The sequence below is a fragment of the Polyangium mundeleinium genome, assembly GCF_028369105.1.
GTDB lineage: Bacteria > Myxococcota_A > Polyangia > Polyangiales > Polyangiaceae > Polyangium > Polyangium mundeleinium.
This window is the reverse complement of record NZ_JAQNDO010000001.1, coordinates 5,885,893-6,001,235: the sequence shown is the minus strand read 5'-3', so window position 1 is coordinate 6,001,235 and position 115,343 is coordinate 5,885,893. Positions and strand designations below refer to the sequence as shown.

Below are 115,343 nucleotides of genomic sequence, written 5' to 3'. Positions count from 1 at the left end.
CAGAACCGCTTCCATTTCGTGTTCCAGAGCTTCGTCCGCGCCCTGACGGCCGGCGGGCATCCGCTCGTCATCTTCCTCGACGATCTGCAGTGGGCCGACGCGCCGTCCCTCAAGCTCCTGCACCTGCTCGTGACCGATCCCGACATGAAGCACCTGCTCGTGATCGGCGCGTACCGCGACAACGAGGTCGGCTCCGGGCATCCGCTCCGTTTGACGCTGGAGGCGCTGGAGAAGGCCGGCGCGCCCGTGACCGAGCTCTCGCTCTCGCCGCTCTCGATCGAGCACGTCGAGCAGCTCGTCGACGACGCGGTGCGCAGCGGCGAGGGCACGCTCTCGCTCGCGGAGATCGCGCTCGAAAAGACGGGCGGAAACCCCTTCTTCCTCGGCCAGTTCCTGCGCTCGCTCGCCGACGAGCGGCTGCTCCGCTTCGATCCGTCGGCCGCGCAGTGGCGGTGGGATCTCGGGGAGATCCGGCGCCGCGACATGACCGACAACGTGGTCGAGCTCATGGCGGCGAAGATCCAGCGGCTCCCCGAGCGGGCCCAGCGCGTGCTCGAGCTCGCGGCCTGCATCGGCGCGCGCTTCGAACTCGCGACGCTCGCGAAGGTGCACGATCACCCGCTGATCGAGACGGCAACGGGGCTCTGGGACGCGCTGCGCGAGGGGCTCGTCGTGCCCATCGGCGACGCCTACCAGCTCGCCGAGCCCGCAGTGCTGGAGAGCACGGACGCGATCCCCGACGCGCACTACAAGTTCCTGCACGACCGCGTGCAGCAGGCCGCCTACTCGCTCATCGCGGAGCACCGGCGCGCCGAGATCCACCTGCAGATCGGCCGCCTCCTGCTCGAACGCACACCGCCCGAGAAGCTCGACGAACGCCTCTTCGACGTCATCAGCCAGCTCGATCAAGGCAGCGAGCGCATCGAGAGCCCCGAGGAGCGCGCCGAGGTCGCGCGGCTGAACCTCATCGCCGGGAAGAAGGCCAAAGCTTCGGCCGCGTACGAACCCGCGCTGCATTACCTCGACGCCGGCATCCGCCTCCTGCCGCCGGGGAGTTTTTTGGAGCGGTACGAGCTCGCGTTCGAGCTCTACATCGAGGCGACGGGCGCCGCGTACCTGAACGGCGATTTCGAGCGCGCGCAGCGCCTCTCGCAGAGCGCCCTGGAGCACGCGCGGACGGCGCTCGACAAGGTGCGGATCCACGAGCTCCGGATGCTCTTCCACACCGCGCGTATCGAGTTCGACGCGACGATCCGCGTGGGCCTCCAGGCGCTCGAGCTGCTCGGCGCGCCGCTGCCCGAGGACATCGACACGAACGGGATGCTCGCGAGGTACGCCGAGACGGCGGCGCTCATCGGCGACAGGCCCGTGGAGTCGCTCGCGTATCTGCCCGACATGGCGGATCCGACCCAGGCCGCGCGGCTCCGGCTGCTCGTGACGCTCACGGCCCCGGTCTACATCGGCAAGCCCATGCTCTTCGTGCCCGTCGTCTGCGAGATGGTCAAGCTCTGCGTCGAGCACGGGCACTCGCCGCTCTCGCCGTTCGCCTTCGCCGAGTACGGCGTCGTGCGCAGCGCCTTCGGGGATCCGGACGCCGGCAACGTCTACGGCGACCTCGCGATCCGCCTCATGAATCGCTTCGACGCGCGGGCCCTCAGGGCGAAGGTCTACACGCTCGTCGGCAGCTTCATCAAGATCTGGAAGGAGCACCTGCGTGTCTCCTTCGACTTCCTGCGCGAGGCCGTCACGACGGGCCTCGACGTCGGGGATCACGAGTTCGTCGGGTACTCGGCGGCCATCCACGCCGCGGCGATCTTTTACGCGGGCGAGCCGCTCGACGTCGTGGTCGCGGACGTGGCCCAGCACATCGACGTGCTGGCGCGCGTCAAGCAGGAGCACGGCCTCTCCTTCGCGCGCATCGTCCGGCAGACCGTGCTGAACCTCATGGGCAAGTCGAAGGACCCGATCCTGCTCGTGGGCGAGAGCCTCGACGAGCGGACGGCGATCCGACACTTCCTCGAGGTGAAGAGCGAGAACGCGCTCGGCCTCCTGCACATCTCGAAGTGCATGCTCGCGTATCTCTTCGGGGACACGGTGCTCGCGATCGAGGCCGCCAACGCGGCGAAGCCCTACCTGAACGCGCTCACGGGGCACATGACGGCGGGGCAGCTCCCGCTCTACCACTCGCTCGCGCTCCTGCGGGCCGCGCGCGTGGCGAGGCCCGAGAAGCGCGCCGCGCTGCTCGCCCAGGTCGACGAGAACCAGGCGCTCGTGAAGCGCTGGGCCGATCAGGCGCCGGCGAACTACCTGCACAAGTACGAGCTCGTCGAAGCGGTGCGCGCGTGGCTGCTCGGCCGCGCGGCCGAGGCGATGGACCTCTTCGAGCGAGCGATCAAAGGCGCCGCGAAGAACGGGTTCGTGCAAGAGGAGGCGCTCGCCTACGAGCTCGCGGCGGAGCATTACCTGGAGCTCGGGCGCACGAAGATCGCCGCGACGTACATGGGCGAGGCGCGCTACGGCTACGTGCGCTGGGGCGCGTCGGCCAAGGTCGCGGCGCTGAACAAAGAGCACGCGGAGCTGCTCGGCTCGGCGGCCCCCCCGCCGCCGAGCACGGCCCAAGGTCCCGCCACGGTGAACCTCGGCGTCGAGTCCACGACGGGGAGCGGCGGCGAGTCGATCGATCTCGCGACCGTGATGAAGGCCGCCCGCGCGATCTCCGGCGAGATCGTCCTCGAACGGCTGAGCTCCACGCTCATGCGGATCCTCCTGGAGAACGCAGGCGCGCAGCGAGGTTTTTTGATCCTGGAGCGCGAGGGTCAGCACGTCGTCGCGGTCGAGCACACGATCGATCAGGTCGACGTCATCACGCACGACGCGACGCCGCTCGACCAGGAGAAGCGCCTCTCGGCCGCGATCGTGAAGTACGTGAGCCGCACGCGCGAGAGCGTCGTGCTCCGTGACGCGGCGCGTGAAGGCCGCTTCACCGCCGATCCGTACATCGCATCGGCGCGACCGAAATCCGTGCTCTGCGCGCCGCTCCTCGATCGCGGCGCCGTGACGGCCATCATCTACCTCGAAAACAACCTCATCGCGGGCGCGTTCACCGCGTCGAGGCTCGATGTCCTGCGCCTCCTGCTCTCGCAGGCCGCGCTCTCGCTCCACAACGCGCGGCTCTTCGCCGACCTCGAAAAGACCTCCACGCGCCTGCGCGCCTCGAACGATCTGCTCGAAGAGTACAGCCGCACGCTCGAGCAGAAGGTCGACGAGCGGACGCGGGAGCTCTCCGTGAAGAACGCCGAGCTCGGATCGACGCTCGAACAGCTCCGCGACACGCAGCAGCAGCTCGTGATGCAGGAGAAGCTCGCGAGCCTCGGCGCGCTGACGGCCGGCATCGCGCACGAGATGAAGAACCCGCTGAACTTCATCATCAACTTCGCCGAGCTCTCCTCCGGGCTCGTCACGGAGCTCGACGAGGGGCTCACGCAGCTCGACGGCGCGGCGACGCCGGACACGATCGAGGAGATCCAGGAGACGCTCTCCCTCCTGGGCCAAAACGTCGCGAAGATCGGCGAGCACGGCGTGCGGGCGAACCACATCGTGAACGGGATGCTCCTGCATTCGCGCGCGGGAGGCGGAAAACACGAGCCGGCCGATCTGAACGCCGCCCTCGCCGAGGGGCTCGATCTCGCCTACCACGGCTATCGCGGCAAGCTGCCGGGGTTCCACCTGAAGATCGAGAACGACTGCGACGCCTCGATCGGCCTGGTGGAGATCGCAGTCCAGGACATGGTCCGCGTATTCATCAACGTGATCAACAACGCCTGCTACGCAATGCAGGAGAAGCAACGAACGGCCGGCCCCGGCTACGCGCCCACGCTCGGGATCCGTACACGCGGCGACGGCAGCCTGGTCGAGGTGCGCATCCGGGACAACGGGACGGGCATCCAGGACGAGATCCTCGGAAAAGTCTTCAATCCCTTCTTCACGACGAAACCGCCCGGCGAGGGCACCGGGCTCGGGCTGTCGATCTGCTACGACACCGTGGTCCAGGGGCACCGCGGGTCGATGCAGGTGCACACCGCGCAGGGAGAGTACACCGAGTTCGTCATAACGCTGCCCAGACGCCAGAAGCAGCCGGGCGGCACGGCCGGGCCCGCATCCTCGGGCGGCGCCGACTCACGAAAAACAATAAGCTCACGCTAGGGAAGGTTTTGCGGACGGCCCGCGAGCACGTCCAAAAAACGTAGTGGGATCACTCATCTCGTGCCGTTCGTCCTTGAAGAAGGGACAGACCTGCTGCATTGTCCATAACGGACATGCACGTTCCCGGACGCCCCATTCGGGTGGCAATCATCGGAGGCGGATGCGCATCGATGGCGGCCGCCTTCGAGCTGACGCGGCCCGAGCATCGCGGCCTCTACGACGTCACGATCTACCAGATGGGCTTCCGGCTCGGCGGCAAAGGCGCCTCGGGCCGCGGGCCGTCGGGCCGCATCGAGGAGCACGGGCTGCACCTCTGGATGGGGTTTTACGAGAATGCGTTCCGCCTCATGCGCTCGTGTTATGGCGAGCTCGGGCGCAATCCGCGCGCTTGCCCCATCGCGACGTTCGAGGACGCGTTCGCGCCCGCGCCCGTCGTCGGCGTGACCGATCGCCTGCCGAGCGGCGCCTGGGAGCCCTGGGTCGCCCATTTCCCGCCCGGCAAGGGCAGGCCCGGCGATCCGCTGGAGGAGCGCAACCCCTTCAGCGTCGCGGGATACCTGGAGAAGGCGCTCGCGCTCGTCCCCGAGCTCTTGCGTTCGGCGAACGCGGGGCGCGCCGCGCCCGGCTGGCCTGCCTCCGAGGGCGCGCGCCGCGCCGGGGCGTCGCCGGGCGACGTGCTCGGGATGATCGAGCGGATCCTGCGGTACGGGCAGCTCGCCACGACGGCGGCGGTGTTCGAGGCCGTGGACCTCCTGCGCACGGCGTTGCAATCGCTCTTCGCCCTGTCGCCGCGGGACAGCGTGCAGGCCACGCTCCTGCGGCTCCTCGACGCGATCGGCGCGGTCGTGCGGCGGGAGCTCGACGCGATCGTCGGCGGGGACATGGGCCTGCGGCGCGTGTGGGAGGTCGTCGAGCTCATCCTCTGCATCGTGAGGGGCTCGCTCCGGTACGGGCTCGCGTTCCACCCGGACGGGTTCGACGCGATCAACGAGTACGAATGGTCGGATTGGCTCCGCCGAAATGGCGCGTCCGAGCACTCGCTCGACTCCGGGTTCGTCCGCGCGCTCTACGACCTCGCGTTCGCGTACGAGGAGGGCGACATACGGCGCCCGGCCCTCGCGGCCGGTGTCGCGCTTCGTGGCGCGCTCCGGATGTTCTTCACGTACCGCGGATCGCTGTTTTTCCGCATGCAGGCCGGCATGGGCGACATCGTGTTCGCCCCGATGTACGAGGTCTTGAAAAAGCGGGGCGCGCATTTCGAGTTTTTCCACCGCCTGCGCAACGTAAAGCTCTCGCCACCCGAGGCCGGGCCGGCGCACGTCACGGCGCTCGAATTCGACGTGCAGGCCGAGATCGTGAGCGGCGGCGAGTACGCGCCGCTCGTCGACATAAAGGGGCTGCCCTGCTGGCCCTCGAAGGCCGACCCCCGGCAGCTCGTGGACGGCGAGCGCCTGGAGCGCGAGGGGTGGGCGTTCGAATCGCACTGGGAGACACGCCGCGCGGGTGAAAAGACGGTCCGCGTGGGCGACGACTTCGATTTCGTCGTGCTCGGCGCGAGCATCGGCGCCATTCCGCACGTCGCCCCCGAGCTCGTCGAGCGGGCGCCGTCGTGGCGCGCGATGGTGCAGAACGTGAAGAGCGTCGCGACGCAGGCCTTCCAGGTGTGGCTCCGGGCGGACGCGCGGGAGCTCGGCTGGAACCGGCCCGCGCCGGTGAACCTGTCGGGGTTCGTCGAGCCGTTCGACACGTGGGCGGACATGACGCACCTCGAGCGCGTGGAGAGCTTCGAGGAGCCGGTCCGGTCCATCGCGTATTTTTGCAGCGTCTTGCCGGACGTCGCGCCCGAGGGCCCGGATCTGCCGGGCATCGCGCGCGCCTACGTGCGCGACAACATCGTGCGTTTCCTCGATTGGGACGTGGGCTGGCTCTGGCCCGCGGCCGTCCGCAGGCCGGGCGAATTTCGCTGGGATCTGCTCGTCGACCCCGAGGAGGCGCGATCCGGCGCGCCGCGGAGCACGGGCGCTGCGCGGTTCGACTCGCAGTTCTGGACGGCCAACGTGAATCCTTCGGATCGGTACGTCCTCTCGATGCCCGGGAGCATCAAGTACCGCATTTCGCCGCTCGACATGACCTTCGACAACCTGACCATCGCTGGCGACTGGACGCGCACCGGGCTCGATACGGGCTGCGTCGAGTCGGCCGTGATGTCGGGGCTGCTCGCCGCGCACGCCATCAGCCATCACCCTCCCCTCGACGAAATCATCGGATACGATCACCCATGAGCCAATGGAATCCGCATGATCGCCCTCCCCCCCACGACGCGCCCGTGCAGGACCGGCTGCGGCGTGATCCTCCCGCGCGCACGCAGCCCATTCGGGACGTGCCCTTGATGTTCCGCTCCCCGCCGGAGCGCCGCCCCGAGCCCATCCCGGGGCCGAATGGCTATTCGGCGCCGAACGGCCGGCCCTCGCTCGAAACGGGCGTGTCCACGGCGTATCGCGTGTACGACGAATACATGCGACGCGGCAGGGACGCGGCGCGTGGGTTCGGCGGATCGTGGACCGAGGCCGGGCCGCTGTCCTATGGCGACATGGCGCGCAGGGCGATGCGGTACTGGTCGGACGCGGTTGGCATGATGTTCGATTTCGCCGGGCCCATGGGCTTCGCGCCCCAGGGACGCGCGCCGCAATCGCCGTATGGGCAGCCCTACGGCGGTTATGATCCGCGCGCGGCCTATACGCCGCAAAACCGATACGAGCCGCCGCCGCCGTATGGGAGGCCCGAGCCCCCGCCCCCGTACGGCCGATACGAGCCGCCGACGCGCGAGCGATACGAGCCGCCGACGCATGGCGCCTATACGCCGCCGCCGCCTCCACGCGAGCGCTACGAACCGCCGCCGTTCGAAGGGCCCCGCGCCCCGCCGTGGGCCAGCCGCGGGCCGGGTCCCGCAGCGCCCGCGCCTCCCCCGCGCCCGCCGCTGGAGCCTTCGGGGCGAGAGCCGGGCATTGCATTGCGCTTCGACGTGCACCTCGGCCGCGCCGCGGAGGTGCGCCTCCACCTCGGGCCCGGCGCCGCCGGAAAACACCTCGTCGCCCCGGCGCTCGGCGCGCTCGACGTGGAGGGCGCGCCGCCGCTCGAAGGGGTTCGATTGTCGAACGACGGCGCCATCGGGATCACGCTGCAAATCCCGCCCGAGCAGCCCGCCGGCTCCTACAGCGGCGTCGTGATCGACGAGGCGAGCCGCTCCCCCGTCGGTCGCGTGACTGTCACCTTGAAGGCCTGACGAGGGCCGAGGATTCCATGCTCGCCGAGATCGTCCCCGCCGTTTTGCAAGAATACGGGGCGGCCGCGCGCTCGCGGCTCTTTCAATACATCCCGGCGCGCGAGCCGCGGCGCTGGCTCTACGACCTCGTGGCGGATTATCCGCAGCGCGGCGGCCGCGGCTTCCGGCCGAGCCTCTGCATTGCCACGGCCCGCGCCTTCGGCTGCCCGCCCGAGGACGCCCTCGACACGGCCGCGTCCATCGAGCTGCTCCACAACGCCATGCTCGTCCACGACGACATCGAGGACGAGAGCGAGCGCCGCCGCGGCAAACCCACGCTGCACGCGACGCACGGCGTCCCGATCGCCATCAACGTCGGCGACATGCTCGGGCTCCTGGGCCTCCGCCCGCTGCTCGTGAACTTCCGGACCCTCGGCCCGCGCCTCGCGCTGCGTATCCTCGAAGAAACCGAACGGATGGCCTCGGAGTCGGCCGAGGGGCAGGCCATGGAGCTCGGCTGGCGCCACGAGAATTCGACGCGCGTGCGCGAATCCGATTACCTCGAAATGGTCCTCAAAAAGACGTGCTGGCTCGGGATGATCCACCCGATCCGCGTCGGCGCGATGATCGCCACGTTCGACTCGGTCGATCCCGACTCGTTCATCCGGTTCGGCTTTTTCCTCGGCGCGGCCTTCCAGATCCAGGACGATCTCTTGAACCTGACCGGCGACGAGAACGATTACGGCAAGGAGCTCGGCGGCGACATCCACGAGGGCAAACGGACGATGATGCTGATCCGCCTCTTCGAGGCGGGGACGGAGGAGGAACGCGCGCGCCTCGGCCGCCTGCTCGCGCTGCCGCGGGCCGAGCGCACCCGCGAGGAGATCACCTGGGTGCGCGAGCGGATGGATCATTACGGGTGCATCGAGTACGCGCGTGAGGTCGCGCAAGGGCTCGCGGGCGCGGCCTCGCACGAGTTTTCCCTCCTGTTCGGCGCGCTGCCGGACTCCAAGGACAAACAATTCATCGAGGCCCTCCCCCGCTGGGTCATCGAGCGGGCTTGACGGGCGGGCGCGGCAAGACGACAACGGCTCGGAGACGAACCATGCAGCAACCGCTCTTCAATATCGCGCGGGGATTGTACCCCGCGATGCAGCTCATCCCTCCCTTTTCTTTCAAGGGGGTGACGATGCGGGTCTTCCCGCTCCTCGCCGACATGGAGCGGGTGCAGCGGTTCGTCGACCAGTACATCAACAACATCGCCCCGGACAAGGTCGGCCAGTTCCGGGTGTTCCTGCCGTACGTCTACCTGCAGCTCGTGCATTACGGCAAGATGTCGATCGACGCCGCGAACCTCGGCTGGATCGCGCAGCACGAGGTCAATTTCACGATCCCGCTCGCGTGGTACGAGAAGCAAGGGTCGGAGCTCGTCTTCAAGGACTGGGTCTACCTCACGCCGTACATCTTCGTGAACAACCCCCTCTCGATGACGACGGGCCGTGAGGTCTACGGGTGGCCGAAATCGCCCGGGTATCTCGTGCCGACCCTGAGCGGGTGGGTCGACGATCCGATGGCCCCGCGGCTCCTCGCCAAGGTGGCCGCGCAGCTCTTTCCGCGGACGTATGCGGGCGAGAAGCTCGAAGAGCGCACGCTCCTCGAGTTCGTGCAGGCGCCGCCGCTCACGCCGTTCGAGTGCCCCCCGGACCTCACGCAACCGTTCTACCCCTGGGCTGCGGCGCAGAACGTGGTGAACAGCGCGAGCCGCTGGATGTCGAGCTGCCTCGACATCCTTTACGGAATGGGGATCCTGCACAAGCAGCCCGGCGCGACGCCCGCGAACGCCGTGAAAATGGCCCAGCAGCTCGCGCAGCTCATCGTCGGGCTCTACACCTCGAACCCCTATTGGACCGCGCTCAACCTGAAGCAGTTCCCGAGCGCCACGCAGCCGCACCTCGCCGATTACCAGGGGTTCATCACGACGAAGCTCCTCATCGACGGGATGAACCAGGTCGGCTTCTTCGGCAACAGCCACCTCCTGCTCGGCGACATCACGGGCGGATATCGGATCAACATTCACGGGTATTCGGATTTCCCCCTCGTCGACACGCTCGGGCTCAAGGTCTCGGGCGAGTCCACGCTCGGCGCGCACGGCGAGCCGGTGGACGTGCTCGAGCCCGTGTTCCCGTTCTGGCTCGATTTCGACGTGAAATACCCCTGGGGCGAGGTGCTCGCGTGGCGCACGCCCTTCTCGGGCGGCTGGAAGAGCGAAGGCTGGGTGCCCGCGTCGCCCACGGCGCCGGACCCGGAGCCCATCCCGCTCTTCAATACCGCGCGAGGCGTCCCGGTCGACCCCATCACGGGGCCCTTTTATTTCCCGGACGCGACGATCCGCGTCCTCCCGATGCTCGCCGACAGGTCCAAACTCCAGGCCTTCTGCGACGCCTACCTCAACGTCATGCTCCAGGGCACCGGGTATCAAATCGACGCCTGGGGCACGCACGTGTACATGATGGTGTCGAGCGTCGACGAGGTCGGATCCGCGACGAACAACGTGGGCGTCTGGACGGACCGCGACATCGAGATCCTCCTGCCGGTCTTGTGGTATTTCAACGGCGAGCTGCGCGGCGGGGCGATGATCCCGGTGTTCTCCTACGCGAATCGCGCCACGGCCGCGATCTCGCGCTCCGAGGTGAGCGGCATCCCCACCTTGCCCGCCACCCTCGCGAGCCCGCCCGATGAATGGATGGACCACGCCGGGCCCTCGCCGAAGACGCCGCAGCCCCTGCTCACCGTCGTGGCCGAGGTGCTCCCGGCGGCCGGGTATGGCCAGAAGGCCGAGCAGCGACCGGTCATCGAGATCATCCAGGGCTCCACGACGCCGCCCGCCCCGACGAGCTCGTTCCTCCTGAACGAGAACCTCCCGAACCTCCTGCTGCAGGAACACAAGCGGAAGGTGTCGACGGCGAACGAGATGCGCGTGGAGCTCGAAATGGCGCGCGCCCTCGCGCTCGGGCCCCTCGTGATGCGGGCTTCGCTCGACATCCTCACGTTGAAGCAATTCCGCGACGCCCAGGATCCGCTCGCCGCCTGCTACCAGAGCGTGGTCCTCATCGAGCGTGTGCTCGAAGAGGTCTACGAGCTCGACGAGTTCGAGCGGCCCCTGGAGATCCGGCTGCACGAATATCCGAGCCAGCCCATCGTGAAGACGCTGGGGCTCTCCTGGAAGGCCGTGGACGTGAGCGGCCCGGCCGAGGTGTACGTCATCGAGCCCGTGCGGCCCTTCTGGGCCCGCGCCGCGATGCGGCAGCACCTCGGCCGAAACCTCGCGATGCGCGCAGGTTGCACGCAGTGGGTCATCCCGCCCCAGGAAAAACTTCTCGCGTCCCTCCTCGAACAGCCGAGCCTCGGCATGGAAATGCTCGCCGACGTGGACGCCGGGGTGCCGCGGCAAATCGGGCCGCGCGCGCGGGACATCGCCATCTCGATGGCGGGATCGCTGTCGCAGCCGAACCGCGCGCAGGTGCTCGCGACGATCGATCCGCAGATGGTCGTCGAGACGGTCCTGAGCGGAGAATGGGAGGACCAAGGGCCGACGCGCTGGGAACGCGGCAAGGCCGAGATTGTCCGGACCCTCGACGCGATTCGCGCCGAGGCCGGGAAGACCGAAGCGGCGGCGCGCGCCGAGGAGCTCGCCTCCCTCACCGCCGAAGTGGATCGGCGTATCTCCAAGGAGAACCGGCTCCGCCCGTACGTGGAAGAGGCGCTCCAGAAGCTCGTGACGGCGGCGGCCACGGTCGACGTCATGCAGAAGGCGTACGCGCCGGATGGGAAGGTCGCGTTCTTCGGACCCGACCCCTCGCCCTCCGCCGGGGCGACGCCCGAGGATTACGCGAAAGCGCTCGAGGGGGTGATCCTGATCCTGGCGAAGGCCTGGCAAAAGGCCGATTTCGAGGGGCCCTGACGAGCGCGGGGCGCGCCCGTGCTCAAAGGGCGCCGAACGCGCCGTCGGCCGTGAACGTGGAGCCGCTGCAGAACGAGGATTCGTCGCTGCCGAGGAAAAGCACGAGGTCGGCGATCTCCTCGTTCGTCCCATAACGACCGAGGGGGATCATGCTCGTGAACTTGTCCTTCACCGAGTTCGGCGCGTCCGGGGCCGCCAATCGCTCGATCGAGCGCATCATGCGGTTGTCGACCGCGGCGGGGTGAATCGAGTTCACGCGCACGCCGAGGGGCGAGAGCTCGAGCGCGGCCGAGCGCATGAGGCCGGTCACCGCGTGCTTGCTCATCGCATACGCGCTGAGCCCGGCCATCCCCGAGAGCCCGAGGACCGACGAGTTCACGATGATGCTGCCCTTGCCCTGCTTCACCATCGGCGGGGCGCTGTGCTTCAGGGTGAAGAACGTCCCGCGCACGTTCACCCGATAGACCTCGTCGAGCTCCTCCGCCGTGACGTCGGTGATCGGCTTGACCACGCCCTCGACGCCTGCATTGGCGAAGACGATGTCCAGCCGCCCGAATGCCTCGAGGCATGCCGCGACCGCGCGCGCCACGTCCGCCTCCTCGGTGATGTCGCCGGTCGCCATGGCGACGGACGCGCCGTGGTGCGCCACGGCGTCGCGCAGCGGCGCTTCCTGGCGAGCGAACGCGAAGACCCGCGCTCCCTCCCGTACGAACTTGTCGATCGTTGCTCTGCCAATCCCGCCCGTGGCGCCCGTGACGAGCGCCACCTTGCCCTCGATTCGACCCATGGGGACGACCTCCTCTGTTCGCGGATCCACCCGGAAAAACCGCGTTTGCCCGAGTCTATGCACATCCGCCTCGCTTTGGAAACAAGAGGACGGCGGCGCGCGGCCGATCAGGCGCGCCGCTGCGAGCGGTACCACGCAATCGCATCACGCAACGTTTCGTCAAGCGGGCGGACGCCTTCCCCGAAGCGCATGGTGGCGATCGGGGCGCCCATGGCGTACGCGTCGAGCACGAGCAGGAGCGCGAGCGACGGGAGCGGCGAAGGCCGGCCGCCGAGCGAGAGCGCCGCCTCCATCCAGAACGCCCCCGCGGCGGAGAGCCGGGCCGAGGCGCGCAAGAAGGGTGGTCTCACGCCCGCGAGCTCGCAAATGCGCGCGGCGAGCACGTCGGTCGGGACATCGTGGCCCGTGATCGGCAGGGGCACGCCGAACGCCTCGGCTTCGAGCGCGCCGCGGATCGCCGCGGCCGCGTCGCGGACATCGACGACGTTCACGATCCGCCGCACGGTGGCCGGGACGAGGCCCGCGAGGAGCTGCGGGACGAGCGCGAGCTCCGCGGGTTTGTCGTCCCAGGGCCCGAGGAAGGCCGTGGGATTGGCGAGGACGGCGGGCAGGCCGTGGCGCGCGGCATCGAGGACCATCCCCTCCATGTGCGCCTTGACGGCGAAGTAGGGATGGCTCTGCCTGCGCACGCTCGTTTCGAGCGCGGCGAGGCGTGTATCGCTGCGGGGCAAGGTGGTGAACGAGCCGATGTACACGAGGCGCGCGCCGCTGCGGAAGGCGGCGTCGAGGACCGCGCGGGTGCGCGTCACGGCATACCGGAGTGGATCCCGTTCGGCCGAGGATTGCGGGGCGAACCGGTGGATCGGATAGGGCGCCGCGGCGTCGACGAGGACGTCGTGGCCGCGGGCCCACGCGTCGATCTGGCCTTTCGCGTCGGCGTCGCCGACGGCGAGATCGACGTCGAGGCCGGCGAGGTTCGCGGGGCTCGTTCGACGCGTGACCGCGGTGACGTGGTAGCCGTGCGCGAGGAGCTCGCGCACCATCGCTTGACCGATGTGCCCCGTGGCGCCGAGGACGAGGGCACGGGCGCGGGCGCCGCTCGGTTGCATCGACCGCGGAAACCACGCCGGCCCGGCGGCGTCAAGCACTCGTGCGCCTCGCGGGAGACGCCTGCGATGAGACTACCCAGGCGGCGGCGCCCTGCGTTACGATGGTCCTCCTCATGCGCGCGGTCAGCCTCAACATCCCCGTGGGCCGTCGACAGGACGAGCCACGGGAGCTCTACAAGTTCGCCACGATGGCGAGCATCGCCTGCGGGGGCCCCGGCGTCGACGAGCGGTCGATCAAGCGCGCGATTCAGCAGGCGAAGGAGTCGTGGGCGAAGATCGTCGCGCTCGTCTCGTTCCCGGCGCACGGCGGGCCGATCGCGCCGAACGTGGAGCCGGAGGACGTGCGAAGCGCCGTGCGCGATCAGTGTACCGCGATGCTGCGCGTGGCCGAGTGGCAGGGCGCGCGGATCTTCGCGGTGAAGGCAACGGACGCGCTCCTCCTCGCGGCGACGGCGAACCGGCACGTGGCGGACGCGATCCTCGACGGCGCATTCGAAGGGCTGTCGATGGACGTGCCCGTGATCGGCCCGTTCGAGGGTCCGATGCTCGACTACGTACGCACGGGCGGGCTCGATTATCTGCGGGAGGCGTACGCGGATCGGGGCTACCACGCGGACGGGAACCTGATCCCGGAGGGCGAGCCGGGCGCGAGGATCGAGAACGCCGCAGCCGCAGCGGAGAACGCGCTGCGGCTCGCGAGGACGAGCCGCTTCGACGCGATCGGCGTGCATGGCGAAGGCCCCTTCGCGGTGGAGATCGCAGGGGCGGTGCGGACGGCGCTGGAGAGCCAGGGGCTCTTGTCGCGGTAGCGGTCGCTCTGCGAGCTACAGCGGTCGCTCTGCGAGCTACAGCGGTCGCTCTGCGAGTTACAACGGTCGCTTCACGAGTCACAGCGGTCGCTTCACGAGTCACAGCGGTCGCTTCACGAGTCACAGCGGTCGCTTCGCGCGCTACAGCGGTCGTTTCCTCGCGTGCAGTCGCGCGCTCCGCTCGGACAGCGGGGACTCGACGCTACGCAGCGGGGATGCGGAGCCCGGCGCAGGCGGCGAACGGACGAGCGCAGGTGGTTTCCTGACGGCCTGAGGTTCGTTAGGCTACGCCGCATGCCCACAAATCTCGAAACAATTCCGAAGACACGCAGGCTCACGCTCCTTCGACTGGGCGAGCAGTTCGGCTCGCAGGACACCCTCGATCAGGCCCACCAGACGCTGGCCGCTTACGAAAAACACGCGCCGGTGCTCAAGACATCGGGCTTCGGCGCAAAACACGCGGCGGAGCTCGCAAGCGCGCGCGACGGGCTGATCCACGCGGGCGTGGGGCGGGAGGCGGCCAAAGGCAAAAAGAAGGTGACCGGGGAGGCCTACGTGAAGGCCTGCAACCAGGCGACGACAGCGCGCATCAACACGCGCGCCGTGCTCGCAGGGGTGAAGGAGGACCTGGAGGCGAGCGAGGTGTCCGAGGAGGCCACGGCGACCGTCGCGGCAGCGTTGCGGCAGACGCGGTCGGCAGCGAAGAAAGCAGAGCCGCTGGCGCAACAGCTCGCGCTGCTCGGCGAGACGTTGAAGCACCCAGCGGTGGCGGCGGTGGCAGCGGATCAAGGCGGGCCCGAGGCGCTCGTGGAGCTCGCGGCATCGATCGCGGCACTGCGAAAAGCCGACCAGGAAGACGTGGGCGTGCGCGGGACGCCGGTGGAGACGGAGACGCTCGACCTGCTCGACGGGATCATCGTGCAGCTCGTGCGAAGAGCACGGCGAGCCGCAATCGCAGCGTCCAAGCGGCTCGGGAACCCGGCGATGGCGGAGGCGTTCAAGCTCGACAAGCTCTACCGATCGAAGGGCGGGAGCAGCGCGGAAGACGAGGGCGGCGAGGACGAGGATGGGGAGGAAGTCAAGGGGTAAGAGGGGCGTGGCGGAGAAATGACGTACCTCGGACACGTGGTTCGAGTGACGAGGAGGGTGAGCGCCGCGGCGTGGGCGGCGCTCACCCTGGCGGGGTGCACCTTCGGCGATGAGCCGGGGCAAATGCAAGCCGGCGTGGGGAACTGGTGGTTCGATCAAAACTGCGTTCCCGTGGAATGTTTGCGCGAATGTTGCAATGGGTGGCACTGGAGTCCGACACCGCTCTTCCACGGGGGATCCGTCATGGACCAGGAATGCGGTACATATCAAACGAGGCCGGAGTACCTCGAGTACGAACAGCTGATGGAGAAGAAATGGAACCAGTGCGTCCAGGATTTCGCCGGCTTCGAAGGGGGATTGTGCACGGTCATTTACCCGCCCGACGTCGTAAGAAAGATCAACCCGGATGGAACGCGCGAGTACTCGGGGTTGAGCTTCTCGGTTTGCCCGCCGAGGATCCCCAAAGCGGCACACCCGCTGGAAGGCGTTGAATTCACCTCCCAGGAGTGAGGGAGGTCGTGGTCTACCTTGCCCGTATTTTAGCGATTGTCACTGTTATCGCCGGCTTCACCGGCACCTCGGCTGCGTTTGCCCAGGAGGACCCCTGCGCGGTTCCCGTGACGCCTTTCAATGGGTACTGGGGCGGGGGACAGATCCAGGTGAGCAAGGTCGTCGCAGGAGTTCCGATCCTCGCCACGACGAGGTTTTCGTACAGGGAGACACGGTATTCTCCGTGCAGCGGCGGGAAGGCCGTGCTGCCCCCAGGGGTCGGCGAAGCCAGCGTCATGGTCGGAGTCCCGCTCTTCAACAACCGTCGAGGCGGGTGGCTCCTGCAAATGGCAGCGCGAGGACAGGGCTCGCAAAAGCCGGGCGCCCCCGTCCGCGGGACGATCACCGGCGCGCCCGCCACGGCGGGCCACATCAACCTCTGGGAGACGCCGCTACCATTGATCCAGATCACGGGAGCGGCGTCCGCGGCGATCGTGCCCGAGGCCCCGGACATTCCCCTGTCGATCGCGTATCTCGGGGGCGTACGGGTCTACGCTCTCTACGGGAAGCATGCACAAGCGAACCTGGGGATGACGATCGGCGGCAGCAACGAGGCCGTCAAGCTCATCCCCTCCCTCGCGTTCCGGGTCAGCGATCTCCAGGTATGGGGCCACAGAACGGCGATCGGCTTCGAGCTCCGCTCGCCGATCGAGCTCATGCCTGGGCCGATACCGCTCCAGTGGCGACTCTGGGGCGCCTTGACCTTCCTCGTGGACGGAGTGGACGAGAGGAAGAACGATCACGCACGTGGAGCGCGACCCCTCGCCGCTCGCTTCGATCTGGTCCGCTCGCCTTCGGAAGCCGCCCCGCCTACCCAGACAGCTTGGGAAATGACGTTATGACCGCGTGTTCATTTCTCGGGCGGCACGAGCCGTTCGCGGCAATCCTCTAAAATGCTATCTCTCCATCCCACCATGGATTCCCGGCTGCTGAGTCGTCGATTGTTCTTGGATTCGTAAATTCTGTGCCGCTCTTCCTTGTCGAGCTCGTCCTCATCCAAATGCGCCGGGAAGTCTTCGAACTCGGCGCACTTGTCGAAACTGTTCACCATGTGCTCGTCGACCCCGCCCGTCTCCACGCACCCCGAGTGATTCAGGAAGACGCTCAGCATGGTGATATGATCCCTCATCGTGCCGCAGACATGAGCGTTGACCAAGGTCTCCCGGACCCTGCATGCGTCGACCTCCTTTTGCAGCGCCTCGACCTTGGCGGCGCTCTCTGGACCGGCGTCGTTCGCTTCTCCCGCCGTAGGAACGGCCGTCGGGGTCGCACGAGGCCTCGAGAGCTTTGCCAATTCGCGTCGACACGCCTTGAGCTCTCTCTTCACCTCCTGCGGATCATGGACGGACGCCGCGCTCGTCTCCGTGGCTTTCGTCGTGCGTTCCCACGTCGCCCAGCCAGCCAGCACGCCACCCCCGAAAGCGACGACCAGAAAACTCGTTGCCACGAGGAGAGCCCCCCAAAGGCCCGCGCTCTTGGGACGTTCATTCATGCGAAAACCTCACAAGGGCCCCGGAGCCTCGGGCTCGGTCGTGCTCTTCGGCGTCTCGGTGCACGTCCAGACGAACTCTTTCAAGCGACGGAGCAGCTCTTCTTCCGGAAGAGTTTTGTGAATCCGGATCGCCTCCGCGACGAGGCTCGCCTGTTCCTTCGTGAGGTCATTCGAGCGGAAATCCGCCGGGACGTCCGCCAACACGGCGCAACGCTCGAAGTTCTCCTCGATGAGATCGGCGGCCCTGGACTTGGGACCGCACCACCGGCCGTTCTGCGGTAAGGAAAGGAGCGCGCGGTACTGCCGAGCCGCAGCGACGCAGACCTCCGCGCTGGCCAGGACTTCACTCTTTCTGCATTGCGCGGACTCGGCTTGCAGCTCCTCCACCGAGGCGACGCGCTTGCCCGCGTCCTCTTGCACATCCCCCGGCGGCGCGGCCGGGTCCGAGGGGGCCCTGCGCGCCCCTGAACGAACCGCCACCCTCTCTCGACACACAGCCAGGTCCTGCCGATCCGCTTCCTCCGCGGCGTGCTCCGACCGGGTCTTTGGCTTCGTCTCGGTCTCGGTCGCCGGTGGCCTCCGCTCCAGCATCGTTCGACCCACCCACACGCCGCCCCCGAACGCAGGAACGAACAAGACCGCCGCGGCCAGGCGCACGATCTTTCCAGTCCTCTCCGGGCTTCCCTTCATCCCTCGACCTACCTCGATCCTGCAACGACCGACGCGCGGTCCCTATACCACGACGGTGAAGCTCACCCCTTCCCCGCCGCCCGCCGTGCCCGCTCCGCCTCCGCCATCAGCCTGCCGTAATCGAGCCGCTCGAGCGCCGCGCGCGCCTCGGCGAGGCTCTCCCCCGCGACGGACGCGCCGAGCCCGAGGATGAGCCTGCGCGCGAGCTCCTCGCGGCGCAGTGGGCTGCCGCGGAGGAGATCGAGCGTCACGAGACCCGAGCCCCGCGCGACGTCGAAAATCCCTTCCCGCGCTGCGGTGCGCGCGCGTCCCTCGAAGATGCGCTTCAGCGCGGGCTCGGGGATCCCGCGCCGTTCGAGCACGAGCACGAGGAGCGCGAGCCGCTCGATTGCGCTGCGATCGAGACCTGCGGCCAGTGGGTCGAGCTCCAGCGGATCGACGGGCTCGATCGCGAGGTCGCGGCAGAGGTCCGCGAGCTTGGCCCGCGCGACGTCGACGTCCAGCGCGGCGGGCTCGATCTCCGCGAGGACCTGGCCGAGCGCGGCGAGGATCTGCGCGAGGTCGAGGGGCACGCTCTCGGGCAGGAGGCGGGCGTCTTGCGCGGCCGGCGCGGCGGCGGTGGGCTTCGCGGTCCAGTTTTTCAGGAAAGACATGGCTCTATCCGCTGGGGTTCGTCGTGCCAGGATCGTCGAACAAAGAAAACGCGAGCTCCGCCGCGACGCGCGGGAAATCGCCGAGGGCGCGCACCGCGACGACACGCGCGCCGGCTTGCTCGTACCTGCGCACCTTCTCGCGGTTCGGCGCGTGCAGGAGGAGCACGAACGCCGGGGAGCACTCGGCCGCGCGCGCGAAGATGGTCGCGTTTTGTCGCTGCGCGTCGTAGTTCGCGTCGAAGTCGCTGTCGGTGATGATCACACGGATCGGCTGCTCGATGCGGGTCTCGTCGACCGAGGCGGCGAGGACGTCGAAGGGGAACTGCGTGCCGCCGCCGATGTAGCGCATCAAAAACTTCGAGAGCACGCGCTCGGAGCGGCAGAAGTCCCACGCCTTTTCGTGGCCCACCGAATAGACGAGCGCGCGCGCCGCGCCGCCCGCGCGGATCGTGCCGGTCGCGAGGATCTGCGCGGCGAGGGTCATCGCGTTGAGGGCGCGCTTCGGGTCGGGCATGGACCCGCTGACGTCGAGGTAGATCTCGGTGCGGCCGAGGAAGGACGGCGTGCTCTGGCCTTCTTCGTCGGCGATGCGCTCGCGGAGCAGCGGCATCGCGGCACCGAGCATCTCGCCACGGCGGAGGAGCGTGGCGACCCAGTCGATATCGGCGACTGGATCGCCGGGCTCCCATTCGAGGTGCGTGGTGGGCACGAGCGCGTCGGCCCATACACGCGCGGGCGGGGGCCGGAAGAGGTGTTTTTCGGCTTCGCGGCGGTAATGGGCCGCCATCGCGGTCGTGAGCAGCTCGGATTTTCCCGGGCCGTCGCCGGGCATCGCGCCTGCGCGGCGCTCGAGGCTCTGATCGGCGAGCTTTTCGGCGAGGTCTTTCGGGAAAAAACCTTCGCGGATCGCCCGCGCGATCGCCGCCTTTTCGCCCTTCTTCGGCACGAGCGCCGCGGCGAGGTCCTCGGCGGAGAGCTCGCCTTCGGCGCAGTCGCCGCCGCCGGCATGTTTGGGCGCGGGGCTCGCCATGGCGTACCGCCAGGCGATCGAGGCGAAATAAAGGTACTGGAGCGTAATGTCGGGCGCGAATGCGAAGAGGTTTTGCGCGAGGAGTTTTGCGTCGAGGCGATGGTCGGGAAAGGCGCGCGCGAACGCGGCGGCGTTGTTCCCCACGAGCTCCCCTTCCCTTCGTTGCCAGAGCTCTTCAATCACGGCGCGCTGGAACGTGAAGAGCACGTCGTCGGGCGAACGCGCGCCGCGCGCTGCGAGGATGCGGCAGAGATCGTCTTCGATCGAGGGCACACCCTGTCCGAGCCGCTCGTCGACGAGCAGATCGTAAAGCGGCCCCGTGAGCGAGCGCGGCAGGCGCGGAAGGAACGTGCGTTCGAGCAGGAGGAGGCGCGCGTGCTCGACGGGGCTGCCGGGGAACGCAACGTGGTGGCCGATCTCGTGGGCGATCAATGCTTCGAGCGTGTCTTCGAGCGAGGCCTCGGTGATCGGGCGCGCGCCGAGGCGGATCGTGCGCGAGGCGAGGTCGATGCGGGCGAAGGTGTCTCCGTCCGGATCGACGATGGGCTCGCCGATCAAGAGATAGGGCGAGTAACGGGCGCGCGCGCGGGGGAAGGCGCGCGCCACGAGGGAGGTGATGCGCTCCTCTGCGCTCAAGGGCTCTCCACGAGCCAGAGCCGCTGCGAGTCGAGCGCGGTCGCGACGACGAGGCCCGCGCGCGAGGCGGCGACGCTGTGCCCGCGTTTCCAGTGCGGGAGCGGGACACGCGTGTCACTCACGTACACGACGCCTTGCCCGAGCGTGACCGTGGGCAAGCTCGGATCGGCCTCGGCTTTGTCGGCGAGGCACGGCGAGCGGAACGCGAGGTTCGTGGCGCCACGCGCGCCGAGGAGCACGCCGGCGGCGAGATCGGGCCGCTTGCGATCGTGGACGCAGACGAGCGTGGGCGCGCCGAAATGCACGCGGCCCGGCAGAAACGCGGACTCGACCTCGCGCAGATCGACCGTCCGCACGGCGAACGGGCCTTTCCACGTGGAGCGGACGCGCGGCGCGAGGGCGGCGTCGAGGATCTTGAGGAGCCGGCCTTCGAGGTCGAGGAGCGCGCCGGGGTTCGAGGAAGCGATGGGCACGGCCATGGCCGCGGCGACGCAGAGGTTCAGCCACGGCGGCTCGCCGAAGAGGCCTTCGCCGAGGTTCCACGCCTTCGCGAGCAGGCCCATGCGCGTCTCGACCGGAAGCGTCGGGAGCTTGTCCGGGAGAACGTCCACGAACAGGAGCTCCACGAGGTTTTCCGGCCTGCGCGCGCGCGGCGTATCGCCCTCGCCCACGACGCCGGGACGGATGTATCCGAGCCCGATCGCCTCGACCACGAGGCCGAGCCAGGCTTCGAACACACGGAGCGAGCTTTCGGATCCGTCGAGGTTCCCCGCGAGTCGCTTGCCCGGCCCGACGACGAGCGCTTCGAAGAGCGCGCCGTCCCACCGCGAAAAACGGCGTTCTCCTTCCCGTAAATGATGCGTCGCCAGCGCTTCGAGATCCGTCACGAGGCGCCTCCTTCCAGGCGCTCGGCGGCCGTGAGTCTGCGCTGGTAGGATTCGTGGATGCTCTTCAGGAGCACGAGGTCGTCGTAGATCGGCCCCGAGAGATCGGCGCGCTTGAGAAGCTCCTCCATCGCGCGCTGCACCTTGCCCACGCGGCGCTTCAGATCCGCCGTGGTGGCGCCGAGCGCGCTCGCCTCGGCCTCCACTCGAAGCGCGCGCACGCCCTCGCGTAGCGGCGCGTAGGCCGCGTGCTGGACGGCGGCTTGATCAAAGAGGCGCGTGATCCAGGTGGCGCGGTCGAGCAAAAGGACGCGGGCTTCGGCCTTTTGAAAAAACGCGCTCTGCAGGTTCGGGCGGAGCTTGTCGAAGAGCGTGAAGGGCAGGACGAGGCGCACGTCGGTGACGGTCACCTCGCTCTTGCCGCGGAAATACGCGAGGGCCTTGGCGAAGAGCAGGATGGCCTGGAGCGCGCGGGCCGAGACGCCGTTTTCGGTCTGCGTGCAGACGTGGACGTTCTTGTCGAGCGGGCAATCCTCGTTGCAGACGTGCGCGACCTTCTTGCCCGCGAGGTGGAGCGTGTCCTTGTTGCGGTATTCGAGGACGTCGGAGGCCCGGCGGCAAAAGTCGAGCTGGCCCGCGAAGAAGCCGAGCACGTCGAGCACGCTCTCGGGGACCGGGACGGCGCGGATCTCGGCCTCGGCTTGATCGAGCTCGTCGGCGGAGAAGACGACGTCGGCGGGGATGCGGGTCTCGGGCGGGCGGGCCGTGGCGACACGCTCGGCGAGGGCGTCGAGCGAGCGCGCGTGGAAGGGCGGCGCGCGGACGACGACGTCGATGCGATCTTTGAGGGCCTCGATGACCTGGAACGTGCCGCCGCCGGCGTCTTCGTTCGCCGTGAGATACCAGGCGGATTTGCCGGCGAGCGCGACCTGCTCAAAGCTCTCGGCGTAGCCCTCGGCGAGGAGCGAGAGCAGCGCGGACTGGGTCTTCGTGGGGATGCGGTTGTACTCGTCGATGATCTTGACGCGCTTGCCGATCCAGCGGCGCCACTCGACGCGGATCTCGCCGGACGCCTCGGCCTTGACGAGGCTCGCGGGCAAGGGGCTGCCGATCAGATCGGCCGTGGTGAGCTGGGGATGGCCGTGCTGGACGATGCGGCGGATCTCGTCGAGGGGGATGCCGGCGAGCGCGGCCATGATCGTGGCCATCGTGGTCTTGCCGCGGCCCGGGGCGCCGACGAAGAGCAAGCGCTGCGAGGTGACAAGGCAAAGGAGCGGCAAGAGGACGTACGAGGCGTGCGCCGCGCGGCCGAGGTCGACGCGCGCTTCGCCCTTGCCGAGCGTCGTCGATTCCTCGAGCTCCATGTCGAGGTACGGGCACACGAGGGCTTGCGTGGCGATCCACGTGTAGGCGCGGCGGAGCTTGCCCGAGAGGCCCGCGCTCCGCGGCGGCCCGAGGACGAGCGCGCCGTCCTTTTCAACGCGGGCGCGGCCGTCGAGCCACGATGCGACGAGGCGATGGGGATCCATGCGTGACCACGACTATGCCAGAGCTTTCGGCGGGAGCGGGAGGCCCTCGGCGCTTCCCGTCGTCCTCGCGAGCCGCTAACGTCGATGCCATGACGGAAACGCTGCGCGCTGTGGGCGCCCCGGATCCGGCGCTGGCCCCGACCGTGGCGGCTCCGGCGCCTCGGGAAGGTGCTTTGCCGCCCGCCGAGGTGCAGGCGCGGCGCGAGGACGGGGCGCCGACGCTCGGGCGGTTTTTGCTCTTGCGCAAGCTCGGCGAGGGCGGGATGGGCGAGGTGTTCTCCGCCTACGACGAGCAGCTCGATCGGCGTGTGGCGATCAAGCTGCTGCACGCCGCATACGCCCCGGAGGAGACGCAAAAGCGCATGTTCCGCGAGGCGCAGGCGCTCGCGCGGCTGTCGCACCCGAACGTGGTGACGGTGTACGAGGTGGGGGAAGTCGACGGCGACGTGTTCGTCGTGATGGAACACATCGAGGGAAAGACGCTGCAAGAATGGCAGGAGGAGGCGCCCCGATCCGCGGAGGAGGTGCTCGAAGCCTATCGGATGGCGGGCCGGGGCCTCGCCGCGGTGCACGCGGCAGGGATGGTGCACCGCGATGTGAAGCCGGCAAACGCGATGATCGACGGCGATGGGCGCGTGCGTATCCTCGATTTCGGCCTGGCGCACGCGCGGGGCGTGGCCCCCGCGGACCCTTCCGCCGCGGCGCCGACGAGCGGCGCGCTCGCGTCGCCCTTGACGGCCGAAGGGAGCATCGTGGGGACACCAGCGTACATGTCGCCAGAGCAGTTCCTCGGCAATCCGCTGGACGCGCGCTCGGATCAATTCAGCTTTTGCGTCGCGCTCTACGAGGCGCTCTACCAGCGGAACCCGTTCGCACCGAAAAAACCCGGAATGCCCGTCATCCCTGCGCTCGCGGGCGAGCCGGCCCCTGCGCCTCCGCGCGCCGACGTGCCCACGCGTGTGCCGGAGGCGCTCGCGCGCGGGCTCGCCAGGGATCCGGCCGGGAGGTTCGAGAGCATGGAGGCCCTGCTCGCCGAGCTCGACGAGGAGCCCGCCGCGGATCCTTCAGGGCAAGGGCGGCAGCGGCGGCTCTTCGCGGTCATCGCGCTCTTCACCATCGGGGCCTGGACCCTCTGGAGCGAGATTCGCCCGACGACGGAGTTCACGGTGCGCGACGACATGCTCGTCCCCGCGCTGAGCTTGACGTTCGTCCTCGCGGCCGTGACGTTCCTGTTCCGAGGGACGCTCCTGAAAAACCCGTTTCACCGGGTACGAACGCTGCTGCTCCTCGTGACGGGCCTCTTCCTGGTGGCGAGCCGCGTGATCGGCGCGGCGCACGACGAGACGATGCTGGCGGTCGTCCTGCGGGACATGTTGATCACGGCCGCGGGCGTCTCCCTTTCGATGATATGGCTCACGCCGCGGATCTGGCTGTCGTGGCTCACGGTGGCGGTCGCAGGCGCGGGCGTCCTCGGCTTCGTCGTCTTCGATCGATACCTGGCGGAGATCGCGTCGCTCACGCTCAATGGGACCATTTTGGTGTACCTCGCCGCGTGGGCCCAGAGTGCTCGTCATGCGAAGGTCGCGGCGCAGGCGAAGGGGCGCGGGGGGAGCTCGGTTCGATCTCGAAGGCCTGGAGGAAGCTCCGGGTAGGGTCGAACCGAAAGAAGAGGCCGAGGCGTCGAACTCCATGGTCTTCCTCCTGGATGACCAGATCCTGTCCATCCAGTGACCACCTCTGGCCATCCGAGAGGACGCCTGATCTTCTACACTCGCCCTCGTTCAGCCCGAAAGCAACGAACCACCGGCGGTCGGGGCCGGGAGCGGAGGGATTCCATGAAACAGGCGATCCTCAACATACCAATGCATCGTGCAGGTCGATGCGCGTTCCTCTTGCTGAGCGCGGCGCTCGGCGGCTGCTCGGACGATGCAGCGACGCCCGCGGGCCCGCCGGAGATCTTCGAGAACCCGCCGGAGCTCGCCCCGAACGCGGCAGGGGTCCACGAACTCCGGCTCGCGCCGAGCGAGGTGAAGATCGGCGGGAAACGGTATTGCCTGCGGACCTACAATGGCTCGATTCCGGGCCCGACGATCCGCGTGCCGGCCGGCGCGGATCGCAAGGTGCGGGTCAACCTCCACAACGATTTCAAACGTTCCGATTACCGCCTGGTGGCCGGGGCCGCGAACACGTCGGCGGTCACGTGCCACGATTTCAACCTGACGAACCTGCACGCGCACGGCACGCACGTCCAGCCGAACTACGCGACGCCCGCCGCGGCAGACCCCTGCGAGGGCTCGGGCTGTGGCCCGGACGCGCGTTACCACGCCGACGACGTGCTGCACGAGGTGCCGCCGGGCGAGATGGCGCAATACCGCTGGGATCTCGACGAGGACGGGCCACACCACGAGGGGTTCAACTGGTATCACCCGCACATCCACGGCTCGACGGCCATCCAGGTGACGAACGGCGCCGCGGGCGCGCTCGTCATCGAGGGGGATCTCGACGAGGTCCCCGGCATCGCCAAGGCGAAGGAGCGAATCATGGTCCTCGGCGGCGTGCCCATCAACGTCGAGTCGACGCGGCCGCTCGCGGACGGAGAGACGTGCGGTGAGGATACGCTCTCGGCGAACGATTTCGAGGGCGCGGAGAACGATACGAAGCCGACGCTCGTGAGCGGCAAGCTCCTTCCGCACATCAAGACCTCGCCGAATCAGATCGAGCGCTTGCGGATCGTGCACGCCGGCACGCCGAACGAGCTCGGGATGAAGCTCCACCCCTCGGACGATCCGACCTGCGAATCGTTTGATGTCCTGCACCCGATCGACATCACGCAAATCGCCCGCGACGGCATCACGCTGCCCCAGGTTTACGTGAGCGATACGATGTGGGTATCGCCCGGTTATCGTATCGAGGCCGTCGTGAAGATGCCCGCCGAGAAGACGACGCTTTGCCTCGTGGGGCGGCGCCCCTCCGATCCGCTCGGGAGCCTCGTGGCGATCTTCGACGTGGATCCGGCAAACGGAGCGCCGACGGAGACGAACATGCCGGCGGCGTCGGCCCTCGCGGCCCTCGCGCCACCCACGACGTTCACGGGCAAGGTCGACGGCCAGACGATGGAGGCGAGCTGCGAATCGGTCGACAAGATCCACCAGAAGATCGCGCTGCTCGTCCCCACGCCAGGGGAACAACCCGACCCGGAAAAACCCGCCGAGCTCGGCTCGTGCAGCCCGAGCGACCACATGCACGGCATCGATCCGGACGCGCCGACGTGCATTTGCCCCGCCCCGAACATCAGTTGCCGCCGCTTCGACGATCGGCGCGCCTGGGGGTACCGCAGCGACCGGGTGATGGAGGTGGGGACGACGGAGAAATGGGAGATCCGCGCGTTCGACGGGCACCCGTTCCACATTCACATCAATCCGTACCTCGTCTGCGCGAACGATTCGAACAAGGAGCCGAACTTCCCGCACTGGCGCGACACGTTCTGGGTGCAGGCGGAGGACGGGCCGCGGCAGATCCTGACGAACTTCCGCAAGTTCACGGGCCAGTTCGTGCTGCATTGCCACAAGCTGAACCACGAGGACATGGGCATGATGGAGCTCGTCGAGATCTGCCCCGAGGGCGACACGAACTGCCTCTGTCAGGGCACGGACGCGAACGGCAATTGCATCAGCCAGGCCGGGTGCAAGGCCGAGGATCTCCAATGCCAGTTCGCCAAGGCGGCGACGGAGGCATACCCGCTCCCGCCCGCGCCAAACCCCGCGCTTTGCGGGCCGTGAGGCGGCTCGTCCCCTACCCTTCCCGCTCGTTCTGGCGTACGCTGGGGCATGCGTCGGATCGGATTCGTTTCGCTCGTGCTCCTCGCCACGGCCTGCGCCGAGCCGATGGGGGAGCCCGGGACCCCGAGTGCTTGGAAGGAGCCGCCCTGGCTCGTCGTCCGCGTCGACACGGTGGAGGTCACGCCGTACCGGCCGGGCACCGAGGTGCCCTGGGACGACATCGAGCCCCAGCCGACCGACGGCACGGCCTGCGGCATGCTCGGCCGCGTGATGGCCACGACCGATCCGATCACGGGCAAGGGAGCCGAGGCCCTTTGCCCCATCGATCCACGCCCGCGGCCCGCGAACGCCGACCCGCGGCTGCCCGATCTCGTGGTGCTGCTCGGCGTGGGCAGCGCAGCCCATTACCAGACGCCGACCGCGCACGACGCCATGCAAACCACGTTTCACGGCGAATTCGTGATCCCGACGAATTCGATCCCGGCGGAGGGCATCACGCTGGCGGTGGTGGATCGGGACGGTGCCTCTGCGGAGGTCATCGGCGGGGTGAAGCTCAGCCGGCAGGAGCTGCTCGCGGCGCAGGCGACGCGGCCCGTGTTCTCGACACGCGGCGGGGGCGTGATGCGGATGGATCTCGCCGTGATGGCCTACACGAACCCAATGGAGACGGCCGAGGCGGCGGTGACGGCGCAAGCAGGCGGCGCGCTGGTGTCGCTCCGGCCGATTCGCGCGGGCGAGGTGGTCGAGATCTCGGCGCGGGGGCAATACCGGATTGGTACGGGGCGCGGCGCGTGGATCGATCCACGCGGGTATTTCGAGAACGAGCCGCACGACCCGAATTTCGAGAACGAGCCGTTCCGGTCCGCGCCGCACGGCGCCGGCATCGCCGTGGTGGGCGGCGGCGACGCGCGGATGGGGGCGATCGTGGCGCCCTGCGCGCGTTTCGTGGCCCGCACGTCCGGGCTCGTGTGGGTGGGGCTGAACGACGCGGACCCTCGCAACAACGAGGGGAACGCGACGTTCACCGTGAAGGTGGCCGGACCGCTGCCGGCCGAGTGGTCCGAGGGGAAGTCGACGACGCCGTGCGGGACCTTTCCGTGAAGGGTCAGCGCAGGGCTTCGTCGGTGGTCTTCGCGACGAGGGCCTGATCGAGCCAGCGGTCGAGGGTCGCGAGGTCCGCCATCCTGTCGATGCGCGCGTCCTGGGCCGCGTCGAGCGTCATCCCGCGCTTGCCGAGCTGCCGGCGGAGAACCGCCCGCGCGTGGGCGAGCTGGCCCGTGCGCTCCCCCTCCTCGCGCCCCACCTCGCGCCCCACCTCCCGCACGGCCTCCAGGCTCTCGTAGCCGCGGCGCTGCAAGAGGTTGCGCAGCGTGACCTCATGCGCGGCCTCGCGGTCGTACAGGGCCTCGACCGGGACCACGTTCTTCAGGATTCCCGGCGCCTCGAGGGATTCACCCGGCCCCAGGGTGCGAAGCTTCTGCCCCGGCGTGTATACCTCGACCCTTCGCGGGCCCGTCAGCCGCACGACCCACACATGCTGCGTGCCCGCCGCGAGGAGCTCGGCGATCTTCGACTGCAGCTCCTCCTCGTCCTGGCCGCGATCCGCGTACTCCACCGCGAGCGGCGGCGCTCCTTGCACCCAGCCGGCCACGTCCGGCACGTTGCCCACGGCCACGTCCGGCGCCCGCATCATCCCCGGCTCCGTCGAAAATCCAGCGTCCACCCCCGCCTGCTCGACGGCCGGATCCGTCTCCAGCACCGTGCCCCCGAGCAGGTTCGCCCGCGCGCCGCGCCCGCCCGTCGGCAGCCACAGGACAGGATGACCCTTCGAGAGCTCGTACGGATCCCCCGAGCGGAGCTGATGAGCCTGGAAAGGACCGGGCGCGAAGAGCTTCACACAGGAGACGATACCACAGGAAGTGGCGGGGAACAGGCTGACCTTGTTGCGTCGAGGGTCGAAAAAGGCCGAGACAAACGGGCCCTTCGAGACACCCCCTGACTACTTCGGGGCCGCGGGCGTGATCGACTCGACGAAGAGGCGCCCGTCGCGGTCCGAGAACGTGAACGACACCTCGTCGCCGACCTTCACGTCGCGCAGGAGTTCGGGCTTGGCGACCTCGAACATCATGGTCATCGCCTTCATGTAGCCGGGGATGTCCTCGTGCGCGATCGTGATGTTGTCCTTCTTCTCGCCGATCGCGCGCACCTTGCCGCGCGTCGAGTACGTCGCGCTCGGGGCGGCGGTCGGGACGGCCCCGCCGCTGGGTTGCTCCTGCGAGCGCGAACAGGCAGGCGCGGCCGCGAGCAGCATCGCCGCGACGGTCGCAAGCACCGCCGGACTCGTTCGATGAATGGAAATCACGCGCATGCGGATGCTCTACCACCGGGGAGGCAAAAGCGGGAGCAGAAGCGAAGGCGGAAACCGCAGCCGAGGCGGACACGGCAGCGGGGGCGGACGAACCTAGGCGCGCGGCGCGGACGCGTGCAGGGCAAACGCAGCGCCCTGCGCGTCTTCGCACGCCGCGATCCGCTCCCCGCTCGGGAGCTGCCTCGGGGCGAGCACCTTGCCCCCGCGCGCGTTCACCTTGGCGAGGGCCTCGTCGAGGTCCTCCACGTGGAAAGCAAAGAGCCAATGCGGGTGAATATGCGGCAGCCGCGCGCTGCTGACCATGCCGCCCACGCTCGTGCCCGCTTCGTCCCACGAGAACTTCGCATACACGCCGAACTCCGGCCCGAGGTCCTCTGTCTCGGTCGCCTTCCAGCCGAAGAGCTCGGAATACAGGGCCCAGGCGCGGCCATGATCGCGCGTGTTGAGGTCATGCCACACGACCACGCCTGTGCTCGCGGCGTGGTTCGGCGAGACGAGCGCGAGGACCGAGCCAAACGGGTCCCGCAGAATCACGCGTGTCGCGCCGCTTTCGAGGGTGCGCGTCGGTCCGAGCGGCTCCCCTCCCTGCGCGAGGATACGACGCGAAAGGCCCTCGACGTCGCGCACGCCGATATGCCCGAGCCAATGCGCCGGAGCGCCCCGGGCCGCGGCGAGCTCGGGCAAGGCCGAACATCCGGCGACCGCCTGATCCCCGCGGAAAAAGAGGCTGCCGCCCGGGGTGTCTCGAATCTGCAATCCGAGCACGTCCGCGTAAAACGCCTGCGCCGCGCCCGTGTCGGTGGTCCTGAGCTCGTACCAGCAAAACCTGGCCATCGCCTCGTTCACCGCGCGCAAACTACCCGCGGCGTAGGGACCTCGCAACGTCCCATGCGTTTCGGAGGCGTGGTCCTGGATGCCGCGGCGGGCGATCCACAAACGCGCCAGGCGGTCCCGACGAACCAGCCCACCCCGAACGCGGTCCGGGCCCTGCCCGCGGCGCCGCGATCCGCCTCGAACCCCCCCCGCCGAGGAAGGACCCGCCCGCCCTAGCAGCGCTTCCCTGCCCGCTTCCACTCGCGCGGAGCCCGTCCCGTGGTATGGGACGGCTTCGTGAGCGCCACCTGGTTCCTCTACAGCCCCCTCTCACCCCGCGCGATCTCCGCGCTCGCCGACGAGTACGAACGTCACCTCGAGGCCTACATCGACGAGCACGTCGATCGGATCGACGAGGACGAGACGGTCCCCGAGGTCGCAGCCGGCGGCGAGCTCCCACCCGTCTCCGAGCTGCAAGCCGCTTACGCGCTCGCCAAACGCCCGCTCTCCAAGCCCATCCTCGCGCGCTACCGCGCCTGCAAATCCGTCATCACCCTCGACCAGGCGTCCGACCTCGAGGTCGGCCCGTGCCGCGGCCTCGTCTCGACCTTGCGTTACCTCCTGCCGCGCGCCGGCGAAGGCGCGCTCGTCTTCCCGAACGACGTGCCGCTCGTCCCCGTCGAGGAGATGCTCGCCCGGATCGAGAACAAACGCGGCCTGCCCGGGTTCGACGGCGACGATGACGATGACGATGACGACGACGACGACGCCACGGCGCTCGGGGCCCTGAAGGGCAAGACGAAGGAGGCGCCGGACCAGGTGCGCGCGCTCCGTGTGCTCGCCTCGCTCGAAGGGCTCATGAACGATCCGGAGCTCTCCCTCGATCTGCGCGGGACCCTCCAGCGGTCGTCGAAGCTCGCGCAGCGGTACGCGGCCCTGCTCGTGGAGGACGGCGCCGTCTCCGACGCCAGGGCGAGCAAGGAGCTCGGCGTGACCGTGGAGGAACTCACCAAGATGGCCGATGCGCTCGATCGGACCCTGCTCGCGCTGAAGGAGTAGCCGGCGCGCAGCCGCGGCCCGAGGACCACCTTTCCGGAGAGACAGTCGCAAAAACGTGGGGTAGCGTCGCGCACCCGCCCTCGGAAGTCATGACCAAGCGCCGCATGCAACAGCTCGACCTCTTCGGAGGTTCCGAGCCCCCCGCCGCCCCGCCTCCTTCCGCGCCGATCAAGATGGGCCGCTCCGAGCCGCTCGTCTGGGTGGCCGAGGTCTGGCTGCTCCGCGACTACGACACGTCCGAGGCTTCGCTCCTCCGGCACATCACGCTGCGCAAAGGCCTGAACGTGCTCTGGGCCCCACCCACGCCCGAGGACGTGGAGAACCGGCTCGGCGACGGGCAAATCACAGGGCACACAGCCGGCAAGACGACGTTCTGCCGCATGCTGCGCTACCTGCTCGGCGAGCAGCGGTTCGGCACGACGCGCGCGCAGGAGAAGATCCGCGAGGCGTTGCCCGACGGCTGGGTCGTGGCAGCGATCGTCGTCGGGGACGAGCGCTGGATCGTGGGGCGGCCGTTTGGCCTCGGGCTGCATCCGTTCGCGACGCGCGGGCTGTCGTTCGCCGAGGCGCTCGCCGAGCGCGGGCGCGGCGGGTACCAGGATTTTCTCGCGGACATCCGGCGCGTGGTGATGGATCCCGTGCCGGTGAAGGAGCTGCCGCACCAGCGGGAGCCGATCGCGTGGGAGCACGTGCTGCCGTGGCTGACGCGGGATCAGGAGTCGCGGTTCGCGGGGCTCGTGGAGTGGCGCGATCCGTCGAGCGAGTCGGAGAGCCCGCGGCTGGTGCTCGACGATCGGCACGTGGTGTTGCGGGCGCTCTGCGCGCTCATGTCGGACGAGGAGAGCGAGGCGCAACGCCGCTACGAGGATCTCGCGCTGGAGAAGCAGGGCCTCGAAGAGAGGGCGCCAAGGCTCGCAGATCGGGCCGCAGAGGATCGGCGCAGGCTCGCGCGGCTGCTCGGGGTCGAGGACGACACGAACGACGCAGGTCCGCTGTTCGCCGCGCGTTTCCGCGAGACCGTGTCGAGGCGGAAGGCGAGCCTCGCAGCCGCGGAGGAAGCGCTCGCGGCGCAAGCGATCGAGGTGGAGCAGGCCGAAGACGCCGCGCGGCAAGCGGCCGAGGCCTGCGGCGCGCGGGTCGAGGCGCTGCGCGAGGCAGAAGCGCGTCGCGAGGAAGCAAAGCGGCCGAGCGAGAAGAAGCGAGAGGCCGAGGAAGGCGCGCCCGCGCCGCTGCCAGTGCGCGCAGGTCTCTGCAGCGTGCCGCTCGACGTGGCGATGGCGAAGGGATGTCCGCTGGCAGCTTCGCATCCAGCCGCAGCGCCGATGACGCGCGAGGGGAAGAAGGCGCTCGCCGAGGCCGTGATGGAGGCGAAGCGCACGCTCGCAGAGGCGCGGTCCGCGCAGAAGGAAGCGACGGCCGAGCATACGCGGCGGCGGAGCACGCTGTCCGCCGAGGAGAAGCGCATCGCGCGAGAACGAGCCGCGATCGAGGAGGTCGAGCGGCTCTACGACTACATGACAGCAGCCGAGCGCGAAGCCGACACGAACACGGAGCGGCTCGCCGTGGTGACGGACGAGGTAAAAGCCTCGTCCGAGCGGCAAGCAGCGCTGCGGCGCGAGCAAGAGGTGGCCGAGGCGCGGATCTCGGAGCGCTTCCGCGACGTCGTGCGCGCACTGCTCGGCGACCACGTGGAGGCACGCGTCGAGGTGAAGGGTCGGCGGCTGGATCTACGCGTCGAGGACCGCGGCGAGCGAGACGGCGCAGCGATGCAAACGATCAAGCTGCTCGCATTCGACCTCGCAGCGATGAAGCTCGCGATGGACGGACACGGTCAGCTCCCAGGGCTGCTGGTGCACGACGGGCCACGCGAGGCAGACATGGACGGGCGCATCTACGAGCGGCTGTTCCTCTACGCGCGGCACCTGGAGGAGAGCGCAAACGGGTCGCTCGCCTTCCAGTACGTCGTGACCACGACAGCGCCGCCACCGAAGGAGATGCAGAAGGAGCCGTACCTGCTGTATCCGCTGCTCGACGCCTCAAAGCCGGAGGGCCGGCTGCTCAAGATGGATCTCTGAGGGGGTGTTTTCTTGGGGGCGCGGAGCTGGGGCTTTGCCCCAGGCCCCACCAGGGGCTGTCCGCCCCTGGACCCGGACCAGCCAGGGGCTGGACCCAAGCTCGATGAACTGCGCTCCGCGCAGTTCATCGAACAGCCAGGGTCAAGACCAGCGACGACCCTGCCAACAGCGACCGCGGCGCTGCAGGTTCAACCAGCGGCGTGCCCGCCGCCAGCTCGAGACGTACGTCTAGGGTCTTGCCACCGGCCCGTTGGAAGAACTGCGCGGAGCGCAGTTCTTCCATCCCCGGTCCAGGCCGTGCCTGGTCCGGGTCGAGGGGCGGACAGCCCCCGCGGGGTCCGGGGCAGCGCCCCGGCGCGACGCCCCCTCCAGCGCTGCAGGATGGGGGGCGCAGAGCGCGCTCGGGGACCTGCGGCGCCGTGGAACGGGAGACGGCCGCTCGGAGGGAGACTTGCCGCGCCGCAGGTCGGCGTCTCCAGCGTGGGGCTTTCGAACTGCGGCGCCGCCTTTCGGGTGCGGGTGAGCGCGGAGGACCGCTGGCAGCGCTGCAAGGCGGAGGATGCGCCCGGGGAGCGGCGGTTCACGGCGCCCGAGGTCGGCGGTCGCGTGGACGGGGACCAGGTTGCGGCGCGGCAGGAGGACATCCGCGGGGAGGGAGCGCGATCTTGCGGGGATGCTGGGCATTCGGCGGGGACCTGGACGCGCCGCGCTGGGGCGTTGCCCCAGGCCCCACCAGGGGCTGTCCGCCCCTGGACCCGGACCAGCGCAAGCGCTGGACGCGGGGTCGATGAACTGCGCGATGCGCAGTTCATCGAACAGCCAGGGTCAAGACAGCCGACGATCCTGCCAATCAAGATGCCAGCGCTGCAGGTTCAACCGGCGGCGTGCCCGTTGCCAGCTTGGAACCCACCTCCATGGTCTTGCCACCGGCCCGTTGGAAGAACTGCGCGGAGCGCAGTTCTTCCATCCCCGGTCCAGGCCGTGCCTGGTTCGGGTCGAGGGGCGAACAGCCCCCGCGGGGTCCGGGGCAGCGCCCCGGCGCGGCGCCTTGCGAGGTCACGGATTGTCGAGGATGATCCGCTCGGGCGGCAGATCCGCGGGCTGCGCGGGCGGGGTCCCCTCGGGCTCTGGCAATGCGGGCGGCAGCATGGGCACCTCGGGCTGGACTGGCACCGGAAGGATCGGCCCTGGCGCGGCTGGTGGGGCCGGCGCATCGACGTATTGCGTCTGTGGCATTTCGGTACCGCGCGGACCACAACGGCCGCCGAGGCTGCCCACGGCGTCGTTGTAATAGTTGACGGCGTCGACGGCGTGGCCGTGTGCGTCGATTTTCGTGGCACGACCGACCGCCGTCATCACGAGGCCAATGAGTTCGGTGCCAATGCCGCCGAGCAAAAGCCCCCACATGAGGTCGGGGTTGTTCTGGTAGGCGAGCCCTGCGAGGCCGGCCATGCCGCCCACGCCGAGCGTGATGCCCGCGACCGTCATCCCTACGGCCGCGTCGCCCGCGGTTTCGGCTGCGAGTGCGTGCCGTTCGGCGTCGGGCACGCAGGCCACGTATTCGGCCAGGCCTCGATATCGCACGCCGGTCGCGACGACGCCCTGCGGCGAATGAATCTGAAACTCGTTCTCGTAGCGGAGCGTCAGCTCGTGCGGGGCGAGCACGCGCGGCTCGACGGTGGTGAAGCCGGAGCCGCAACCTGCGAGTGCGGCGGCCGAAAGCCCGAGGACCATGAAGGCGTGCCGTGTGCTCATTGGACTTCTCCGGCGGGCCTCGCCACGCAAGGCGAATCGGGCAGGCGCGCGAGGTCGTTGTAGGCATTGACCTCGTCGATCGCGCTCGCGACCTCGCCCTCGGGCTCCGGCCGGGTGAAGCCGAGGCTCAGCGTGATGATGGGGAGCGTCAGGAGCGCCACGACCGCGAGCACGACTGCGGCCTTGCCCAGGTCGCCGCCGCCTCCCCCGCCCCCGCCGCTGCTGCCGGTGCTCTTGCCGCCGCCGCCTCCCCCGCTGATGCTGCCGGATCCGCCGCTCGAGGCGACGCTTGGGTTCGCCGCCGTCCGGGGGATGGCCCGGGGCGTGGGCGAGCCGCTGCCCGATCCCACGATCACCACGGGCGCGGGGCGCACGATGATCCAGGGACGGTAATAAACGACGCCGGTCGATCCGCCGTAATACGACGAATACTGCTGCGGGTCCGCTGGCAGGTTCCGGACGGCCTCGCTGCAGTTGATGCCGGAGGCCTCGCTCGGGAGCGAGGCGACGACGTGATCGTCTTGCCAGAGGACGCGGGCGCGCCCGTCCTGCGGCGGCACATAGTCGGACGTGTAGCTGCCGCAACCGGCCAGGATCCCGAGGGACCCGACCGCGAAGATTGCCTTGCTCGTGCCCCACGGGCTCGCCATCGCCATACGCGGCTCCTCTGCAATTGCATGTTTTCGCACCGCCACCGCGCCCCGTAAAGGACAATTTGCCAGATCCGCACCCTCTCACGTAGACTCCGAACCCCCATGAAGCTCGGCGCCCGCGCCCTCCTCGCCGCAGGCCTCCTCGTGAGCGCCACGCTCGCGCCACCGCCTGTTCGCGCCGAGGAGCCCACCGCGAGCGCCGAGGCGAAAGCCGGCGCCCGCGCCGCCGCCGAGAACGGCACGAACGCGTTCAAGGAGTCGCGTTACGCCGAAGCCGTCGACATGTTCCTGCGCGCCGAGGCGCTCTTCCACGCGCCGACCCACGTGCTCATGCTCGCGCGCTCGTACGTGGCCCTCGGAAAGCTCGTCCTCGCGAAGGAGGCCTACCTCTCGATCGTGCGTGAGGAGCTCGGCCCGAAGGCGCCCGCCGCGTTCAAGAACGCCAAGGCCGACGCGGAGAAAGAGCTCGCCGACCTCTCGCCGCGTATCCCGTCCCTCCAGGTGAGCACCACGCCCGAGGCGAAAAACGTCGTCGTCATGGTCGACGAAAAGCCGCTCCCCGCGGCGCTCCTCGGTATCCCGAGCCCGATCGATCCCGGCACGCACGTCCTGCGCGCGACGGCCGAGGGCATGGCGGCGCCCGAGAAAAGCGTGACCATCAAGGAGGGGGAAAAAGCGGCCATGGTGCTGGAGCTCGCGGCCGTGGCGAGCGCCGCGCCGATCACGCCGGTGCGGCCGCCCGTAGGTCCGACGGGGCCCGAAGGCGGGCGGGAGCAGCCGCCCGGGAAGACGAGCCCGGGGCGGATCGCGGGCGTCGTGCTGATGGGGCTCGGCGTGGCGGGGCTCGGGGTTGGAGGCGTCTTCGGGGGCCTGTCGCTGGCGAAACGCGCGGAGGCGGACAAGGCGTTCGACGCGTGCGGCGCCAACTGCTGGGGCCCACCGGCGGACGCGGTACGCGCGCTCGACGAGGATGCGAACCAAAAAGGGACGATCGGCGTCATCGGCCTCGCGGCGGGCGGCGCATTGACGGTCACCGGCGTGGTGCTGTTCGTGTTGTCGAAAGGAACGCCCGGAAAGGCGCCGCCGAAAGCGTTCGTGACCCCGTGGCTCGGGCCCCAGGGCGGCGGGGTCGTCGGTCGGTTTTAGGGTTTACGGGGCAAACCCCGCTCAATACCCGTAATCCGTGACGACCTTTTTCGTCACGCTTTTCTTCGTGGCCGCCCCTTGGGTCGTCACGGCGGGCGCGCTGCTCGACGTCGGCGCGGGTTTGACCGCGGCAGAGGCGCTCGCTGGAGGCGCGATCGTCGCCGCCGAGGCCGACGGCGAGGGCGCCGCCGAGGCCGACGGCGAGGGCGCCGCGGCGGCCTGCTCGGGCTCGGGCGTGGGTGCAGGGGCGGCCGCGGCGCTCGGAGGAGCCTCCGGCGCCCTCCCGCCACCACGGAGAAGCATGTACCCCCCGCCGGCAGACACCACGACCACGACCGCGAGGCCCGCCGCGACGAGCCCTCCCTTGCGTTTGACCGCGGGCACCGAGGCGCGCTCGCTCTGCGCCCAGGTCTGCCGCGTCAGCGAGGCGCTGTTCGGTGACGAACCCGGGTCCGAGGGGCTGCTCGGCGGGCCGGCGACGGCGCCCGCGCCGAGCTGCGTCGAGACCGGCGGCGGCTCGGGCGTGGCCACGCCCAAGGGCGGCGGCAAGGCGAGCGCGGAGACCGAGGGGAGCGGCGAACGCGTGAGCTGCCCGCTCGCGCGTTTCGCCTCCCAGGCGACGAGCGCGGCGCGGAACTCGTCGGCGTTCTGGAAGCGCGCGGCCGGGTCGCGGTGCATGCCCTTGACCACGATGCCGCAGATCTCGTCGTCGAGCATCGGGCTCACGGTCTTCGGGTGCGGCTGCGACTCGAAGACGATCTTGAACATGAGCTCGGCGAACGTCTCGCCGCTGAAGGGCACCTGGCCCGTGAGCATCTCGTAGAGCATCACGGCCACGGTGTAGAGATCGCTGCGCGCGTCGACGGAGCTCGCCGCGCGCGCCTGCTCGGGGCTCATGTAGAACGGCGTGCCCATCACGACGCCCGTGCGCGTGTGCTGCGCGGCCTCGCCCGACATGCCCGAGAACTTCGAGATGCCGAAGTCGAGGATCTTCACCCAGTCGTCGTGCCCGGCCTTCTTCTTCTGGAGGAAGACGTTGTCGGGCTTGAGGTCGCGGTGGATGATGCCCGCGGCGTGCGCGGCCTCGAGGCCGTCGAGCATCTGCCGGAAGAGCTCGACGATCTTGTCGATCGAGATCCGCCCGCGTTTGGCGCGCTCCTTCAGCGTCTCGCCCTCGAGCAGCTCCATCACCATGAAACGATCGCCCTCCTCGGTGGTGCCGAGGTCGAGGACCTCCACGATGTGATCGGAGCCGATCTGCCCGGCCGCCTGCGCCTCGCGTTCGAAGCGCATGAGCGCGTCGCCGTGCAGCTCGGTCGCGGCGCGCGAGAGCACCTTGATCGCGACCTGGCGCTTCACGCGGAGGTTCTCGGCGACGTACACGACCCCCATCCCGCCGCGCCCGAGCAAACGGACGATGCGGTATTTTCCGTCGATGATCGCGCCTTCTTCGAGCTTCATCGGGATCCGCTAGATGGGGCAGACGAGCGGGCTCATACAAGTGCCGCCGCAGCAAATCGTCGGGTCGGCACACTCGTTGTCGGGGTCGGTGTACTCCACGATGGGCGCACAAACGCCGCTCCCGAACGTGTGCTTCGCGCCGCTGCACGACATGCACGTCCCGGGGCAGGCCGAATTGCAGCAGAAGCCGTCGACGCAAAAGCCGGTCGTGCACTGGGCCGCGGTCGAGCAGGCCGAGCCGAGCGGCAGCGCCCCCGCCGCCGTGCACGTGCCGCCCGAGCAGGTAAACCCGGCCGCGCAATCCGCGTTCACCGCGCACGTCGTCTTGCACGACGTCGTGCCGCAGACGTAGGGGCTGCAAGCCTTCGTGCCGTTGTCGGTGCAGGTGCCCGTGCCGCTGCACGTGTCGGCCTTGGTCTCGACGCCGTTCGTGCAGCTCGCCGCGACGCACACCGTGCCCGAGGCGTAGAGCTGGCAAGCGCCGGCGGCGCAGAAGCCGTTCGCGCCGCAGGTCGAGGCCGCGGCGGCCGCGCACTCGTTGTCCGGGTCGGTCCCGGTCGTGATGCTGCCGCAGACGCCGTTCGAGCCGCCCTTCTTGGCCGCCGAGCAAGCCTGGCAGAGGCCCGTGCACGCGGTGCTGCAGCAGTAGCCGTCGACGCAGAAGCCGCTCGCGCATTCGCTCGTGGCGGCGCACGCCGCGCCCGTTCCCTTCTTCGCGACGCAGGCTTGTGATAGGCAGTAGGACGTCGAGGCGCAGTCGGCGTCGCCGGCGCACGTGGCCTTGCAAGCGTTCGTGCTGCAGGTATACGGGGCGCAGGGCTGCGTGCCGGCGTCGATGCACGCGCCCATGCCGTTGCATGTGTCGGCCTTCGTGAGCGTCGAGCCCGAGCACGACGCCGCGACGCACGCGCTGCCCGCCGGGTAGAGCTGGCAGCTCCCCATGCCGCTGCAGAAGCCGTTCGTGCCGCACGTCATCACGCCCTGATCGGTGCACTCGTTGTCCGGGTCGGTGCCGACGAGGATCACGCCGCAGGTGCCGTTGGTCGAGCCGCCGCCCTTCTTCGCCGCCGAGCAGGCCTGGCAGAGGCCGGAGCAGGTCGTGTCGCAGCAGACGCCGTCGACGCAGAAGTTGCTCTGGCACTCGTTCGCCGCCGCGCAGGCCGTACCGAGGGGCTTTTTCGTGCCGCAGACGCCGTTCACGCAGGCGTTGCCCGACGTGCAGTCGGCGTCGGCCACGCAGCTCGGCTTGCAAGTCCCCGCGCCGCAAGCGTACGGCGCGCACGTCTTCGTGCCGCCGTCGGCGCACACGCCCATGCCGTTGCACGTGTCGGCGTTCGTCTGGGTCGAGCCCGTGCAGCTCGACGCGACGCAGACCGTGCCCGCGGCGTAAAGCTGGCAGGCGCCCGCGCCGTTGCAAACGCCGTTCGTCCCGCACGATGGCGCGCCTTGCTCGAGGCACTCGCTGTCCGGATCACTCCCGACCGCGATGGATCCGCAGACGCCGTTCGCGCCCGAGCCCTTCTTCAAGGTCGAGCACGCCTGGCAGGTGCCGGCGCACGCCGTGTTGCAGCAGACGCCGTCGACGCAGAAGCCGCTCGCGCACTCGTTCGCGCCGCCGCAGCTCCCGCCCGCCGTCTTCTTCGGGACGCACGCGCCCGCGGCGCAGTACTGGCCCGCGGCGCACTGCACGTCAATCACGCACATCGAGGCGCAGACGTCGCCGGCGCACGCATACGGCGCGCAGCTCGCCGTGCCCTTGTCGGCGCAGCTCCCCATGCCGTCGCAGACGTCGGGGTTCGTCTGGACGCCGCCCGCGCAGCCGCCCTGCACGCAAATCGTGCCCGCCATGTAGTTGCGGCACGCGCCCTTCCCGTCACACGTGCCGTCGTTCCCGCACGAGCTCGGGCCTTGATCCAGGCAACCCCCGTGGGGATCGGTCCCCTCGAGGATGGGCGCGCACGTGCCGTTCGCGCCGCCCGTGAGCGCCGCCGTGCACGCCTCGCAGTCGCCCTCGCAGGCCGCGTCGCAGCAGACGTCATCCGCGCAGAAGCCGCTCGCGCACTGGTTCGCCTTGTTCCCCTGGCACGCCTCGCCGATGGCCTTCTTGTCCAGGCACTCCCCCGAGGCGCCGTCGCAGTATTTCCCGGCCGCGCAGGCGTCGTCGTTCGTGCAGTCGGTCGCGCACACGTTGTTCACGCAGGCGTTCGGCGCGCAATCGACCGTCCCCGTGTCCACGCAGGTGCCGGCGCCGTCGCAGGTCTTCGCGAGCACCTTCGTTTGCTCGACGCAGCTCTGCGGCGCGCATTCGGTCCCTGCCTTGTAGAGCGCGCACGCGCCCTCGCCGTCGCAGGAGCCATCGTGCCCGCACGACGCCGCGCCCTCGTCCGCGCACTCGCTCTCGGGATCGAAGCCCGCGATCACGGGCGCGCACGTGCCGTTCGACTGCCCCGTATCCGCTGCCTTGCAAGACGTGCACGTGCCCGTGCACGCGGCGTCGCAGCAGACGCCGTCCACGCAGAAGCCGGAGCCACACGCGAGGCTGTCGCTGCACGGCTCGCCGTTCGCGTCGCCGCCCTGCCCTCCCCCGCCGCCGAGACCGCCGCCGCCGCCTTGCCCCGCGCCCCCATCCGGAGGGCCCTCGCCGTAGGGCCTGTCGGGCGAGACGCACCCGTACGTGAGCAGCAAGATCGACAGCGAAACGAACACGAACGCCCACGCCCGTCCCCGGCGCGCAACGGAGGAGCGGCGCTGGTGGCGAGGCCCGACAGCCGAGCCGGAGACGTGGACGGACATCCTGAGCATCCTACGAGCAGATGCCTTTCGCTCGCAAGACGCGCCGTCGCGCCGCGGCTTGCATTCGTGAGGGGCTCGGCGGATGCTCGCTCCTGCGATGTCGAAACGCCCCCTCGCCGCGCCCCGGAAAACGCTTCTCCCGCGCCGCCGAGCGCCGCTCGTGCTCCTCGGGCTCGTGGGCCTCGGCTGCGGCGGCCCGGACCCGGGCGCGCAGCCCGAAGGCTGGGATTCCGCGGTCGCCATGCGCCCTGCGACGGACCGAAACGCCGACCCGAAGACCTTCGAGATGGATCTCGAAGCCCGCATCGAGGAGCTCGAGCTCGTCGCCGGCCTGAAGACACCCGCGTGGACCTACGACGGCAGCATCCCCGGACCGTTCGTGCGGGCGAACGTGGGCGATCGGCTCATCGTGCATTTCCGCAACACGCTGCCCGAGCCGACGACGATCCACTGGCACGGGTTGCGAATCCCCGCGGCGATGGACGGGGCGGCGGGGCACAGCCAGCCGGAGATCCAGCCCGGCGAGACGTTCACCTACGATTTCGTGCTGCCGGACGCGGGCCTCTACTGGTACCACCCGCACGTTCATTCGGCCGCGCAGCTCGGCTTTGGCCTCTATGGCGGGCTGCTCGTCGACGACCCGACCGAGCCCGCCGATCTCGGCGACGAGCTCGTCCTCGTGCTCTCGGACATGGCGATCCGCGACGACGGCTCGCTCCAGGATCCACAGACGGGCCTCGATTTCGGCACGCTCTTCGGACGCGAGGGAGATCTCTTGCTGGTCAATGGCAAGAAGAACCCGGAGATCCGGGCGCGCGCGGGCCGGCGGCAGCGGTGGCGCATCGTGAACGCCGCGAAGAGCCGATATTTCCAGCTCGCGATGAAAGAACACACGTTCACGCGTATCGGCGGCGACGGCGGCTTCATGGAAAAACCCGTGGAGTCCGCGGCCCTCGTGCTCACGCCGGGGGAGCGCGCCGACGTGCTGGTCGTGCCCCGCGGCGCGCCCGGATCGACGCTCTCGGTGCGCTGGGTGCCCTACGATCGCGGCTATGGAACGACGTTCAACCGGCCCGAGGAGGAGGTCTTCCGGGTGCGCCTCACGGACGAGGCCGAGGTCGCGGAGACGCCACGGCCGAAGACGGATCGCGTGATCACGCCGCTGGATCTCGAGGGCGCGACGCCCATCGCGCTCGATCTCACGCAAGGCGAGGTCGACGGCAAGATGGTGATGGGCATCAACGGCGTGCCGTCGTGGGAAGCCGTGCCCGTCCCGGCGACGGTGGGCGAGACGCAAGTGTGGACCGTGAAGAACACAATGGATTTCGACCACCCGTTCCATTTGCACGGCTTCTTCTTCCAGAAGCTCGACGCGTCGCTCGCCCCAATCCACCCAATGGAGTGGAAGGATACGGTCAACGTCCCCGTCGACGGCACGGGCCGCTTTGCGGTGCGGTATGACGATCGACCGGGAATGTGGATGTTCCATTGCCACATCCTCGATCACGCCGACGCCGGGATGATGGGCGTGCTCGATCTGCAAGGCGGATCCGGGCATTCTGCGCACTGACGGACGGGTCGCCGGGAGCACGCTCGCTCTCGGCGCAGACGCCATGGGTATTTCGCGTCGGCATTGGCCCCTCGTGGCAGCGTCGGCGCTTGGTTATGCCTATGGATGGAATGCGCTCGTCTTCACGTGCCCGCGGCCTCGCTCTTGTGCCCAAGCCGCATCCTCGTGGATGATGGCTCGCCCCGATGCGCAGCCGCCCCGACGTCACCGTGTACCTCGACCCCGCCGAGCCGAGCCCCGGCGACAGGCTCCGCGTTCACGTTCACCTGAAATCCAAGACCGAGACGCCTTTCGACGCGATCGACGTCGAGCTCGTAGGCCGCGAGTCGCGCTACAAGCGCACGTCCTCCAACGGCAAGACCCGCACCCGCAGATACCATCGCCGCGAGATCATGCGGCTCGGAAAGCGTTTTCCCGCGGGCGTCCTCCAGCCAGGGACCTGGGACCAGGCGATCGATTTCCCCCTCCCGCCCGGCCTGCCGCCCACCTACCGCAGCGGATACAGCACGATCGAGTACGAGCTCTCCGTCCACGTGCACATCCCGTGGTGGCCCGATCGCCACGAGGCGTACGTCATCCCGATCCGCGTGCCGACCACGCGGGCCGAGGCCCCGCAGCCGCGCGTGTTCACGAGCCAGGCAGGCGAACACCGCGGCGAAGACCCCGTGATCGAGCTCTCCCTCGAAGATCAACGCCTGCCCGTCCTGGGTACCCTCGTGGGCGCCATCGCGCTGACGGGCCTCGGCGATCGCAAGCTCCGGCGCATCGAGCTCGCCACGAGCGCGATCGAGACCGCGCTCGTGACGAGCACCGCCGGTCCCGCCGAAGTCGACCGGCGCACGTGGACGATCTTCGAAGGCACGCCCGAGGAGGGCACCTCGATCCCCTTCCGCATCGGCATCCCCGCCGAGCTCGTGCCGACCTTCCATTCGCCGTTCATCCGCGTCGACTACGCGCTCGAGGTCGTCGCCGTCGTGGCCTTCGGCCGTGATCTCTCCCTGCGCGTGCCCGTCGCCGTCGAGCGCCAGAAAGGCCCGCGCAAGCCCGCGAGGGGCCTGCCGCTCGTCGGCAAACAACGTCACCTCTCGGTCTGGCGCGCGGCCGCCGAGGCCGTGCGCGCCGCCGGGGCCACGGTCGTCGACTTCGATCCCGAGCAGGCCGTGCTCATCCTCGACGTACGGGACCTCCGCATCGAGGTGACCGAGGAGCACCGTGAGGGCCTCGGGCCGTGCGTCGTGGCCGAGCTCTCGTTCCCTGCGCTCGGCCTCGATCTGCGCCTCGCCGAGCGGCGCTGGACCGATTTCGGCGCGAAGCTGCCCGGCCTGGACAAACAGCTCGCGAAGCGCTTCACGGTGCGCGCGCGCGAGGCCGTCCAGGCCGCCAGCCTGCTCAGCGCCGAGGTGCGCGAGGCGCTCGAGGTCTTCGACGAGGCCGCGCTCGACGACGAGCACGCGGTGGTCGTGCAAAAAGGCGGCGTCTATCAGGTCTCTGGCCTCGAGCGGTTCCTCGCGCGGGCCCAATTGCTCGCGCATCGCCTCGCGAAGGCGATCTCCACGTTGCCCCCGCCCGCCGCGCTCGCGCCGGCCCTGCCCGCCTTCCAGCACTTCGCCGCGCAGCGCGGCGCGCGCCTCCGGGTCGGCGATCTCGCCATGGAAACCTTCTCCCGCGCGGGGATCCCCCTGTCGCTCGATCACCGCTGGGAGGGCGAACGCCCGGTGGAGAGCCGGCTCTGGTCGCCGCGGCCCGAGCGCGAGCTTCCGGCCACGTGGAGCGAGACGCTCACGAAGGCCACGGGCCGCGAGCCCCTGCTCGAAGAGACACGCCTCGGGGTTCGTTTGCCGCTCGTGCAGGACCCCGAGGAGGTGCTCGCCACGGCCGACGCGTTCGCCGCTGCCGTCGCCTCGCTCGCGGGCGCGTCGAGCCTCGGGCCGTACCGCTGAGGGCGGTCGTGCGTCAGGGCGCAGGCGCAGGCGTGGGACGTGGTGCGGACCGTTCGAGCGCAGCGAGCTCGATGCGGTGCAAGAGCTCCACGCTCCGCGCATCCCCAGGCGTGGCCTCGACGAGCTTGCGCGCGTGGTGCTTCGCCTCCTCGAGGATGCCGAAGCGCAGCGTCAACAGCGCGAGGTTCCGGCGCGCGGCCGTGAGGCTCGGATCGGCGCGCAGCGCGGCGAGGTAACGCTCCCGGGCGCGGTTGTAATCGTTCTTCTTGTCCGCGACGATCGCCAGATCGAAGAGCGCCTCCGCGTCGTTCGGGGCTTCCTTGGGGATCGGCGCGAGGACCTTCTCCGCGCCGTCGAGATCGTTTTCGCGGATGAGCAGCGCGCCAAGCAGGACGGCCGCGTCGCGACCGGCGCCCCCCTCGAACGCCCGCCGAGCGGACGCGACCGCCTCCGCCGTGCGGCCTTGCTGATCGAGCGCCAGCGCGAGCGCGTAGTCGAGCAACGGCTCGCTCGTATCCACGAGCGCCGCGCGCGCGACCTCCTCGGCCCGCTTCCCCTCGCCGTTCGTGGCGAGCGTGGCGGCGAGCGCGGCCTGCGCGAGCGGATCGGCCGGGCACCTGCCCGCGGCGACCTGCGCGGCTTCGAGCGCGCGCGGCATGTCCCGGAGGTGAAGCACGACGAACGCACGGCGCGAGCCGCAGGCGCAGCTCGCTGGCTTCAGCGTGAGGCACCGATCGACGACGGCGAGCGCAGCCGCGTGATCACGGGCTCGCACCTGGGGCTCGGTGATCACGTCGAGGGCGCGCCGCTCGTCGCCGTCGCGGAGCACGGTCTGCCACCACATCTGCGGCGTCGAAAAGAGCCACTCGGCCGAGGCGCCGAAGAGCACGAGGCCGAGGGCCACGACGGCGGACGCGACGAGGCGCGCGTTCCTGCGCGGAGCCACGATCGCAGCACACGCGGCGAGCCCCGCCCACAGGGGCACGGCGACGAACAACACGCCGCGGCCGAGCGGCGCGCGGGGGCCACGGAAGTACGCGCCGACGACGAGGGACACGACGACCGAGAGGACGAGCGCGGCAGCGGCGATCCTCGCTTCGGGCGAGCGGACGCGGGCGGCGAGGCGGAGCGCGCCGAACACCACGACCGCGAGCACGATGGCCGCGACGAGGGCCCCCGTGATCGAACCGGGTCCGGGCTCCGGCGCGAAGAGCGGCGGCGCGATCGCAAGGGCGAAGGCGTGCGCCGCCCGCGTGACCGTGTCTACGAGGATCGAGAGGATGGACACGACGAACGAGAACGCCCGTCGCTCAGTTGGTCACCATGACCCAGCCGTTGATCGCGTCGTTCGAGTTCAGCGCGGTGGCGGCGACGTTCCGCACGCAGAACCCGACGTTGTACGTCCCTGCCGCGAGGCCCGACACCGTGCCGGCCGCGGCGAACGGCGCGCGCGCCGAGATGCTCGCCGTGGTCGTATACGAGGTCGGGTAAAACGGGATGATCTGACCTCCGCTGGCCTGGTAACAGAGGCCAAAGCCGACCGACGTGGCCGTGCCCGAGCTCCCGAGAATGGCCACCGCGGAGCCCGTGATCCGTTGCCCGGCCGCGACGTTCACGCTCACGGGCGTCGCCGCCCACGCGAACACGAGCGAGTTCCCGTTCACGGAGATGCCCGGCGCGTCGAGGCTCCTGACCGACACGACGCCCGTCGGACCCTGCGGACCGATCCCGCCCGTCTCGCCCTTCGGACCCTGCGGACCGATCCCGCCCGTCTCGCCCTTCGGACCCTGCGGACCGATCCCGCCCGTCGCGCCCGTCGCACCTGTCGCGCCCATCGCGCCCGTCGCGCCTTTCGCGCCCGCTGCGCCCGTCGGCCCCTGCGGACCGGTCGCGCCCGTCGCGCCCGTCGCGCCCGTCGCGCCCGTCGCGCCCTTGGCGCCCGTTGGACCCACGGGACCTTGCGGCCCCTCGGGACCCACGAGCCCTGTCGGATCACCGACCCACTTGCCCGTGCCGTCGATCACGAGGGTATCGCCGACCCAGACCGACGTCGGGTGGATGTCACCGATCGCGTCGCCCGCGACCATCGCGTAAGGCACACTTTGCACCGGAGCGCGCGGCGACATCTCGGGGTCGTTCCCGACCTTCACCCCGAGATACCGCACCGACCCGTCGAAGACGTTCTTGTCGAAGGCGGTGACCGTCCCGAGGTTTGCCGAGAAGTACCCCTCCTCGAACGTGATGTCGTGCGACTCGGTCCAGATCGGATCGGTCGCCGCGGGATCGGCGTACAGGGCGAACGTCACCTGGAGCGTGCCATTCACCGGGGCATTCTTTTCGTCGTAGAGCCGGCCCTGCTGGGTGATGGTCTGCGGCACCGCGGCCTCTGCGGCGGCGGTGCCGGCAGAGAGCGCGAACGCGACGGCCGAAGCCGAGATCAGGCGCGTGATCATCCCGTTGCTCATGGCAAGCTCCCGTTCGCTCCAATGAGTCCGCCCTGCATCCGATAGCTGGGCGATGTCGTCTTCGACTGGTTCTGCGTGGGCTGCCCGAGCGTGAAGACCATCTTGTAGCTCGGGCTCTTCATCACGTCGCCGGCGCTCACGGTCTCCATGCCGGGAGGCCCTGGTGGGACGGGAGGCATTCCGCCGGTGCCGCCGTCGCCGCCCGTGCCGCCGCTACCGCCGCCGCCGCCCGTGCCGGCCGTGGGTCCGGTCGGCGTGGTGGAAGACCCGTCGCCGCCGCACGCCGCGACCATCCCCCAAAGGAGCAACGCTGAGAGATACAGAGCCCCGTGTTTCATCCGGTTCATGGATGGCCTCGCGGTGGTACGCCTCCGAAGAGCATTAAACAGCCGTTCAGGCTGGAAATACAAGCTCGATTTTCAGCTAAGCTGCGCGATCGTGACAGGGTTCATCGCTCCCCCGAGGCGGCCTTCGATTCCCGGACCGGCCCTCGCCGCCTTTCTCTTCCTTCCCGCGCTCCCTGCCGCCGCCGACGAGGCCCCCCGAAAAGCCGACGCGCCGGCCGCCACGAAAGCCCCCGCCGCCGACGAACCCAAGGCCCCGCCGAATCCTCCTCCGAGCAGCGGCCGCAAGGCCCTCGCCGTCGCGGGCTCCTTCGTCCCTGGCGCGCTCGTGCATGGCACGGGGCATCTTGTCCTCGGCCATACCCGCACCGGCCTCGTGCTCCTCGGCGCCGAGGGCCTCGGGGCTGGCCTCATCGTCGCCGGGCTCGGCGGCGCGGCTGCGACCGGCGCCACCCGCAGGTTCATCGGCCCGATCATCCTCGGCACCGTCACCGGCGCCGCGTTTTTTTTCCTCTCGGCCCTCGCCGACATCTACGGCGTCCTCGCGCCCGAGGGCGGCACGGGCAGCCCCCCAGTCTATTTGCCCTCGGTCGAGACCCAGCTCGGCGTCATGTTCGTCCACGACCCGAACTTCGCCTACAACGCCTTCCTCACGCCCGGCGCCGACCTCCGCGCTGGCTCGGTCCGCCTCTCGGCGCTCGGCTTCTTCGCGCTCGACGACACGAACGCCCGCGCCCGCATCGCCGCCGCATATCGCTTCTTCGGCCCCCGCACCTCCACGAGCGAACGCGCGCGCGACGGATCGTACCTCGACGTCGAGTTCGCCCTAACGAACCACAGCTACGGCACCGAGGGGTTTTCGGTGACGACGGGCGAGGTGAACCTCCTCGGCCGGCTCGACCTCGCCCGCATCGGCCCCACGCTGCGCGGCTCCTTCGCTGAGCTCGGCCTCGGCATCGCGTATGCCGCGCATCGGTACCCTGGCATCGGCGTCGAGGCGAACGACCTCCTCACCCCGCGCATGGCGTTCGGCATGTACCTCGGCCACAGCGGCTATCCCCGCGGCGAGGCCATGGCCTATTACGAGCACCGCCACGACGGCTTCGCCGGTGGGCTGAAGAACCCTGGCCTCGGCAGCGGCATCGCCGGACACTTCGGCGCGCAGACGCGGCTCTTTTTCACGCCTCGCTGGGGAGCGCTCTTCGACGTACAGGGCGGATCGGCGCTCGTCGGCCGCGCCTCGCTCCTCTTTCGGTATGGAGGGAACCCGTGAAGCCCATCGCATCGTTTTTTGCCGCGCTCCTCGTCGCGTCCGCCGCGCCGCTCTTCGCCTCCTGCCTCGACGTCGCCGAGGGCCGCGCCCGCCGTGATCTCGACGTGGGCCACGCCTCGCAGGGCGACGCACGCATCGAAGTCGCCGAAGGCCTCGCCGCCGTTCGCCGCCTCGGCGCGCGCGAGCTTCATCTATGGGCCTCTGCCCCCACGCTCTCGTTCCGTTTGACCACGGGCGCCGCCGAGGGGGGCGTCTGGAACGTTCGTATCGAAAACCTCCTCCCCGACGCGCAGCTCGCCGCCGCGACGAAAGCCGGCGCGCCTCTGCCTGTCGAAATCGTCGACACGCCCTTCCCCACCGAGCGCACCTTCCGCCTCGACCTCCCTGCGAACGAGGAGATCACGCTCTCCCTCGCCGCGCCCGATCGGGCCTTGCTCGACCCGTGGCGATTCGCCGTCTTCGCCGACGTCCAGGAGGCCATCGGCGACGTTCAGGACATCTACGCGAAGATGAACACGACGCCAGGCATCCGCTTCGCGCTCATCAGCGGCGACCTCACCTCGCAGGGCACGCCCGAGCAGCTCGACGTGTTCCAGCGCGAGATGAAGTCGCTCGTGTTCCCGTGTTACGCGACGCTCGGCAACCACGAGCTCGGCACGCGGGACGACCTCTACCACGAGTATTTTGGCCGCGGGAACTACACCTTCGATTTCCGGGGCGTGCGCTTCACGATGATCGACTCGGCGAGCGCCACGCTCGATCCGCTCGTCTACACGTGGCTCGACGGCTGGCTCGAAGGGAGCCGCGACCGCTTGCACGTCGTCACGATGCACATCGTGCCGATCGATCCGGTCGGCTCACGCAACGGCTCGTTCGCGAGCCGGGCCGAGGCGGACAAGCTGCTCGCGCAGCTCGCCCGGGGCGGCGTCGACCTCACGTTTTATGGGCACGTCCACTCGTATTACGCCTTCGAGAACGCGGGCATCCCGGCGCACATCACGGGCGGCGGCGGCGCGATCCCCGAGCGGATGGATGGCATCGGCCGGCATTTCCTGACGGTCGACGTCCTGCCGCCCGGCAAGATCGAGCACGTGGCCATCGTTCGCGTCGATTGATCCCGCGAACAAAAAGAAAAAGCGCCTACTCGACGGCGGGGGGGGGTACCGGAGCAGGCGCTCGCGGAGGACTAGAGCAACCCGTATACCAACCTCGGGCCCCCCCTGATCCGCGAAGATCCGCGCCGGATCGACCTTCCGACATCGCAATCTTGCAAGGACGCGTTGCATCCGTGCGAGACGCCCTCGCCTCCGCCAAACATCAGCAATGTTGATTACACTTTCAGACGATGGATAAAAAAAGAGCGCCTACTCGACGGTGGGGGGGGACCGGAGCAGGCGCTCGCGGAGGACTAGAGCAACCTCTGGGCCAATGGGATCGATTCGCTCTTTCCACTACTTACCCACGACCCGCCCCCCGCGAATCGCAACTCTGCAATGTACGACGATCAATTCTGCATTCGCGGAACGTGCCCATTGTCACATGGCGCAGGAGGTCAACACGAAGAATGGCTTCGCGCGTCGCCGCATTCGGCCGTTCAGAGCGGATACGGCAGCGTCGCGCCGAGCACGGTCACGAGCAGGAGCACCACGGGCAAGAGCACGAGGAATACGATGAACGTGTAGCCCATCACGTCGCGCGCCTTGAGGCCGAACAGGCCGAGGATGGGCAGCATCCAGAACGGCTGCACCAGGTTCGCCAGCGCCTCGCCAAGATCGTAGACGGCCACCATCCAGCCGAGATGCACCTTCAAATCGTGCGCCGCCTGCATCACGTACGGCGCCTCGATCACCCATTTCGACCCCCCGCTCGGCACGAACACCCCGAGCACGGCCGAGTACACCGCCACGATCGCCGGGTACGTCCGGGGCGTCGAGAGCCCCACGAAAAAGCCCGCGATCGCCTCGTTGAGGTGCGTCTTGACGATCAAGGCAGCGATCCCTGCGTAGAACGGAAACTGCAGGATCACGCCCCACACGCCCGGCGTCGCCTCCTTCACCGCGCGCATCAGCCGCGCCGGCGTCCCGTGCAGGAGCACCCCGAGCGTCAGGAAGATCAGGTTCACCGTGTTGAGGTTCAGCGCATTGAGCCCCTGCCCGCTCGAAGCGAAGTACCCCACGAGGTAACCACCGGCCAGCAACACGAACAAGACGCTCGGGATCGGCGAATGCTCGAGCCACTCCCCCGGCGTCGCCTTCCGCGGCGGCTCGTCGGCTTCGAGCGGCGAGTTCTTCGACGCTTGGGGCTTCGGATCGCCTTCGGCGTCCTGCGCCCCAAACCCCCCGAGATCGATCCCGAGATCCGCCGCGCTCCGCGCCCGCGCGGCGGACGGCGCGTACAGGTACACGAGCACCGTCACGAGGACGATCTCGACCCCGACGGACACGAGGCTCTGCCACAGGAAGATCGTGCTCGACAGCGGAATCACGCCGCCCGGCACCTTGCCGCCCGCCTCCACGATCGCGCGCGTGGCCGGCTGCAACGCGCTCGGCGTCGCCATCTGCAGAGCCGCGCTCCCGCTGAGTCCCTGCGCCCAGATGCTCCCGAGCCCGAGGAACGCGCTCGCGGCGACGGCGCGGTAATCGACGCCGCGCACGCGCCGCGCCGTCTCCTTCGCGAGCATCGCGCTGAAGATCAGCGAAAACCCCCAGTTGAGCCACGACGACAGCATGGCGAACAGCGCCACCCACGCGATCGCCACCCGCGGCGAGCGCGGCACGGCGGCGAGCGCGCGGATCAGCCGGTACACCGGCCGCGTCGTCGCGACGACGTACCCCGTGATGATCACGAGCGACATCTGCAGCGTGAACGGGATGAGCTCCCAGAACCCGCCGCCCCATATCGCCGCGACCTCGGCCGCCGCGCTCGCCGCGCCCCGCTTCGGCGACAGGCTCACCCACGCCGCGATCACCACGAGGAACGTGGCCACGAGCGCGAACACGAACGCGTCGGGGATCCACCGCTCGGCCCACGCCGTGAACCGCGCCGCGACCCGCTCGAGCGCGCCCGCGGGCGGATCGTCGTCGGACGGCAGAGGGGCTTTGGGCTTGTCGAGAGAGCTCGGCAGCTCGGCACCGGACATGGGGGCGGAGGGTACTCGCCTCGCGCGCGGCTGTCGCGCTCGTCTACGAACGATATCGACCGTCGGGATTTTGGTCCTCGCTCCTCGGTCATGCTCGACTGTTTGTATCTACCTGAGCCCATAGACGCGCAACAATCGAAGCAGGTGCATCATGACCGGGAGCTTGGAGTCGTACGTCCGCGTTGGGAACGTCATTGCCGACAAGTACGTGGTCGAGCGGATCCTCGGCCGGGGCGGCATGGGGATCATCATCGCCGCCCGCCACACGGGGCTTCACGAGCGCCGCGCGATCAAGTTCATGTTGCCGCACGTCCTCTCCGACGGGACGGCCGTCGAGCGCTTCCGGCGCGAGGCGCGGGCTGCGTCCAGGATCAAGAGCGAGCACGCCGTCCGGGTCCACGACATCGATCGCCTCGCGAACGGCGCCTTCTACATCGTGATGGAGTACCTGGAGGGGCAAGATCTCAAGGCGGTCGAGAAGGCCCGAGGTCCCCTGCCCTTCCGGGAAGCGTGTGACTACGTGCTCCAGGCGTGTGAGGCGATCCAGGAGGCGCACGACGCCGGGATCGTTCACCGCGATCTCAAGACGGCCAACCTGTTTCTCACGACGGGGCCGCGAGGCGAGCCGTGGATCAAGGTCCTCGACTTCGGGATCGCGAAGCTCGTCAACGAGGCCGAGGGCAAGCGGATGGACATCACGGAGACCAAGCTCGCGCTCGGCACACCCGCATTCATGGCGCCGGAGCAGATGAAATCGTCCCGGCACATCGACGCCCGCGCCGACATCTGGTCGCTCGGCGTCATTCTCTACAGGTTGACGACCGGGGTGTTGCCCTTCGACGCGCCGTCCATCAACCTTATGGCGCTCCGGATCCTGTCGCCGGGTCCTGCCCCCGCGCCTTCGACGCACAACGCGGAGCTGCCGCCGCTCTTCGACTTCATCATCAAGAAATGCCTGGAGAAGGACCCCGAAAGGCGCTTGCGGAGCGTGGCGCAGCTCTCGACGTTGCTGCGTGTGCTCGTCGAGAGCAAACCGGCAGCACTCGACGAAGAGGGCAACGAGGGCGAGGATTTGACGCTCGACATGACGACGAGGAAACGACCGGCGCCGAGCGCGAGGGGCAGGACGCCCGTGCAAGCCCAGCCGAGGCGGGAGACCCTCGCGCCCAAGCTGGGCGACTCGTGGAAGGCCATGCCCTTCGTGAGCTCGGTCGAGCCGGACATCTCGGTCGAGTGGGAAAGCGCCGGATCCAACTTGGGCGATTCGTGCAAATCCGTGCCGTTCACGAGCTCCGTCGAGATCGAGATCCCCATCGAGTGGGAAAGCGCCGGGGCCAAGCTGTGCGATTCGTGGAAGTCCATTCCGTTCATGAACTCCGTCGAGATGGAGATCCCCGTCGAGTGGGATCTCCCTGAACGAAGCGGGGAGGAAGTGACGACGCGGCAGACGCGGCGGTGACGTGACGCCCTTCGACCTCGGCCGCCGCGTGTCATTGACTCACCCCCCCACGAGCTCCATGCGCTCGGTCCCGAGCCCCTCCACGGCGACGTGTAAGATCGTCCCCTGATCGCCCACCAGAAAGCCGTCGGCCCCGTCGAAAACGGCGCCGTGAAGATCCTCGCGGACAGGGAGCTTGATCCGCTCGAGGATCCGTTTGTCCTTCTCCAACCAGCCGTGCCACACCGCGCCGCCGCGGCCGACCACGAGGCGGTCGCCCGACCACTTGTTTTGCCATCCAGCTTCCATGGCATCCGCCGGCGGCGCGGAGTTTCCATCCCGGCGCCATAGCTTCCAGACGGACAGCGGGATCATCCCTACCGCCGTCATCTCACTGCTGATCACCACGTTGGGGTCCCTGTGAAACACATTGATGAAGTCCGCCGGCAGATCCCCGTCGGCGAAGGGCGGCCTGGGTTTGCATGAAAGCTCCCCGGCCGTTTGCGCTTGATCGCATTCGACGATCGCGCCTGCGGAGCCGAGCACGCACAACCTGTGAGGCGAGCATGCATTGAATGCGTGCAGGTCTGCCGTGCTGCTCGAAGGCACCGGCTTCCAGTTCCCATTCCCGAAGCGCCGCAGGATCACCCCGCCGGCGCCAAACGCCAGCGTGAGCGCCCGATCGTGATACAGGCCGAGGAGATCCTCGTCCGTGCCCGTCTCTTCGATGCGCCACGTCCCATCGGGCATACGCGCGGCCGCGGTGCCGTGCGCGCCGACCGCGAGGAGCATGTCCGGCTCTCCCATCGGCCCCGTCGACACAGGCACGAGCGCGAAAAGGTCCTTGGTGGTGCCCGTCGCCTCGCGCTGCCAGCCCTTCCCATCCTCACGCCGAAGCGCCACGCCGCGATCGCCGACGGCGACGACCAGCTTCTGCACCATGCTCACCGCGCGCAGTGGGACCGTCGTGCCCGAGGACTCCCGCTCGAAGCGGTACACGATGGGGAGCGGCGCATCACACGCGCGCATGGCGCTCAGCGCTCGCCCCTCCAGCCGGAAGGGCGCCGGATCCTGACCGAACGAGCGCATCGGCTCCATCCGGACGACACCTCCATTCGAACACGGGCGCGTCGTCGGCTGGACCGTCGGCGTCATGGACGGGGCGCAGGCTGTGAGGACGCAAAGGAGGGCGCCGATCCATGGAGAGAAGCGAGCTGGATGTGTCATCGTCTGCACCGTGTCCGGGGAAACAAGGACATCGACCTCCTGTCAATAGGAAACGCGATTTCCCTGACACCCAGCACCATCTCGTCGAAACTGCCGTCGACACACGCGCCGATCGCCGGGCCCACGCCGATCGCGTAAAGCCCACGCCCGCCGCCGCGCCGGCTGGCCCGAATCCGACGACCTCCCCTCGGACGCACCGGCGGACGCGGCGTGCAGGAGCGATTTGTCAACGTGCCCCTCGTGAGGCACGATGCCTCGGAGGGGAGGCAAAAACACATGGCCGTCCAATTCAACCACACCATCGTTCTCTCACGCGACCGTGAGAAATCCGCTCATTTCCTGGCTGACATCCTCGGCCTTGGGGTGGGCAAGCCGTTCGGGCCCTTCCTGCCTGTCGTCACCGCCAATGGCGTCACGCTCGATTTCATGACCGTCGGCATCGACATCCGGATACAGCACTACGCCTTCCTCGTCTCCGAGGAGGAGTTCGACCCGATCCTCGCCCGCCTCGTGCAGCGAAAGATTCCCATTTGGGCAGATCCGCACGGCCGGTACCCGGGCCGGATCAACCGCAATGACGGCGGGCGGGGCGTGTACTTCTTCGATCCCTCGGGTCACGGCATGGAGGCCTTCACCCGCCCTTACGGTAGCGACCCGTCCTCCGAGCTGAACGGCGTCACGGAAGAGGTCCCAGGCGCCACGGTTTCGAGCGAATTCCCTCGCTGAACCTGCCCTGCCCGAACGCCCCCTCGCACCCGAGCCCATGCCTTCCGCCTCCGGAAGACGTGACGCGCGAGGGCCCACGATCCAAGTCTTGGGAACTTTGCGCGTCCAAGCACGCTCGGAGTCCCTCGATGCCCCCTGCTCGCCTCCTCGCCGTCCTCGCCCCGCTCGTCCTCCTCGGCTGCAATCGTAGCTCCTCGCCCCCGCCGCCGGAGCAGGTCGCCTCCCCGGCCCCGCTCGGCCTCGCCCGCGGAAACCTCGCCAGTGTCCTCCTCGAAGGCATCCCGCACGTACGACAAAAGCCCGATTTTTGCGGCGAGGCTTGTGTCTCCATGGCCCTCGCGCGGCTCGGCCGCCCGCTCGATCAGGACGACATTTTCGCGAGGACCGGCCTCGATCCGGCGCTCGGCCGCGGCGCGTACACCGCTGAGCTCAAGCAGGCCGTCGAGGCCGTTGGCTTCGACCCGGGGCCTGTCTGGTACCGCATCGACGTCGCGAAGGCTGACGAAGCACTCGGGGCCGAGCTCGCCGCGATCCACGCCGATCTGCAGAAGGGCATCCCCTCGATCGTCTGCATGCATTACAACGAGAGCCCCACGACCACGGAGCATTTCCGCCTCGTCGTCGGGTATGATTCGTCGCGGGACGAGATCATCTATCACGAGCCCGCCGAGGACGCGGGCGCGTACCGCCGCATGTCGCGGGCGCGGTTCCTCTCGCTCTGGCCGCTCAAACACAGCAAGGACGTGTGGACCGCGATCCGCCTGCGCCTCGCTCCGCGGGATCTCGAGCTCGCCAAGGCGACGCCGCGCAAACCAGGTTTTTCCCCGGCTGATTACGCGCAAAAGGTGATAGAGGTCAAGGAGAAGACCTCGCGCCTGCGCGGCGAGTTCACCATCCTCGTCGAGCCCCCGTTCGTCGTCGTCGGCGACGGCCCCGAGCCTCACGTGCGCAGGGGCGCCGAAGGCACCGTCCGCTGGGCGACCGAAAAACTCAAGAAAGACTATTTTGCCAAGGACCCGTCGCGGATCCTCGTCGTCTGGCTCTTCAAGGACCGGCCGAGTTACGAGCGGAACGCGATCTCGCTCTTCGGCGAGAAGCCGACCACGCCGTACGGGTATTACACCTCGAAGCATGGCGCGCTCGTCATGAACATCGCGACGGGCGGCGGCACGCTCGTGCACGAGATCGTGCACCCATTCGTCGAGGCAAACTTTTCCGATTGCCCGCCCTGGTTCAACGAGGGACTCGGCTCGCTCTACGAGCAGAGCGGCGAGGAGGAAGGCCGGATCCACGGCTACACGAACTGGCGCTTGCGCGGCCTGCAATCGGCCATTGCGGAAAACCGCGTCCCCTCGTTCCGCGCGCTCACCGGGATGAACGACGGGGCGTTTTACGAGGGCGACTACGGCGTCCATTACGCCGCCTCGCGCTACCTGCTGTATTACCTCCAGGAAAAGGGCCTGCTCGTCCGTTATTACCACGAGTTTCACGCGAACCGCGAAAAGGATCCCACGGGCTACGACACCCTCCGCCGCGTGCTCGGCGAGGAGGACATGACGGCCTTCAAGAAGCGCTGGGAGACCTACGTGCTCGGGCTCTCGTTCCCGTGAAACGCGTCACGGCGCGGGAATCGGCTTCTCGCACGTCTCGTGGACGATGTGCAGCTCGTAGGGGACCACGATCTCGGTCACGTGATCGATATCGGTGGTCGGCAGCTCCCATATCGTGAACGCGGGGCTCCCGCTCGGTTGCCCGCAGCCGTACGAGCACGCGCCTGGGTGCGTGATCGTGTGGACTTCCTTTTGCGGCGCGGGCACCAGGATCACAACGCTCCCGTCCGGCTTCTCGGCGAAGGAGTACTTCATCTCCAGATCGCACCCGCAGCTCGACCCGATCAAGCAATACATGCCGTAAAACATGACGCGGTCACCCGGCTTCCCCTGCACGAGGTCGCCCGCGTTCGGCAGCACTCGCTCCTTGTACGGCGGCTCGGGCGTCGACCTTGGCTGCCGCTCATACACCGACACATGGCGGATGAATCGCGCGTCGACCGGCTTCAGGCCGTGCGTCTCGTGCTGATGCGCGAGGGATTCCTTCAGGCTCTTCTCGGCCTTCGTCGCATACTCCGCGCGGAGCTTCGCCGCGTCCACGGCAGACTCCGCGCGGAGCTGCTTCTCGCCCGCGCAGCCTGCGCAGAGGACGAGGAGGAGGATAATGGCGATGGGGAACGTTCTCATGATGAAAATCACGGAATGGGATTCTGGGTTTCGCAGTGCACCGTGACGCGGGTCATCTTGAACGGCACCACGACTGCGCTCACGAGATCGAGCTCGGTGACCGGCAGCTCGTACACCCGCCACGGCGTCGGCGGCGCCTGCGCCCCGCAACCACGGTCGCACTCGGATTCCGGGCCGTTCAGCGTGCGGATCTCCATCTCCGGCTGCGGCACCAGGACGACGACCATCCCGTTCGAGGCTTTTCCGAAGAAATGCGTTTGCGCCGCGTCGCAGCCGCAATGGTCGCCGACCATGCAACCCTCACCGTAAAACCGCACAGGCGCGCCCCTCCCCCGTTGTTCGAGCCACCCCGCGCGCGGGAGCGCCCGCCGCTCGGATTCGGGGGCCTCGGTCGACGGGTCCGGCGGCCGCATCCCCGGCGGCAGTTCCTCCCGCGAGGGGACCTCGAACGGCGTCAGGTATCCCGCCTCGTACGCGCGCGCGACGGCGTTCTTCAGGTTCTCCTCGGCCTCGCCCGCGTACTTCGCGCGGAGCTGGTTTCGGTCTGCGCAACCTGCGCAAAGGCCGAGGACGAGGGCGACCGTAAGCGTTCTCATGCCGTTCGTCACTTCGCCCGACCCACGTCCGCCCGTCAAGACGAACTTCACGCGAGCCGCCGCGCCCGCCGCTCGGCGAGCGCCTCGCGCGCCCGCTTCTCGGCCGCGTCGAGGTACGTGTAAATCACCGGCGTGATGTAGAGCGTGAGGAGCTGCGACACCACGAGCCCGCCGACGACCGCAATGCCGAGCGGCCGCCGCGATTCGGCGCCCGCGCCGAACCCGAGCGCGATCGGCAAGCTGCCCGCGAGCGCCGCCATCGTGGTCATCATGATTGGCCGGAAACGAATGCGCGCCCCGAGCACGATCGCCTCCGCCGCCGGCTTTCCGTCCCGCCGCTCCGCCTCCAAGGCGAAATCGATCATCATGATGGCGTTTTTCTTGACGATCCCCACGAGCAAGAGGATCCCGACGAACGAATACACGTTGAGCTCCTGGCCGAGGACGAGCAGCGCGAGCAGCGCCCCGAATCCCGCCGAGGGCAACCCCGAGAGAATCGTGATCGGGTGGACGAAGCTCTCATAGAGGATCCCGAGCACGACGTAGATCACCAGAATGGCGAGCACGAGCAAGAGCCCGAGTCCGCCGACTGATTCGCGGAACACCTCGGCGCCGCCGAGGAACTGCGTCCCGATCGTGTCGGGCAATCGCTCCCGCGCGAGCGCCGACACGCGCGCGACCGCCTCGCCGAGCGGCGCACCCGGGGCGAGATTGAAGGAGATCGTCACCGAGGGCAATTGCCCGAGGTGATTGACGCTGAGGGGACCTGCGCCCTCCTCCGTCCGCGAGACCGCCGAAAGCGGCACGAGCTCGCCGCTGGCCGAGCGTACGTAGAGGAGCCCGAGCGCGCTCGGATCTTGCGTGAAGCGCCGATCGAGCTCCAGGATCACCCGATACTGGTTCGTCGGCGCGTAAATCGTCGAGACCTGCCTTCCTGCATACGCCGAGAACAGCGCCTCCTCGATGCTCTGCGCCGACACGCCAAGCGTCGCCGCGCGGTCCCGATCGATGACGAGCGTGGCCTCGGGCGTCCTTCGTTCGAGATCACTCGTCACGTCGATGAGCCCCGGGATCCCGCGCATCGCCTGTTCGAGCTCCGTCGCCGCGTCGTAAAGCTCGTCCACGTCCGCGCCCGTCAACGTGAATTGATACAGGGCCCGCGTGAGCTGGCCGCCGAGGCGAATGGGCGGCGGGTTCTGGAGGAAGACCTCGAGCCCCGGGATCTTCGCGAGCTCGGGCCGCAGTTCCGCGATGATCGCCTCGGGCTTCTTGCCGGCGCGCTCGTCGCGATCCTTCAATCGAATGAAGAGCCGGCCCGTGTTGCCCGATCCGCTCGGCCCTCCGGCGCCGTGACTCGACATCACCGACGCCACACCCGGATGCGCGCGCACGATGTCCGCCGCCGCCGCTTGATACCCGCGCATCGCCTCGAACGACGTCCCCTGCGCGGCGCGCGTCAGCGCGAAAATCTGCCCCGTGTCCTCGCTCGGAAAGAGGCCCTTCGGCACGATCACCCCGAGCACGATCGTCCCCGCGAGCAGGACGAACGAGGCCATCAACGTGGCGAACCGGTGCCGCAGCACGAAGCCGAGGCTTTTTGAATACGCGCGATCCATCCGCCCCGACGGGCCCGCGTGCACCTCGTCGTTCGTTTCGTGTTCGTTTGCCTTCTTTCGCCGCAAGAACCGGCTCGCCAGCATGGGCGTGAGAAACAGCGAAACCACGCCCGAGACAAGGATCGCGATGCTCATGGTCACGGCGAACTCGCGGAGCAGCCGCCCCACGATCCCGCCGAGAAAAAGCACCGGCACGAACACCGCGACGAGCGAGGTCGTCATCGACACGACCGTGAAGCCGATCTCCCCCGCGCCGTCGAGCGCGGCTCTCAGCGGGGGTTTGCCCATTTCGAGGTGCCGGAAGATGTTCTCCAGGACGACGATCGCGTCGTCCACGACAAACCCGACGCAAAGCGTGAGCGCGAGGAGCGAGAGGTTGTCGAGGCTGTAGTCGAGCGCCCACATCCCCGCGAACGTACCGATGAGCGAGACGGGGAGCGCCACGCTCGCGACGATCGTGGAGCGCAGATCGCGCAAGAAGATGCCGATCACCAGCACGACGAGCCCGATCGTGACGAGCAACGTATGCTCCACGTCGGCCACCGATTCGCGGATCGAGATCGACCGATCATAAAGGGTCGCGACCTCGACCGAGGCCGGGATCTCGGCGCGGAGTGCGGGCAGGAGCGCGCGCACGGCGTCGACCACGGCGACCGTGTTCGTCCCCGGCTGCCGCTGGATCGCGAGGACGATCGCCCGCTTGCCGTCGTAATGGCTCGCGACCCGATCATTCTCGACGCTATCCGTGACCGTGCCGAGCTCCTCCAGCCGGACGGGCGCGCCCTCGCGATAGGCCACGATGATCGGCCGGAACGCGCTCGCCCGGTAGAGCTCGCCGCTCGCCTGCACGACATACGTGCGCGCGGGCCCTTCGAGCACGCCCGTCGGCAGATTCACGTTTTCACGCGCGACGGCGGCGGCGACCTCGTCGATGCCGAGCTCGCGCGAGGCGAGCGCCTGCGGATCGAGCCGGATGCGCACGGCGTATTTCTGCGAGCCAAAGACGAGGACCTGCGCGACGCCGCGGATCATCGACACACGTTGTGCGATCGTGGTCTCGGCATACTCGGAGACCTCCGACAGGGGCAGCGTCTCGGCGTACAGCGCGAGATACATGATGGGCTGCTCCGCCGGGTTCACCTTTTGAAAGCTCGGCGGCGCAGGCATGTTGGGCGGCAGATCCCGCGCCGCGCGGGAGATCATCGATTGCACGTCGAGCGCCGCCGCGTCGATGTCGCGCGAGAGATCGAACTGGAGCACGATCTGCGTGGTGCCGAGGCCCGACGTCGAGGTCATCGAGTCGATGCCCGCGATGGTCGAGAACTGCCGTTCGAGCGGGGTCGCCACCGCCGCGGCCATCGTCTCCGGGCTCGCGCCCGGGAGCGACGCGCTCACCTGGATGGTCGGAAAATCCACATTCGGCAAATCACTCACCGGCAGCGCGCGAAAGCCGGCAATGCCAAAGATCACGATGGCCAGCATCGAGAGCGTGGTCATCACGGGCCGCAGGACGAAAGGCCGGGAGACGTTCATCGCGCCTCCTCCCCCGGCGCCGGCGCCGCGCCCGCGGCGCTTCCCGGGCCTTCGCCCACGATCGTCACCTTCGCGCCCGGCTGAATACGCAATTGCCCGTCCGTGACCACGCGCTCGCCGCCGGCGAGCCCCGATTGCACGACGATCCGCCCGCCGGCCACGCGTTCGCCCGCCTGCACGGGCCTCATCTGCGCGGCCTCGTCCGCGCCGACCACGAAGACGAACGTGCCCGACGGCCCGGTTTGCAGGGCCGAAGGCGGGATCACCACCGCGCCCTCCCGCACGCCAAGCCGCACGGTCGCCTGCACGAATTGCCCCGGCCAGAGGGCGCGCGAGGTATTTTCAAATGTCGCGCGCAGGCGCAAGGTCCCGGTCGCGCGATCGATCGTGCTGTCGATGAACGAGAGCGATCCCTCTTCGCCAGGGTTCGGGGCCCCCGCGTCGCCCGACGGCGCCGCCGCCGCGGAGACAGGCAGCGGCCCGGGCGAATTCGCCATCGCTTGCTGCAAAGTCGGCACGCTCGCCTCGGGAATGGCGAACGAGACGAACGCCGGCGCGAGGCGAACGATCTCGACGAGCACCGTTTCATTGGCCCGCACGAGATTGCCCTCGCGCACGAGGATGCTCCCCGTTCGGCCGGCCATGGGGGCGCGAATCGTCGTATATTCGAGGTCGAGCCGCCGCGCGACCGTGGCCGCGCGAAACGCATCGACCGCCGCCGCCGCGGCCCGCGCCTCGGCGCGCCGGAGCTCGGCGTCCTGGCGGCTCGCCACGCCTGCTTCCGCGAGCTCTTCGTATCGAGCGGCCTGCGCCTCCGCGTTCGCCGCCTGCGTCCGGCTCCGCTCGAGGTTCGCCTCCGCTTCGCGCAAGGCGACCTCGAACGGCCGTTTGTCGAGGACGAACAGCACGTCCCCCTTGGCCACGTCCGCGCCCTCCTGGAATTTCACGGCCGTGACGAGCCCGGTCAACCGCGACCGCAACGAAACGCGCGCCGAGGGTTCGACCGTGCCAATGGCAGAGAGCTCGATGGGCACGGTCGCCACTTCTGAAAATGCGACGCGGACCGGCGGTCTCGGCGGTTCGGCAGGCCCCTTCCGCTCGCGCGAGCATGCAGGCCCGAGGAGGACGAGGATTGCGAGGACGAGCAAGCACGCTCGCATTCGCGCGGCGTCGATCGGATGGAGGGACAGCACGGCTCGTCCGATGCCACGCGGGACGATTTGGGTGCGCGGCCGGACGAGCGCGTCGGGCGGGTTGCCACGCGGCACGCGCCCGTTGTAGGCTCCCCTGCAGCCGCCGATGCTCCCTGGCGGAAGAGGTTCTTCGGCCATGGAGACGTCGACGCGGTCGACTGCAATCACCGCCTTTGCCATTGGTGTCACAGCGTATTTCGTGGCCACGGTCGGTCACGAGGGGCTGGGTCACGGGGGCGCGTGCGTGCTCGTGGGCGGGAAGGCGCTGCGAATGTCGAGCGCCTGGTTCGATTGTGACAAGGCCGGCCTGCATGAATGGGCGGTGCGCGCCGTCGAAGCAGGCGGCACGGTCGCCAACTTGCTGATCGGCGCCCTGTCGCTCGCCACGATGCCACGCGCGCCCGGGCGGCCTGGCAATCGCTGGTATGCACACTGGTTGCTCGCGGCCGTGAACCTCTTCATGGGCGCGGGCTATCTGATGACGTCTCCCCTCGCGAATCATGGCGACTGGGCCGATTTCATCGTGGGCCTCCCGCACCCGCTCCTCGTTCGGATCGCGCTGACGCTCGCCGGAGCCGTGATCTCCGCCGCGGCGCTGCGCGTGCTCTTGCGCCGGCTCGATCCCCACCTCGGCGCCGAGCTCCCCGCGCGGGCGGGCGCCGCGCGTGTCCTCTGCTGGATTCCCTACGGCGCCGTCGGGGGCGTGCTCTTCAGCGCCGCGGCGCTCCTGAACGCCGAGGGAATGCAATTCGCGCTGTCCTCCGCACTGGCGACCCTCGGCGGCACGTTTTTCCTGGCATGGCTCCCCGCGTGGGTAAAAGCCCCACGAGGGGAGGTCGAACAACCGCTGGAGCTCGCGCCGATGCCGGCGTGGGTTTTGGCGGGCGCCGCGCTCACGGCCCTGACGCTGAGCGTCCTCGGGCCGGGGTTCCGCTTCTGACGCCGAATCACCGCAGGAGCGCGAGATACCTCGCCGCGCGCCGCTCCCCTGCGTCCGCGCAGGACAGGAGCAGGCGGCGCGCCTCGATCTTGCGGCGCGCGAAATGGGCGACGAGCGCGCGCGCGAAAAGCACGCTCGGCTCCATCCCTCCGGCCGCATCCCCGAGCCAATCGTGCCAGGCAAGCGCGAGATCCCAAAACCCGTCGGCATGGACCTCGGGTTCGTCCTCGTGCACGAGCACGCCTTCGAGGTCGTGCTCCACCGCGTGGCAGAGGATCGAGAGGCCCATGAACGGGAGAAAATCGACCTTGCCGCGCAGCGATGAGCCTTGCGGCGCGAGCGCATCCGAGCCCTGACCCGCCGCGTCCCGCAGCATGCCCATGTCGAGCCGCTTCGCGCGTGGAAGCGACTCGTTGACAAACGCGAGCATCTTGGGCCAGTCGGCCCGCGGCAGGTGATAGCCGGACTTGCCCGCGAGCGTGAGCTCCCGAAGCGGCCGCTCGACCTCCGCATCGATACGCTCGACGATCGCGACCACGTTTTCGGCCATGGCATCCTGGACGAATTCGAGGGGGACGTGGTGCGGATCGTCGACGCGGATCCAGTCGCCGTCGAGCTTGCGCAGGAGCGCCGCGAGCTCACCTTGCCGGCTCGCCTTGCCGCGCTCGACGAGCGCGCGCCCGAGCGCGAGGCAGCTCCACGCGACGGGCGTGTCGTCCCCGGCGACGCGCCCGACCATCTCGGGCACGACGAGCGACATCCCCGCCCCGGAGACGGCCGCGAGGTAGAGCAGGTTCACCGGCTGCTCGCCCTCGACGTACGTGTAGGAAAACCCCTTGTGTCCTCGAATGGTTCGTCCCATTGATGTCTCGCCCGAGACGCGCGGGATGGCGCGGCAGTCTCCCAGCGTCGGGCGAACAGGGCGCCCTCGTCAAGCCCAAGTCACGGGCGCTCGGCGCGCTTCGCCCATTTCTTGCGGAAATGAACGAACGTCACGATCGCCACAGTGACGAGCGTCAAGGGCAAGGCGTGCTTCACGACCTCTGCCCGCAGCGCCGCGATCCAGCCGAGGAGCGCCTCGCCGAAGAAGCGGCAGAGGCCGATCCAGAGGGTCTGCGCCACGAAGATCGCAGGCACGAGCAGGCGCGCCGGGGCGGCGAATGCGCCCGCGAGGGTGCTGGCGATGGGGCCTGGAACGGCCATCACGAGCAAGGGCGCGCTCATCCGCATCGGCCTCATGAGACGCTCGACGCGCCCCTCGGAGGCAACCCCCCGCGCGACGAGCCAGCGCAGGGCGTGGGTCCCCTCGGAGCGACCAAACAGATACGCGAGCAGGCATTGCCCGACGCAGATGGGCCATGCAACGGCCCAGTACGCGACCGGCGAGGAGACCCCCGCGACGAGGACGAGATTGGCGGGGACCGGGGAGAGCGCGAGGAGCGCGAGGGGCGCGTGCGCGAAGAGCACCGGCGACAAGGCCGTCCCAAGGATGCGGGCACCCATGATCAGCACGAAAGCCGCGGCCAGATACGGCCGGCGTGTCGCGAGTACGTCGTTCCCCGGGCCCTCGCTCATTCAACCGTCCTCGTCGTCGCCCTCGTCGTCGCCGTACCCGCCCTCGTCTTCGTCCTCGTCCCCGTCTGCGTCGATGTCGCCTTCGTCCTCGCCGTCCTCGTCTCCGTACGTGTCGTCCTCGTCGTCGTAACCGAGACGCCGATTCATCTCGCTGTCAAGGTACGGATTGCCGAACGGATCACGCTCCCAGGGCGGTGGCTCGTCGCTCTTCACCTGCGAGGCCTTGCCCTGTTCCGTTTTTGGCTCTTTGCTCTCGACGGAGGCAGCGACGGAGCTGATGGCGAGCTCTTGCAGGTCGTGCAGCGTCTCGTCGAGCGTGCGGCCGCCTGCCTCCGCCGTTTGCAGCGCCATGAGCGTGACCACGATGTTTGTGCCCTGGGTCGTGGAGATCTCCTGGACAAACCCGGAGAGCGCCTCGGTCGCGCCTGCGACACGCGCCACCGCGGGCGGCGGCGGCTCGCCCCGCAGCGCGTCCTTGAGGCGCGCGAGAATCACCTCGTCACCGAAGCCAGCCTCGCGCATCGCTTGCAGCCCCAAACGAATACGCGACCAGCGAACGCGCGATTCGACGACCTCCGCCGGCTCCTTGGGCATGACCGCGTCGGCCAGGGCCGCGAGGGTATCGAGCGCACCTTCGATCCCCAGCTCCACGAGCGCTTGCAAGGTCTGCGCGATGGAGGTGCGGAGCCTCGGATTGATGCGCGTGCCCAGGTGAACCGCCTGCGCGACCGCGCCCCGCGCCGCCTCGATCGCGGCCTCGTGCTCGCCTCCCTGCGTGCGCGTGACGAGCAGATTCGTACACGTCGTGAGCAGATCGGCGCGCGCCTCGACGAGCGAATCGTCGTCCGCCGCCCGCCCCTCGCCCTCGAACCCGGTGATCACCTTTTCGAGGATGGACCGCGCGCGGTGGAGCCGCTCGATCCCCTCGTCCCTCCGGCCCGCGCCGAGCGAGAGGCCAGCCATATCGCCCCAGCTCTTCGCCGCCATCGCGCTCTCGACCCCGTCGTGTTTTTCCCGGAGCGCGAGTGCTTTTCCGTAATAAAGTTCGGCGCCCGCAGCATCCCCGGTCATCCCGAGGGCGCTGCCGAGGTGGTGATAGGCCTCCCCGGCCTCGCGCGAGCCGGCGTCGATTCGCTCGCGAATGGCAACGGCACGGCGGAGCGCCGCCACGCCCTGCTGGGGTTCGCCGCCCCAGGTCGCGGCGAATCCCAGATTTTCGAGGCACGTCGCAAGGCCCGGATCCTCGGGCCCGAGCGCCTTTTCCGCCTTGCGCAGCCCCTCGCGCCCGGCCACGATCGCCTCCTCGTACCGCCCGAGAAACGAGAGCCCTTTCGCGTGGTCGGCGAGCGTCTTCCAATCGAAGGGCGCGCTCTCCGGCGGGAACTCGTACGTCCCCGCGAGGATCCCCTCGAAGCGTGGATCTTCGCGGACCGAATCGAAATAATCGTCGGCCCGCGCCTTGTCGATCCATTCCTTGTCTTTCGCGACGACGATGGCGAGATCGCGCAGCGCGCCCTCGTGATCGCCCGTGATCGCGCGCTCGCAGGCCCGATTGAACCAGAGGACGTCGTAGCTGCCGCCGAGCAGCACCTTGCCGTCCTTGTCGACGCGCGCGATCGCCTCGGTGTACGCCGCAATCGCGTCCGCGTGGCGCTTCATCGACGTGAGGATGAAGCCCTTGTCCATCCAGGCGAGGGCCGAGTCCTCCGCGACAATCGCGCGCTCGGCGGCGCGCAGGGCGCCCTCGTTGTCGCCGCGCTTCTGCAAGATCCGGATGTGCTCGCGAATGAGATCCTTCGGCCTCCGCGCCTGGTACGCGAGGATCCCCTCGGCCCACGCGTCGAACGAGGCGATCTCGGGTGAAGGCGGCTCGGCCTTTCCTTTCGCCACGAGCTCGCGCTGGGCCATCGCCGCCGCGAGCGCCTCGGCGTCCGCGAGCGCCTCGTCCCCCGTATCGCCCGATTCATGCAGATACGTGAGGAGCGCGAGCGGCGTGATCGCGCCTGGCAAGAGATCCCGGAGCTTTTTCGCGAGCGGCCGCCCTTCGGGGCCATTGCGCTGCGAGATCGCCCGAAAGAGAACACGCTCGGCCTCGAGGTTCTTTACGTGCGCATCCATCGCGTCGATCGCGCGATCACACGCCGCCGTGTAGTCGTCATTCAATCGGTCCCGCACGATCCAGAGGATCGGGTGCAGATCCTCCCGGATCGGCAGATCCTCGCGCGACGCCAGCGTCGGCTCGATCTCGGCCCGCACGACGGCCGCGAGGCCTTCCTCCCCACGCGAGCGCTCGATCTCCGAGACGAGCAGCGCCGCGAAGTACGCCTTCCAGACGCGCCCGGTCGCCGCCATGGCCTGCGCCCACGCGGCCGCCGCTTCGAGCTCGTAGAGCGGCATCTCCTTCCACAGGAGCCGCGCCGCGGCGACCTCCACGCGGCGCCATTTTTTCTCTGTCAGATCACGCCGGAGCGCGTCGCGCAGATAATCTTCGTTCTGCGTATCGAGATCATCGATGAAATCGCCGCGCACGGCTTTTTCTGCAAGCGCGTGGAGCTCACGCGCCCATGCCAGCATGTCCTCGGGCACGGGCCCGCCCGCGAGCATCTCGCCGAGCGTCTGCTCCAGCGACGCGTCCGACAGCGCCACAACGGCCTTGTGCGCCATAAAGCGGACGGCCTCCTCGCCGTCGCGTAATCTCGCCGCGAGCACGCTGCGAATTCGGTCGGGCAGCGTCGGCGCCGCCACAGCGACGGCCTCGCAAAGCGTGGCGATCTTCTCTTCAGGCGCCTTCGCCGCCTCCGCCCGCGTCGCGAGCTCGTCCACCGAGCGACGCACGACCGACGATTCGAGCCAGGCGGGCATCGGCTTGCCGCTCCGCCATTCGATGTAGCGGACGCCGAACAGGGGAGAATCGACGAGCACCATGTGCCGCCCTTCGCCCATGTTGACGCTCCAGAAGGGCGGCGCATCGGCCTTGCGCGGCGCGCGTCGCACGATCTGAAACCCCTCGCGGAGAACGCCCTCGAAGATCGAGCGCAGCGGGACGTCCTCGCGAAGAAAATACACGATTTGTTCGCTCACGGTGTTCCTCGAAGGTCAGGGTCGGAGGGCTCTCCGCAAATCCTCGATGTTCCCGGCCTCCGTCTCGCGAAGGAGCGCCTCGTGGAGAAATCGCTTGTGCCGCGCGAAGGAAGCGAGCTGATACCCGAGGCCCCGCTGCCGGGGATCCTCGCGGCCCCCGAACTCGGCGAGCAAGGTCCGCACGGCGGCGCCGTCATCGCCCATCGTCGCGAGGCACGCCATCCCATGATAGCCGAGCGACGGCGTCTCCTCGGGATTGCGGACCATTTCCAGGAGCTCGTCCGCCTGATATCCACGAAACCGCGCCACGACCGCGAGCGCGTCGACGGGCATGTCCGAGGGCAACCCCTTGGGCAAACCCGGCAGGATCTGCGTGAGCACCGGCAGGATGCTCTCGTGCGCGACGGGGGCATAACGGACCTCGAGCACGCAGAATTTGCCCATCGAAGAGATGGTTATCGTGGCGCCGAGGCGGCGTGACCGCAGCGTGATGCTCGGCACGGCCCCGTCGACTTGCGCCATGTTCTCTGGCATTCGATACCCGGCCCCGACGAGCGCGATCCCCGTGGGGTGATCCGGCCACGGATCCTCGGCGAACCGCGTCCCCCAGGGCAGGCTGTCGGTGCCGGGCAGGCCCTGGAAAAACCGCGCGATGGTCTCGAAATCGGCGCCCATCTCGGTCTCGGTGCCGAGGAAGATCCGGACGCTCCGGGGCAAACCGACCACCGCCGGCAATGGATCCTGCGTCTCGGGCCAGATGTACGGCGCAAAGGCCGCGGCGAGCGACGCCGCCGTCGTCCCCGCGGGGATCCACAGCGGCGGAGGCGTGGTCTCGTGGAGCGCGATCCAGAGCTGATCCGGCCGCGCAGGGTCGGCGAACAACGTTGGATTGTGGATCTTCCGCATCCAGCGGTCGGCGCGCAGATCGCCGCGCGTCGCGAGCGGGACCGCGCCTTCGAGCATACCGAGGCAAGCCTCGTGCGCTTCCGCGGGGATCCACGCCTCGAGCGGCGCATCGTCCCGCGCCTCCGTGCTGTGGATCCGCGCGGACGCCTCGCGGCTCTCGTGCTCGCTCAGCCACACCCAGCCCGTTTTCCCTGGCTGCCCCGAATCCCCCGCCGTGTCTGCGAAGAGCGCGTCGAGGAAAGGCTTTTGATCCTTCCACCAGTGCGAGGGGAGACCCATGTCCGGGACGCTCGCACGACCTCGACGCGAGGACAACGGGAAAGCAGCCCTCCGCATCCGCGCCTCCCGTTTGACGGCGAAAACGGGGCGCCGGGGTTCGTCAGCCGAGGCTGCCGAGGGCCCAGCGCTCGGCCGACTCGACGTCGGGGAACATGCGGTAGGGATAGGGCGGCGTCGACATCCAGAAAATCGCGGTGAGCGCGCCTTTGGGGAAGGCCGCGTCGACGACGAACGCGCAGGCCGAGCAGCGGCGATAAATCTCGACGTTCTGCGCGATGTGATCCGCCATCGTCTTGCGTTGTTTGGGCGAGAGCTCCTTCGTCCCGCGATAATCGTGCAAAAGGGCGAACTTCCCTCCGCGGCTCCGGAGGACGAGCGCCAGATTTTTGACGAACTGCTCGGTTTGCGCCTCGTTCGCGCGCGGGTGATTGACCAGGACGACGAGCGGCCAGCGCGATACGTCGAGCACCCCCCCCTCGAGTACGCCCTGGCCCCCTGAAAGCGAGGCGAGACGGCCCGTATCACGCGGCGCCGACAGGCCTCCCGGAGGAGGAACCACCGAGGCGCGGCCGCTGCTCGGCGGCGCCGGCGGTGGTGTGGACTTGAGGATGAACGACATCGTGACGAAGATACCACCCTCGCTGCGAAACTGCCACAGGGACATCCCCGCCCCCCACGTCCAAAACAGGCTCGCCGACCAGGACGTGTTCACCCCTTGCCAGGGCCGTGACGCTCGGGTGGCTCGTCGTCCCCTCTGGATCCATTCCGATCCACCCTTTGCATCGCCGTGCGGCGATTTTGCACCCAATGACCGATCGACGCGCTGGCAAGGCCCTTGCTATCGCGGACGGCCATGCCTGGAATCACGTCCGGGTGCGGCGCGGCCTCCATTACGCGATGCAATGGCTTCGAACTGGCCAAGCGCAAAATCTTCGCCATTGATCCGGAGCTCGATCCGGTGTTCGCCCGGGTAATGGCGGCGCGTCGTCAAATCGACGAGCGATACCCGGCCCTGAATCGTCTCCCGCCCCGACGGCGAGAGCTCGATCGTGCGCACCTTGAAGACCTTGGGGCGGTGTTTTCCGGTTGCGCCGGGATAATGAATCACCGCATCGACGACGAGCCGCTGCGGCGCGCCCGCGCGCGAGACGATTTCGCAAGAGAATCGCGCCTCCTCGCCGAGGGGGACCTTCTTCGGCGTGACGCTCGCCCGCTCGATTGCAATTTCGGGTGCAGCCGAGGCGCCAAAGAGCGCGAGCGCCCCCGGATGCCCGCGCTTGACGAGCCAGCGGAGCGCGTGCCGGACGATCCACGTGCGGCCCGGCCCCGCTCCCTCCAGCCAGTGGCGGCACAAAGCGACGACCCGATCCGGATGATCCTTGGCAATGTCGTTGAGGTTGTTCGCCACGCTGTTGCGAACGTACGGCTCGGGATCGTCCTTCAGGAGCTCGAGCAGCTCGAGGACGGGCGTGGGATCCTCGATGAACGCGGGCAAACGCTGGGCCCACGGAAGCCGCGGGCGCGTGCCCTCGGAGACGAGGCGGCGCACGTGGGCGCTCGGATCGGTCGCCCAGGTCCGGAGCCGCGCGAGCGATCGCTCCGGGTCGCGGAGGAGGAAGGGTCGGATCGAGAACTCGGCCGTGAACACCTGGGTGAGCGCGTGCTGGGCGCGCATCGAGGCCTCGAAGTGCTCGAGCCCTCGTTCCGCCACGAAGGTCAGATGCGGGAGGTAGAAAAAGCTCGACATCGCGCCCTCGTCGCGGGACGCGGGCGTCTCGAGCGAGCGAAGGAGGATGTCCACCGCGCGCTCGAAGTCGGCCGGCAAGGCGCGCCCGAGCGCCGCGGCGATGTGGCGCCCGCGCTCCTTGAGCTCCTTGTCGTCGAGTCCGGTCTTGGCCTCGGCGATGAACGTTCGTGATGGAAAATCGGGCCAGGCGCCCTGGATCGAGGCCGCGATGCGGCGCACGAGGCGTTCGTCGAAGAAGAACTTGAGCGGCTCGGCCATGCAAGCGTCGCCATGACACGAGGCGGCGGAGGCGGGAAGATGCGGGCACGCGCGGACGAAATTTTTCGGGGTGGGACGTTTCCCGTGCTCTCCGATCGGAAATCTACCCTCACGCGCGGGACCTCGCGTAGCCTGTACGCGCAGTGGTCCCGGAGTTCAGTCAGGCGTCGGACCGGTTCCTCATCGAAGGTCGCGCAGGCAGCGGCGGCATGGGGGACATTTACAAGGCGACCGACCAGCTCACGGGACAGGAAGTCGCGCTGAAGCTCCTGCGCGACAGCGCGACGCCGCAGGAGCGCGTGCGGTTCATGCGCGAGATCGCCATTCTCGCGGACCTGCGTCACCCGAACATCGTCCAGTACGTCACGCACGGGACGTGGAACGACGGGCGGCTGTTCTTCGCGATGGAATGGCTCGACGGCGAGGACCTCGGCCAGCGACAGCGGCGCGCGCCGCTCGGCATGCGCGACGCGGTGGAGGTCGTCCGGCGATCGGCCGCGGCGATGGCCGCGATCCACGCGCGAAACGTTGTTCATCGCGACCTCAAGCTCTCGAACATCTTCCTCGTCCGCGGCAAGGGCACGGCCATCAAGCTGATCGATTTCGGCGTGGTGAAGCCGCCCGTCCCCGACGAGTACCAGACCGAGCGCGGGACGATCATCGGGACGCCGCATTTCATGGCCCCCGAGCAGGCCCGCGGCGAGCCGATCGACGAGCGCGCCGACGTGTACTCGCTCGGCGCGGTGCTGTTCCGCCTCGTGACGGGACGGAACGTCTTCGAGACGGAGCACGTGATCGCGCTGCTCGGCCGCCTCGTGCTGGAAGATCCGCCGAACCCGCAGAGCATCCGCTTCGACGTGCCCGAGGCGCTCGCCGACGTGATCCTGCGCTCGGTCGCGCGAAGCCGCGAGGATCGCTTCGAAAACAGCGGCGAGCTCGCCCGCGCCCTCGCCCGCGTCGGCCAGCTCAACAACGATCCGCCCGCGACCGATCGCAGCAGCGCCTCGGCGGTCCGCTCCCTCCCCGGCCAGAAGCCGATCACCATCACCGACGCTGGCGCGCCGCCCGTGCCCGCCTCGCGCCCCGGATCCGCCGAGCGCCGCGTGGTCGCCTCCGTGCTCTTCGAGCTCGCCGGCGCGCGCCTCGACGCCGAGGCCGATCAGAAGCTGCGCGCCGTGCTCGGCGACGACACGCGCCTCGAACCGCTGCTCGATCAGCAGATGGTGGCCGTGCTCGGCGTGGAGCACTCGCGCGGGGACGAGGTGATGCGCGCCGCCCGCGCCGCGCTCGTGGTGACGCAAGCGCTGCCGACGGCGCGCGCCGCCGTGGCGATTGGCCTGGCGATCCGCGGCCGGGCGAACCTCGCAGGCCAGGCGCTCGAGCGCGCCGTGGGCCAGATCGAGCTCGCGAGCCTGGGCACGGTCCGCGTCGATACGCACGCCGCGAGCGCGCTCGAAGGTCGGTTCGTCCTGCAAGCCGATGCGCGCGGGGGCGTGCTGCTGCGCGAGGACACGAGCGGGTTCGTCGCGCGCCAGCTCCTCGGCCGTCCCACGCCGACCGTGGGCCGCGAGAAGGAGATCGCGCTCCTGCAAGGCATCTACGGCGAGCTCCTGGAGGACGCGACGCCGCGCGGCGCGCTCGTCCTCGGCGCCGTGGGCATCGGCAAGAGCCGCGTGCGGAGCGAGCTCGTGCAGCGGCTGGAACTCGCGCCGGTGCGCCCGGAGCTGCTCATCTGCCGCGGCGATTCGCTCAGCCAGACGTCGAGCCTGTCCGCGCTGGGCCGCGCGCTTCGCGCCGTGATGGGCCTGCAGGACGGCGAGGCGCCGGCCGATCAGGTGGTGAAGGTGCGCAGGCACGTGGCCTCGCGCCTGCCACCGGGACAACGCTTCGTCGCGGGGTTCTTGGGGGAGCTCGTCGGCGTGACGTTCCCGGATCAGGACGACGAGCCGCTGCGGGCCGCGCGCGCGAGCGCCGAGCTGATGCAGGCGCGCCTGCGCATGTCGCTCGAAGCGTACGTCCGCGCCGAGGCGGATCGCGCGCCGCAAGTGCTCGTGCTCGAAGACGTGCACTGGGCCGACGACACGACGCTCGAAATGGTCGACTGGCTGCTCGGCTGCGCGGACCTGCGTTTCGCCGTGTTCGCCTTCGGCCGCACGGAGCTCGCCTCGCGACTCGGCGCGCTCTGGGAGCGCCGCAACATCACGCGTCTGTCGCTCGCGCCACTCTCCCCGCTCGCCGCCGATCGCCTCGTCTCCGCGGCCCTGCCGGGCATGGACGCGGCCACGCGGGCGAACCTCGTGAAGCGCGCCGACGGCAACGCGCTCTTTTTGGAGGAGCTCGTCCGCTGCGCCGCCGAAGGCCGCAACGAGCTGCCGCTCACGGTCCAGGCCGTGGTGCAGCTCCGCCTCGATCGTATGTCCTCCAAGGTCCGCGAGGTCCTGCGCGCGGCCTCCGTCTTCGGCCAGTCGTTCTGGACCGGCGGCGTGACCGCGCTCATCGGACGAAGCGTGGGCCTGGAGCTCTCGGAGCTCTTCGCCGCGGAGATCGTGGCCCGCCAGCCGGAGTCGCGGATCGCCGGGGAAGACGAGTGGATCTTCCGCCAGGCGCTCGTGCGGGACGCCGCGTACGAGGCGATCCTCGACGAGGATCGCGCCGCGCTGCACCTCGCCGCGGGCAACTGGCTCGAATCCGTGGGCGACGTCGACGCGGGCCTCATCGCGCGGCACGCGGACGCAGGTGGCGCGCACGAGCGCGCGGCGCGGCTTTACGCGCGTGCCACGAAGCAGGCCTACACGAACGGCGCGCAGCTCGAGACGGCCCTGGAGCTCGCGAACCGCGGCCTCGCCTGCGGCGCGACCGGCGAGGTGCGCGTGCAGCTCCTCGTCGCGCGGGCGCAGTTCTCGATCTTCATGGGCCGGCTGCTCGACGGGATCGCCGCGGCCGAGGAAGCGGCGCAGCTCGCGCGCGCCGGCTCGGACATGTGGGGCGAGGCGCAGCGGCTCGCAGCGGCCGCGCTCATCGAGTCGGGCCGCGCCGCCGAAGGCGACGATCGCGCGGCCAGGGCCCTGACGCCGCCCTACGCGAACACGCTCTCGCCGCCGATCCGCGCGAGCCTGCTCGCGGTGCGCGTCCGCGGCCTCGTCGATCGCCTGCAGCCCGGCGAGGCGATGCGCGTGGCGAACGACGCCGTCGAAGCGGCCCGCGCCTCCGGGGCCAGCGAAGCGCTCGTACGCGCCCTCGACGCGCGGCTCTTCGCGATCGCCCACATGAACGACCCGTCCGAGGTCGTCACCACGGGCGCGTCGCTCATCGAGGTCGCCGAGAGCATCAGCGACATCGCCTTTGCCACGCGCGGCCGCCTTAACGTGGGCTCGGCGCTGAACCACCTCGGCATGTTCGAGGAGGCGCAGTCGATGCTGGAGCGCGCGCTCTTCGACGCCCGCGCGCGCCGCATGCGCATCCTGGAAGCCTTCGCGCTGCACAACCTCGGCATGAGCTACGCGCGCCTCGGCAACCTCGATCTCGGCATCGACCACCAGCGCCAGGCCGCCCGCATCGCCGACGAGACGAACGCCGCGCGCCTGCGGGTGAACACGCGCATCTACGAGACGATCTTCCTCGTCTGGCGCGGCGCCCCGGGCGACCTCGCCACCGCGCTGAGCCTGGCCCGCTGGGCGATCGAGGAGACGCGCGCGCAGCCGGCCCTCCAGGTCCTCGCGCTCTTCGCGCTCTCCCGCGTCCAGCTCGCCCGGCGCGCCGTCGACGCCGCGGTCGAGACCGCTCGGGACGCGAACGCGCGCCTCGCCTCGGCGCCCGTCGAGGAGTGGGAAGAGGGCATTCGCGTGACGCTCGTCGAAGCCCTGCTCTCGGTCGGTGAGGACGAAGAGGCGAACGCCGTCCTCGACGCGGCCTTCACGGCCCTCACGGAGCGCGTCCGCACGATCCGCATGCCTCACCATCGCGAGGCGTTCGTTCGTCGCAACGAAGAGGTCTATCGGATCGTCCAGTATGCCTACCACCGGCTGGGCCGGTATTTTCAGGCAGGCACCTGATCGGCGTGCGACGCGCTTCTCCGCTCGAACGCGGAAGGTTCGTTCGGTAGCACGCAAGAAATCGTTGCATCGACCCGGCTTCGGGGTTAGTCCCCCCGAGTGATGCGTGCAGATCGTACTGGTTTCGTGAATCCTCGGCGTTCGTCTTGGCTCCAAGGGTTGCGGGCCCCCGTGCTCGCGGCCGCGCTCGTCGCAGGCGTGGGCGGGTTCTTCGCGGCGGAGGAGACGGCCGCGGCGCAGTCGAAGATCGCCGTCATCGACGTGCGTCGCGCGATGCTGGAGACCGAGAAGGGCTTGCGTGTCCAGGCGACGCTGAAGAAGCTCTTCGACAGCCGGCAGGTCGAGCTCGACGCCAAGCAGCAAAAGCTCCAGGCCGAAAAGGAAGCGCTGGAGAAGGACGCGCAGAACAAGAAGGTGTCCCAGGACCAGCTCCAGCGGCGCTTCGAGGCCTTGCAGAAGCAGGCGGCCGATCTCCAGGCGATCGCGATGGAGTACCAGCGCGAGATGCAGCGCAAGGAGACGGAGCTGACGACGCCGATCTACCAGGAGATCATCGGCATCGTGCGCCGGATCGCGGCCCAGGACGGCTTCGAGATCATCCTGGAGAAGACCGCGGTCCCCTACATGCGCGCCGACCTGGAGATCACGGATCGCGCGATCCAGATGTACAACAGCGCCCAGGCCGGTGGTGACGCAGGCAAACCGCCCGCGACGCAGCCGGGCAAGCCTGCGGCGCCCGCGGCGCCCGCGACGGCCCCCGCGCCCGCGCCGAAGAAGAAGTAAGCGGCTCGCCTCCAGGCGAACCCCGGAGACACGAAAGCCGGATCCGAAGCGCGAGGAGCGCAGGATCCGGCTTCGTTTTTTCGAACGCGTCGATCAGAGGACGCGGCAGCAGAACGTCGTCGCGTTGTCCGGCGTGATCGCGCCCGTGGCCTGTCCGCCGCCGGAAACGGCGCAAGCTCCACCGCTTGGCGGGTTCGTGATCGCGGCCTTGCGCCCGAGGATCGTCGCGAAGTTGTTCGGCAGGTTCGCGCACTGGCCGGCCGTGAAGCTCGCGAGCTCGCTGTTGCAGCCGGTGTCGCTGTAGACCTGGACCGTGGCGTCGCACGAGCTGCCCGTGGGCGGACTGCAGGTGCACGTGGTGCATGCACGCGAATCCTCGACGTCCTCGTAGAAAAGGTGCTTGTCGGCGTACTGCCCGGCGGGGCAGCTATTGTCGCCGCCCTTGAAGACGCAGACCTCACCCAGGAACGGCAGCGGCGCTCGCGGCTGGCAAACCTCGCCCGCGCCGCATCCGCCGCCCTTGGGCGCGTTGATGCACGCCTTGCCGAGGAACGCCCAGCTCTCGGGCGGCATATTCGCGACGCCACCCGCGGGATCGCAGCTCCCGCCCACGATCGTGGGCTTCGGCGCGCTCACCGAGGGGTTGCACGGGACGCCGCCGCAAACCTGCTCGAGCGCGTAGCCGGATTGCGCGGAGCAGGCCCCCGTCCAGCCCATCGGAGGGTTGAAGGGATTCGAGATGCCCGCCGCCTGACCACAGGGTTTGTCGGAGAGGGTGATCGTGGTCGGCAACGTGCAGGTCTGGCCCTTGGGCGATCCGCACGTGCAAGCCGAGCAGGTATGCGGCTGCGTGAGCAGCGTGTGGTTGCCCGTGTATGGCGTCGAAGCAAACGCGCCCGGGCACGAGGGCTCCTGCGCCTCTGCGCCCTCGAAGAGCGCGGCGAACCCCTCCCAGCCGACGGGCGTATCGGGCACGCAGGAAAACCCCGGCGTGCAATCGTCGTCGGCGCAGTCGACGAGCGTATCGCCGTCGTCGTCGGTGCCGTTCAGGCAATCCTCGGTGCCGGGCATTCCGCCCTGCCCGCCCATGCCGTCGCCGCCCTCGCCGCCCTGCCCGCCCTGCCCGCCCGAGCCGCCGCTCCCCGAAGGCTCGGGTTCGTCGAACGTGTAGGCCGGATAGAGGCACGCGGCCGGCATCACGACCACGCCGAGCCCCGCGACCAAAAGCCACGAAGCCACGCGCGCGGATGAACGTGCTCGACGTGCCATTAGAACCTCCCCACGAGGCTCACGCCGCCGAGCGTCGCGCCGGGCGCGGCGCCGATGAACCGCGCGCCTCGCTCGATCTCCGCCGAGGCTGATTGCGCCGGCGCGGATGATTTTTTCGAACCATTCGTCGCAAGCAGGATGACGCCCGTGATCAAGCTCGCGGCCCCGACGCCCACGGCCGCCTCCGCGATCCCCGTGAACAGCCGCCCTTGATCCGCAGTTGCTTTCGCCGACGGCGGGCACGACGTGTCGCCGCCGCAGAGATCCTCGAGCTCGTTGATCGTCGATTGCCGCGGCCCGAAGAAGAGCGCGAGCCCTGCGCCGATCCCCGCGACGCCGATGCCCGTGAGCACGATCCCCGGGATGCTGGGGCCGCTCGGCGGAGGCGGCGGAGGCGGCGGAGGCGGCGGAGGCGGCGGCTTTCCCTCGTTTTTCGGGCCGTCCGACGGCGCGGGCTCGTCCTTGACCACGACCTCCACGGTCTTCTTGTCGCGCTCGGGGACGTTGATCGAGTCCTTCCAAATCTCGCGGTTGCCGAGCTTCGCCACGATGTAGTGCGGGCCGGGATCGACGGGCATCTCCACGCCGACCTGCGTCACGCCGAGCTCGGTGCCGTCGAGCTCGATGACGGCCGCCTCCGCGCCCTTGCCGCGCGCGATCGTGAGCTTCGGCAGGCGCTCCTCGATGGCTGCGATCTTCGGCGTGGCCGCAGTGGCGACGTCCGCGGCCTTCTTGTCGCCCGCGGCCGCGCTCGCCGCGAGCCTGTAGTTGCCGAGCGCCGAGAGCAGCTTGCCGAGCTTCTCCTCGCACTCGGCGATGTTGAAGGCGACCTGCGGGGTCATCTTCACGGCGGCGACGGCCTTGAACTTCACGAGCGCGCCGGAGCAGTTGTTCGCCGCGCTGAGCGCGATTCCCTCGCGGAAGAGCGTGCGCGCCTTGTCGAGCTCTTCTTTCGATTGTGCGGAGGCGTCACCCTGCGAGAAGAGCGCGATCGCCGCGGCGCCGGCCATCATCGCCACGCGCGACGCGCGACGCGCCCTTCGCTGAGACATGTTCATCGACCTCTGCTCCCGACGCCCGCGATCCTCTCGAGGCAGCGAGCGATTCGATTCTACCCGACCCCCGCGCGCGCCGGAACACCCGCGCGAAAAGCCGCGCGCGGGCTCCTCCGGGCAAACGTCACTTCTTCGCCTTGCCGAGATCGAGCTTGATGCGCGGCCGTCCCGTGGACGTCGTCGCGGTCGCGCTCGCCGTCGCGGTCGTCGTCGGGGCCGCGCTCGCCGTCGACGTCGCCGTCGCGCTCGCCGTCGCGGTCGTCGTCGGGGCCGCGCTCGCCGTCGACGTCGCCGTCGCCGTGGCCGTCGCCGTCGTCTTCACGGTCGTCGTGGGCGCCGTGAACTTCGGCCGCTCCCCGATCGGGATCCGGTCGTCGCCGAGGATGCACATCTTCGTCGTGTCGCTGGCCGTGAGCGTATCGCAGAGCTTGTAGCCCTCGGGGCACTCGCCGGGGCCCTGGCACGTGGCCGAGCAGAAGCCGGGCTCGCTCGGCGCGTCGGCCTTCTTCAGGCAGAAGCCGTGATCACACTCTGCCGCGGTCGCACAGCTCGCGCCGACCTTCGAGCCGGCGGCCTTGCTGCACTCCAGCCCCGAGCCCGTGTCCTTGGCGCGACAAACGAGCCCATCGCCGCAGTCCTTGTCGTACGTGCAGCTCTTCGTGCAGATGCTGCCCGTGACCGCGCACTGAAGCGATGCGCAGTCCGTGTCCTTCGTGCAGGCCACGCCGAACGCCTTCTTCTCGGGTTCTTCCTGCTTCAAGAACCCACAGCCAACCGCCCCGAGACCGAGGAAGAGCGCGATCATCGCCCCGCCTCGCAGCGCCCCACCCACCATCGCCCCACGGGTCTTGCTCATGGTTCCTCTCTCGCCGCGCGAGAGCGCGGGCCGTGGGTCCGTCTACCACAGCACGGCCGCCGAGGGACAAGCTCCTGCGGCGCGCCCCGGCAGGTCCGCTATGATGCGCGCCCGATGACCTCCTTCTTCCAGGGCCCTCCCGCGCCGCCCGACGGCGCCTTCGCCGCCTCTGCCCAAGACCCCGTGCCCTCGCGCGTCCGCGTCGAGGACGACCGGACGGGCATGCACCCCGCCGCCCTCCGCCGTGCGTTCACCGACCACGTGCAGTTCTCGCGCGCCCGCGACTTCGAGGCCGCGACGAGCTTCGACCGCTTCGTCGCGCTCTCGCTCGCCGTCCGCGACCGCCTCGTGGAGCGCTGGTCGCAAACGCAGCGCACCTACTACGAGAAGGACGTCAAGCGCGCCTACTACCTCTCGGCCGAGTTCCTCCTCGGCCGCGCGCTCCAGTCGAACCTGCAGGCCCTCGGCGTCGAGGAGACCTACCGCACGGTCCTGAAGGAGCTCGGGATCGACCTCGACGAGATGATGGAGCTCGAGCACGACGCGGGCCTCGGCAACGGCGGCCTCGGGCGCCTCGCCGCCTGCATCCTCGAATCGATGGCCACGCTGGAGTTGCCTGGCCAGGGCTACGGCATCCGGTACGAGTTCGGCATTTTCGAGCAAATCATTCGCGACGGCGCGCAGGTCGAGCGTGCCGACGAGTGGCTGAAATTCGGCAATCCCTGGGAAATCGAGCGACCCGAGTACGCCGTCACCGTTGGCTTCGGCGGCCGCACCGAGATGGTCCAGGACGGCCGCGGCGGCTACCGCGTCCTCTGGAACCCGGCCGATCACGTGCTCGGCGTGCCTTACGACACGCCCATCGCGGGCCACGGCTCGGGCACCGTGAACACGCTGCGCCTCTGGGCGGCCCGCGCCCACGAGGACTTCGACTTCGGCCTCTTCAACGCCGGCGACTACGTGAGCGCGGTCCAGCAGAAGAACGCCTCCGAGGTCATCTCCAAGGTCCTCTACCCGAACGACAACTTCGACAAGGGCAAGGAGCTAAGGCTCCGGCAGGAGTATTTCTTCGTCGCCTGCTCGATCCACGACATCGTCTGGCGTTATACGAAGACCCACGATGACTTCTCGAAGTTCGGCGACAAGGTCGCGATCCAGCTCAACGACACGCACCCGGCGATCGCCATCGCCGAGCTCATGCGCGTGCTCGTCGACGAGCATGCCCTCTCCTGGGACGAGGCCTGGACGCAGACCGTGCGGGCCTTCGGCTACACGAACCACACGCTCCTGCCCGAGGCGCTCGAGCGCTGGCCCGTCGCGCTCTTCGAGCGCATCTTGCCGCGCCACCTGGAGATCATCCAGGAGATCAACCGGCGCCTGCTCCGCGCGGTGACCGTCGCCTTCCCCTACGATCAAGGCCGCGCCCGGCGCATGAGCATCTTCGAGGAGGGCCCCGAGCGGATGGTCCGCATGGCGCACCTCGCAGTCATCGGATCGCACTCGGTCAACGGCGTCGCCAAGCTCCACAGCGAGCTCGTGCGCACCTCGCTCTTCCGCGACTTCCACGAGTTCTGGCCCGAGCGCTTCAGCAACAAGACGAACGGCGTCACGCCGCGCCGCTGGCTCTTCGCCTGCAACCCCAAGCTCTCCCGGCTCATCACCTCCCGCATCGGCCCGCGCTTCGTCACCGAGCTCGAGCGCCTCGCCGAGCTCGAGCCCGCCGTGGACGATCCGTCGTTCCTCGCCGAGCTCCGGGCGATCAAGCGCGCGAACAAGGAGGCGCTGGCCCGCATCGTCAAGCGTGATCTCGGCTTCGACGTCGACGTCCGCGCGATCTTCGACGTCCAGATCAAGCGCCTGCACGAATACAAGCGCCAGCTCTTGAACGCGCTCCACATCGTCACGCTCTACCTGCGCGCCAAGCGCGGCGAGCGCGTGCACCCGCGGCTCTTCATCTTCGGCGCCAAGGCCGCGCCCGGGTATCGGCAGGCCAAGCTCATCATCAAGCTCATCCACGCCATCGCCTCCGTCGTGAATGGCGACAGCCGCGTCCCCGAGCTCAAGGTCGCCTTCCTGCCGAACTACCGCGTCTCGCTCGCCGAGAAGATCATCCCGGCAGCCGACCTCTCCGAGCAGATCTCGACGGCCGGCATGGAGGCCTCCGGCACCGGCAACATGAAGCTCGCGATGAACGGCGCGCTCACGATCGGCACCTACGACGGCGCCAACATCGAGATCCGCGAGGCCGTCGGGGCCGAAAACTTCTTCCTCTTCGGGCTCACGGCCGAGGAGGTCGAGGCGCGCCTCGCGTCGGGCGTGCCCGGCCGCGCCGCGTACGAGGCCGATCCCGAGCTCCGCGAGGCGATCGACTTCATCCGCACCGGCTTCTTCTCGCCGGACGAGCCCGACGCCTTCCACCCCCTCGTCGACGAGCTGCTCGGCCGCGACCGTTACCTCGTGATGAGCGATTTCCGTGCGTATGCCGACGCGCAGAAGGTCGTCGAGCGGGCGTTCCTCGACGAGGAGGGCTGGTCGCGCAAGGCCGCCCTCAACATCGCGCGGGTCGGCGGCTTCTCGTCGGACCGCACGGTGCTCGAATACGCGAATGAAATCTGGCGGATCGAGCCCTGCCCCATCCGGCTCGTCCCCGAAGAGCCTGCCGCCGAGTAGGGCCTCTCCGCCTGCTGCGCCCCGAGCATAACGATTCCTGGCGCGCGACCACCGGCGCGCCGGGCCCTGGCTTGCTATTCTGTTCGGCCCCCCGAGACGTATGGCGAACGATCCGCGTGAACGAGAGGACCAGGAAGGCGATCTCGCGACCCAGAAGAAGCGCAAGGTCGAGAAGGTCCGCCGCTACAAGGTCCTCCTCCACAACGACAACTACACGACGATGGAGTTCGTCGTTCTCGTGCTCGTGAAGTTCTTTCACAGGACCGACACGGAAGCGACGCACATCATGCTCAGCGTGCACCACAAGGGCAGCGGAGTCGCGGGCGTCTACACCAAGGATGTCGCCGAGACGAAGGTCACCCAGGTGCAGAGCTTCGCGAGGCAACACGGCATGCCCCTCCGGCTTTCGGCCGAACCCGAGTAGGAACCATGAAGATCAGCCCCGAGGTCGAGATCGCCTTCAAGCTGGCCACGCACGAGGCCATCCGCCGACGGCACGAGTACGTGACCGTCGAGCACCTTCTCTACGCGCTCACGTTCGACGAGGAGACGGCGAACGTGATCCGCAAGGCGGGCGGAGATCTACCGAAGCTGAAGAAACGCCTGCAGCTCTTCCTCGAAGAAGAGATCGAGGCCTTGCCCGAGCACGTCGACTCCGAGCCAGTCGTCTCGATCGGCTTTCAGAACGTCGTGGGCCGCGCGGCCGTGCACGTCCAGAACACGAACCAGAAGGAGCTCAAGGGCGCGAACGTCCTCGTCGCGGTCTTCTCCGAGCGCGAGTCGCCCGCGGTGCAGATGCTCCGTGAGTCCGACGTGCAGCGCCTCGACGTGGTGAACTTCCTGTCGCACGGCATCGCGAAGGACGGCGAGGACGACGAGGTCGGCCCGGAGGACGCGACCGAGGGCGCGGACGCCGCCGAGGCCGAGGGCGAAGGCCGCGAGAGCCGCCGTGATCCGCTCGCCTCGTTCACCGTGAACCTGAACAAGGAAGCGGAGAGCGGGCGTATCGATCCGCTGGTCGGCCGGACGATCGAGCTCGAGCGCACGATCCAGGTCCTCGCGCGGCGCCGCAAGAACAACCCCTTGCTCATCGGCGACGCCGGCGTCGGCAAGACCGCCATCGCCGAGGGCCTCGCCATGAAGATCGTCAAGGGCGACGTCCCGCAGGCGATCAAGGGCGCGACGATCTACGCGCTCGACATGGGCGCGCTCATCGCCGGCACGCGTTACCGCGGCGACTTCGAAAACCGACTGAAGGGCGTGCTCAAGGCCCTCGAAAAGCAGCCTGGCGCGATCCTGTTCATCGACGAGATCCACACGATCATCGGCGCCGGCGCCGCGAGCGGCGGCACGATGGACGCCTCGAACCTGCTCAAGCCCGCGCTCGCGTCCGGCCGCCTGCGTTGCATCGGCGCGACGACCTTCCAGGAGTACCGCGGGCACCTCGAGCGCGACAGCGCCCTCGCGCGTCGCTTCCAGCGCATCGAGATCAACGAGCCCTCGGTCGACGAGACGCGCCAGATCCTCGAAGGCCTGCGCAAGCACTACGAGGAGTTCCACAAGGTCCGCTTCACGGACGCCGCGCTCGAAGCGGCCGCGAAGCTCAGCGACCGCTACCTCCGTGATCGGCGCTTGCCCGACAAGGCGATCGATCTGCTCGACGAGGCCGGCGCCGCGGCGCGCCTCGCCCACGGCGAGGACTACACGGTCGACGTGTCCGACATCGAGATCGTCGTCGCGAAGATGGCGCAGATCCCGCCGCGCCAGGTCTCGACCTCGGATCGCGCGCAGCTCAAGGATCTGCAGAAGGAGCTCGAAGGTGTGGTCTTCGGCCAGGCCGAGGCCGTCTCGCAGCTCGCGAGCGCCATCAAGCTCTCGCGCGCGGGCCTGCGCTCACCGGAGAAGCCGATCGGCTCGTTCCTCTTCACGGGCCCGACGGGCGTCGGCAAGACCGAGCTCGCCAAGCAGCTCGCGAAGGTCATGGGGATCGAGTTCCTCCGCTTCGACATGAGCGAGTACCAGGAGCGGCACACGGTCTCGCGCCTCATCGGCGCGCCCCCCGGCTACGTCGGCTTCGATCGCGGCGGCCTGCTCACCGAGGCGATCGCGAAGACGCCGCACGCCGTGCTCCTGCTCGACGAGATCGAGAAGGCGCACCCGGACATCTTCCAGGTGCTCCTGCAGGTCATGGACCACGGCACACTCACGGACAACAACGGCAAGAAGAGCTCCTTCCGGCACGTCGTGCTCATCATGACGAGCAATGTCGGCGCCCGGGAGCTCACGCAAACGCGCCTCGGCTTCGGCGAGCGCGGCAACGTGGGCGACGACGATCGCGCCTTCAAGAACGTGTTCAGCCCGGAGTTCCGGAACCGTCTCGATGCGCGCATCATGTTCAAGCCGCTCGATCCGAGCGTCATGGGCAGCATCGTCGACAAGTTCATCCGCGAGATCGAGGCGCTCGTGGGCGACAAGGGCGTGACCATCCAGGTCACCGACGCGGCGCGCGATTACCTCGCGAAGAAGGGCTACGATCCGGCCTTCGGCGCGCGCCCGCTCGGTCGTGTCATCGAGCGCGAGCTCAAGCCTCGGCTCGGCGACGAGATCCTCTTCGGCGAGCTCGAGCAAGGCGGAAAGGCCGTGGTCGACCTGAAGGACGACGCGCTCTCGTTCTCGTTCCTCCCGAACGAGCCGCCGGCCGACGAGAAGAAGGCCGAGCCGCCGAAGGAGACCGAAACCACGGCCCAGGCCTGACGCGAACCGGCGCATGCGAACGAAGCGGGGGCTCTTCCCACGGGAGGAGCCCCCGTTTTCGTTTCAGTTCAGCGAATACGGCATCGCGAGCGTGAACTGCGCGATCTCGGCGTCGAACGCGGGCCCGCCGCGCTCGGGGTACATTTGGTAGGTGCCGCGCATCGTGCCGCGCGGCGTCTCGAGCACACAGCCGCTCGTGTACTCGAAGTGCTCTCCGGGCCGGAGGGTCGGCTGCTTGCCGACGACGCCGGGGCCTCGGACTTCTTCGACCTTCCCGTTTCCGTCGGTGATGATCCAGTGGCGCGTGCGGAGCTGCGCGGTCTCGCTGCCCTCGTTCGAGATGCGCACCGTGTAGGCGAACACGTAACGCCTCGCGCTCGGCATGGATTGCGACGGCACGTACACGGTCGTGACGTAGACGCGGATTCCGTTCGTGATGGCGGTGGACACGGTCCTGCCGTGCCACGCGGCCGAGCCGTCCACAAGGGGACTTTCGGAGGTGACGGAAAGCCGGGCCGTGTTGACAGCTCTCATGCTCGTCCGCACGTTCCCCGAACCGTGAACGACAACGACGACCATTCAGGCGAGAGAGCTGTTCCGGCGCAGGCCTCGTCCCTCCCTTCCCTCTCCTCGCCTTTCGCGGGGGTCACGGGAGCCGCGGCGCCCCCGGCGCCGGGTGGGCTCGTGCCGGTCGACCCTCTCCCGGGCCTCACGGCCATCGGCCCGGTACACGAGCGCAAGGCGCGGGATTGGTCGCTCGTCCTGCAGTCGATGTCGGTCTGGCACATGATGCGCTGGACGTTCCGGGGCTGGGTCCTCGTCGTGCGGGACGAGGATTACGATCACGCGTCGAGCTCGATCGATCGGTACGAGGCCGAGAACCGGGATTGGCCGCCGCAGAAGGTCCGCGAGCGTCCGCGGCACGCGCCCTCGATCATCGCGCCGCTCCTCTTCGCCGCGCTCGCCCTGTTTTTCGTGGTCACGGGTCCCGTCGCGCACAACTCGTTCTGGTTCCAGCGCGGCCGCGCCGAGAGCAACCTCGTCCTCGGCGCCGAGCCTTGGCGCGCGCTGACGGCGCTCACGCTGCACGCGGACTCGTCGCACGTGATCGGCAACGTGATTTCGGGCGCGATCTTCGCGTCGGCCGTGCAACGCAGGCTCGGCCCGGGCGGCGCGGCGCTCGCGATCCTCACGGCGGGCACGCTCGGCAACGTCGCGAACGCGGTCGCGTATCACACGATGGGCCACGACGTGCATCGCTCGATCGGCGCGTCGACGGCGGTCTTCGGGGCGATCGGGCTGCTCGCGGCCACGCAGCTCGCGCTCGATCGGGATCACGCGGCGGGGCGCAAACGCGCGATGCAGGAGATCGCGGCGCCGATCGTCGGCGGACTCGCGCTCCTGGGCGCGCTCGGCGCGAGCCCGCAATCCGATCTCGGCGCGCATTTCTTCGGGTTTGTCGCGGGCGTGGTGGTGGGCCTCGGCGCGGCGCTCGTCCTGCGCAAGACCCGGCCTTCGCCGCGGCCGTGGCTCCAGGCGGGGCTGCTCGGGGCCACGATCGCGCTCCTCCTCGGCGCGTGGCGCCTGGCGCTGCCGTACCGGCTCGTCTGGCCGTTCTGAGTCGGATCAGTCGACGGGCCAGAGCCCGACCGTACCGCCGACCCAGGTGAGATCCTTGTTCTGATCGACGCCGAGCATCTTGCCGCGCGAGAGCCGCACGAGGTTCAGCACGAGCGCGGGCGCGGGCTCGTCGGGCGCGCGCAGGAACATCATCCGCACCTCGCCCTTCACGCCCGATCCGTCGGGCATCGGCAGTGCGGGCTCGTACTGGATCTTCTCCTGCAAGAGCCAGCCGTGCCGATCCGACGCCGGGATCGCCGCGATGTCTTCCTTCGTCGGATCCACCTTCACGCCCGCGCCCGCGAACGAGAAGAGCGGCTTCAGCACGTACCGCTCGAGATCATGCGGGATCTCCGAAAGCTCCGAGAGGTACCGCGCGCGGGGTACAGCCGGGTGATCGATGTACGGCAGCGTGTACTTCGACCACGTCCAGTACCAGTTCGGGTGCGAGCACCACGTGATGTCGAGCTCCTCGGTGTAGCGGAACGGGAGCTCGATTTTGCGCGCCTCGAGCTCGTCGAAGACCACGCGGTTGTAGATGCGGCGCACCTGCACGAGCTTGCCGTTCACCTTGCGGAAGAGCCTCCGGCCCTCGCGCACGAGCGCCGTCGGGCAGACGGCATCGACGCCGACGAGCTCCTTCGTCGCGAGGAAGTCCGGGTAGGTCTTCTGGTTCGGCGGATCGATGTCGAGCAGCACGACGTTCGCCGGATCCTCGTCCGCGAGCACGGCCTTGCGCAGCCGCGCGACGAACGCGTCGCGATCGAGCCCGCCGAAGAAGATCGACCATTTCCGATCGAGCCCGGGCATCGTGCGCATCACGTCGGCCATGACCTCGCTCTGCAGCACCATGAGCGCGTAGAGCGAGGGGAACGCTTGCAGCTCGACCACACGTCCTTCGAGCTCTCCGCTCGCCCCGCGTACGATCGCGAAGTCGACCTGCACGCAGTTCGGCAAGGGGTCCATCCCCGGCGCGTCGAGGTGCGCGGGGATCGCGCGCTTCATCGTCTCGATCACGTTCGGCCGCGAGATCTGCTGCACGATCTCGGTCGCGGATTTCGCGAGATAGCTGCGCAGCCCCTCGGGCAAGAAGAGCGGCGTCTCGGCCACGCGGAAGGGGATCTTCGAGCCTACCCGGCGCTCCAGGCGCGCGAGGTAGTCCGCGTAGGTGTCGGGTCCGAAGGCTGCGTTGTAGGCGCGGCGAAAGACGGGATCCATGCACTTTCTTTGGTAGCACGAGCGGGGTGCGTCGCGGCAGGGGATGGATCCCGAGGCGCGTCGGGTGGTAACGTCCCCCCGTGCTCACCCGACGACCCATCACGGCCCTCGGGGTCGTGATCCTTTCGCTCTCGGCGACGGCGTGTTCGTCCCTGACACGGCCCGACGAGATTACCGTCAAAGCTGAACCCGCAGCGGCTCCGGCGCCCCCGCCTGCTCCGGCGGCGCCTGCCGGGCAGCCCGCCGCTGCGCCGGCCCCTGCGCCTGGTGGAGGTGGTTGAGGCGGTTGACGAGGCTCCGGTCCGGAGCCTGAAATTCCCTGCCTCGAACCCCACCCTCCGCCCCGCGACATTCTGCATGCGCTAGGCACGAGCTCGCTCGTGTGAGCTCTTCGCTCGGAACGGACGGTACCCCGTGACATCCCTGCCCTCGCTCCACGAGACCCCCGAGCACGCCCGGCTGCGGGACGAGATCCGTCGCTTCGCGCGCCGCGAAATCGCGCCCTTCGCCCATGCCTGGGAGGAGGCGAACGAGTTCCCCCGCGAGCTCTACGAGAAAGCCAGCCGCGCCGGCCTGCTCGGCGTCGGTTACCCCGAGGCCTACGGCGGATCCGGCGGGGATCTCTCGCACGCGATCGCTGCGACCGAGGAGATGATCACCGCCGGCACGTCCGTGGGCACGGCCGTCGGCCTGGGCAGCCACGCGATCGCGCTTCCGCCGATCCTGAACTTCGGCACCGACGAGCAGAAAAAGCGGTTCCTCCCGCCCGTGCTCGCAGGCGAGAAGATCGCGGCGCTCGCGATCACCGAGCCCGGCGGCGGCAGCGACGTCGCCTCGCTCGCGACGCGCGCGATCAAGGACGGCGATCATTACGTCGTCACGGGCGCGAAGACGTTCATCACCTCGGGGTGCCGCGCCGACTTCGTAACGACCGCCGTGCGCACGGGCGGCGAAGGGCACGGCGGGATCTCGCTGCTCGTGATCGAGCGCGGGACGCCCGGCTTTTCCGTGGGCAAGAAGCTCGCGAAGATGGGCTGGTGGGCCTCGGACACGGCCGAGCTCGTCTTCGACGGCTGCCGCGTTCCGCGGGAAAACCTCATCGGCGAGGAGAACGCCGGCTTCGTCCCGATCATGACGAACTTCGCCGTCGAGCGCCTGCTCCTCGCCGGCAATTGCGTGGCGATCGCCTCGCTCGCGTACGACGAGGCCGTACGTTACGCGCGCGAGCGGCGCGCCTTCGGCAAGCCGATCATGGGCTTCCAGGTGCTTCGCCACAAGCTCGCGGACATGGCGACGCGGATCGCGGCGGCGCGCGCGCTCATGAACGACGTCGTCGCGCGCTACCTGCGCGGCGACATGGTCACGGGCCTCGCTGCGATGGCGAAAAACACCGCGACGGACGCTTGCTCGTTCGTCTGCGACGAGGCCGTGCAGATCTTCGGCGGCCACGGTTACATGCGCGAGACGCTCGTCGAGCGGCTCTACCGCGACGCGCGGCTCTACCCGATCGGCGGTGGCACGCGCGAGATCATGAACGAGATCATCTGCAAGACGGAGGGCTACTAGCCACCATGGCAACGCGAAACCGACTCCTCGCTGCTCTGCTCGCGCCCATCGCGATCCTCGCCCTCTCGGCCTGTGAGAAGACGCCCGAGCCTCCCCCGAGCGGCGCGCCGGACAAGGCGCGCCCTGCCCCCGCGGCGCCCGCGGGCAGCACGAGCCCAGGCGCGGCCGCGCCCCAGCGGAAAGGCCCGACCGACGTCGCCTACGACGTCCCCGAGGGCTGGCAGAAGGCCGAGAACCCGAGCCCGATGCGCAAGGCGACCTTCAAGATCCCGCGCGCCGAGGGAGATTCCGAGGACGCCGAGATGAGCGTCTCGCAGGCCGGCGGCACGATCGATCAGAACGTGCAGCGCTGGTCGGGCCAGTTCGAGCGTGGAAAGGACGACACGACCACGCGGCAGGATCGCAAGGTCGGTGAGCTCTCCGTGACGGTCGTCGAGATCCACGGCACGTTCTCGGGTGGCATGGGCATGCCGGGCGCTGCGCCGGCCGGGCCGAAGCCGAACTGGGCGCTGCTCGGCGCGATCGTGGAGACCGATGGATCGCTGACCTTCTTCAAGCTCACGGGCCCCGAGAAGACCGTCACCGCTGCGAAGCCCGCGTTCGAGAAGTTCGTCGAAAGCCTGCGCGCCAAATAGCCCTCGACGTATCCCTCGCCGCGTTACACTGATTTGTGCCGCGCCCACCGGAATCCCGGCCGCGGCGCTCTTCCCTCGCACGTACGTTTCCTTCTTCAGCCATCACGCCCCAGCCCGGGGCGGGAGGAGTCCCATGCGTCGCCGTCGCCGCTCCTTGAAACCGCTTTTTTATGTGCTCGCGGGCCTCGCCACTGGCGCGGCCATCGCCGCCGGCTGCGCGGCCACGTCCCCCGGCAACAAGTTCGAACCCGGTGAAGGCGGGTCCGCCGGGGAGGGCCATGGCGGCGGGGGCGGCACGCCCTCGTCCTCGAGTGGGATGGGCGGCGAAGGCGGGATCTTCATCCCGAACGACGACGGCGGCAGTGACGCCCCGATCGACGTCCCGATGAACCCCTGCGGCACGCAATGTGGGCCCACGGAGCTCTGCGACCCCGACCACCTCGGCACCGACGACGACTGCGACGGCGAGGTGGACGAGGATTGCCCCTGCGCCGCGGGCCAGGCGAATCCCTGCTTCCGGGGCGATCCGTCCTACCGCGGCACGCCGGGCTGTTTCGATGGCACCATGAAGTGCAGCGAGAACGGCTACTGGTCGTCCTGCAACGGTGGCGTCCACGCGACCGACCTGTGCTTCCTGAACGACACGAGCGCGTGCCACCCGATGACGACGGCGCCGTTCGTCAACGTGAACCTCAAGGACGGCACCGGGAACTACAGCGCCGACGCGGTCCCGGGCTCCGAGACGTGGACCGTCGCCTGCCCCGACGGTGTCAACCCCTGCCCCGGCGTGAACGGAGCGGCTCCCGCGGACGACTTCAAGCCGCTCCAGTCGGGCGAGTACACCGTGACGTACACGAAGGGCGTGGCCGGCGGCGGCACCGCGACGTGCACGTATCCGCTCTTCGTCGGCGCGCCGGGCCTGCGCGTCGAGCTCGAGTGGGAGCACGACCTCGGCGGCGACGGCGTCGACCTCGATCTGCACCTGCACCAGCCGAACAACACGCAGCCCTGGGCCATCTCGGGCGAACCGCAGGATTGTACGTGGTCCAACTGTGTCTTCTCCTACTTCGAGGACAACGCGTCCGAAGCGCCGTCCTGGTTCCCGGCGAACGGGAGCCCGCCGGACCCCGTGTCCTGGTACCTCGACCCGATCTTCGAGAAGAACACCTGCTACTTCGCGCCGCGCGGCGTGGGCCAGAAATGGCAGTCCCTCGGCAAGGGTTGCCACAACCCGCGGCTCGACCTCGACAACGTGTACTGCGATCCGACGATCTCAGACCCGGAGGACACGGAGTTCTGCGCACCGGAGAACGTGAACGTCGACTTCCCCCCGAAGAACCAGTGGTTCCGCGTCGGCGTTCACTACTTCGGCAACCGCGACAAGAACTACGACGTGCATCCGACGATCAAGATCTTCTGCGACGGCGCGCTCTCGGCCGAGCTCGGGCCCAAGGGCTACTACGAGCCCGAGTCGCCGATCACGTTCACCCCGATCGACGGCGAGGGCCTTTCCGGCGGCAACCGCTTCTGGCTGGTCGCGGACGTAGCGTTCCGCGAGTCCAACCAGTGCGGCGCGCGTGGTTGCGTGGTCAAGCCGCTCTACTCGGACGAGGCCTCCAAGACGCCGCTCCTCACCTATGACGACATCGCCGAGCAGAGCTTCGGCCCCGCCTCCCCGCCCCCGATCTCGCCCTAGATCGGGACGTCCCCTTCGAAGAACCGATGAAAGGCCGGAGGCAACGCCTCCGGCCCGATCGAGGGCTCCGGCCACGTGGCCGAGAGCGTGTTCCAGAGCAAAATCGTCTTGCCCGGATGGGCCACGCACGCGCGGCGCAAGCCCACGAGCGCCTTGCCGCTGTACGTGATCTCGCCCGGCACGCCGAGCAGCCGTGTCACCTCGGGCGCGGCCTCGAGCGCCTCGGGCGTCGGATGCCCGTATCCGCGCCCCGCGACGCCGTGATCGACCTCGAAGCGCGGCGGCGGCAGGTTCCGCCGCAGCACGCGTGATCCCGCGTGACGCGCGAGTTTCTGCGCCGTGGCCTCGACGAGGAGCCGGAGCGTCACGCGATTGCAAGCGAAGCGCTCGGTGATCCGCGCGGCGATCACCGTCGTCGGCCAGCCGAGCAGCATCATGCCGAGCGAGAGCGCTGCCACCGTGCCGCCGCTCCCCGCGGGCAGGACGATCAGATCCGGCCGCGGCATCTCGCCCCGCGCGACCTGATCGGCGAGCTCGAAGGCAGCCCCGACGTAGCCGAGGTTCGCCATCGGCCCCGACGCTCCGGGCGGCACGAAGTACGCCTTGCGCGCCCTGGCGATCTCGCGCGCCGTGAGGATCGCCGTCCGGGCGTAGCCGCCGCCGTGGATCAGGCGCCCGCCGGCGGAAGCTTGCACCAGCAACGACCGGCGCGCGAACGAGGTGATGGGTTGGTCGAAGAGCACGCTCGTCACGTCGAAGCCGAGCGCGCGACCGAACAGGATCGTCGCGGTCACCTGCGTCGAGGCGAGGCCGCCCACGGTGAGGATCTCGCGCGCGCCGCGCTCCTTCGCGTCGGCCAGGATGTGCTCGAAGCGCCGGACTTTGTTGCCGCCGAAGAGCGGCGACGCGAGGTCGTCGCGCTTCATCCAGACGTCGTCGCGCCCGAGGTAGCGGGCGATCGCCGTGCAGCGCTCGACCGGCGTGGGTGTGACTGCGAGCGGCAGCCATGGCACCACGCGGCTGAGGGCTGGGTACTCGGCGAAGAGGCGCGGCTCGCGGGGGCCCTCCACGAGCGCGCCCGGGGCCTTCCTGGCTGCCGCGTCGTTCTTCATCGCCGGTGCGAGTAGAGCACCACGCGCGCGGCTCCGCCAGGAGGCGCCCTCGTGCTATACGGTCGCGCCACGAGGCGCTGCCTTTCGCGCCCACATCGCAGAGGAGACCCGACCGATGGCTCGCGTGCACAACTTCAACGCCGGACCTGCCGCGCTCCCCCTCGCCGCGCTCGAGCGTGCCCAGCGCGAGCTGCTCGATTTCGAGGGCACGGGCATGTCGATCATCGAGCACAGCCACCGCGGCAAGGCGTTCGAGGGCGTGCACGACGAGGCCCTCTCGCTCCTCCGCGAGCTGCTCTCGATCCCCGACGACTACCACGTGCTCTTCCTCCAAGGCGGCGCAAGCCACCAGTTCGCGATGGTCCCGCTGAACCTCCTGCCTCCCGGCAAGAGCGCCGATTACGTCGTCACAGGCGGCTGGTCCGAGAAGGCGTACGAGGAGGCGGGGCGGATTGGCACGGTCCGCGTGGCCGCGACGACGGCCGAGGGCAAGCGGTACACCCGGATCCCGCGGCAGAACGAGCTCTCGCTCGATCCGAACGCGGCGTACGTGCACATCACCACGAACAACACGCTCTTCGGCACGCAGTGGCACAACGTCCCGGACACGGGCGACGTCCCTCTCGTCGCGGACATGTCGAGCGATTTCCTCTGGCGCCCCATCGACGTCCGCCGCTACGCGCTCATTTACGCCGGCGCGCAGAAGAACATCGGCCCCTCGGGCGTCACGGTCGTCGTCGCGCGCAAGGATCTCGTCGAGAACAGCCGCAAGGACATCCCCAAGATCTTCCAGTACCGGACGCACGCCGAGAACAACTCGCTCTACAACACGCCGCCGACCTTCGCGATTTACCTCGTGCGGAACGTCCTCGCGATCGCCAAGGAGCTCGGCGGTTTGCCCGAGATCGAGCGGAAAAACCGGGCGAAGGCGGGGCTGCTCTACGGCACGCTCGACGAGCTCTCGGGGTTTTACCGCGCGCCGGTCGAGCGCGAGAGCCGCAGCGTGATGAACGTCGTCTTCCGCCTCCCCACCGAGGATCTCGAGAAGCGGTTCGTCGCCGAGGCCGCGAAACAAGGCATGGTCGGGCTCGCCGGCCATCGCGTCACCGGCGGCATCCGGGTCTCGCTCTACAACGCCGTGGAGCTCGCGTCTGTCGAGACGCTCGTTCGCTTCATGAAGGATTTCGCGAAGCAATCAGCCTGACGGTGAAGTAGCTCGCAGATGGGCCCCGTGCCGAGCCCATGGCTTCGAGGGTGTTCCCCAGGCGTCGCGAGCGAGACCGACCGATGCATCGAGCCGCGCAGCAGCTTGGGGAACACCCTCTAAGTCACGCGTGTGAATGTGCGGGCTCGTGACGGTCACTTGACGGCCACGCGCACGGCGCATCGTAACTTTCCCGCGCGCACGATCCTTCCACGCTCGGTACGACTTGGAGTAAGCTCGGACGAGCATGAGTAGCTTGGGCCCCGGAGCCGTGATTGCCGGGAAATATCGCCTGATCGGCCTCCTCGGAAAAGGAGCGATGGGCGAAGTGTGGCGCGCGGAGCATGTGACGCTCGGCGCGCCCGTCGCCATCAAGCTCATCGACGTCGATCTCCTCGGATCGAGCGGCGCGAACGAGAACAGCGAGATCGTCCAGCGCTTCTTCCGCGAGGCGAAGGCCGCTGCCGCGCTGCGTACGCCGCACGTGGTGCAGATCCAGGATCACGGCTACGACGGAGCCCTGCCGTACATCGCGATGGAGATGCTCGAGGGCGAGACGCTCGAGCAGCGCATCGAGCGCGTGCGGGTGCTCCCGCCGCTGATGACCACCACGATCATCACGCACATCGCGCGCGCCGTGGGCAAGGCGCACGAGGCCGGCATCGTCCACCGCGATCTCAAGCCGAGCAACGTCTTCCTCGTGCGCAACGACGAGGACGAGATCGCGAAGGTCCTCGACTTCGGCATCGCGAAGGCCATCGGCGGCGGCGTGCTCGGCAGCCAGGGCGGCGTCGCCACGCGCACCGGCTCGGTCGTCGGCACGCCTTGCTACATGAGCCCGGAGCAGGCGCTCGGGAACAAGACGATCGATCAGCGCGCCGATCTCTGGGCGCTCGGCGTCATCGCCTACGAGTGCGTGACCGGCGTGCGCCCCTTCGACAGCGAGGCGCTCGGCGATCTCATCGTGCAGATCTGCGCGCGCCCCTTGCCCGTGCCCTCCGCCGTCGCGCCCGTCCCCGATGGCTTCGACCATTGGTTCGCCAAGGCCTGTTCGCGCGAGCCGAACGAGCGTTTCCAGACCGCGAAAGAGCTCGCCGAGTCGCTGCGCTGGCTCCTCTGCCCGGATCAATCGGGCGTCTGGAAGCTCAGCCAGACGCACCCCTCGCTGCCGAACATCGTGATGCCGCACGCGCGCGTGTCGGCCCCAGGCCCCGAGCCGTCGGCGTTCGCCAAGACGAGCACGCCCGATCCGACGACGATGACCCACCGCGGGCTCGTCGCGGCCGTCGCGCCGGGCCAGCCCGCGCAAAAGAAGACGCGCCCCGCCTTGATCGTGGGCGCGATCGCGGCCGTCGTGCTCGGCGCCGCGACGGCCGTCGTGCTCCTCTCGACGAGCGGCCCTCCCGCGACGACGGACGCGACCACCCCTTCGGCCTCGCCGCCGCCCTCCGCGTCCCCCGCGGCGCCTCCGCCGCCGGAGACGGTCGCCGCACCGACGACGGCTTCGGCGGCCCCTGCGCCTTCTCCTTCTGTGCCGCCCACGAGCGAGCCTGCCGCGGCGATTCCGAGCACCGCGCCAACACCCAGCGCAGCGCCGACGACGACCACGCGGTACCCGATCAACAAGGGCGGGACGACGACCAAGAAGTCCACTACGACCAAGAAGCCCAACTGGGGGATCTGACGGAGACGGGCTCTTCCGTTCGCGGACGGCTCGAAGGAGCGAGAGGGAAACGATGCGGTTGTCGAAGTGGATCGGCTCGCTGCTCGTGGGCGTAGCGCTCTGCGCCTCGCCGGCGTGGGCGCAGCCGATCGACGATCAAGTGCGTATCGCCGCCCGCGCGCTCGCGGACGAGGGCTACGCCCTCTACGAGCAGGGCAAATACGCCGACGCGCTCGTGAAGTTCGATCGCGCCGACGCGCTCGTCAACGCGCCCACCGTAAAACTCCTCGCGGCGCGCACGCTGGAGAAGCTCGGCCGCCTCGTCGAGGCCGCGGAGAGGTACCGATCCATCACGATCCTGCAGCTCGACGACAAGGCGCCCGAGGCCTTCCGCGACGCGCAGGAGACGGCCGCCAAGGAGCTCACTGCGCTCTCGCCGCGCATCCCCACGATCGAGCTCACCGTGCAGGGCGCCGGCGCGGAGGTCGCGACCGTCATGCTCGACGGCAAGGTGTTTCCGCGCGCGCTCATCGGCGTGAAGACGCCGCTGAACCCCGGCGTGCACCGCGTCGAGGCCGATACGCCGGCGTCTGCGGCCGCCCTCGACCTCAAGATCGACGAGAAGCAGGCCGCCCGCGCCGTGCTGGAGCTCAAGCCGAAGAGCAGCACGGAGCCCGCCGGCGGCGACATCGTCGCGCCCCCCGGCGGCAGCCCCGACACGCCGCCCAAACCCCCCGGCGCCACGCAGCGGCTCCTCGGCTACATCAGCCTCGGCGTCGGCGGCGCGGCCGCGATCGGCGGCGGCGGCGCGCTGTACAGCGCCTACGCCACGCGCAGCGATATGAAGGCGTACTGCGAGCGCGAGGTCAACGGCGACAACCCCTGCACGAACAAGAGCGAGACCGACGACACGCCCGCTTCGCCTGTCAGATACAAGAACTACCGCGAGAGCATCGACACGAAGGCGGCGATCTCGACCGCCCTGTTCGTCGTGGGCGGCGTCGGCCTCACGGCAGGGGTCGTCCTCCTCTTGACGGCGCCCAAGGCCAAGCCCGCATCGCCCACGAAGGCGAGCGTCGAGCCCTTGATCGGCCTCGGCAGCGTCGGCCTGCGCGGCACCTTCTGACCTCGCCCGCCGGCCTCGCCGGGGCCCCGCTCGGCCGCCTGCACAAAAAGTGAGAACGGGCGGGGGCTGGGCACATGTTCACCATCGATGGGACGAGCGAACCCGCCGATGGAAGTGACCCCCGACGAACGCTTGGTGCTCGAAACGCGCGCCCGGGCCCCGACCGAGAAGGACACGCACGACCCCAGGCAGGCGCTGCGTGCGAAGATCGTGCTCGCTTGTGCCGCTGGCCATGACGTCGCGTACGTCGCGACGCACGTCGGTGTCGGGCGGCGGGTCGTCATGCGCTGGCGCGACCGGTTCGTCCGGGACCGGCTCCCGGGCCTGGAAGACCGCCCCCGGCGAGGCGCCCCCCGGCGCATTGCGGACGCACGCGTCGAGGAGCTCCTCCGCCGAACGCTCGAACCCACGCCTGAGGGCGCTCGCCGCTGGTCCCGACGCACCCTGGCCAGGGCCACCGGGCTCAGCCGCTCCACCGTCGACCGCATCCTGCGCCGTTTCTGCGTCGCGGTGAGCGCCCAAGGCCCACGCCGCCCGACCGCGCGAACCGGGTCCCCGAGGAGTGCCGCGGGGTCCGCGCCTCCTCCTGGGACCGACATCGACGCAGCCGGGTCCACATCTTCGCGCCGCCGACGGAGGCGTTCCATCCGCGAGGAACAGTCCTCGACATCCGACGGCGCCCCGCGGACATCCACACCCTCGCTCTGGCCCACAAAGCTTCGTAGACGCCCGCTCGTCTAGGTAGGGCCCTCGCCTTACGTGGGATCGCCGAAAAACCCGGCACCTCCGGCGCAATGCGAGGCGGTTTGGCGTATCGCGCTTGATCTGCCGCGAAAAACCTCATGGTCGAGGGCGGCCGCTTCACTCGTGCTTTTGCAAGCCGATGAGCGGGCTCGTGCATCGAAGATTGCCGTCGCGCCCGCTCGATTCCGAGGAGCGTCCATCGTGGCGAAGCCGCGTGGTCTCTTCTTTGATTGGCGAGCGTATGCGCCGGAGAGGTGTGCACCTCCTTGCCCGCACGCCATCGCGTGCTCGCTCGGGCAAGGACGGGACAGACCTTTCCATGAGGCGCCGCGATCGTCCGCTCGCCAAAAGCGAGCGAGCGGTCACGCGCTTTGCAGCATCGAGAATGAGGCTCTGCCAAACCCGATGAAGTCGTCTGTCCGGCCCGATTCCGTCATGCTCGAGCTCCCCCGTTCGTCGGGGCAAAACACGGGCGTGCGACCGGTTCGAGCCGGCGTGCACGAGTTCGCTCGCTCTGCGACCATTTCTCACGGCAGCAGGCACACGCGCTACCGAGCGCAGCTTGACGTCATTTCGCGCGGCCCAACAGCAATCCGCGAAGCAACACGGCGCCCGGCTGGAGCATCGAGCGGGGCGTCACAAGGAGGGGCACATGATCGAGAAGGACCAGCACGAGACCGCGAGGAACAGCGGCGAGGCCGAGGACATGAAGCAGGCGGAGACGGCGCAGGCTCATTCCGAGCAATCGATCGAGCGGGACGAGGAGCACGAGGGGCCGGTCTCTTCGAGCGACCTCGGGCCGACGACCGAGCGCAAGCCACCCTCGCAGCGGGGCTTCGCGGCCATGGAACGCGACAAACAGCGCGCCATCGCGAGCAAGGGCGGAAAAGCTGCGCACGAAAAGGGAACGGCCCACGAATTCACGCCCGACGAGGCGCGCCAGGCGGGCAAGAAGGGCGGCGAGGTCGTCAGCCAGAACCGCAAGCACATGGCCGAGATCGGCCGCAAGGGCGGCGAGCGCGTGAGCCAGGACCGCGAGCACATGGCGCAAATCGGCCGCAAGGGTGGCGAGGCCGTGTCGAGCGATCGGGCCCACATGGCGCAGATTGGGCGCAAGGGTGGTGAGGCGCGCGGCACCCATTGACCGCGATCGCTCGCTGGGGGAGCGGCGCCCGTCGCTCCCCCCTCGCGCGAAGCGGGCAGAGGCCGCTGGCTCGGCTCGCCGTGATGGGGCACCATCAGGGCGCGCCATGGCCATGTCTCCGCCCGGAAACCAGGGAACGACGCCGCACGACGGGAGGCTGTCGTGAGTTCGCTCGTCGTGCGTGTCGTCGGCGTGGGGGATGCATTCACCACGCGTCATTTTAATGCCAGCTTCCTCGTCGAGGCCGGCGCGACGCGGATCCTCGTCGACGCGCCGCCCGCGCTTGGACGGGCGCTCGGTGATCTCGGCGCGCGCGGGGGCCCTCCGATCGGGCTCGCCGACATCGATCACGTGGTCATCACGCACCTGCACGGCGATCACGTGGGGGGGCTCGAGCAGCTCCTTTTTTATCGGCGGTTCGTGACGGGGAAACGCGTCGCGCTGCACGCGGCGCCCGAGGTCCTCGCGGGGCTCTGGGAGACACGCCTCCGGGGCGGAATGGATACCCTCATGTCTCCTGACGGGACCCGCACGTCGCTCACGCTGGACGATTACGCGGACGTGTCGCCGCTCGGCGCCGGGACGAACTCCATCGGCGATCTCGACCTCGAATGGCGGCCGACGATCCACCACATTCCCACGTCGGCGCTGCGGTTTTCCGCGAACGGGGCTCGCTTCGGGTACAGCGCCGACACGGCGTTTGATCCCACGCTGATCGACTGGCTCGCCAAGGCCGATCTCTTTTTCCACGAGACGAACCTCGGCGTCCACACGCCGCTCGCCTCGCTCGTGGGGCTGCCGGAGGACGTGAAGCGCCGCATGCGGCTCATTCATTATCCGGATTTTCATGATCCGGAACACTCGCCCATCGTGTGCACGCACGAGGGCGAGCGTTTCGAGATCTGATCACAAGCACCTGTCCGGCGTCTTCAGGAGCGCCCGCGCCGGCTTTGAGAGCGGCGCATCCGCGAGATCGTCGAGGAACGCGGCCGTCGCGGCCGGATCGTCGGCGAGCATCCGCACCCCGATGCAGATTGCCCGCGCGTGCGCCGGCCGCGTCGCTTCATCGTGCAGGATGTCGCGCAGCACGTCCGCGAATTCGTTGATGCCCGTGGCCGTGTTGAAGACCGCCCACGAGGCCCCGTTCATCGCCGACGCCAAGGTCTCCGAGGTCCGCGTCGCGCGGAGCAGGTCGAGGTAAAACGTCACCCACGCGGCCGAGTTCACGTCGCGCGCGCGCCGCGCCAGGTGATCCAGGGCGATGCGACGCGCCCGAAGCGAGGGCGCCTTCGTGGCCACCACGCCGAACGTGGCGAGCTCGCGATCCTCCGGGAGCCGCAACGACGCGAGGTACTGGAGCCGCGTGAGGGATACGTCCGCGGCCGGGAGGCCGGCTTCGAGCTTGGGCCATTCCGCGCTGAAGAGCTCGTCCAGCGGCACGACGTCACCGCACGCGCCGAGCCCCGTGCCGATCCACCCGAGCCCGATCGAGGGCGGCCCCACTTCGACAAGCGGCGCGAGGGCCGCCGCCCAGGCCTCTCGCTCCACGGGATCCTGCGTGCTCGCCGCGAGCCCGCAGCCGAGCTGCAACGCGAGCGCCTTCGCCCCGTCCGCGTCGAGCTCGCCCAGGAGCCCCGTGATCTCGGCCGGCGTGATCATCGCCGCGCCCGACGCGCCGGCCACGCGAAGCGCATTCATCTGCGCCGCCCCGCCGAGCCCCGCGAACACGGTCTTTCCGTTCGCCGAGAGCGGCACGCGCGCCGCGAGCCATGCGGCCATGGTCACGTCGTCCCCGGTGACCTCGAAATCCGGGTGCACGTCGTCCGGATCCACGACGAGCAGGACCTCCGTCGCCGCGGCCGGGATCACGGCCCGCGCGCCGCCTAGAAGCGACACCTCCTCGGCCGATCCCTCCGCGCCATACCAGCGCACCACGAGCGGCGCGACGAGCGCCGCGTCGGGATCGTCGAGCACGAGCGCGAAGGCGGCGTTTGGCTCCGCTTGAAGCTCGATCCGCGGCATCGCCCGCGCGTCGATCGCGCGCCGCACCCGCGCCGTCGCCTCCGGCCCGAGCACCTCTGCAAAGGCGTCGACGAACGCCTTGGTCCCGATCGCGCCGAACCGATGCGCGTCGAGGACCTTCCGCAACGTCTCGAAATACACCACGTCCCCCGCCAACCCCCGGATCTGCGTGTGCAGCCAGGCCGCGCGGCCGTACGGGCCTGACGTATATTTGTCGGCCGGCGCGAGGGAGGGATTGCGGATGGGCACCCCGTCCTCGGGGAAGAATTGATCCCCATGCAGCGACCCCTCCGCGCTCGCGTCCGTGAACGCGCGCCCGGCCTCGTATTCGAGCTGGTTCGCCATTCCCTCCTTGATCCAGACGTCGTCCCAGGTCTCGATCGTGACGAGATCGCCGAACCATTGATGCGCGAGCTCGTGCGCGGCGAGGTAAAAATCACCGGCGAGCGCGGGCTCCGTGCTGCTCGTCTCGCGCTGGAACGAGATGCCCGCGTTCTCCATGCCTCCCCCGGGGAACGAGGGCACGAGCACGAGGGCGTATCGCTCGAACGGATAGGGCCCGACGAGCGGCTCGAACCGATCGATCATGCCGGCGAGCGCCTTCGCCATGTCGGTGTGGCTGCCCGGGAGCTCGCGGCGGTGCCAGACCTCGACGGGCAAGCCGGTCTTCGTCTGGGCCTTCGCCACCTCGAACTGGCTCACGGCGAACGCCATTTGATAGGTCGGCAGCGTCCAGGGGGTCTCGTATTTCACGCGGTGCGAGCCCGGCCCCTCCTCGGCATCGAGCACGAGCCGGCCATTGGCGATGAGCTGCTCCTGGGCTGGAACCTTCAAGGCGACGGAGAACGTCGCGCGGTCGCTCGGATCATTCGTGCAGGGCATCCACCACGACGTGCCGAGCGGCTCGGAGTCCGTGAAGACGGCGCGGCCGAGGACGGGATCCCCGAGCCGCGTGGAAATGGCATACAGGTTGTCGCTCGTGCCGGCCTCGTAATCGATCTCGATCCGGACCGTTTGTCCCTTGGCGGCCTTGGGCGCGTCCTCCAGCGAAATGGCGAGCACGCCGCTCGGTGCGTCGACCTCGTACGCGGGCTCCTCGACGCCGGCGATACGAACGGCCTTCACGGCGACGCGGCTGTCGAGGGCGATCGCGGGCGTATCCTCGGTGAGCGTGAGCGTCACGGCGACGGTCGCGTCGAGCTTGCGCGTGTTCCAATCGAACGCGCCTTCGAGCTCGTATCGATCGACATCATAGCCGCGCGTGGCCTCCTCGAGCGGGGAGCTACCGCAGCCAGTGGTCAGGAAGGGGATCGTGAGGGCGGGAAGAAAAGCGAGGCAAAAAGGGCGCATGTCGCCATGCTACCCGGGCAGGCTCGGAGCGCTACATGGCGATCGCGCCGAGGTCATGTCGGACCTCGCGGGGCGGCGGAATCCACTCCTCGTCGGGGCCCTCGGCCGGGATCTCGACGGGCTTCCCATCGTACATGCGGCGCTTGGCGGGCCACGCGAAGGTGCGGAAGAGATACACGAGCATCGAGGGCTGATCGAGCTCGGGGTGAATGAACGGCGCGACCCGCTTCGCGTGCTCCGCGGGCAAGAGGCTCCAGTGCAGGCCCGGCTCCATGTGGTGGATCGTGTGGTAGCCGTTGTTGTAGGCCATGAAATTGACGAATTTGCCGAGGAAGTTCCGCGAATGGTTGTATTCGCTCTCCTGATCACATCCGTCGTGCTGGAGGTAATTCATCGAGATGATCCCCCAGGCCGCATACTGGTGCGGGATGATCACGTAGATCAGGAACTTCTTCCAATCGAGCGCGAGGAGGACGCCCATCGTGCCGAGGAAGACCGTCGCTTCGAGGATCATCTGCCGGAACCAGGGCGGGTTCTGGCGGTACATCGCCTTGAAGTACCGCATGTCGGCGAGGAAGACGTCCCTGCCCACGGTCGGCATGAAGAGCAGGCCGTTCAGCAAGTTCCAGCGATACCGCACCTTCGTCGTGCGCATCACGTCACGCCGCGTCTGCGTGTGCTTGTGGTGGCTCAAGTTGTGGCCCGGCACGAAGGCGCTGACGGGGTGTCCGTAGGTCAACGTGAGCACGACCTGGAAGACGCGGTTCACCCAGCGCTTCTTGAACACGGGGGAATGTACGGTGTTGTGCGTGGCCACAGCGCCGAGGAACGAGAACACACACGTCACCGCGAGGAGCGGGATCGCGAGCCAGAGCGCGCTCGGCGCGTAGACCCACTGCACGGCGACCAGCGCGAAGTAGATCGCCACGAAGCACAACGTTCGGAGGTCGGCTCGGTAACGAAGCATGAAAAGTCACCCGACGGGCAGCCCAGCCCACGTGTCGAAAGTTCGACACTGTGTAGCGCATTTTGGACCGTCCAGGGCGTCGAAAATGCGGGCCGGCCCGCAGGGAGGGCACGAGGCTCCGGCTGTTCAGATTTCTGCGGGGGCGGGGATGCCCCTCAGCGGCTCTTCCAGGTGTCCGGGTGACGGTGAAGGTGCATCACCGCGACGATCTCGATGCGGTCCCGGGCCTCGCGATAAAGGATTCCGTAGGGCAACCGCCGCGTCTGGCAACGCCGCACGCACTCGGAGAGCTTGGGCCATGCCGCAGGAATCTCGCAGATGCGCCGGAGGGTCGCCTCGACCTCGTCGAGGAACTCCTCGCCCAGGCCCTCGGCACGGCCCTCGTAGAACGCCATGGCCCCCCGCAGCTCCTTCCGGGCTGCGGGGTGGAAGAAAAAACGCTTCACCGGGGGCGCGCGCGGAGCTCGCGGAGCACCTCGTCCCCATCGAGGAGCTCCACTTCACCTGCGTCGATCTGACGGCAGCGCTCCTCCGCTATCTTCGCCCATGTCCGCTCGATCGCTTCGCTCTCGGACCGGCTCAGGCTCTCCAGGATGCACTGAAACAGCACGGTCCGGGAGGGGACCGGCAAGGAGAGGATCTCGTCGGCGAGCCGTTGCAGTTCGGGCGGCATGCGAATGCTCCTTGGGGAGAACTCTAGCAGGAAGGCCCGAGCAGCGCGAGATGGGTCGCGGAGCGCTCCCCTACCCTCGCAAAAACCGCCGGTACGTCTCGATGGACCAGTGCACGTCGAGGGTCCCGCACATCTCGCGGCACGAATGCATGCTGAGCATCGGCGCGCCCACGTCGACCGTCGGGATGCCGAGCGCGGCTGCCGTGATGGGGCCGATCGTGCTGCCGCAGGGCAAGTCCGAGCGGACCACGAACTTCTGCGCCGGATACCCGACGTCGCGGCAGATCTCCTCGAACACCGCCGCCGTGCCGCCGTCCGTCGCGTAGGACTGATTGACGTTCGATTTGATGACGAGGCCCTTGTTCAACATGGGCTGGTGCTGCGGCTCGTGCAGGTCGGGGTAATTCGGGTGGAGCGCGTGCGCCATGTCCGCGCTGACCAGGAACGAGCGCGCGAGCGCCCGCTGCAAGCCCTGCGGCTCGCTTCGTGGGTAGGCCTCGAGGATCCGCGCGATCGTGTCCTTGAGGACCGTGCCGGCCGCGCCCGCGGCGCTGCGGCTGCCGCACTCTTCGTGATCGTAGAGCACGATCATCCGGGTCGAGGCGCCGGGGCCGCACGCGGCGGCGAGCGCCGCTGCTCCCGCGTGACAGCTCGCCAGGTTGTCGAGGCGCGACGAAAGGACGAACTCCTGCGACAGGCCGGCGATCGCGGCCTTGGCCGTGTCGTAGAGGCAGAGATCGTAGCCGAGGATCGCTTCGGGCCGCTCGTCGAGCTCGCGGGCCACGAGGGCGCGCACGTCGGGCGCGGCGCCGAGGCCGACGACCGGGACCAGGTGCTTCTGCTCGTTCAGAACGAGCCCTTCCTTGTTGACCGTGCGATTGAGGTGAATCGCGAGGTTCGGCACGCGGGCCACGGCGCGGCCGAGGTCGACGAGGCGCGCCACGGGCCGCTCGCCCTTGCGCTGGCAGAAGACGCGGCCGGCGATGGAGAGGTCGCGGTCGAGCCAGGTCGAGAGCAGCACGCCGCCGTAGATCTCGACGCCGAGCTCCTGGTAGCCGGAGCGCGAGAGGTCGGCGTTGGGCTTGACGCGGAGGTTCGGCGAGTCGGTGTGGGCGCCGATCAGGCGGAAGCCGCCGAGCGCGGGGTGCTCGTCGCCGACGACGAAGGCGACGAGGGTCCCGGCGCGGAGGAAATAACGGCGATCGCCGGGCGCGAGGTGCCAGGCGTCGTGCTCGGAGAGCGCGGAGAACCCATGCGCGGACAGCCGCCGCGCGGCCTCCTCGGCTGCGTGGTAGGGGCTCGGGGCGTGATCGAGGAAGGCGCAGAGATCACGGGCCGCGGCGAGGCCTTGGGCGCGGAGGTCGCCCTCGCTGGCTTGCAGAAGGAGGGTGTCGGTCATGGTCATGGGCGGGGGCGATGGTAGCAGGCCAGAGCGAAGGCGGAAACCGCTTCGGCCATCGCTCCCCGGCGCAGTCGTCGAGCATGACGCACGCGGCGTCGACGAGGGGGCCGCTGCGGCACGACCCAGCACCGTACCAACCGCTTCTACGAGATGAAAAGCTCAGTCTCCGCCGGGCGCATCCCGCCGCACGAATACACGAAATGGGGGCGCGAGCTCCTCGTACCTCTCGCTCGCCTCGTCGATGTCCTCCTGCATGACGAGACGCAGGCGTCCCACGACATCTCGATCGCTTTCAGGATTCAGGTCGCGCACCGCCTCGCGTGCAACCTCGGGGTCGATACGCCAGAGCACCCGCGCCGCCCCCGCGCGCACCGCTGCGAAAGCCGCCGGATCCCCGATCGTCTCGGCGAGGTCTCGACGGTCGAGCGGCACTCCCCGATATGGCTCGCTCTCCCGCGCACGGACCGACGCGTCGAGTCGCGCCAGCCATGCTCGTACTGGCTCGTGCTTGCTACGCGAAAGCGCTGCGATCCGCGCGGGCACATCGGAAGGCGCATCGGCGGCCCCCTCCGCGCCCCGCGCCCCTGCGAGGAGGTGGGCCGAAACGTGCGCGCGCTCCTCTGCCGATAGTCCCGGCAGTCGGATCTCGAGCGTCGCGCCTGCGCCGGCGAGGAGGAGCTCGAGCCCGCGCCGACCGACCTTCACGGCGTCGATGTCGCGGTATGGGATGCGCAATCCGTCGCCTGTACGGAGCTCGGTTGCTCCGAGGACGAGCGGCGCGCCGCGCGCGTGTTGGCCGAAGAAGCGAAGCGCGAGGCTCAAAATGGCGCAGGCGAATGCGCCCAGCAAGTAGACGATGGCCATGGACGGCCACCAGAGCCCGACGACGCCCATGAATGAATGATTTTCGAACGTGCCCAGATGGCACACGAACGCCACGCCGCACAGCATGAGCCCGATGCCGCGCGCGCCGAGCTCGATGGCCAGACGGATCGTATCGCGCGCCCCCCGGGCCCCGGGGATCTCGAGCGCGGCCCCCGACTCCGCCGCGGGACCGGCGAGCGCATACATGATGGCCCTGGCGTCCTCTTCGCGCTCGATCTCGAGAAACACCGGCAGCCCGTGCCTGCGCGCGATGATCACGCTGGTCCCCTCGAGGGCCCTCGCCGAGCGCACGGCCTTCACCTCTCCGCGTCCGATGCGCTCCCGCAGGAGGCCTCGCCCATTCACCTCGAGGAGCCCCGGCCGGATCCGAAGCCGTGCGACGCGCGAGCGCCTCCTGCCCATCACCCATGGCCACACGAGCGCGAGCACGCTCAAGAGCACGAGCAAAGGCCTGTATGTATGGGTGCAATAATGGGTCCTGAACGGCGGCAGGTCGCAGAACCATTCACCAAGCGGCGTATAGAAGGAGCCCAGGCCGAGCACCGGGAGGAGCGGCCCGACGAGCGCGCGGCCGAAGCGGCGCCACCCGGCCCCCTCTGCGTCGTGCACCTTCGCGCCTGGGAAGGGCGCGGCATCCGGTTCCTGCGCATTCCGTCCCTCGCGTCGCGCCTCCGGCCCCGGAGCCGGCTCGGGCTGCGAAGGTGCGCTCGGCTCGTCGCTTGGTCGCTCTCTCATCGGCATGGAGAATCGTCGAATGGTCTCTCCGAAACGTCGGACGGCGGCGAATGGATCTAGCGGGGATAAATCACGTGTCCGCCTTCCTCGAACTGGATCACGTTGTCCGTCGATCCGTAGTTGGTGCGCTGGGGCAAGCCGAAGCCGATCCGCAACGGATTGAGGTAAGCCTCGATCTTGCCAGGGCCAGGCTCATTGTCATCGTCCTTGTCGGCTTTGATCTCCAGAGCCAGGTGCAGGATCTCGTGCGTCAGCCGCCAGAATCCGTTGAAGGAGAGCGCTACGCTGGCGTCACTCTCCCTTGTTCTCGTGTAATCCTTCACGTTGACTCGAATCTCGTCTGGCCCGAACGTGGTAGACACCGCTTCCGCGCCCCGCGCTCTCGCCTTGGTCATTTCCACGACATCGATGTTCTTTTTGTTGAGGTACGAGAGTACGGCGCCTCGCACCGTCACCCATTTCGACAGCGCGTCCGCCTTCGCCTCGTCGCGCGTCTTCTTGGGTCTGTGTTGCTGGGGCTCCTGAACGGCGTAATAAGCATCGTAATTTTTGGAGAAGAGGTCCGTGATCTCGCGCTGCCGTTCCACATCGATCTCCGGATCGGTCAGAACGGCGGTCTGTCCCTCATTGTCCAAGGTATACGTGACGCCGATCGCCAGGTACTGCCGCAGACCGCGGATGAAATGCATGAACTGCGCGTTGATTTTTTTGTGCATGCCCCCTGTGAATCTGACCGTTCGCTGCAGGCTCTGGCTGACCCCAGGCTTCACCTGGGCAGGAGCCTTCAGCCGGGCTCGATGCCCAGCCACCGCGGCATGGGCGGCGGCGTCGGCCGCAAGCTCGTGCGCATCCCCAGGACGACTGACGCCGGGAGGCGCTCTCCCCGCAGCCTGTTCGACCACGTGGGCGACCTCATGAGCCATCAAGTGCTCGCCTGTCGCCGTTCCAGGTTGGTACGCCCCCGACGCCAGGTAGATATCGGTCCCGCTCGCAAAGGCCCGAGCCTCGGCAGCGTCGGCCATCGCCGCAGCCTCCGGATCCGCGTGGACGCGCACGGCGCCGAGGTCGACGCGAAAGGACAGCTCGAACCGGTGCCGGAGCGGCTGAGGCAGCGGCTGTCCCTGGCCCTGCCGTGATGCCACCCGCCGCAGCACCGGGCCGATGGCGCCGGTGTGCAGCTCGGCGGGCGCCCCCATCTCCGCTGACCCGAGGCCTCTCCCCGCCGACAGCGTTCCAGGGGCCTGCTCTCCCATCGCGTTGGCCGTCGTGGACGGCGTCGTTTCATTCGCTCGCCCCGAGGTACGCGGAGCCCCTTGTGGTGGGAAGATGGGGATCTCGGCGAGCGACCATCGCCAAGGAGCGGACGGCGACAGAGCCCCCGCGTCGTGATGCTCCGCGTCTCCGGCCTCGCGCCCCGTCGAGGAGGCCCCGTTCGAAGGCCATTGGGTCATCCTCGCGGCCGAAGGGAAACGCTGTCGTGTGGGCCTCGGGATCGGATGGCGCGGCTCGAAAGGGCGCTGCCTGCTATCGAACGTGGACATGGAAGAGCCTCCTCCTCGGTCGAGCAAGCGCAGTCTACATCGGAATCGAGCGCGAGGCTCTCCTTCTTGCTTGCCGCACCTGACCGAGCGGCTCCTGCCGAGGTGCTGAGCGCTTGCGTCGAGATGGCGGAGCGGGAGCACCGGAGGGCGACGGAGCGGCGAGAACCGCCGCCGCTGAGGCTTGTCGAGCTGCCCGACGAGCCGGAGAATGACGAGGGAGCGTAAGCTCCCCGGTCGGTGGGACGCCACGCAGCAAGGATCCGACCCATCGCCGCGCGCAACGCTTGCAAACGCCATCAGTGACGCCCCGGCGAGACCTCGACGGACCGGGCGCGGCCGCCGAGGCGATCGGAGGCTTCGAGGAGGAGGATACGCGCGCCGGGTTCGGTCAGCGCAATCCAATAGGCCGCGTGGACGCCGGTCCATCCGCTGCTGATGATGGTGATGTTATTTACTCCCGTACCTTCTTAACATTCTTGAGCATCAAAGTGATGGGGCCTTCGTTTGGAGTCCACGCAGCGTCCTTCATGATTTGATTAAAAATAGAATATTCTCCACCAGAATCCGAATTTTTACTGGAAACGACCTGCGTTTTTCTCGACGACAATGCCTGTTCGGCAGATTGCAGTGCAGTCACCTCCGTCCTTAACTCGGAAATCTTTTGATCGAGAGCGGCCCCCTTCTCCTTCTCTGCTTCCAGCGACTGGACAAGTTCGTTGATGCGAGCAAGGTGCCGCTGTGCATGCTGTTTTTCGGCGGCCAACGAATTCTCATACATTTGCACGCCAGCCGCTAGCGCTCTTACGAACTCCCCCATTTCGTCCGCGCTCCCGGCCAGCCTGTTGAATGTCGCCAGATAAGCCAAGACCAGCCCGCTGTTTGAGAAGTTTGGATACCGAACTCGGTGATCGATCTCGCTCCACCCCTCCTCGAAGATCGTGCGCACCTGGATCTCCGCGGTTATCGCCTCCTTCAGCGGCATCGTCTTGATAATGTAGTGTACCGACCGATATCCCTGCTTGTGGTTCTCAACCCGGCACCCTTGGGTCTTGTATGTGTCAACGAACTCCGGAGAATCACCCTCCCGAGTGTACGCAACCGGGTCCTCCGCCTGGTTCCAGGTGTCCTTCACATACTCGTGAATGCTTGACCATTGTGACTTGAACAAGTGCAACGCTCGGAGCCCGATCAGGTCCGTTACGATCTGCGTGTAGTTGGTCGTGTCTATGTTCAGATATTTTTCGCTCTTTGCTGCGCGCTTCCGTACGATCTTCTCCATCAGATGCTCGGGATCCTTTACGCGCCAGCGAACGGAGTGGACATCCGGGCACCGCTGGAGCGCACGAGCGTAGAACGCCGCATTGTCCGACAGCTCCCCTGATCGAGCGGCAGCATCGTTCCCGATCGCCAGGAGAGCGGACCATTCGATATCAGCCGCCTTCCAGGTGGCATCGTCGATGCGGTTGTTGGCTTTGAACTCGTCCTCGGTGAGCGTGAGACGCATGCAATCCTCATCATCGGAGCTTGGAGCTGAGAGGTCGACCGCAGGCTAACCACCTCTGTACGTTCTGACAATCCTTGGGCAAGCCCGACCACCGCTTCGCCCTCCCCGCTTCCCCAAGCCGATGATCCCGATCATGCCCTCGGCCTCCCCCTACCCGAGGCCCATGGTCCCGACCACCACCTCACCTCCCGTCGACGCCATCCCCGAACTCCCGACGGCCATCTCGCCCCGACGCGGGCCGCGCCTCGCTCCAGCGCCGTTCCACAGCGGATCCGAACGACCCATCGCCGCGCGCAACGCGTGCAAACGCCATTGGTGACACCCCGGATGCCGCGTGCAGCCCTTGCAAGCCGCCCTCGCACCACGCCGAGCCCCGTCTGCAAGCGTTGCAAACGCCTCTCGTCCCCCTCCAAACGCCGCTTGCAAGCGTTGCAACCGCCTTTCCGTGCGCACCGAATGCCGCTTGCAAGCGTTGCAAGCAGCGCTTGCACGCGCGCATCGCGCCTTGCAAGCGTTGCAAGCAGCGCTTGCACGCGCGCATCGCGCCTTGCAAGCGTTGCGCGCGGATCTTCTGACGCGCAGGGGGCTTCTGTTTCGACGCAGAGCCCTTCTGGAATGTCCGCACACGCGCGAGCGTTCGATGCGACCGTGACTTCGCGCTGGACACGAAGACAAGTTTTGCTCGGCACCGTCGCCACGCTGGCGACCGCGTGCGCCCCGTCACGCAACGCCGTCCCGCCGGACACCCCAAGCCGTGCGGATCGCGCCCTCGCCGAGATCGAGGCGAGCGTCGGCGGGCGCGTCGGCGTCTTCGCCCTCGACACCGGCACCGGGCGGCAGCTCGCTCGCCGACCGGACGAGCGCTTCGCGATGTGCTCCACGTTCAAATGGGCGCTCGCCGCGGCCGTCCTCGCGCGCGTCGATCGCGGGCACCTGTCGCTCGACGAGCGCGTGCCCTATGGCTCGACCGATTTGCTCGAGCACGCTCCCATCACACGCGCGCATGTCGCCGAGGGATCCATGACCGTCGATGCCCTCGCGCAAGCCGCCGTCACGGTCAGCGACAACACGGCGGCCAACCTGCTGCTCGCGAAGGTGGACGGTCCCGCAGGCTTCACGCAGTTCGTCCGTCAGCAGGGCGACTCCGTGACGCGCCTCGACCGCGACGAGATCACCCTCAACAACAACGATCCCGGCGACCCCCGCGACACCACCTCACCACGTGCAATGGTGGGCCTGATGCGTCAGGTCCTCTGCGCGGACGCCCTCGCGCCCCCGAGCCGCGAGCGTTTGCTGGGCTGGCTGCGCGCGTGCGAGACGGGCAAGGACCGCCTCCGCGCCGGCCTGCCCCGGGATTGGACCACCGGCGACAAGACGGGCACCGGCCTGCGCTGCGCCGTCAACAACGTTGCCATCACCTGGCCGCCAGGCCGCGCCCCCATCCTCATCGCCGCGTACATGAGCGACGGAGAAGCGGGGCTCGCCCGCCTGAAAGCGGCACACGAGGCCGTCGGCAGGCTGATCGCGCAGGAGATCTGAATCCACCCGGGCGTAGCGCTCGACGCCAGCGAAATGCCCCCCAACATGAGACCCAGGCTTACTCCGCCACGTCGCCGAAGAGCTCGTCGAGGTCTATCTCGACGGCCTCGAAGGGCTCGGCGCGGAGGCGCTGGCCGCGCGTGGCGTCGGTGACGATCGCATACCCGACCGAGGTCCAGCGCAGGACGGTGAGGGTCTCCTCCATCGGGTCGAGGATCCAATAATGCGGGACCTCGTGACGGTGGTACGTCCGGCGCTTGTAGATCGTGTCGTTCTTGCGATTCGTCGGCGACAGGACCTCGCAGACCCAATCAGGGCGAATCCGTACCGGGAACTCCGTGGGGGCATGGGAGACGCGGTCGCGGCGCCATCCGGCGATGTCTGGCCGATAGATCTCGCTGGAGGAAAATTCGACGGTCGGGTCGGTCAGGATCCACCAGCCGCCGGGGCCGCGACGACCGGGCGGTCGGTCGAATGGGTCCCCGATGCGGCCGCCCAGGCGGTTGACGCTCCGGGCGTGCGCGCCGCTCGTCATCGCCCGCTGGACGAGCTCGCCGCCGATGACCTCGTAGCCGCGTTCATCCCCTGCGAGAGCGAGCAGATCCTCGAGGGTGACAGGCTTCAAGCTCCGCGCGGGGTCGCCCATGCGGGTCATCTTGCCCGGGTGAACGGCCGTACGCAACGGCCATGCCCCTTGCCAACCCCCCGTCTCCCGCCGAGGATACCGCCGAGTGTTCGAACTCCGCGTCCACGCCACGATCCGCGACATCCCCGAGGAGGCCTGGAACGCCCTCGGAGGCGTCTCCGAGGCTCCGTTCCTGACCTGGGCGTTCTTCGACGTCCTCGAACGGACGGGCTGCGTCGAGCCCAGGAGCGGCTGGCTCCCCCACTATCTCACGCTCCACGACGAGGCCGAACGCCTGATCGCGGCTGCGCCCGCGTTCCTCAAGGGCAACAGCGAGGGCGAGTTCGTCTTCGATCATGCCTGGGCCAGCGCTGCGCATCGTGCGGGGATCGAGTACTTCCCCAAGCTCGTCGTTGCTGTCCCGTTCACGCCTGCGACGGCGCCGCGGCTCCTCGTGGCCGAGGGCGCGGATGCCTCGAAGGTCGCCGCGGCCATGGCCGAGGGCCTCCGCCAGCTCGTCACGCGGCTCGAGATCTCGAGCGCGCACGTCCTCTTCCCGCCCGCCAATCAGGCGGCCGACCTCGCGAGCTTCGGGCTCGCCGAGCGGTATGGACTCCAGTTTCATTGGAAGAACCCCGGGTACACGACGTACGACGATTTCCTCGCGCGGTTTTCCTCGAAACGTCGCAACCAATGGAAGCGCGAGCGGCGCGAGGTGGCCGAGCAGGGGATCGAGCTCGTCACCTTGCGCGGCCGGGAGATCACGCCGGATCTCGTGGACGCCATGTATGGGTATTACACGGCCACCGTGGACAAGTTTTCCTGGGGGCGAAGGTACCTGAACCGCGCGTTTTTCGAGGAGATCGTGCCGCGGCTCGGCGACGGCGTGGAGGTCGTGCTCGCCCGGGAAGGGAAACGGCCCATCGCCGGGGCTTTCAATTTTGCCGGGAAAGACGCGCTGTACGGCAGGTACTGGGGCGCCTCCGAGGAGCGGCCTTTCCTCCATTTCAACGTCTGCTTTTATCACTCGATCGAGCAGTGCATTCTGCGGAAGATCGGGCGGTTCGAGCCCGGCGCCGGCGGAGAACACAAGATGACCCGGGGCTTCGAACCCACGATCACGAGGAGCCTGCATCACGTCGCCGATCCCAGGCTCGACGCGGCGATCCGGGATTACCTCGCCCGGGAGCGGCAGGCGCTCGCGCGCGAGGCGTCAAATCCAGAAATCGCGTTCCGCTAGGGCAGGCCCGAGGGGGTTTGGGGGCGTAGCTCCGCTCGCGGAGCTACGCCCCCAAGCGATGAGAGACACGACGGTTCACCCCGCCTCCATGCTATGTGGCGGAGATGAGCGAGATCGAGACGCCCGCAGGAGAGGCGCGAACGGTCGCAGTCGTGAACGGAGGCCCGCTCTTCCAGCAGGCGCCGACGACGGACGCGGAGGTCGAGCGGGGAAAGCCCCTCGACATCGCGCCGGAGACGGTCGGCGAGATGGATGAGGACAGCTGGTACGCCAAGGCCTACCGGGGCGACGGGACCGCGCAGCTCACGCCTCGCGCCATCGGCATGGGCGCGGCCCTCGGGTTCTTGCTCGCGTTCACGAACCTCTACGTCGGCCTGAAGACGGGCTGGCACCTCGGCGTCGCCATCACGGCGTGCATCCTCTCGTTCTCGATCTGGGGCGCCTTCCTGCGCGCCGGGATCGTGAAGACGCCGATGACGATCCTCGAGAACAACTGCATGGCGTCGACCGCGTCCTCCGCGGGGTACTCGACCGGCGGCACCATGGTCTCGGCGATCCCGGCGATGTTGATGCTGACCGTCTCGACGGACAACCCCAAGGGGACCCACATCCCCTGGCCCGTCCTCGCCGCTTGGACGGTGTCGCTCGCGCTGCTCGGGACGGTGCTCGCCATCCCGATGAAGCGCAACATGATCAACCAGGAGCGCCTGCGCTTCCCCTCGGGCACGGCCGCGGCCGTGACGCTGCAGAGCCTCTACAGCCAGGGCACGGCCGCGCTCGAAAAAGGCCGCGCGCTGATGGCGTCGGCCGCGGTGGCCGGGCTCATCCCGCTCCTCAAGGACCTGAACATCGTCAAGTCGGTGGACGCGGCGGGCGTGGTGACGCGCGCGGCGCTCGTGCCGGGCGCGTCGGCGATCTTCGACTGGCTGCCCAAGGTCACGGCGGCGGGCAAGGCGTACCCGCTCTCCGCGTTCAACATCAAGCTGGATCACGGCGCGGCGCTCATCGCCGCGGGCGCCATCGTGGGGCTCCGCGCGACGATCTCGATGATGGTGGGCGCGCTCGTGCTCGCGTTCTTCGTGACGCCGATCGCGCTCGAAGCGCAGTGGACGAACCAGCTCGGTCAGGTGGTGACGGCCGCGCTGAAGCCGCAGACGGCGTGGAAGGACATCGGGCTCTGGATCGGCGCGCCGATGCTGGTGGCGTCGGGCCTGCTCTCGTTCGTGCTGCAATGGAGGACGATCGTCCGGGCCTTCAAGAGCTTCGGGAAGGCCGCAGGCGGGGACGCGGGGGCAGCGCGGGCCGGGGTCGAGGTGCCGATGCGCTGGTTCGTGATCGGCGGGTCGATCGCGACCGTCAGCGTCGTGGGGATCGCCTGGCAGTTCTTCGGCGTGCCGGTGCATCTGGGCCTGCTCGCCGTGGGGCTCACGTTCGTGCTCTCGCTCGTGGCGTGCCGCGCGACGGGCGAGACCGACATCACGCCGACGGGCGCGATGGGCAAGATCATGCAGCTCATCTACGGCGTGCTGATCCCGCAGAGCGCGACGGCGAACCTGATGACCGCGGGCATCACGGCGGGCTCGGCGAGCGCGAGCGCGGATCTCCTGAACGATCTGAAGTCGGGGTATCTGCTCGGCGCGAACCCGCGGCGGCAGTTCGTCGCGCAGATGCTGGGGATCCTGCCGGGGACGATCGCCAGTGTCGTCGGCTTCTACATGCTGGTGCCGAATGCCGGCGTGCTGACGGGCGAAAACCCCGCGTTCCCGGCGCCCGCGGCGCAGCAGTGGAAGGCCGTGGCCGAGGTGTTCAAGGCGGGCATCGGCAACCTGCACCCGATGGCGCGGACGTGCATCGCGGTGGGCCTCGTGGTGGGCACGGTGCTGGTGGCGATGGAGAAGCTCTTGCCGAAATACAAAAAATACCTGCCCTCGGCCACGGGCATCGGGCTCGGGTTCATCCTGCCGTTCTACTACCCGCTCGCGATGTTCCTCGGCGCGGTGCTGGCCTTCCTCGCCGGCAAGATGAGCAAGAAGGGCGAGGAGATGATCGTGCCGATCGCCTCGGGCATCATCGCAGGCGAGAGCATCATCGGCGTCATCGTGGCGACCCTGAACAACTTCGTCCTGACCTGACCGCAAAAGTCCTTGCGATGCCGATCGTCTGAGGCACATCTCATTTGTGCACCAACGATCCGCCGTTCTGATGGGAGCGCTCGCCGCGGAGGGGGACGTGGCGAGCCGGGCATCGTTTCTTCTCCATCGGGAGACGCCTTTTGGGCTGCTCGCCTGGCAGGCGCTCGTGGTGCTGGCGGCGCCGGTGGTCGGCTGGATCTTCGGCGCGGCGGTGGTGCGCCTGCTCGGCCAGATCGCGTCGCGCACGGACGCGCGCTGGGACGATCAGATCGTCAAGGCGTTCCGGGGCCCCTGCCAGCTCCTCCTGGCGGTGCTGTTCGTGCGTGGGAGCCTGGGGGCGTTCGAGCCGACGGCGGAGACGGAGGCCTGGATCGAGCGGATCCTGCGTCCGCTGCTCGTGGTCGGGTGCGCGTGGGCGGCCGATCGGGCGCTCGGCGTGGGCACGACGGAGCTTGCCGATCGGTACGAGGGGAAGGATCAAGATCCCGCGCACGTGCGGGCCGCGCGGACGCGGATCTCCATGCTCCGCCGCATCGGGAGCGTGAGCATCGCGATCCTGGCCGCGGCGCTCGTCTTGATGCAGTTCGATCTCGTGCGGCAGGTGGGCGTCTCGCTCCTCGCGTCCGCGGGCATCGCGGGCGTCGTGCTGGGCTTCGCCGCGCAGCGGTCGATCGCGACGATCCTCGCGGGGCTTCAGATCTCGATCGCGCAGCCGGTGCGGATCGGCGACGTGGTGGTGATCGAGGGCGAGTGGGGCACGATCGAGGAGATCACGCTGACGTTCGTGGTGGTGCGGATCTGGGATCAGCGGCGCCTGGTGCTGCCGATCGCGCAGCTCCTCGACAAGCCGTTCCAGAACTGGACGCGGTCGTCGCCCGAGCTGCTCGGGACGG

General features: G+C 68.9%; 88 protein-coding genes (2 of these 88 only partly in view). 42 read left to right on the top strand and 46 right to left on the bottom strand.

What is annotated here, in order from left to right; translation table 11 throughout:
* From POL67_RS23835 to POL67_RS23815, 5 genes are all read left to right on the top strand, one after another.
* Positions 1–4,203, top strand: the 3' portion of a protein-coding gene (locus POL67_RS23835; protein WP_271920837.1) for a trifunctional serine/threonine-protein kinase/ATP-binding protein/sensor histidine kinase. 1,293 nt of this gene lie to the left of the window's left edge; the window shows 4,203 of its 5,496 coding nt (coding positions 1,294–5,496); its start codon lies off the left edge, out of view; it ends in the stop codon at positions 4,201–4,203.
* A 113-nt stretch (positions 4,204–4,316) separates the two neighbouring features.
* Positions 4,317–6,485 carry an FAD-dependent oxidoreductase gene (locus POL67_RS23830; protein ID WP_271920835.1) on the top strand — a complete coding sequence of 723 codons (2,169 nt, stop codon included), beginning with the start codon at positions 4,317–4,319 and terminating at the stop codon, positions 6,483–6,485.
* On the top strand, positions 6,482–7,486 hold the full coding sequence (locus POL67_RS23825) for a hypothetical protein (protein ID WP_271920833.1): 1,005 nt from the start codon (positions 6,482–6,484) through the stop codon (positions 7,484–7,486). Before POL67_RS23830 ends, POL67_RS23825 begins: the two co-directional genes overlap by 4 nt.
* 17 nt (positions 7,487–7,503) lie before the next feature.
* Positions 7,504–8,529, top strand: coding sequence for a polyprenyl synthetase family protein (locus tag POL67_RS23820; protein WP_271920831.1), 1,026 nt, complete (start codon positions 7,504–7,506; stop codon positions 8,527–8,529).
* 41 nt (positions 8,530–8,570) lie between these two features.
* Entirely contained in the window at positions 8,571–11,426 is a 2,856-nt protein-coding gene (locus tag POL67_RS23815; protein ID WP_271920829.1) for an acetoacetate decarboxylase family protein, read from the top strand.
* 22 nt (positions 11,427–11,448) lie between these two features.
* Here POL67_RS23815 and POL67_RS23810 read toward each other — a convergent pair whose 3' ends face one another.
* Positions 11,449–12,213 carry an SDR family NAD(P)-dependent oxidoreductase gene (locus POL67_RS23810; RefSeq protein ID WP_271920827.1) on the bottom strand — a complete coding sequence of 255 codons (765 nt, stop codon included), beginning with the start codon at positions 12,211–12,213 and terminating at the stop codon, positions 11,449–11,451.
* Between the two features lie 107 nt (positions 12,214–12,320).
* Complete coding sequence (locus POL67_RS23805) at positions 12,321–13,322, bottom strand: NAD-dependent epimerase/dehydratase family protein (RefSeq protein WP_271920825.1); 1,002 nt, start codon at positions 13,320–13,322, stop codon at positions 12,321–12,323.
* A 113-nt stretch (positions 13,323–13,435) separates the two neighbouring features.
* Between POL67_RS23805 and POL67_RS23800 the strand changes: the two genes are divergently transcribed.
* The 4 genes from POL67_RS23800 to POL67_RS23785 all read left to right on the top strand — a co-directional run bounded on the left by POL67_RS23800 (position 13,436) and on the right by POL67_RS23785 (position 16,611).
* Positions 13,436–14,131, top strand: coding sequence for a LamB/YcsF family protein (locus POL67_RS23800; protein ID WP_271920823.1), 696 nt, complete (start codon positions 13,436–13,438; stop codon positions 14,129–14,131).
* A gap of 294 nt (positions 14,132–14,425) precedes the next feature.
* Positions 14,426–15,220: a hypothetical protein gene (locus POL67_RS23795; RefSeq protein WP_271920821.1), complete on the top strand. Its 795-nt coding sequence runs from the start codon at positions 14,426–14,428 to the stop codon at positions 15,218–15,220.
* A gap of 243 nt (positions 15,221–15,463) precedes the next feature.
* Positions 15,464–15,730, top strand: a complete 267-nt coding sequence (locus tag POL67_RS23790; RefSeq protein WP_271920819.1) for a hypothetical protein — start codon at positions 15,464–15,466, stop codon at positions 15,728–15,730.
* A 107-nt stretch (positions 15,731–15,837) separates the two neighbouring features.
* Positions 15,838–16,611 carry a hypothetical protein gene (locus tag POL67_RS23785; RefSeq protein WP_271920817.1) on the top strand — a complete coding sequence of 258 codons (774 nt, stop codon included), beginning with the start codon at positions 15,838–15,840 and terminating at the stop codon, positions 16,609–16,611.
* 8 nt (positions 16,612–16,619) lie between these two features.
* Here the strand turns inward: POL67_RS23785 and POL67_RS23780 are convergent, their stop codons facing one another.
* From POL67_RS23780 to POL67_RS23755, 6 genes are all read right to left on the bottom strand, one after another.
* Positions 16,620–17,216: a hypothetical protein gene (locus POL67_RS23780; protein ID WP_271920815.1), complete on the bottom strand. Its 597-nt coding sequence runs from the start codon at positions 17,214–17,216 to the stop codon at positions 16,620–16,622.
* Positions 17,217–17,270: 54 nt separating this feature from the next.
* Positions 17,271–17,951 (bottom strand): hypothetical protein, encoded by a 681-nt coding sequence (locus POL67_RS23775; protein WP_271920813.1) that lies wholly within the window; start codon positions 17,949–17,951, stop codon positions 17,271–17,273.
* 62 nt (positions 17,952–18,013) lie between these two features.
* A complete protein-coding gene (locus POL67_RS23770; protein ID WP_271920811.1) occupies positions 18,014–18,604 on the bottom strand; it encodes a hypothetical protein in 591 nt (196 codons plus the stop codon).
* Positions 18,605–18,608: 4 nt separating this feature from the next.
* A complete protein-coding gene (locus POL67_RS23765) occupies positions 18,609–20,270 on the bottom strand; it encodes a hypothetical protein (RefSeq protein ID WP_271920809.1) in 1,662 nt (553 codons plus the stop codon).
* Positions 20,267–21,157, bottom strand: coding sequence for a hypothetical protein (locus POL67_RS23760; RefSeq protein ID WP_271920807.1), 891 nt, complete (start codon positions 21,155–21,157; stop codon positions 20,267–20,269). Before POL67_RS23760 ends, POL67_RS23765 begins: the two co-directional genes overlap by 4 nt.
* The gene (locus POL67_RS23755; RefSeq protein WP_271920804.1) at positions 21,154–22,683 is read right to left on the bottom strand and encodes an AAA family ATPase; all 1,530 of its coding nucleotides are present in this window, start codon (positions 22,681–22,683) and stop codon (positions 21,154–21,156) included. Before POL67_RS23755 ends, POL67_RS23760 begins: the two co-directional genes overlap by 4 nt.
* Before the next feature lie 89 nt (positions 22,684–22,772).
* Here POL67_RS23755 and POL67_RS23750 point away from each other — a divergent pair, with 89 nt between their 5' ends.
* The 3 genes from POL67_RS23750 (at position 22,773) to POL67_RS23740 (ending at position 27,563) form a co-directional block, all read left to right on the top strand.
* Positions 22,773–24,335 carry a serine/threonine-protein kinase gene (locus POL67_RS23750; protein WP_271920802.1) on the top strand — a complete coding sequence of 521 codons (1,563 nt, stop codon included), beginning with the start codon at positions 22,773–22,775 and terminating at the stop codon, positions 24,333–24,335.
* A 183-nt stretch (positions 24,336–24,518) separates the two neighbouring features.
* The gene (locus POL67_RS23745; RefSeq protein WP_271920800.1) at positions 24,519–26,462 is read left to right on the top strand and encodes a multicopper oxidase family protein; all 1,944 of its coding nucleotides are present in this window, start codon (positions 24,519–24,521) and stop codon (positions 26,460–26,462) included.
* Positions 26,463–26,510: 48 nt separating this feature from the next.
* A complete protein-coding gene (locus tag POL67_RS23740; RefSeq protein WP_271920798.1) occupies positions 26,511–27,563 on the top strand; it encodes a hypothetical protein in 1,053 nt (350 codons plus the stop codon).
* 4 nt (positions 27,564–27,567) lie between these two features.
* On the opposite strand, the gene POL67_RS23735 is transcribed toward POL67_RS23740, so the two are convergent.
* The 3 genes from POL67_RS23735 to POL67_RS23725 all read right to left on the bottom strand — a co-directional run bounded on the left by POL67_RS23735 (position 27,568) and on the right by POL67_RS23725 (position 29,676).
* A complete protein-coding gene (locus POL67_RS23735; protein ID WP_271920796.1) occupies positions 27,568–28,359 on the bottom strand; it encodes a Uma2 family endonuclease in 792 nt (263 codons plus the stop codon).
* 102 nt (positions 28,360–28,461) lie between these two features.
* Complete coding sequence (locus tag POL67_RS23730; protein WP_271920794.1) at positions 28,462–28,830, bottom strand: copper-binding protein; 369 nt, start codon at positions 28,828–28,830, stop codon at positions 28,462–28,464.
* A 93-nt stretch (positions 28,831–28,923) separates the two neighbouring features.
* Positions 28,924–29,676: a VOC family protein gene (locus POL67_RS23725; protein ID WP_271920792.1), complete on the bottom strand. Its 753-nt coding sequence runs from the start codon at positions 29,674–29,676 to the stop codon at positions 28,924–28,926.
* 264 nt (positions 29,677–29,940) lie between these two features.
* On the opposite strand from POL67_RS23725, the gene POL67_RS23720 reads away from it, so the two are divergent.
* Together POL67_RS23720 and POL67_RS23715 are read left to right on the top strand one after the other, a co-directional pair.
* Positions 29,941–30,702: a hypothetical protein gene (locus tag POL67_RS23720; protein ID WP_271920791.1), complete on the top strand. Its 762-nt coding sequence runs from the start codon at positions 29,941–29,943 to the stop codon at positions 30,700–30,702.
* A gap of 89 nt (positions 30,703–30,791) precedes the next feature.
* Positions 30,792–32,777 (top strand): hypothetical protein, encoded by a 1,986-nt coding sequence (locus POL67_RS23715; protein ID WP_271920789.1) that lies wholly within the window; start codon positions 30,792–30,794, stop codon positions 32,775–32,777.
* A 1,056-nt stretch (positions 32,778–33,833) separates the two neighbouring features.
* Here the strand turns inward: POL67_RS23715 and POL67_RS23710 are convergent.
* Positions 33,834–34,532 carry a hypothetical protein gene (locus POL67_RS23710; RefSeq protein ID WP_271920787.1) on the bottom strand — a complete coding sequence of 233 codons (699 nt, stop codon included), beginning with the start codon at positions 34,530–34,532 and terminating at the stop codon, positions 33,834–33,836.
* Positions 34,529–35,188: a hypothetical protein gene (locus tag POL67_RS23705; RefSeq protein WP_271920785.1), complete on the bottom strand. Its 660-nt coding sequence runs from the start codon at positions 35,186–35,188 to the stop codon at positions 34,529–34,531. The genes POL67_RS23710 and POL67_RS23705 overlap by 4 nt, the downstream gene beginning before the upstream one ends.
* Positions 35,189–35,287: 99 nt before the next feature.
* Between POL67_RS23705 and POL67_RS23700 the strand changes: the two genes are divergently transcribed.
* Complete coding sequence (locus POL67_RS23700; RefSeq protein ID WP_271920783.1) at positions 35,288–36,331, top strand: tetratricopeptide repeat protein; 1,044 nt, start codon at positions 35,288–35,290, stop codon at positions 36,329–36,331.
* Between the two features lie 21 nt (positions 36,332–36,352).
* On the opposite strand, the gene POL67_RS23695 is transcribed toward POL67_RS23700, so the two are convergent.
* On the bottom strand, positions 36,353–37,792 hold the full coding sequence (locus tag POL67_RS23695; RefSeq protein ID WP_271920781.1) for a serine/threonine-protein kinase: 1,440 nt from the start codon (positions 37,790–37,792) through the stop codon (positions 36,353–36,355).
* 9 nt (positions 37,793–37,801) lie between these two features.
* On the bottom strand, positions 37,802–40,585 hold the full coding sequence (locus tag POL67_RS23690; RefSeq protein ID WP_271920779.1) for a hypothetical protein: 2,784 nt from the start codon (positions 40,583–40,585) through the stop codon (positions 37,802–37,804).
* Between the two features lie 97 nt (positions 40,586–40,682).
* Here POL67_RS23690 and POL67_RS23685 point away from each other — a divergent pair, with 97 nt between their 5' ends.
* Both POL67_RS23685 and POL67_RS23680 read left to right on the top strand, forming a co-directional pair.
* A complete protein-coding gene (locus POL67_RS23685) occupies positions 40,683–42,155 on the top strand; it encodes a multicopper oxidase family protein (RefSeq protein ID WP_271920777.1) in 1,473 nt (490 codons plus the stop codon).
* 185 nt (positions 42,156–42,340) lie between these two features.
* Positions 42,341–44,095 (top strand): arrestin C-terminal domain-containing protein, encoded by a 1,755-nt coding sequence (locus POL67_RS23680; protein WP_271920774.1) that lies wholly within the window; start codon positions 42,341–42,343, stop codon positions 44,093–44,095.
* 13 nt (positions 44,096–44,108) lie between these two features.
* Here the strand turns inward: POL67_RS23680 and POL67_RS53700 are convergent, their stop codons facing one another.
* The 3 genes from POL67_RS53700 to POL67_RS23665 are packed head-to-tail and all read right to left on the bottom strand — an operon-like array spanning position 44,109 to position 46,907.
* Positions 44,109–45,383: a tetratricopeptide repeat protein gene (locus tag POL67_RS53700; protein ID WP_271920772.1), complete on the bottom strand. Its 1,275-nt coding sequence runs from the start codon at positions 45,381–45,383 to the stop codon at positions 44,109–44,111.
* 22 nt (positions 45,384–45,405) lie between these two features.
* A complete protein-coding gene (locus tag POL67_RS23670; RefSeq protein ID WP_271920770.1) occupies positions 45,406–46,560 on the bottom strand; it encodes a DUF8740 domain-containing protein in 1,155 nt (384 codons plus the stop codon).
* Entirely contained in the window at positions 46,557–46,907 is a 351-nt protein-coding gene (locus POL67_RS23665; protein WP_271920768.1) for a hypothetical protein, read from the bottom strand. Before POL67_RS23665 ends, POL67_RS23670 begins: the two co-directional genes overlap by 4 nt.
* A 91-nt stretch (positions 46,908–46,998) precedes the next feature.
* Between POL67_RS23665 and POL67_RS23660 the strand changes: the two genes are divergently transcribed.
* The gene (locus tag POL67_RS23660; protein WP_271920766.1) at positions 46,999–48,177 is read left to right on the top strand and encodes a hypothetical protein; all 1,179 of its coding nucleotides are present in this window, start codon (positions 46,999–47,001) and stop codon (positions 48,175–48,177) included.
* Positions 48,174–49,292, top strand: coding sequence for a metallophosphoesterase family protein (locus POL67_RS53695; protein ID WP_308789550.1), 1,119 nt, complete (start codon positions 48,174–48,176; stop codon positions 49,290–49,292). Before POL67_RS23660 ends, POL67_RS53695 begins: the two co-directional genes overlap by 4 nt.
* Before the next feature lie 479 nt (positions 49,293–49,771).
* On the opposite strand, the gene POL67_RS23650 is transcribed toward POL67_RS53695, so the two are convergent.
* Positions 49,772–51,316 (bottom strand): short-chain fatty acid transporter, encoded by a 1,545-nt coding sequence (locus POL67_RS23650; RefSeq protein WP_271920765.1) that lies wholly within the window; start codon positions 51,314–51,316, stop codon positions 49,772–49,774.
* Between the two features lie 151 nt (positions 51,317–51,467).
* Here POL67_RS23650 and POL67_RS23645 point away from each other — a divergent pair, with 151 nt between their 5' ends.
* Positions 51,468–52,775, top strand: a complete 1,308-nt coding sequence (locus POL67_RS23645) for a serine/threonine-protein kinase (RefSeq protein ID WP_271920763.1) — start codon at positions 51,468–51,470, stop codon at positions 52,773–52,775.
* Positions 52,776–52,814: 39 nt separating this feature from the next.
* Here the strand turns inward: POL67_RS23645 and POL67_RS23640 are convergent, their stop codons facing one another.
* Complete coding sequence (locus POL67_RS23640; RefSeq protein ID WP_271920761.1) at positions 52,815–53,843, bottom strand: beta propeller repeat protein; 1,029 nt, start codon at positions 53,841–53,843, stop codon at positions 52,815–52,817.
* A gap of 414 nt (positions 53,844–54,257) precedes the next feature.
* Here POL67_RS23640 and POL67_RS23635 point away from each other — a divergent pair, with 414 nt between their 5' ends.
* Positions 54,258–54,707 carry a VOC family protein gene (locus POL67_RS23635; protein WP_271920759.1) on the top strand — a complete coding sequence of 150 codons (450 nt, stop codon included), beginning with the start codon at positions 54,258–54,260 and terminating at the stop codon, positions 54,705–54,707.
* A 128-nt stretch (positions 54,708–54,835) separates the two neighbouring features.
* The gene (locus tag POL67_RS23630; RefSeq protein ID WP_271920757.1) at positions 54,836–56,317 is read left to right on the top strand and encodes a C39 family peptidase; all 1,482 of its coding nucleotides are present in this window, start codon (positions 54,836–54,838) and stop codon (positions 56,315–56,317) included.
* A 6-nt stretch (positions 56,318–56,323) separates the two neighbouring features.
* On the opposite strand, the gene POL67_RS23625 is transcribed toward POL67_RS23630, so the two are convergent.
* Genes POL67_RS23625 through POL67_RS23610 form a run of 4 tightly spaced genes read right to left on the bottom strand, consistent with a single transcriptional unit; the run spans position 56,324 to position 61,849 of the window.
* Positions 56,324–56,944 (bottom strand): hypothetical protein, encoded by a 621-nt coding sequence (locus tag POL67_RS23625; protein ID WP_271920755.1) that lies wholly within the window; start codon positions 56,942–56,944, stop codon positions 56,324–56,326.
* An 8-nt stretch (positions 56,945–56,952) separates the two neighbouring features.
* Complete coding sequence (locus POL67_RS23620) at positions 56,953–57,540, bottom strand: hypothetical protein (protein WP_271920753.1); 588 nt, start codon at positions 57,538–57,540, stop codon at positions 56,953–56,955.
* A 47-nt stretch (positions 57,541–57,587) separates the two neighbouring features.
* On the bottom strand, positions 57,588–60,689 hold the full coding sequence (locus tag POL67_RS23615; protein WP_271920751.1) for an efflux RND transporter permease subunit: 3,102 nt from the start codon (positions 60,687–60,689) through the stop codon (positions 57,588–57,590).
* Complete coding sequence (locus tag POL67_RS23610) at positions 60,686–61,849, bottom strand: efflux RND transporter periplasmic adaptor subunit (protein WP_271930879.1); 1,164 nt, start codon at positions 61,847–61,849, stop codon at positions 60,686–60,688. The genes POL67_RS23615 and POL67_RS23610 overlap by 4 nt, the downstream gene beginning before the upstream one ends.
* Positions 61,850–62,018: 169 nt before the next feature.
* Between POL67_RS23610 and POL67_RS23605 the strand changes: the two genes are divergently transcribed.
* On the top strand, positions 62,019–62,822 hold the full coding sequence (locus tag POL67_RS23605) for a hypothetical protein (protein WP_271920749.1): 804 nt from the start codon (positions 62,019–62,021) through the stop codon (positions 62,820–62,822).
* 7 nt (positions 62,823–62,829) lie between these two features.
* On the opposite strand, the gene POL67_RS23600 is transcribed toward POL67_RS23605, so the two are convergent.
* The 6 genes from POL67_RS23600 to POL67_RS23575 form a co-directional block, all read right to left on the bottom strand.
* On the bottom strand, positions 62,830–63,684 hold the full coding sequence (locus tag POL67_RS23600) for a hypothetical protein (protein ID WP_271920747.1): 855 nt from the start codon (positions 63,682–63,684) through the stop codon (positions 62,830–62,832).
* A gap of 80 nt (positions 63,685–63,764) precedes the next feature.
* Positions 63,765–64,397 carry a hypothetical protein gene (locus tag POL67_RS23595; RefSeq protein WP_271920745.1) on the bottom strand — a complete coding sequence of 211 codons (633 nt, stop codon included), beginning with the start codon at positions 64,395–64,397 and terminating at the stop codon, positions 63,765–63,767.
* Positions 64,398–67,478, bottom strand: a complete 3,081-nt coding sequence (locus tag POL67_RS23590; RefSeq protein ID WP_271920743.1) for a tetratricopeptide repeat protein — start codon at positions 67,476–67,478, stop codon at positions 64,398–64,400.
* A gap of 15 nt (positions 67,479–67,493) precedes the next feature.
* On the bottom strand, positions 67,494–68,663 hold the full coding sequence (locus POL67_RS23585) for a hypothetical protein (protein ID WP_271920740.1): 1,170 nt from the start codon (positions 68,661–68,663) through the stop codon (positions 67,494–67,496).
* Between the two features lie 100 nt (positions 68,664–68,763).
* Complete coding sequence (locus POL67_RS23580) at positions 68,764–69,282, bottom strand: hypothetical protein (protein ID WP_271920737.1); 519 nt, start codon at positions 69,280–69,282, stop codon at positions 68,764–68,766.
* A 219-nt stretch (positions 69,283–69,501) separates the two neighbouring features.
* Complete coding sequence (locus tag POL67_RS23575; RefSeq protein ID WP_271920735.1) at positions 69,502–70,668, bottom strand: DNA alkylation repair protein; 1,167 nt, start codon at positions 70,666–70,668, stop codon at positions 69,502–69,504.
* A 143-nt stretch (positions 70,669–70,811) separates the two neighbouring features.
* Between POL67_RS23575 and POL67_RS23570 the strand changes: the two genes are divergently transcribed.
* Positions 70,812–74,720, top strand: a complete 3,909-nt coding sequence (locus tag POL67_RS23570) for a serine/threonine-protein kinase (protein ID WP_271920733.1) — start codon at positions 70,812–70,814, stop codon at positions 74,718–74,720.
* Between the two features lie 126 nt (positions 74,721–74,846).
* The gene (locus tag POL67_RS23565) at positions 74,847–75,503 is read left to right on the top strand and encodes an OmpH/Skp family outer membrane protein (protein ID WP_271920731.1); all 657 of its coding nucleotides are present in this window, start codon (positions 74,847–74,849) and stop codon (positions 75,501–75,503) included.
* Positions 75,504–75,596: 93 nt separating this feature from the next.
* On the opposite strand, the gene POL67_RS23560 is transcribed toward POL67_RS23565, so the two are convergent.
* The 3 genes from POL67_RS23560 to POL67_RS23550 all read right to left on the bottom strand — a co-directional run bounded on the left by POL67_RS23560 (position 75,597) and on the right by POL67_RS23550 (position 78,683).
* Positions 75,597–76,772 (bottom strand): hypothetical protein, encoded by a 1,176-nt coding sequence (locus tag POL67_RS23560; RefSeq protein WP_271920729.1) that lies wholly within the window; start codon positions 76,770–76,772, stop codon positions 75,597–75,599.
* Positions 76,772–77,830, bottom strand: coding sequence for a hypothetical protein (locus POL67_RS23555; protein ID WP_271920727.1), 1,059 nt, complete (start codon positions 77,828–77,830; stop codon positions 76,772–76,774). Before POL67_RS23555 ends, POL67_RS23560 begins: the two co-directional genes overlap by 1 nt.
* 121 nt (positions 77,831–77,951) lie before the next feature.
* A complete protein-coding gene (locus POL67_RS23550) occupies positions 77,952–78,683 on the bottom strand; it encodes a hypothetical protein (protein WP_271920724.1) in 732 nt (243 codons plus the stop codon).
* 114 nt (positions 78,684–78,797) lie between these two features.
* Between POL67_RS23550 and POL67_RS23545 the strand changes: the two genes are divergently transcribed.
* The 3 genes from POL67_RS23545 (at position 78,798) to clpA (ending at position 84,107) form a co-directional block, all read left to right on the top strand.
* Entirely contained in the window at positions 78,798–81,353 is a 2,556-nt protein-coding gene (locus POL67_RS23545; RefSeq protein ID WP_271920722.1) for a glycogen/starch/alpha-glucan phosphorylase, read from the top strand.
* A gap of 100 nt (positions 81,354–81,453) precedes the next feature.
* Complete coding sequence (gene clpS / locus POL67_RS23540) at positions 81,454–81,777, top strand: ATP-dependent Clp protease adapter ClpS (protein WP_271920720.1); 324 nt, start codon at positions 81,454–81,456, stop codon at positions 81,775–81,777.
* Positions 81,778–81,782: 5 nt separating this feature from the next.
* Positions 81,783–84,107 carry an ATP-dependent Clp protease ATP-binding subunit ClpA gene (gene clpA / locus POL67_RS23535; protein WP_271920718.1) on the top strand — a complete coding sequence of 775 codons (2,325 nt, stop codon included), beginning with the start codon at positions 81,783–81,785 and terminating at the stop codon, positions 84,105–84,107.
* Positions 84,108–84,170: 63 nt separating this feature from the next.
* Here clpA and apaG read toward each other — a convergent pair whose 3' ends face one another.
* Positions 84,171–84,557: a Co2+/Mg2+ efflux facilitator ApaG/CorD gene (gene apaG, locus POL67_RS23530; protein WP_271920716.1), complete on the bottom strand. Its 387-nt coding sequence runs from the start codon at positions 84,555–84,557 to the stop codon at positions 84,171–84,173.
* A gap of 234 nt (positions 84,558–84,791) precedes the next feature.
* On the opposite strand from apaG, the gene POL67_RS23525 reads away from it, so the two are divergent.
* Positions 84,792–85,727: a rhomboid family intramembrane serine protease gene (locus POL67_RS23525; RefSeq protein ID WP_271920714.1), complete on the top strand. Its 936-nt coding sequence runs from the start codon at positions 84,792–84,794 to the stop codon at positions 85,725–85,727.
* 6 nt (positions 85,728–85,733) lie between these two features.
* Here POL67_RS23525 and POL67_RS23520 read toward each other — a convergent pair whose 3' ends face one another.
* Complete coding sequence (locus POL67_RS23520) at positions 85,734–86,945, bottom strand: hypothetical protein (RefSeq protein WP_271920711.1); 1,212 nt, start codon at positions 86,943–86,945, stop codon at positions 85,734–85,736.
* 414 nt (positions 86,946–87,359) lie between these two features.
* Here POL67_RS23520 and POL67_RS23515 point away from each other — a divergent pair, with 414 nt between their 5' ends.
* The 3 genes from POL67_RS23515 (at position 87,360) to POL67_RS23505 (ending at position 90,842) form a co-directional block, all read left to right on the top strand.
* On the top strand, positions 87,360–88,511 hold the full coding sequence (locus POL67_RS23515) for an acyl-CoA dehydrogenase family protein (RefSeq protein WP_271920709.1): 1,152 nt from the start codon (positions 87,360–87,362) through the stop codon (positions 88,509–88,511).
* A 5-nt stretch (positions 88,512–88,516) separates the two neighbouring features.
* A complete protein-coding gene (locus POL67_RS23510) occupies positions 88,517–89,146 on the top strand; it encodes a hypothetical protein (RefSeq protein WP_271920707.1) in 630 nt (209 codons plus the stop codon).
* A gap of 133 nt (positions 89,147–89,279) precedes the next feature.
* A complete protein-coding gene (locus tag POL67_RS23505; RefSeq protein ID WP_271920704.1) occupies positions 89,280–90,842 on the top strand; it encodes a PH domain-containing protein in 1,563 nt (520 codons plus the stop codon).
* On the opposite strand, the gene POL67_RS23500 is transcribed toward POL67_RS23505, so the two are convergent.
* Positions 90,839–91,954, bottom strand: coding sequence for a 1-aminocyclopropane-1-carboxylate deaminase/D-cysteine desulfhydrase (locus tag POL67_RS23500; protein WP_271920702.1), 1,116 nt, complete (start codon positions 91,952–91,954; stop codon positions 90,839–90,841). The two genes, POL67_RS23505 and POL67_RS23500, sit on opposite strands and share 4 nt — an antisense overlap.
* 115 nt (positions 91,955–92,069) lie before the next feature.
* Between POL67_RS23500 and serC the strand changes: the two genes are divergently transcribed.
* The 6 genes from serC to POL67_RS23475 all read left to right on the top strand — a co-directional run bounded on the left by serC (position 92,070) and on the right by POL67_RS23475 (position 98,741).
* Positions 92,070–93,158 (top strand): 3-phosphoserine/phosphohydroxythreonine transaminase, encoded by a 1,089-nt coding sequence (serC, locus tag POL67_RS23495; RefSeq protein ID WP_271920700.1) that lies wholly within the window; start codon positions 92,070–92,072, stop codon positions 93,156–93,158.
* 247 nt (positions 93,159–93,405) lie between these two features.
* Positions 93,406–94,842: a serine/threonine-protein kinase gene (locus tag POL67_RS23490; protein ID WP_271920697.1), complete on the top strand. Its 1,437-nt coding sequence runs from the start codon at positions 93,406–93,408 to the stop codon at positions 94,840–94,842.
* A 52-nt stretch (positions 94,843–94,894) separates the two neighbouring features.
* Positions 94,895–95,947 (top strand): hypothetical protein, encoded by a 1,053-nt coding sequence (locus POL67_RS23485; RefSeq protein WP_271920695.1) that lies wholly within the window; start codon positions 94,895–94,897, stop codon positions 95,945–95,947.
* 87 nt (positions 95,948–96,034) lie between these two features.
* Positions 96,035–96,688 (top strand): helix-turn-helix domain-containing protein, encoded by a 654-nt coding sequence (locus POL67_RS54295; RefSeq protein WP_373372368.1) that lies wholly within the window; start codon positions 96,035–96,037, stop codon positions 96,686–96,688.
* Between the two features lie 655 nt (positions 96,689–97,343).
* A complete protein-coding gene (locus POL67_RS54545; RefSeq protein WP_271920693.1) occupies positions 97,344–97,835 on the top strand; it encodes a KGG domain-containing protein in 492 nt (163 codons plus the stop codon).
* A gap of 162 nt (positions 97,836–97,997) precedes the next feature.
* Positions 97,998–98,741: an MBL fold metallo-hydrolase gene (locus POL67_RS23475; protein ID WP_271920691.1), complete on the top strand. Its 744-nt coding sequence runs from the start codon at positions 97,998–98,000 to the stop codon at positions 98,739–98,741.
* Here the strand turns inward: POL67_RS23475 and POL67_RS23470 are convergent, their stop codons facing one another.
* The 9 genes from POL67_RS23470 to POL67_RS23435 form a co-directional block, all read right to left on the bottom strand.
* Entirely contained in the window at positions 98,742–101,207 is a 2,466-nt protein-coding gene (locus tag POL67_RS23470; RefSeq protein ID WP_271920689.1) for a M1 family aminopeptidase, read from the bottom strand.
* Positions 101,208–101,238: 31 nt separating this feature from the next.
* Positions 101,239–102,174, bottom strand: a complete 936-nt coding sequence (locus POL67_RS23465) for a fatty acid desaturase family protein (RefSeq protein WP_271920687.1) — start codon at positions 102,172–102,174, stop codon at positions 101,239–101,241.
* Positions 102,175–102,329: 155 nt separating this feature from the next.
* Positions 102,330–102,569 carry a type II toxin-antitoxin system RelE/ParE family toxin gene (locus tag POL67_RS23460; protein ID WP_271920685.1) on the bottom strand — a complete coding sequence of 80 codons (240 nt, stop codon included), beginning with the start codon at positions 102,567–102,569 and terminating at the stop codon, positions 102,330–102,332.
* 47 nt (positions 102,570–102,616) lie between these two features.
* A complete protein-coding gene (locus POL67_RS23455) occupies positions 102,617–102,847 on the bottom strand; it encodes an addiction module protein (protein WP_271920683.1) in 231 nt (76 codons plus the stop codon).
* A 70-nt stretch (positions 102,848–102,917) separates the two neighbouring features.
* Positions 102,918–104,246 carry a M18 family aminopeptidase gene (locus POL67_RS23450; RefSeq protein ID WP_271920681.1) on the bottom strand — a complete coding sequence of 443 codons (1,329 nt, stop codon included), beginning with the start codon at positions 104,244–104,246 and terminating at the stop codon, positions 102,918–102,920.
* Positions 104,247–104,408: 162 nt separating this feature from the next.
* Entirely contained in the window at positions 104,409–105,869 is a 1,461-nt protein-coding gene (locus POL67_RS23445) for a hypothetical protein (RefSeq protein WP_271920679.1), read from the bottom strand.
* A gap of 56 nt (positions 105,870–105,925) precedes the next feature.
* Entirely contained in the window at positions 105,926–107,065 is a 1,140-nt protein-coding gene (locus POL67_RS23440) for an eCIS core domain-containing protein (protein ID WP_271920677.1), read from the bottom strand.
* Between the two features lie 641 nt (positions 107,066–107,706).
* Entirely contained in the window at positions 107,707–107,847 is a 141-nt protein-coding gene (locus tag POL67_RS54285; protein WP_373372415.1) for an NAD(P)-binding protein, read from the bottom strand.
* A 14-nt stretch (positions 107,848–107,861) separates the two neighbouring features.
* Positions 107,862–108,914, bottom strand: a complete 1,053-nt coding sequence (locus POL67_RS23435; protein ID WP_271920675.1) for a RelA/SpoT-related domain-containing protein — start codon at positions 108,912–108,914, stop codon at positions 107,862–107,864.
* A gap of 648 nt (positions 108,915–109,562) precedes the next feature.
* On the opposite strand from POL67_RS23435, the gene bla reads away from it, so the two are divergent.
* The gene (gene bla / locus POL67_RS23430) at positions 109,563–110,453 is read left to right on the top strand and encodes a class A beta-lactamase (RefSeq protein ID WP_271920673.1); all 891 of its coding nucleotides are present in this window, start codon (positions 109,563–109,565) and stop codon (positions 110,451–110,453) included.
* A gap of 58 nt (positions 110,454–110,511) precedes the next feature.
* On the opposite strand, the gene POL67_RS23425 is transcribed toward bla, so the two are convergent.
* Positions 110,512–111,135: a Uma2 family endonuclease gene (locus POL67_RS23425; RefSeq protein WP_271920671.1), complete on the bottom strand. Its 624-nt coding sequence runs from the start codon at positions 111,133–111,135 to the stop codon at positions 110,512–110,514.
* Positions 111,136–111,184: 49 nt separating this feature from the next.
* Between POL67_RS23425 and POL67_RS23420 the strand changes: the two genes are divergently transcribed.
* From POL67_RS23420 to POL67_RS23410, 3 genes are all read left to right on the top strand, one after another.
* A complete protein-coding gene (locus POL67_RS23420) occupies positions 111,185–112,318 on the top strand; it encodes a GNAT family N-acetyltransferase (protein ID WP_271920669.1) in 1,134 nt (377 codons plus the stop codon).
* A gap of 104 nt (positions 112,319–112,422) precedes the next feature.
* A complete protein-coding gene (locus tag POL67_RS23415) occupies positions 112,423–114,450 on the top strand; it encodes an OPT family oligopeptide transporter (RefSeq protein WP_271920667.1) in 2,028 nt (675 codons plus the stop codon).
* 70 nt (positions 114,451–114,520) lie between these two features.
* Positions 114,521–115,343: the 5' portion of a mechanosensitive ion channel family protein gene (locus POL67_RS23410; RefSeq protein ID WP_271920665.1), read on the top strand. It continues 362 nt past the right edge of the window; 823 of the gene's 1,185 nt are visible here — the first part of the coding sequence; its start codon is at positions 114,521–114,523; its stop codon lies beyond the right edge, outside the window.

Coding starts and splice junctions, on each gene's coding strand:
- POL67_RS23830 (WP_271920835.1), top strand. CDS start 4,317: ATGCACGTTCCCGGACGCCCCATTCGGGTGGCAATCATCGGAGGCGGA.
- POL67_RS23825 (WP_271920833.1), top strand. CDS start 6,482: ATGAGCCAATGGAATCCGCATGATCGCCCTCCCCCCCACGACGCGCCC.
- POL67_RS23820 (WP_271920831.1), top strand. CDS start 7,504: ATGCTCGCCGAGATCGTCCCCGCCGTTTTGCAAGAATACGGGGCGGCC.
- POL67_RS23815 (WP_271920829.1), top strand. CDS start 8,571: ATGCAGCAACCGCTCTTCAATATCGCGCGGGGATTGTACCCCGCGATG.
- POL67_RS23810 (WP_271920827.1), bottom strand. CDS start 12,213: ATGGGTCGAATCGAGGGCAAGGTGGCGCTCGTCACGGGCGCCACGGGC.
- POL67_RS23805 (WP_271920825.1), bottom strand. CDS start 13,322: ATGCAACCGAGCGGCGCCCGCGCCCGTGCCCTCGTCCTCGGCGCCACG.
- POL67_RS23800 (WP_271920823.1), top strand. CDS start 13,436: ATGCGCGCGGTCAGCCTCAACATCCCCGTGGGCCGTCGACAGGACGAG.
- POL67_RS23795 (WP_271920821.1), top strand. CDS start 14,426: ATGCCCACAAATCTCGAAACAATTCCGAAGACACGCAGGCTCACGCTC.
- POL67_RS23790 (WP_271920819.1), top strand. CDS start 15,464: ATGGACCAGGAATGCGGTACATATCAAACGAGGCCGGAGTACCTCGAG.
- POL67_RS23775 (WP_271920813.1), bottom strand. CDS start 17,951: ATGAAGGGAAGCCCGGAGAGGACTGGAAAGATCGTGCGCCTGGCCGCG.
- POL67_RS23770 (WP_271920811.1), bottom strand. CDS start 18,604: ATGTCTTTCCTGAAAAACTGGACCGCGAAGCCCACCGCCGCCGCGCCG.
- POL67_RS23755 (WP_271920804.1), bottom strand. CDS start 22,683: ATGGATCCCCATCGCCTCGTCGCATCGTGGCTCGACGGCCGCGCCCGC.
- POL67_RS23750 (WP_271920802.1), top strand. CDS start 22,773: ATGACGGAAACGCTGCGCGCTGTGGGCGCCCCGGATCCGGCGCTGGCC.
- POL67_RS23745 (WP_271920800.1), top strand. CDS start 24,519: ATGAAACAGGCGATCCTCAACATACCAATGCATCGTGCAGGTCGATGC.
- POL67_RS23740 (WP_271920798.1), top strand. CDS start 26,511: ATGCGTCGGATCGGATTCGTTTCGCTCGTGCTCCTCGCCACGGCCTGC.
- POL67_RS23730 (WP_271920794.1), bottom strand. CDS start 28,830: ATGCGCGTGATTTCCATTCATCGAACGAGTCCGGCGGTGCTTGCGACC.
- POL67_RS23715 (WP_271920789.1), top strand. CDS start 30,792: ATGACCAAGCGCCGCATGCAACAGCTCGACCTCTTCGGAGGTTCCGAG.
- POL67_RS23710 (WP_271920787.1), bottom strand. CDS start 34,532: ATGAGCACACGGCACGCCTTCATGGTCCTCGGGCTTTCGGCCGCCGCA.
- POL67_RS23705 (WP_271920785.1), bottom strand. CDS start 35,188: ATGGCGATGGCGAGCCCGTGGGGCACGAGCAAGGCAATCTTCGCGGTC.
- POL67_RS23700 (WP_271920783.1), top strand. CDS start 35,288: ATGAAGCTCGGCGCCCGCGCCCTCCTCGCCGCAGGCCTCCTCGTGAGC.
- POL67_RS23695 (WP_271920781.1), bottom strand. CDS start 37,792: ATGAAGCTCGAAGAAGGCGCGATCATCGACGGAAAATACCGCATCGTC.
- POL67_RS23690 (WP_271920779.1), bottom strand. CDS start 40,585: ATGTCCGTCCACGTCTCCGGCTCGGCTGTCGGGCCTCGCCACCAGCGC.
- POL67_RS23685 (WP_271920777.1), top strand. CDS start 40,683: ATGTCGAAACGCCCCCTCGCCGCGCCCCGGAAAACGCTTCTCCCGCGC.
- POL67_RS23680 (WP_271920774.1), top strand. CDS start 42,341: ATGCGCAGCCGCCCCGACGTCACCGTGTACCTCGACCCCGCCGAGCCG.
- POL67_RS23670 (WP_271920770.1), bottom strand. CDS start 46,560: ATGAGCAACGGGATGATCACGCGCCTGATCTCGGCTTCGGCCGTCGCG.
- POL67_RS23665 (WP_271920768.1), bottom strand. CDS start 46,907: ATGAACCGGATGAAACACGGGGCTCTGTATCTCTCAGCGTTGCTCCTT.
- POL67_RS23650 (WP_271920765.1), bottom strand. CDS start 51,316: ATGTCCGGTGCCGAGCTGCCGAGCTCTCTCGACAAGCCCAAAGCCCCT.
- POL67_RS23645 (WP_271920763.1), top strand. CDS start 51,468: ATGACCGGGAGCTTGGAGTCGTACGTCCGCGTTGGGAACGTCATTGCC.
- POL67_RS23640 (WP_271920761.1), bottom strand. CDS start 53,843: ATGCGCTCGTTCGGTCAGGATCCGGCGCCCTTCCGGCTGGAGGGGCGA.
- POL67_RS23635 (WP_271920759.1), top strand. CDS start 54,258: ATGGCCGTCCAATTCAACCACACCATCGTTCTCTCACGCGACCGTGAG.
- POL67_RS23630 (WP_271920757.1), top strand. CDS start 54,836: ATGCCCCCTGCTCGCCTCCTCGCCGTCCTCGCCCCGCTCGTCCTCCTC.
- POL67_RS23625 (WP_271920755.1), bottom strand. CDS start 56,944: ATGAGAACGTTCCCCATCGCCATTATCCTCCTCCTCGTCCTCTGCGCA.
- POL67_RS23620 (WP_271920753.1), bottom strand. CDS start 57,540: ATGAGAACGCTTACGGTCGCCCTCGTCCTCGGCCTTTGCGCAGGTTGC.
- POL67_RS23615 (WP_271920751.1), bottom strand. CDS start 60,689: ATGAACGTCTCCCGGCCTTTCGTCCTGCGGCCCGTGATGACCACGCTC.
- POL67_RS23610 (WP_271930879.1), bottom strand. CDS start 61,849: ATGCGAGCGTGCTTGCTCGTCCTCGCAATCCTCGTCCTCCTCGGGCCT.
- POL67_RS23605 (WP_271920749.1), top strand. CDS start 62,019: ATGGAGACGTCGACGCGGTCGACTGCAATCACCGCCTTTGCCATTGGT.
- POL67_RS23600 (WP_271920747.1), bottom strand. CDS start 63,684: ATGGGACGAACCATTCGAGGACACAAGGGGTTTTCCTACACGTACGTC.
- POL67_RS23595 (WP_271920745.1), bottom strand. CDS start 64,397: ATGAGCGAGGGCCCGGGGAACGACGTACTCGCGACACGCCGGCCGTAT.
- POL67_RS23585 (WP_271920740.1), bottom strand. CDS start 68,663: ATGGGTCTCCCCTCGCACTGGTGGAAGGATCAAAAGCCTTTCCTCGAC.
- POL67_RS23580 (WP_271920737.1), bottom strand. CDS start 69,282: ATGTCGTTCATCCTCAAGTCCACACCACCGCCGGCGCCGCCGAGCAGC.
- POL67_RS23575 (WP_271920735.1), bottom strand. CDS start 70,668: ATGGCCGAGCCGCTCAAGTTCTTCTTCGACGAACGCCTCGTGCGCCGC.
- POL67_RS23560 (WP_271920729.1), bottom strand. CDS start 76,772: ATGGCACGTCGAGCACGTTCATCCGCGCGCGTGGCTTCGTGGCTTTTG.
- POL67_RS23555 (WP_271920727.1), bottom strand. CDS start 77,830: ATGAACATGTCTCAGCGAAGGGCGCGTCGCGCGTCGCGCGTGGCGATG.
- POL67_RS23550 (WP_271920724.1), bottom strand. CDS start 78,683: ATGAGCAAGACCCGTGGGGCGATGGTGGGTGGGGCGCTGCGAGGCGGG.
- POL67_RS23545 (WP_271920722.1), top strand. CDS start 78,798: ATGACCTCCTTCTTCCAGGGCCCTCCCGCGCCGCCCGACGGCGCCTTC.
- clpS (WP_271920720.1), top strand. CDS start 81,454: ATGGCGAACGATCCGCGTGAACGAGAGGACCAGGAAGGCGATCTCGCG.
- clpA (WP_271920718.1), top strand. CDS start 81,783: ATGAAGATCAGCCCCGAGGTCGAGATCGCCTTCAAGCTGGCCACGCAC.
- POL67_RS23520 (WP_271920711.1), bottom strand. CDS start 86,945: ATGGATCCCGTCTTTCGCCGCGCCTACAACGCAGCCTTCGGACCCGAC.
- POL67_RS23510 (WP_271920707.1), top strand. CDS start 88,517: ATGGCAACGCGAAACCGACTCCTCGCTGCTCTGCTCGCGCCCATCGCG.
- POL67_RS23505 (WP_271920704.1), top strand. CDS start 89,280: ATGCGTCGCCGTCGCCGCTCCTTGAAACCGCTTTTTTATGTGCTCGCG.
- POL67_RS23500 (WP_271920702.1), bottom strand. CDS start 91,954: ATGAAGAACGACGCGGCAGCCAGGAAGGCCCCGGGCGCGCTCGTGGAG.
- serC (WP_271920700.1), top strand. CDS start 92,070: ATGGCTCGCGTGCACAACTTCAACGCCGGACCTGCCGCGCTCCCCCTC.
- POL67_RS23490 (WP_271920697.1), top strand. CDS start 93,406: ATGAGTAGCTTGGGCCCCGGAGCCGTGATTGCCGGGAAATATCGCCTG.
- POL67_RS23485 (WP_271920695.1), top strand. CDS start 94,895: ATGCGGTTGTCGAAGTGGATCGGCTCGCTGCTCGTGGGCGTAGCGCTC.
- POL67_RS54295 (WP_373372368.1), top strand. CDS start 96,035: ATGGGACGAGCGAACCCGCCGATGGAAGTGACCCCCGACGAACGCTTG.
- POL67_RS54545 (WP_271920693.1), top strand. CDS start 97,344: ATGATCGAGAAGGACCAGCACGAGACCGCGAGGAACAGCGGCGAGGCC.
- POL67_RS23470 (WP_271920689.1), bottom strand. CDS start 101,207: ATGCGCCCTTTTTGCCTCGCTTTTCTTCCCGCCCTCACGATCCCCTTC.
- POL67_RS23465 (WP_271920687.1), bottom strand. CDS start 102,174: ATGCTTCGTTACCGAGCCGACCTCCGAACGTTGTGCTTCGTGGCGATC.
- POL67_RS23460 (WP_271920685.1), bottom strand. CDS start 102,569: ATGGCGTTCTACGAGGGCCGTGCCGAGGGCCTGGGCGAGGAGTTCCTC.
- POL67_RS23455 (WP_271920683.1), bottom strand. CDS start 102,847: ATGCCGCCCGAACTGCAACGGCTCGCCGACGAGATCCTCTCCTTGCCG.
- POL67_RS23450 (WP_271920681.1), bottom strand. CDS start 104,246: ATGACCGACACCCTCCTTCTGCAAGCCAGCGAGGGCGACCTCCGCGCC.
- POL67_RS23445 (WP_271920679.1), bottom strand. CDS start 105,869: ATGAGAGAGCGACCAAGCGACGAGCCGAGCGCACCTTCGCAGCCCGAG.
- POL67_RS23440 (WP_271920677.1), bottom strand. CDS start 107,065: ATGGGGGCGCCCGCCGAGCTGCACACCGGCGCCATCGGCCCGGTGCTG.
- POL67_RS23435 (WP_271920675.1), bottom strand. CDS start 108,914: ATGCGTCTCACGCTCACCGAGGACGAGTTCAAAGCCAACAACCGCATC.
- POL67_RS23415 (WP_271920667.1), top strand. CDS start 112,423: ATGAGCGAGATCGAGACGCCCGCAGGAGAGGCGCGAACGGTCGCAGTC.